This is a genomic window from Streptomyces sp. HUAS CB01 (assembly GCF_030406905.1).
GTDB lineage: Bacteria > Actinomycetota > Actinomycetes > Streptomycetales > Streptomycetaceae > Streptomyces > Streptomyces chengbuensis.
Window position 1 is genome coordinate 7,687,907 of record NZ_CP129137.1, and the last position, 115,343, is coordinate 7,803,249.

96 protein-coding genes and 1 tRNA gene (2 of these 97 running past the window's edge) are annotated in these 115,343 nt (G+C 74.2%); 39 read left to right on the plus strand and 58 right to left on the minus strand.

Annotated features, from left to right (window positions below; genetic code table 11):
• A protein-coding gene (locus QRN89_RS33675) for an ABC transporter substrate-binding protein (RefSeq protein ID WP_290353194.1) crosses the window boundary here: on the minus strand, window positions 1-759 show its 5' portion. 645 nt of this gene lie to the left of the window's left edge; 759 of the gene's 1,404 nt are visible here — the first part of the coding sequence; the start codon lies at window positions 757-759; the stop codon falls past the left edge of the window.
• Between the two features lie 136 nt (window positions 760-895).
• On the opposite strand from QRN89_RS33675, the gene QRN89_RS33680 reads away from it, so the two are divergent.
• The 5 genes from QRN89_RS33680 (at window position 896) to QRN89_RS33700 (ending at window position 6,974) form a co-directional block, all read left to right on the plus strand.
• Window positions 896-1,942, plus strand: a complete 1,047-nt coding sequence (locus QRN89_RS33680) for a zinc-dependent alcohol dehydrogenase (RefSeq protein WP_290353195.1) — start codon at window positions 896-898, stop codon at window positions 1,940-1,942.
• Between the two features lie 10 nt (window positions 1,943-1,952).
• Window positions 1,953-2,753 (plus strand): sugar phosphate isomerase/epimerase family protein, encoded by an 801-nt coding sequence (locus QRN89_RS33685; protein WP_290353196.1) that lies wholly within the window; start codon window positions 1,953-1,955, stop codon window positions 2,751-2,753.
• Window positions 2,750-4,105 carry an MGH1-like glycoside hydrolase domain-containing protein gene (locus QRN89_RS33690; protein WP_290353197.1) on the plus strand — a complete coding sequence of 452 codons (1,356 nt, stop codon included), beginning with the start codon at window positions 2,750-2,752 and terminating at the stop codon, window positions 4,103-4,105. The genes QRN89_RS33685 and QRN89_RS33690 overlap by 4 nt, the downstream gene beginning before the upstream one ends.
• Window positions 4,102-6,036 (plus strand): amylo-alpha-1,6-glucosidase, encoded by a 1,935-nt coding sequence (locus tag QRN89_RS33695; protein ID WP_290353198.1) that lies wholly within the window; start codon window positions 4,102-4,104, stop codon window positions 6,034-6,036. Before QRN89_RS33690 ends, QRN89_RS33695 begins: the two co-directional genes overlap by 4 nt.
• A gap of 143 nt (window positions 6,037-6,179) precedes the next feature.
• Window positions 6,180-6,974 carry an SDR family NAD(P)-dependent oxidoreductase gene (locus QRN89_RS33700; RefSeq protein WP_290353959.1) on the plus strand — a complete coding sequence of 265 codons (795 nt, stop codon included), beginning with the start codon at window positions 6,180-6,182 and terminating at the stop codon, window positions 6,972-6,974.
• A 21-nt stretch (window positions 6,975-6,995) separates the two neighbouring features.
• On the opposite strand, the gene QRN89_RS33705 is transcribed toward QRN89_RS33700, so the two are convergent.
• A complete protein-coding gene (locus QRN89_RS33705) occupies window positions 6,996-7,589 on the minus strand; it encodes a helix-turn-helix domain-containing protein (protein ID WP_290353199.1) in 594 nt (197 codons plus the stop codon).
• Between the two features lie 103 nt (window positions 7,590-7,692).
• Here QRN89_RS33705 and QRN89_RS33710 point away from each other — a divergent pair, with 103 nt between their 5' ends.
• Complete coding sequence (locus tag QRN89_RS33710) at window positions 7,693-8,571, plus strand: class I SAM-dependent methyltransferase (protein WP_290353200.1); 879 nt, start codon at window positions 7,693-7,695, stop codon at window positions 8,569-8,571.
• A 3-nt stretch (window positions 8,572-8,574) separates the two neighbouring features.
• On the opposite strand, the gene QRN89_RS33715 is transcribed toward QRN89_RS33710, so the two are convergent.
• The 9 genes from QRN89_RS33715 to QRN89_RS33755 form a co-directional block, all read right to left on the minus strand.
• Window positions 8,575-9,342, minus strand: coding sequence for an SRPBCC family protein (locus QRN89_RS33715; RefSeq protein ID WP_290353201.1), 768 nt, complete (start codon window positions 9,340-9,342; stop codon window positions 8,575-8,577).
• Window positions 9,343-9,374: 32 nt separating this feature from the next.
• Window positions 9,375-10,505, minus strand: a complete 1,131-nt coding sequence (locus tag QRN89_RS33720) for an XdhC family protein (RefSeq protein WP_290353202.1) — start codon at window positions 10,503-10,505, stop codon at window positions 9,375-9,377.
• A complete protein-coding gene (locus QRN89_RS33725) occupies window positions 10,498-11,646 on the minus strand; it encodes a vWA domain-containing protein (RefSeq protein ID WP_290353203.1) in 1,149 nt (382 codons plus the stop codon). Before QRN89_RS33725 ends, QRN89_RS33720 begins: the two co-directional genes overlap by 8 nt.
• A 5-nt stretch (window positions 11,647-11,651) precedes the next feature.
• Window positions 11,652-12,602 (minus strand): AAA family ATPase, encoded by a 951-nt coding sequence (locus QRN89_RS33730; RefSeq protein WP_290353204.1) that lies wholly within the window; start codon window positions 12,600-12,602, stop codon window positions 11,652-11,654.
• Between the two features lie 14 nt (window positions 12,603-12,616).
• The gene (locus QRN89_RS33735; protein ID WP_290353205.1) at window positions 12,617-13,471 is read right to left on the minus strand and encodes an FAD binding domain-containing protein; all 855 of its coding nucleotides are present in this window, start codon (window positions 13,469-13,471) and stop codon (window positions 12,617-12,619) included.
• On the minus strand, window positions 13,468-15,933 hold the full coding sequence (locus tag QRN89_RS33740) for a xanthine dehydrogenase family protein molybdopterin-binding subunit (protein WP_290353206.1): 2,466 nt from the start codon (window positions 15,931-15,933) through the stop codon (window positions 13,468-13,470). Before QRN89_RS33740 ends, QRN89_RS33735 begins: the two co-directional genes overlap by 4 nt.
• Entirely contained in the window at window positions 15,930-16,409 is a 480-nt protein-coding gene (locus QRN89_RS33745; RefSeq protein WP_290353207.1) for a (2Fe-2S)-binding protein, read from the minus strand. The genes QRN89_RS33740 and QRN89_RS33745 overlap by 4 nt, the downstream gene beginning before the upstream one ends.
• Before the next feature lie 124 nt (window positions 16,410-16,533).
• On the minus strand, window positions 16,534-17,013 hold the full coding sequence (locus tag QRN89_RS35900) for a class E sortase (RefSeq protein ID WP_435833287.1): 480 nt from the start codon (window positions 17,011-17,013) through the stop codon (window positions 16,534-16,536).
• 502 nt (window positions 17,014-17,515) lie between these two features.
• The gene (locus QRN89_RS33755; protein ID WP_290353208.1) at window positions 17,516-18,994 is read right to left on the minus strand and encodes a glutamate-cysteine ligase family protein; all 1,479 of its coding nucleotides are present in this window, start codon (window positions 18,992-18,994) and stop codon (window positions 17,516-17,518) included.
• Window positions 18,995-19,433: 439 nt separating this feature from the next.
• Here QRN89_RS33755 and QRN89_RS35690 point away from each other — a divergent pair, with 439 nt between their 5' ends.
• Window positions 19,434-20,075, plus strand: coding sequence for a lamin tail domain-containing protein (locus QRN89_RS35690; RefSeq protein ID WP_356948677.1), 642 nt, complete (start codon window positions 19,434-19,436; stop codon window positions 20,073-20,075).
• A gap of 418 nt (window positions 20,076-20,493) precedes the next feature.
• Here the strand turns inward: QRN89_RS35690 and QRN89_RS33765 are convergent, their stop codons facing one another.
• Window positions 20,494-20,784, minus strand: a complete 291-nt coding sequence (locus QRN89_RS33765; RefSeq protein WP_290353209.1) for a phosphotransferase — start codon at window positions 20,782-20,784, stop codon at window positions 20,494-20,496.
• Complete coding sequence (locus tag QRN89_RS33770; protein ID WP_290353210.1) at window positions 20,781-22,436, minus strand: alpha/beta hydrolase; 1,656 nt, start codon at window positions 22,434-22,436, stop codon at window positions 20,781-20,783. The genes QRN89_RS33765 and QRN89_RS33770 overlap by 4 nt, the downstream gene beginning before the upstream one ends.
• 255 nt (window positions 22,437-22,691) lie before the next feature.
• On the opposite strand from QRN89_RS33770, the gene QRN89_RS33775 reads away from it, so the two are divergent.
• Window positions 22,692-23,027, plus strand: coding sequence for a polysaccharide lyase beta-sandwich domain-containing protein (locus tag QRN89_RS33775; protein WP_290353961.1), 336 nt, complete (start codon window positions 22,692-22,694; stop codon window positions 23,025-23,027).
• A 24-nt stretch (window positions 23,028-23,051) separates the two neighbouring features.
• Here the strand turns inward: QRN89_RS33775 and QRN89_RS33780 are convergent, their stop codons facing one another.
• The 3 genes from QRN89_RS33780 to QRN89_RS33790 form a co-directional block, all read right to left on the minus strand.
• Window positions 23,052-24,809 carry a ricin-type beta-trefoil lectin domain protein gene (locus QRN89_RS33780; RefSeq protein WP_290353211.1) on the minus strand — a complete coding sequence of 586 codons (1,758 nt, stop codon included), beginning with the start codon at window positions 24,807-24,809 and terminating at the stop codon, window positions 23,052-23,054.
• 139 nt (window positions 24,810-24,948) lie between these two features.
• The gene (locus tag QRN89_RS33785; protein WP_290353212.1) at window positions 24,949-27,036 is read right to left on the minus strand and encodes a SpoIIE family protein phosphatase; all 2,088 of its coding nucleotides are present in this window, start codon (window positions 27,034-27,036) and stop codon (window positions 24,949-24,951) included.
• A gap of 225 nt (window positions 27,037-27,261) precedes the next feature.
• Window positions 27,262-28,053 (minus strand): uracil-DNA glycosylase, encoded by a 792-nt coding sequence (locus QRN89_RS33790; protein WP_290353213.1) that lies wholly within the window; start codon window positions 28,051-28,053, stop codon window positions 27,262-27,264.
• Window positions 28,054-29,077: 1,024 nt separating this feature from the next.
• On the opposite strand from QRN89_RS33790, the gene fusA reads away from it, so the two are divergent.
• From fusA to QRN89_RS33805, 3 genes are all read left to right on the plus strand, one after another.
• Window positions 29,078-31,177, plus strand: a complete 2,100-nt coding sequence (gene fusA / locus QRN89_RS33795; RefSeq protein WP_290353214.1) for an elongation factor G — start codon at window positions 29,078-29,080, stop codon at window positions 31,175-31,177.
• A gap of 87 nt (window positions 31,178-31,264) precedes the next feature.
• On the plus strand, window positions 31,265-31,861 hold the full coding sequence (locus QRN89_RS33800; RefSeq protein WP_290353215.1) for a hypothetical protein: 597 nt from the start codon (window positions 31,265-31,267) through the stop codon (window positions 31,859-31,861).
• A gap of 121 nt (window positions 31,862-31,982) precedes the next feature.
• On the plus strand, window positions 31,983-32,843 hold the full coding sequence (locus QRN89_RS33805) for a universal stress protein (RefSeq protein WP_290353216.1): 861 nt from the start codon (window positions 31,983-31,985) through the stop codon (window positions 32,841-32,843).
• Between the two features lie 63 nt (window positions 32,844-32,906).
• Here the strand turns inward: QRN89_RS33805 and QRN89_RS33810 are convergent, their stop codons facing one another.
• From QRN89_RS33810 to QRN89_RS33820, 3 genes are read right to left on the minus strand one after another with little or no spacing between them, the layout of a single operon-like run.
• Window positions 32,907-33,932: an NAD(P)/FAD-dependent oxidoreductase gene (locus QRN89_RS33810; RefSeq protein ID WP_290353217.1), complete on the minus strand. Its 1,026-nt coding sequence runs from the start codon at window positions 33,930-33,932 to the stop codon at window positions 32,907-32,909.
• Complete coding sequence (locus tag QRN89_RS33815; RefSeq protein ID WP_290353218.1) at window positions 33,929-34,486, minus strand: isoprenylcysteine carboxyl methyltransferase family protein; 558 nt, start codon at window positions 34,484-34,486, stop codon at window positions 33,929-33,931. The genes QRN89_RS33810 and QRN89_RS33815 overlap by 4 nt, the downstream gene beginning before the upstream one ends.
• A 7-nt stretch (window positions 34,487-34,493) precedes the next feature.
• Window positions 34,494-35,576, minus strand: a complete 1,083-nt coding sequence (locus QRN89_RS33820) for a type III polyketide synthase (RefSeq protein WP_290353219.1) — start codon at window positions 35,574-35,576, stop codon at window positions 34,494-34,496.
• A gap of 76 nt (window positions 35,577-35,652) precedes the next feature.
• Here QRN89_RS33820 and QRN89_RS33825 point away from each other — a divergent pair, with 76 nt between their 5' ends.
• Complete coding sequence (locus QRN89_RS33825) at window positions 35,653-36,543, plus strand: UbiA family prenyltransferase (protein WP_290353220.1); 891 nt, start codon at window positions 35,653-35,655, stop codon at window positions 36,541-36,543.
• A gap of 36 nt (window positions 36,544-36,579) precedes the next feature.
• Here the strand turns inward: QRN89_RS33825 and QRN89_RS33830 are convergent, their stop codons facing one another.
• A complete protein-coding gene (locus QRN89_RS33830) occupies window positions 36,580-37,323 on the minus strand; it encodes a YqjF family protein (RefSeq protein WP_290353221.1) in 744 nt (247 codons plus the stop codon).
• Between the two features lie 798 nt (window positions 37,324-38,121).
• Between QRN89_RS33830 and QRN89_RS33835 the strand changes: the two genes are divergently transcribed.
• A complete protein-coding gene (locus tag QRN89_RS33835) occupies window positions 38,122-39,039 on the plus strand; it encodes a S1 family peptidase (protein ID WP_290353222.1) in 918 nt (305 codons plus the stop codon).
• Between the two features lie 176 nt (window positions 39,040-39,215).
• On the opposite strand, the gene QRN89_RS33840 is transcribed toward QRN89_RS33835, so the two are convergent.
• Together QRN89_RS33840 and QRN89_RS35695 are read right to left on the minus strand one after the other, a co-directional pair.
• A complete protein-coding gene (locus tag QRN89_RS33840) occupies window positions 39,216-40,832 on the minus strand; it encodes a phospholipase D family protein (RefSeq protein ID WP_290353223.1) in 1,617 nt (538 codons plus the stop codon).
• Window positions 40,808-41,380, minus strand: coding sequence for a neutral/alkaline non-lysosomal ceramidase N-terminal domain-containing protein (locus tag QRN89_RS35695; RefSeq protein ID WP_356948678.1), 573 nt, complete (start codon window positions 41,378-41,380; stop codon window positions 40,808-40,810). Before QRN89_RS35695 ends, QRN89_RS33840 begins: the two co-directional genes overlap by 25 nt.
• Before the next feature lie 535 nt (window positions 41,381-41,915).
• On the opposite strand from QRN89_RS35695, the gene QRN89_RS33850 reads away from it, so the two are divergent.
• Window positions 41,916-42,923, plus strand: coding sequence for a serine/threonine-protein kinase (locus QRN89_RS33850; RefSeq protein WP_290353962.1), 1,008 nt, complete (start codon window positions 41,916-41,918; stop codon window positions 42,921-42,923).
• Between the two features lie 106 nt (window positions 42,924-43,029).
• Here QRN89_RS33850 and QRN89_RS33855 read toward each other — a convergent pair whose 3' ends face one another.
• From QRN89_RS33855 to QRN89_RS33865, 3 genes are all read right to left on the minus strand, one after another.
• A complete protein-coding gene (locus QRN89_RS33855; RefSeq protein ID WP_290353224.1) occupies window positions 43,030-43,635 on the minus strand; it encodes a TIGR04222 domain-containing membrane protein in 606 nt (201 codons plus the stop codon).
• Window positions 43,636-43,696: 61 nt separating this feature from the next.
• Window positions 43,697-44,410, minus strand: a complete 714-nt coding sequence (locus tag QRN89_RS33860; RefSeq protein WP_290353225.1) for a hypothetical protein — start codon at window positions 44,408-44,410, stop codon at window positions 43,697-43,699.
• A gap of 229 nt (window positions 44,411-44,639) precedes the next feature.
• Entirely contained in the window at window positions 44,640-44,861 is a 222-nt protein-coding gene (locus QRN89_RS33865; protein ID WP_290353226.1) for a hypothetical protein, read from the minus strand.
• Between the two features lie 134 nt (window positions 44,862-44,995).
• Between QRN89_RS33865 and QRN89_RS33870 the strand changes: the two genes are divergently transcribed.
• Both QRN89_RS33870 and QRN89_RS33875 read left to right on the plus strand, forming a co-directional pair.
• Window positions 44,996-45,832 (plus strand): alpha/beta fold hydrolase, encoded by an 837-nt coding sequence (locus QRN89_RS33870; protein ID WP_290353227.1) that lies wholly within the window; start codon window positions 44,996-44,998, stop codon window positions 45,830-45,832.
• A 230-nt stretch (window positions 45,833-46,062) separates the two neighbouring features.
• Window positions 46,063-47,385 carry a PP2C family protein-serine/threonine phosphatase gene (locus QRN89_RS33875; protein ID WP_290353228.1) on the plus strand — a complete coding sequence of 441 codons (1,323 nt, stop codon included), beginning with the start codon at window positions 46,063-46,065 and terminating at the stop codon, window positions 47,383-47,385.
• 266 nt (window positions 47,386-47,651) lie between these two features.
• Here QRN89_RS33875 and QRN89_RS33880 read toward each other — a convergent pair whose 3' ends face one another.
• Window positions 47,652-48,104: an ATP-binding protein gene (locus tag QRN89_RS33880; protein WP_390702122.1), complete on the minus strand. Its 453-nt coding sequence runs from the start codon at window positions 48,102-48,104 to the stop codon at window positions 47,652-47,654.
• Between the two features lie 593 nt (window positions 48,105-48,697).
• On the opposite strand from QRN89_RS33880, the gene QRN89_RS33885 reads away from it, so the two are divergent.
• From QRN89_RS33885 to QRN89_RS33900, 4 genes are all read left to right on the plus strand, one after another.
• Complete coding sequence (locus tag QRN89_RS33885; RefSeq protein WP_390702123.1) at window positions 48,698-49,603, plus strand: SigB/SigF/SigG family RNA polymerase sigma factor; 906 nt, start codon at window positions 48,698-48,700, stop codon at window positions 49,601-49,603.
• Between the two features lie 157 nt (window positions 49,604-49,760).
• Window positions 49,761-50,708 (plus strand): helix-turn-helix transcriptional regulator, encoded by a 948-nt coding sequence (locus QRN89_RS33890; RefSeq protein WP_290353230.1) that lies wholly within the window; start codon window positions 49,761-49,763, stop codon window positions 50,706-50,708.
• A gap of 333 nt (window positions 50,709-51,041) precedes the next feature.
• Window positions 51,042-51,500, plus strand: a complete 459-nt coding sequence (locus QRN89_RS33895) for a hypothetical protein (protein WP_290353231.1) — start codon at window positions 51,042-51,044, stop codon at window positions 51,498-51,500.
• A gap of 94 nt (window positions 51,501-51,594) precedes the next feature.
• Entirely contained in the window at window positions 51,595-51,954 is a 360-nt protein-coding gene (locus QRN89_RS33900) for a hypothetical protein (protein WP_290353232.1), read from the plus strand.
• A 46-nt stretch (window positions 51,955-52,000) separates the two neighbouring features.
• On the opposite strand, the gene QRN89_RS33905 is transcribed toward QRN89_RS33900, so the two are convergent.
• Window positions 52,001-52,867 carry a DMT family transporter gene (locus QRN89_RS33905; RefSeq protein WP_290353233.1) on the minus strand — a complete coding sequence of 289 codons (867 nt, stop codon included), beginning with the start codon at window positions 52,865-52,867 and terminating at the stop codon, window positions 52,001-52,003.
• 311 nt (window positions 52,868-53,178) lie between these two features.
• On the opposite strand from QRN89_RS33905, the gene QRN89_RS33910 reads away from it, so the two are divergent.
• The 5 genes from QRN89_RS33910 to QRN89_RS33930 all read left to right on the plus strand — a co-directional run bounded on the left by QRN89_RS33910 (window position 53,179) and on the right by QRN89_RS33930 (window position 56,794).
• A complete protein-coding gene (locus QRN89_RS33910; protein WP_290353234.1) occupies window positions 53,179-53,826 on the plus strand; it encodes a helix-turn-helix transcriptional regulator in 648 nt (215 codons plus the stop codon).
• Complete coding sequence (locus QRN89_RS33915) at window positions 53,823-54,956, plus strand: aminotransferase class I/II-fold pyridoxal phosphate-dependent enzyme (protein WP_290353235.1); 1,134 nt, start codon at window positions 53,823-53,825, stop codon at window positions 54,954-54,956. The genes QRN89_RS33910 and QRN89_RS33915 overlap by 4 nt, the downstream gene beginning before the upstream one ends.
• Window positions 54,957-55,053: 97 nt before the next feature.
• A complete protein-coding gene (locus QRN89_RS33920) occupies window positions 55,054-55,311 on the plus strand; it encodes a Rossmann-fold NAD(P)-binding domain-containing protein (protein ID WP_290353236.1) in 258 nt (85 codons plus the stop codon).
• A 439-nt stretch (window positions 55,312-55,750) separates the two neighbouring features.
• On the plus strand, window positions 55,751-56,077 hold the full coding sequence (locus QRN89_RS33925; RefSeq protein WP_290353237.1) for a plasmid stabilization protein: 327 nt from the start codon (window positions 55,751-55,753) through the stop codon (window positions 56,075-56,077).
• A 411-nt stretch (window positions 56,078-56,488) separates the two neighbouring features.
• Window positions 56,489-56,794 (plus strand): hypothetical protein, encoded by a 306-nt coding sequence (locus QRN89_RS33930; protein WP_290353238.1) that lies wholly within the window; start codon window positions 56,489-56,491, stop codon window positions 56,792-56,794.
• Window positions 56,795-56,839: 45 nt separating this feature from the next.
• Here QRN89_RS33930 and QRN89_RS33935 read toward each other — a convergent pair whose 3' ends face one another.
• The 3 genes from QRN89_RS33935 to QRN89_RS33945 form a co-directional block, all read right to left on the minus strand.
• Window positions 56,840-57,316 carry a hypothetical protein gene (locus tag QRN89_RS33935; RefSeq protein ID WP_290353239.1) on the minus strand — a complete coding sequence of 159 codons (477 nt, stop codon included), beginning with the start codon at window positions 57,314-57,316 and terminating at the stop codon, window positions 56,840-56,842.
• A gap of 81 nt (window positions 57,317-57,397) precedes the next feature.
• Entirely contained in the window at window positions 57,398-57,973 is a 576-nt protein-coding gene (locus tag QRN89_RS33940) for a GNAT family N-acetyltransferase (protein ID WP_290353241.1), read from the minus strand.
• Window positions 57,974-58,562: 589 nt separating this feature from the next.
• The gene (locus QRN89_RS33945) at window positions 58,563-58,721 is read right to left on the minus strand and encodes a hypothetical protein (RefSeq protein WP_290353242.1); all 159 of its coding nucleotides are present in this window, start codon (window positions 58,719-58,721) and stop codon (window positions 58,563-58,565) included.
• Between the two features lie 691 nt (window positions 58,722-59,412).
• On the opposite strand from QRN89_RS33945, the gene QRN89_RS33950 reads away from it, so the two are divergent.
• Complete coding sequence (locus QRN89_RS33950; RefSeq protein WP_290353243.1) at window positions 59,413-60,792, plus strand: FAD-binding oxidoreductase; 1,380 nt, start codon at window positions 59,413-59,415, stop codon at window positions 60,790-60,792.
• Window positions 60,793-60,855: 63 nt separating this feature from the next.
• On the opposite strand, the gene QRN89_RS33955 is transcribed toward QRN89_RS33950, so the two are convergent.
• Window positions 60,856-61,452 carry a dihydrofolate reductase family protein gene (locus QRN89_RS33955; protein ID WP_290353244.1) on the minus strand — a complete coding sequence of 199 codons (597 nt, stop codon included), beginning with the start codon at window positions 61,450-61,452 and terminating at the stop codon, window positions 60,856-60,858.
• A gap of 170 nt (window positions 61,453-61,622) precedes the next feature.
• The gene (locus tag QRN89_RS33960) at window positions 61,623-61,856 is read right to left on the minus strand and encodes a metallothionein (protein ID WP_093660046.1); all 234 of its coding nucleotides are present in this window, start codon (window positions 61,854-61,856) and stop codon (window positions 61,623-61,625) included.
• A gap of 328 nt (window positions 61,857-62,184) precedes the next feature.
• Between QRN89_RS33960 and QRN89_RS33965 the strand changes: the two genes are divergently transcribed.
• Both QRN89_RS33965 and QRN89_RS33970 read left to right on the plus strand, forming a co-directional pair.
• Window positions 62,185-63,480 carry an RCC1 domain-containing protein gene (locus QRN89_RS33965; RefSeq protein ID WP_290353245.1) on the plus strand — a complete coding sequence of 432 codons (1,296 nt, stop codon included), beginning with the start codon at window positions 62,185-62,187 and terminating at the stop codon, window positions 63,478-63,480.
• Between the two features lie 140 nt (window positions 63,481-63,620).
• On the plus strand, window positions 63,621-63,866 hold the full coding sequence (locus tag QRN89_RS33970) for a hypothetical protein (protein WP_290353246.1): 246 nt from the start codon (window positions 63,621-63,623) through the stop codon (window positions 63,864-63,866).
• A gap of 123 nt (window positions 63,867-63,989) precedes the next feature.
• Here the strand turns inward: QRN89_RS33970 and QRN89_RS33975 are convergent, their stop codons facing one another.
• Entirely contained in the window at window positions 63,990-65,639 is a 1,650-nt protein-coding gene (locus QRN89_RS33975; protein ID WP_290353247.1) for an FAD-binding oxidoreductase, read from the minus strand.
• 59 nt (window positions 65,640-65,698) lie between these two features.
• On the opposite strand from QRN89_RS33975, the gene QRN89_RS33980 reads away from it, so the two are divergent.
• The gene (locus QRN89_RS33980; protein ID WP_290353248.1) at window positions 65,699-66,388 is read left to right on the plus strand and encodes a TetR/AcrR family transcriptional regulator; all 690 of its coding nucleotides are present in this window, start codon (window positions 65,699-65,701) and stop codon (window positions 66,386-66,388) included.
• Window positions 66,389-66,535: 147 nt separating this feature from the next.
• On the opposite strand, the gene QRN89_RS33985 is transcribed toward QRN89_RS33980, so the two are convergent.
• From QRN89_RS33985 to QRN89_RS34000, 4 genes are all read right to left on the minus strand, one after another.
• Window positions 66,536-68,149: an FAD-binding oxidoreductase gene (locus QRN89_RS33985; protein WP_390702179.1), complete on the minus strand. Its 1,614-nt coding sequence runs from the start codon at window positions 68,147-68,149 to the stop codon at window positions 66,536-66,538.
• Between the two features lie 254 nt (window positions 68,150-68,403).
• The gene (locus QRN89_RS33990; protein ID WP_290353250.1) at window positions 68,404-69,363 is read right to left on the minus strand and encodes a GNAT family N-acetyltransferase; all 960 of its coding nucleotides are present in this window, start codon (window positions 69,361-69,363) and stop codon (window positions 68,404-68,406) included.
• Between the two features lie 70 nt (window positions 69,364-69,433).
• Window positions 69,434-72,274: a SpoIIE family protein phosphatase gene (locus QRN89_RS33995; RefSeq protein ID WP_290353251.1), complete on the minus strand. Its 2,841-nt coding sequence runs from the start codon at window positions 72,272-72,274 to the stop codon at window positions 69,434-69,436.
• Window positions 72,275-72,658: 384 nt separating this feature from the next.
• Entirely contained in the window at window positions 72,659-73,777 is a 1,119-nt protein-coding gene (locus QRN89_RS34000) for a PP2C family protein-serine/threonine phosphatase (protein ID WP_390702130.1), read from the minus strand.
• A 228-nt stretch (window positions 73,778-74,005) separates the two neighbouring features.
• Here QRN89_RS34000 and QRN89_RS34005 point away from each other — a divergent pair, with 228 nt between their 5' ends.
• Window positions 74,006-74,464, plus strand: a complete 459-nt coding sequence (locus QRN89_RS34005; protein ID WP_290353252.1) for a GNAT family N-acetyltransferase — start codon at window positions 74,006-74,008, stop codon at window positions 74,462-74,464.
• 8 nt (window positions 74,465-74,472) lie between these two features.
• On the opposite strand, the gene QRN89_RS34010 is transcribed toward QRN89_RS34005, so the two are convergent.
• The 14 genes from QRN89_RS34010 to QRN89_RS34075 form a co-directional block, all read right to left on the minus strand.
• Window positions 74,473-75,555, minus strand: coding sequence for a class I SAM-dependent methyltransferase (locus tag QRN89_RS34010; protein WP_290353253.1), 1,083 nt, complete (start codon window positions 75,553-75,555; stop codon window positions 74,473-74,475).
• A complete protein-coding gene (locus QRN89_RS34015) occupies window positions 75,552-76,814 on the minus strand; it encodes a glycosyltransferase (RefSeq protein WP_290353254.1) in 1,263 nt (420 codons plus the stop codon). The genes QRN89_RS34010 and QRN89_RS34015 overlap by 4 nt, the downstream gene beginning before the upstream one ends.
• A complete protein-coding gene (locus QRN89_RS34020) occupies window positions 76,811-77,692 on the minus strand; it encodes an alpha/beta fold hydrolase (protein ID WP_290353255.1) in 882 nt (293 codons plus the stop codon). The genes QRN89_RS34015 and QRN89_RS34020 overlap by 4 nt, the downstream gene beginning before the upstream one ends.
• Window positions 77,693-77,695: 3 nt before the next feature.
• Entirely contained in the window at window positions 77,696-78,019 is a 324-nt protein-coding gene (locus QRN89_RS34025; RefSeq protein ID WP_290353256.1) for an acyl carrier protein, read from the minus strand.
• A complete protein-coding gene (locus QRN89_RS34030; RefSeq protein ID WP_290353257.1) occupies window positions 78,016-83,301 on the minus strand; it encodes a type I polyketide synthase in 5,286 nt (1,761 codons plus the stop codon). The genes QRN89_RS34025 and QRN89_RS34030 overlap by 4 nt, the downstream gene beginning before the upstream one ends.
• 1 nt (window position 83,302) lies before the next feature.
• Window positions 83,303-90,769 (minus strand): type I polyketide synthase, encoded by a 7,467-nt coding sequence (locus tag QRN89_RS34035; protein ID WP_290353965.1) that lies wholly within the window; start codon window positions 90,767-90,769, stop codon window positions 83,303-83,305.
• A 753-nt stretch (window positions 90,770-91,522) separates the two neighbouring features.
• Window positions 91,523-93,184, minus strand: a complete 1,662-nt coding sequence (locus tag QRN89_RS34040) for a glycoside hydrolase family 13 protein (RefSeq protein WP_290353258.1) — start codon at window positions 93,182-93,184, stop codon at window positions 91,523-91,525.
• A 59-nt stretch (window positions 93,185-93,243) separates the two neighbouring features.
• Window positions 93,244-94,119, minus strand: coding sequence for a carbohydrate ABC transporter permease (locus QRN89_RS34045; protein WP_290353259.1), 876 nt, complete (start codon window positions 94,117-94,119; stop codon window positions 93,244-93,246).
• Window positions 94,116-95,126, minus strand: a complete 1,011-nt coding sequence (locus QRN89_RS34050; RefSeq protein ID WP_290353260.1) for a carbohydrate ABC transporter permease — start codon at window positions 95,124-95,126, stop codon at window positions 94,116-94,118. Before QRN89_RS34050 ends, QRN89_RS34045 begins: the two co-directional genes overlap by 4 nt.
• 148 nt (window positions 95,127-95,274) lie before the next feature.
• Window positions 95,275-96,576: an ABC transporter substrate-binding protein gene (locus tag QRN89_RS34055; protein WP_290353261.1), complete on the minus strand. Its 1,302-nt coding sequence runs from the start codon at window positions 96,574-96,576 to the stop codon at window positions 95,275-95,277.
• A 220-nt stretch (window positions 96,577-96,796) separates the two neighbouring features.
• Complete coding sequence (locus QRN89_RS34060) at window positions 96,797-97,813, minus strand: LacI family DNA-binding transcriptional regulator (RefSeq protein WP_290353262.1); 1,017 nt, start codon at window positions 97,811-97,813, stop codon at window positions 96,797-96,799.
• 167 nt (window positions 97,814-97,980) lie between these two features.
• The gene (locus QRN89_RS34065; RefSeq protein WP_290353263.1) at window positions 97,981-98,451 is read right to left on the minus strand and encodes a GNAT family N-acetyltransferase; all 471 of its coding nucleotides are present in this window, start codon (window positions 98,449-98,451) and stop codon (window positions 97,981-97,983) included.
• A 316-nt stretch (window positions 98,452-98,767) separates the two neighbouring features.
• A complete protein-coding gene (locus QRN89_RS34070) occupies window positions 98,768-99,004 on the minus strand; it encodes a chaplin (RefSeq protein WP_290353264.1) in 237 nt (78 codons plus the stop codon).
• Window positions 99,005-99,154: 150 nt separating this feature from the next.
• On the minus strand, window positions 99,155-99,658 hold the full coding sequence (locus QRN89_RS34075) for an NUDIX domain-containing protein (protein WP_290353265.1): 504 nt from the start codon (window positions 99,656-99,658) through the stop codon (window positions 99,155-99,157).
• 735 nt (window positions 99,659-100,393) lie between these two features.
• Here QRN89_RS34075 and QRN89_RS34080 point away from each other — a divergent pair.
• Window positions 100,394-101,134 carry a class I SAM-dependent DNA methyltransferase gene (locus tag QRN89_RS34080; RefSeq protein WP_290353266.1) on the plus strand — a complete coding sequence of 247 codons (741 nt, stop codon included), beginning with the start codon at window positions 100,394-100,396 and terminating at the stop codon, window positions 101,132-101,134.
• Between the two features lie 79 nt (window positions 101,135-101,213).
• On the opposite strand, the gene QRN89_RS34085 is transcribed toward QRN89_RS34080, so the two are convergent.
• Window positions 101,214-101,945, minus strand: coding sequence for a class I SAM-dependent methyltransferase (locus QRN89_RS34085; protein ID WP_290353267.1), 732 nt, complete (start codon window positions 101,943-101,945; stop codon window positions 101,214-101,216).
• A gap of 216 nt (window positions 101,946-102,161) precedes the next feature.
• Here QRN89_RS34085 and QRN89_RS34090 point away from each other — a divergent pair, with 216 nt between their 5' ends.
• The 3 genes from QRN89_RS34090 (at window position 102,162) to QRN89_RS34100 (ending at window position 106,396) form a co-directional block, all read left to right on the plus strand.
• Window positions 102,162-103,655: a hypothetical protein gene (locus tag QRN89_RS34090; RefSeq protein ID WP_290353268.1), complete on the plus strand. Its 1,494-nt coding sequence runs from the start codon at window positions 102,162-102,164 to the stop codon at window positions 103,653-103,655.
• A 198-nt stretch (window positions 103,656-103,853) separates the two neighbouring features.
• Window positions 103,854-105,116, plus strand: coding sequence for an AAA family ATPase (locus QRN89_RS34095; protein WP_290353269.1), 1,263 nt, complete (start codon window positions 103,854-103,856; stop codon window positions 105,114-105,116).
• On the plus strand, window positions 105,113-106,396 hold the full coding sequence (locus QRN89_RS34100) for a vWA domain-containing protein (protein ID WP_290353270.1): 1,284 nt from the start codon (window positions 105,113-105,115) through the stop codon (window positions 106,394-106,396). Before QRN89_RS34095 ends, QRN89_RS34100 begins: the two co-directional genes overlap by 4 nt.
• 54 nt (window positions 106,397-106,450) lie before the next feature.
• On the opposite strand, the gene QRN89_RS34105 is transcribed toward QRN89_RS34100, so the two are convergent.
• Window positions 106,451-107,479, minus strand: coding sequence for an aminoglycoside phosphotransferase family protein (locus tag QRN89_RS34105; RefSeq protein ID WP_290353271.1), 1,029 nt, complete (start codon window positions 107,477-107,479; stop codon window positions 106,451-106,453).
• A 164-nt stretch (window positions 107,480-107,643) separates the two neighbouring features.
• Between QRN89_RS34105 and QRN89_RS34110 the strand changes: the two genes are divergently transcribed.
• Window positions 107,644-107,823, plus strand: coding sequence for a hypothetical protein (locus QRN89_RS34110; protein ID WP_290353273.1), 180 nt, complete (start codon window positions 107,644-107,646; stop codon window positions 107,821-107,823).
• A 376-nt stretch (window positions 107,824-108,199) separates the two neighbouring features.
• Here the strand turns inward: QRN89_RS34110 and QRN89_RS34115 are convergent, their stop codons facing one another.
• On the minus strand, window positions 108,200-108,397 hold the full coding sequence (locus QRN89_RS34115) for a hypothetical protein (protein ID WP_290353274.1): 198 nt from the start codon (window positions 108,395-108,397) through the stop codon (window positions 108,200-108,202).
• Between the two features lie 75 nt (window positions 108,398-108,472).
• Window positions 108,473-109,153, minus strand: a complete 681-nt coding sequence (locus QRN89_RS34120) for an adenosylcobinamide amidohydrolase (RefSeq protein WP_290353275.1) — start codon at window positions 109,151-109,153, stop codon at window positions 108,473-108,475.
• A 306-nt stretch (window positions 109,154-109,459) separates the two neighbouring features.
• Here QRN89_RS34120 and QRN89_RS34125 point away from each other — a divergent pair, with 306 nt between their 5' ends.
• The gene (locus QRN89_RS34125) at window positions 109,460-110,272 is read left to right on the plus strand and encodes a class I SAM-dependent methyltransferase (RefSeq protein WP_290353276.1); all 813 of its coding nucleotides are present in this window, start codon (window positions 109,460-109,462) and stop codon (window positions 110,270-110,272) included.
• Between the two features lie 182 nt (window positions 110,273-110,454).
• On the opposite strand, the gene QRN89_RS34130 is transcribed toward QRN89_RS34125, so the two are convergent.
• Window positions 110,455-110,528, minus strand: a tRNA-Met gene (locus tag QRN89_RS34130).
• 178 nt (window positions 110,529-110,706) lie between these two features.
• Here QRN89_RS34130 and QRN89_RS34135 point away from each other — a divergent pair.
• Both QRN89_RS34135 and QRN89_RS34140 read left to right on the plus strand, forming a co-directional pair.
• The gene (locus tag QRN89_RS34135; RefSeq protein ID WP_290353277.1) at window positions 110,707-111,021 is read left to right on the plus strand and encodes a hypothetical protein; all 315 of its coding nucleotides are present in this window, start codon (window positions 110,707-110,709) and stop codon (window positions 111,019-111,021) included.
• Window positions 111,022-111,322: 301 nt separating this feature from the next.
• Window positions 111,323-111,523, plus strand: a complete 201-nt coding sequence (locus QRN89_RS34140; RefSeq protein WP_290353278.1) for a DUF4236 domain-containing protein — start codon at window positions 111,323-111,325, stop codon at window positions 111,521-111,523.
• Window positions 111,524-111,621: 98 nt separating this feature from the next.
• Here QRN89_RS34140 and QRN89_RS34145 read toward each other — a convergent pair whose 3' ends face one another.
• Entirely contained in the window at window positions 111,622-112,209 is a 588-nt protein-coding gene (locus QRN89_RS34145; RefSeq protein ID WP_290353279.1) for a tellurite resistance TerB family protein, read from the minus strand.
• A gap of 663 nt (window positions 112,210-112,872) precedes the next feature.
• On the opposite strand from QRN89_RS34145, the gene nhaA reads away from it, so the two are divergent.
• Entirely contained in the window at window positions 112,873-114,759 is a 1,887-nt protein-coding gene (nhaA, locus tag QRN89_RS34150) for a Na+/H+ antiporter NhaA (protein ID WP_435833288.1), read from the plus strand.
• Between the two features lie 181 nt (window positions 114,760-114,940).
• Here the strand turns inward: nhaA and QRN89_RS34155 are convergent, their stop codons facing one another.
• Window positions 114,941-115,343 carry the 3' portion of an RNHCP domain-containing protein gene (locus tag QRN89_RS34155; RefSeq protein WP_356948704.1) on the minus strand. 5 nt of this gene lie beyond the right edge of the window, so the window shows 403 of its 408 coding nt (coding positions 6-408); its start codon lies off the right edge, out of view; it ends in the stop codon at window positions 114,941-114,943.

Genomic DNA, 115,343 nt, shown 5'->3' on the forward strand with positions numbered 1-115,343 from the left:
CTGGGTGCCCGGGGCGCCGTAGGTGCGGCCGAGCCGGTCGTACGTGGTGAAGGCGCGGCGGCACTCGGGTGAGTCGAGCCGCACGTCGCCCCCGGCGTCGACGAGCCGGCAGCCGTTGGCGAGAGCGAGGTTCTCGAAGCTCTGCTGGGTGAACACGTCACCCGGGTCGGTGGCCACGGAGATGCCGTCGCGGCCCTTGCCGTCGAGGGCGGCCGCGGCCTTCAGGAGCTTGTCGTAGGTGTCCGGCGCCGGCAGGCCGGCCTGCCGGAGCTGGTCCTGGCGGTAGACGAGGAGCTGCAGCCAGGCGTCGGAGGGGACGGCCAGCTGGGTGCCCTCGTCGGCGGTCAGCCGCAGCGCGTTGGCGTCGAACGTCGAGCTGCCGAGACTTCGGACGATCTGCTCGCTGACGTCGGTGTCGAGCAGGCCGTTGCCGTACATCTGCCAGACCTGGCCCATGGGGACGGCGCCGATGACGTCGGGGAGCTTGCCCGCGGCGGCCGCGGACATGATCAGCTGCGGGAGCTGGCCCTCGTCGACGCCGACGAGCTCGACCTCGATCCCCGTCTCCTTCTCGAAACGGTCGATGATCCTGTTCGTGGCCGCCATGCGGGGCGGGAGGTTCTCCTGTGACCAGACCGTGATCTTGTTGTCCGGTGCGGCAGGGCCCTGACTGGTGGAGCAGCCGGCGAGCAATCCGATGCTCGCCATCGCCACCAGGCCCGCAGCGGTCGCCCTCGACCGCCGGATCCACTTGCGCATGGCTTGTCCTCACACTACTTACGTTGGGTTCTGAGGCATCTCAGCATCACTTTTGCGTCTTGACAAGACATAACCCTGAGATATCTTCGACCTAAGTAGTGAGATCAGTACTGGGAACAACCCTTCGGAGCCCCACGTGGAACGCGTCGTCCAGTTCACCGGCCCCCGGCAGGTCGAAGTCGCCGAGCACGAGAGAGCGCCACTGCCGCCCGGTCATCTGCGCGTGCGGACCCGCTACTCCGGCATCTCCGCCGGCACGGAGCTCACCGCCTACCGCGGCACCAACCCGTATCTGACCCGCACCTGGGACCCCGAGGCCCGGCTCTTCCGCGAGGGCGCCGCCGGCATCGAGTACCCCGTGGCCGGCTGGGGCTACTCCGAGGTCGGCGAGGTCACCGAGGTGTCGCCCGAGCTGGCCGGCACCCCGGGCCTGCCCGCGCCCGGCGACACGGTCTGGGGCATCTGGGGCCACCGCAGCGAGGGCATCGTCCCCGCCGAGCGCATGATCGGCCACGTCCTGCCCACCGGTCTCGAGCCCCTCGCCGGCGCCTTCGCCCGCGTCGGGGCCATCGCCCACAACGCGGTCCTCGCCTCCGACATCCACGTCGGCGAGGACGTCGCCGTCTTCGGTCAGGGCGTCATCGGACTGCTCACCACCCGGCTCGCCCGGCTCAACGGCGCGCGGGTGACCGCCGTCGACGCCCTCGACGGCCGGCTGGACACCGCCCGGACGTACGGGGCCACATCGACGCTCAACGCCCGCACCGACGCCGTGGCCGAGCGCATCCGCGAGGCCACGGACGGCCGGGGTGCCGACGTCGCCATCGAGATCAGCGGCGTCTACCCCGCCCTCCACGAGGCCCTGCGCTCCGTCGCCGTCGGCGGCCGCGTCGTCGCCTCCGGCTTCTACCAGGGCGACGGGGCGGGCCTGCGGCTCGGCGACGAGTTCCACCACAACCGCGTGCAGCTGATCTGCTCCCAGATCGGCGGGGTCCCGCCGCAGCTCTCCGGCCGCTGGACCGTCGAGCGGCTCCAGCAGACCTTCCTCTCGCTCGTCGCCGAAGGGCTCGTCGACGTGAAGTCCCTCGTCAGCCATGTCGTCCGCGCCGAGGACGCCGCCGACGCCTACACGCTCCTGGACGAACGCCCCGCCGACGCCCTCCAGGTCGTCCTGGAATTCTGAAAGGCCCCTGATGCTCAAGACCGCCTGCCAGGAGCAACTGCTGCCGGGGGACACCCTCCAGCAGAAGTGGGAGTTCGCCCAGAACGCCGGCTTCGACGCCATCGAACTGCGCGCCAAGGGAGACCACCACTTCCGGGGACGGCTCCCCGAACTGCGCGCCGCCCTCAAGGACGGTGTGGTCATGCCGACCGTCTGCGTCGACATGCTCCACTTCTTCGGAGCGTTCGACGCCGCTCAGCGCCGTGACGCCGTCGAGCAGATGAAGTCGCAGCTGTCCGTGATCGCCGAGATCGGCGGCCGCGGCGCCCAGACCCCCGCCTCGTACGGGATGTTCTCCCGCCGGCTCCCTCCCTTCGAGCCGCCGCGCGGAGAGGAGGAGGAACGCGCCGTCCTGCTCGAAGGGCTCACCGAACTGGGCGAGCACGCCCGCAAGGAGGGCGTCCACCTCTACCTCGAACCCCTCAACCGGTACGAGGACCACATGGTCAACCGGCTCGAACAGGCCGTCGACCTCATCCGCACCGTCGGCCTGGACTCCGTGCGGATCGGCATCGACAGCTACCACATGAACATCGAGGAGGCCGACCCCGCGGGCGCCATCCTCGAAGCGGCCCCGTACATCGGGCACGCCCAGGTCAGCGACTCCAACCGGTTCCAGCCCGGAGCCGGTCACCTCGACTGGCCGGCCTGGCTCGCCGCGCTGCACACCGTCGGCTACGACGGCTACCTCGCCGCCGAGTGCCGCCTCACCGGCGACCCGGTCGAGGCCGTCCGCTCCATTCCCGGCTTCCTGCGCAGGTCAGGCGCATGACGACGACCCTCACCGACCGCCCGGCCCGCGCCCGGGAACGACTGCGGCGCGACGCCGCCCACGTCCTGCTCACCAACTGGACGGGCACCTCGACCGTGCCCTCCCACACCCTCTATCCGCACCAGTGGAGCTGGGACTCGGCGTTCATCGCCATCGGACTGCGCCATCTGTCGCCCCGGCGGGCGCAGCGCGAGCTCGAGTCCCTCGTCGGCGCCCAGTGGGCCGACGGACGGATCCCGCACATCGTCTTCAACCCCCGTGTGCCGCTCGGCGCGTACTTCCCCAGTCCCGACTTCTGGCGGTCCGGCACGGCCGGCCGTGCGGCGGGCGCTCCCGCCGGCACCGAGACCTCCGGAATCGTCCAGCCCCCGGTCCACGCGCTCGCCGCCGCGCTCGTCCACCGGCGCGACCCGGCCACCTCGCGCCGCCGCGGCTTCCTCGAGCGGATGTACCCGCGCCTGGCCGCCTGGCACGACTACCTCCTGCGCGACCGCGACCTCACCGGCCACGGGCTCGCCTCCGTCGTGCACCCCTGGGAGCCGGGCATGGACAACAGCCCGTGCTGGGACGGTCCGCTGCGCAGGATCACCCCCGCGGCCCCCGAGTCGTTCCGCCGGGTGGACCTCGCCCACGGCGACGCCGCCGACCGACCCACCGACCTCGACTACGGGCGGTACGTGCGGCTGGCCGCCGACTACCGCGACCGCGGCTACCGCGACGCGGGCACCCCGCACCCCTTCGCCGTCGAGGACCCCGGGTTCAACGCCCTGCTCATCGCCTCCGAACACGCCCTCGCCGGGATCGCCCAGGAGGTGGGCCGCGATCCGCGCCCGCACCGGGAACGGGCCGAGGCGCTCACCGACGCGCTCGTACGGCACCTGTGGCAGCCGAGCGCCGGCATGTTCCTCTGCCGTGACGTACGGGCCGACTCCGTCATCGAGGACAGGAGCGTCACCGGGCTGCTGCCCCTCGTCGTGCCGTCACTGCCCCGCCGCGTGGCGGAGACCCTGCTGGACACGGTCACCGGGGAGCACTTCGGCCTCGGGACGACCACCCGCCTCGTCCCCAGCTACGACCTGCGGGGAGCCGCCTTCGACTCCGCCCGCTACTGGCGCGGCCCGGCCTGGTTCAACATCAACTGGCTTCTGGAGCGCGGGCTGCGCCTGCACGGTGCCGTGTCCGAGGCCGACGCGCTCGGGCGGGCCGTCCTGGACGCCGCCGGCGACTCCCGGTTCGCCGAGTACGTCGACCCGTACAGCGGCGAAGGCCACGGCGCGACCAACTTCAGCTGGACCGCGGCCGTCGCGCTCGACCTCCTCGCCGCCGACGACACCGGGGAGGACGACCGGTGAGCACACGCCGACTCCTGCTGCACGCCGGTGCCTTCGCGGCGACCGGCCCCGGCGGCGACATCACGGGCACCCGGGGCGCGTCCCCCGACGGGCTGTTCACCCGGGACACCCGCCATCTGAGCAGGTGGACCCTCACCGTCGACGGGCAGAACCCCACGGTCCTCGTACCGGCGCCCGCCTCGGGCGACGGCGCCGCCGTGCTCACCGGGTCCGGCAGCCGTGACGAGCCCTCCGCCTGGACGCTCTTCCGCCGGCAGGCCCTGCGCCAGGGCCGGCTCGTCGAGCAGCTGCGCGTCACCGCCAACACCGGCCGGGACACCACCCTCACCGTCCGGCTGGAGACCGCCGCCGACTTCGCCGACCAGTTCGAACTGCGCGGCGACGACCGGCGCTACGACAAGCCCGGCGCCACCCGCACACTCGACCCGCTGCCCGACGGAGCCGCATTCCACTACCGGCGCGGCGACTGGCACGCGAGCACCACCGTCACCGCCGACCCGGCCCCTCGCGTCCGGACCGCGGGGGACCGCGCCACCCTGGAGTGGACCGTCGCCCTGCCCGCCCACGGCACCGCCGAGATCACCGTCCACGCCACGGCCGTCCCGCACGGCGCCCCCGCCGCCGCGCCGCCGGCCACCGTCGCTGAGGCCGTGGGGGAGGCGCGCCGGGAGCACGAGGCGTTCACCGGCGAGGCGCCGGCGGTGCCGGCCGGGCACGAGGAGCTCGGCCACGCCTGCCGCCAGGGCCTCGACGACCTCGCCGGACTGCGCGTCCCGGCCACCGGCCCGGACGGCGGGACCGTGCAGATCCCGGCGGCCGGAGTGCCCTGGTTCCTCACCCTGTTCGGCAGGGACTCGCTGCTCACGTCGTACTTCGCGCTGCCGTACCGTCCCGGCCTGGCCGAGGCGACCCTGCCGGCGCTCGCGGCCACCCAGGCCACGGGGCACGACCCGGCCCGCGTCGCCGAACCGGGCAAGATCGTCCACGAGATCCGCCACGGCGAACTGGCCCACTTCCGGCAGGTCCCCTACGGCCGCTACTACGGCTCCGTCGACAGCACCCCCCTCTTCCTGGTCCTGCTGCACGCCCACGCCGAGCGGACCGGCGACCTCGCGCTCGCCAGGCGACTGGAACGCCAGGCCCGCGCCGCGCTCACCTGGATGTTCGACCACGGCGGGCTGAAGGAGCGGGGGTACCTCACCTACCGCGCCGACGCCCACGGACTGCTCAACCAGAACTGGAAGGACTCCGAGGGCGCCGTCTGCTTCCGCGACGGAACCCAGGCCACCGGCGACATCGCCGTCGCCGAGGCCCAGGGCTACGCCTACGACGCCCTGCTCCGCACCGCCGCCCTGGCCCGCGACGCCTGGCACGACCCCGCTCTCGCCGGCGAACTGGAGTCCGCGGCCGGTGACCTGCGTGCCCGCTTCGCCACCGACTTCTGGATGGCCGACCGGGCGTTCCCGGCCCTCGCCCTGGACGGTGCGGGCCGGCAGGTGGACGCGCTGGCCTCCGACGCGGGCCATCTGCTCTGGTCCGGGATCCTCGACACGGAACAGGGCCGTGCCACCGGGCGGCGCCTGATGGAGGACGACTTCTTCTCCGGGTGGGGCATCCGGACCCTGGCCGCCGGACAGGATCCGTACCATCCGCTGTCCTACCACCGGGGCAGCATCTGGCCCCACGACAACGCGGTCATCGCCCTCGGCCTCGCCCGCTACGGTCTGCACCGCGAGACCGCCGTGCTCGCCCGCGCCCTGGCCGGTGCCGCCGCGCACCACGACCACCGGCTGCCCGAGGTCCTCTCGGGCTACCCGAGGGTCCCCGGCGAGGGGCCCGTCCCCTACCCCCATGCCTGCTCCCCCCAGGCGTGGGCGGCCGCGACCCCCCTCGCGCTGCTCACCGCCGTGGGAGCAGGGGCGGAATCCTGACCTTCCGCCCCCCGGGGTGGCTTCCGGTGCGTCCCCCGGACCGGAAGCCACCCCCCGGTCACCGCGTGGACGTTCCGCGCGTGCCGTGCCGTTCCTGCGTGGCGCCCCGGGTCGGCGCCGCCTTCCGTGGCAGCGTGGGGCAAGTGCATGTGGATCTGAGCGGCAGGACCGCCATCGTCACGGGTTCCTCGCAGGGCATCGGGCTCGCCATCGCCGTCGGGCTCGCCGGAGCCGGCGCCACGACCGTCCTCACGGGACGCGGCGAGGAGCGCCTGCGCGAGGCGCGGGAGCGACTTCTGGACCATGCACCGGACGCGCGGGTGACGGCCGTGGCCTGCGACCTCACCACGGAGCAGGGCGCCGCACGGCTGCGGGCGGAGGTCCCCGACGCGGACATCCTCGTCAACAACCTCGGCGTCTTCGGCCCCGCCGATCCGCTGGAGATCACCGACCAGCAGTGGCGCACGTACTTCGACGTCAACGTGCTGAGCGCCGTGCGTCTCATCCGCGCCTACCTGCCGGGGATGAAGGACCGCGGCTGGGGCCGGATCCAGAACATCGCCAGCGACTCCGCCATCGTCATCCCCGCCGAGATGATCCACTACGGGATGTCGAAGACCGCCCTGCTCGCGGTCTCCCGCGGCTTCGCCAAGGAGGCCGCCGGCACCGGGGTGACCGTGAACTCGGTCATCGCCGGGCCCACCCACACCCCGGGCGTCGAGGATTTCGTGTACGACCTCGTCGGCCGCGACCAGCCGTGGGACGAGGCGCAGCGCGCGTTCATGCGGCTGCACCGCCCGCAGTCGCTGCTGGGCCGGCTGATCGAACCGCCCGAGATCGCCAACCTGGTCGTCTACCTCAGCTCGGAGTACGCGTCGGCGACGACGGGAGGGGCGGTCAGGGTCGACGGCGGATACGTGGACTCGATCCTTCCCTGACGCTCCCGCACCTCCGGCCGCTCAGTTCTGCGCCGGGCGCGCCCGTACGTGCATCCGCTCGCCCTGCGGCCCGAACAGCGACAGGAACTCCACGGGGCGGTCACCGGCGTTGGCGAAGCCGTGCGGGGTGCGGGTGTCGAACTCCGCGGCCTCGCCCGCGCCGAGGACCAGATCGTGCTCACCGAGTGCCACCCACAGCCGCCCGGTGAGCACATAGAGCCATTCGTAGCCCTCGTGCACCTTCTGCTCGGGACGCACGCCCTTGTCCTTCGACCGGGGAGGCACGATGTGCTTGTAGGCGTGCATGCCCCCGAGGTAGCGGGTCAGCGGCACATACGTCTGCCCGTTCCGGGTGAAGGGGCGCTGCCGGATGCGGGCGTCACCGACGGCGGGGGCGCCGACCAGCTCGTCCAGCGGCACACCGTACGCCTGGGCCAGCGGCAGGAGCAGTTCGAGCGTGGGCTTCCTCCCGCCGGACTCCAGCCGCGACAGCGTGCTCAGCGAGATCCCGGTCGTCTCGGCGATCTGGGCCAGCGTGCTGCCGCGCGCCTGCCGCAGGGCCCGCAGCCGCGGCCCCACGGCCGTCAGCACCTCGTCGAAATCCGTCTCCGCCATGGAGCCATTTGCCACCACGGCAAAAGGCTTTGTCAAGCCGAGACTGGCCGGAAAGAACCGTCCGGCCGGGCCCGGAAGGCCCGCGGACGGTTGGATGGTCCCCATGACCGGAGCAGCCGAGCACGACGCGCCCCTCGACCCCGTCCTGCGGCAGATGATGCGGACCAACGAGGCCAACTGGGACGCCCGCACCCCCGTGCATCTGGCGAGCGCCTTCTACGGGCTCGGCGAGGCCGGGCCGGGGGCCGACCCCGACCGCTGGTTCGGCGCCTTCGAATGGGAGGACCTCGGCGATCTGACCGGCCGTGAGGTGCTGCACCTCCAGTGCCATCTCGGCACCGAGACACTGGCCTTCGCCCGGCGCGGCGCACGGACCACCGGGCTCGACATCTCCGGGGCGTCGATCGCCGCGGCCCGCGGGCTCGCCGCCGACGCGGGCCTGCCGGTCGACTACGTCCAGGCCAACGTCTACGACGCGGCCCAAGCGCTCGGCGACGAGCGGCGGTTCGACGTCGTCTACACCGGCAAGGGCGCGCTGTGCTATCTGCCGGACCTCGACCGCTGGGCCGCCACGGTCGCCGGGCTGCTGCGTCCGGGCGGCCGGCTGTACCTCGTCGAGTTCCACCCGCTGCTCAACTCCCTCGGGCCCAAGCCCGCCCCCGGCGAGGGCTCCGAACTCCTGCTGCGCCACGACTACCTGGGCGGCCGGGGCGCGATCCGCCGGGACTCGACGTACACGTACACCGACGGCCCGGCCGTGCGGGGGGCGACCGAGAGCTTCGAGTGGATGCACGGGATCGGCGAGGTGGTCAACGCGCTCACCGGGGCCGGTCTCGCGATCACCGGGCTGCGCGAGAGCGACGAACTGCCCTGGCCCCGCTGGCCGGAGATGGTCCGCACCCCCGGCGGCTGGTGGCGGCTGCCCGACACGTCGCCCCGGATCCCGTTGCTCCTCGCCCTGCTCGCGACCCGTACGGACTGACGGTCAGCGCCGCCGGCGGCGCAGGACCACGGCCACCGCCGCGGCGGCCGCCCCGGCCGCCAGCGCCGCCGGGACGATCCGCCTGGCGACCGGCAGACCCGCGGTCCGTACGAGATCGATGGGCTCGGCGTTCCGGTCCTGCGCCGCGGGCGCGGGCGGGCCGCCGGTCTCCGCCGCGGCGGCCGAGGGCGTGGCCGGCCCCGAGGCTCCCGGAGCCGCGGCCTCCCCGGACGTCACCGCTCCGGCCGCGGGGGGCTCCGCGCCCGTCCCCGCTTCCGCCGGCCCCGTGCCCCGACCGGCGCTGGTGCCCGCGGCCCCCGCACCGGGCGCCCCGGCGAGCCGCTCGGCCAGACAGTCCGCGAACCGGCCCACGAGCTTGTCGCCCACCTCGGCGATCACACCCCGCCCGATCTGGGCCGGCCGCCCGGTCACCGCGAAGTCCGTGAGCACGGCCACGGCCGTCCCCTCGCCGGAGGCGGTGAGCCCGGCCGTGACGGTCGCCCGCGCGGTGCCCTGCCCCCGCACCTCCTTGCCGCTCGCCTTCAGCACCATCCGGTGCGCGGCCTCGTCCCGCTCCTCGAACACGGCGGTGCCCCGGTACGTCAGCGTGACCGGGCCCACCTTGACCTTCACCGTGCCGGTGATCTCCTCCCCGTCGAACTCCTGGACGGTGGTACCGGGCAGACAGGGCGCCACCCGCTCGATGTCGAGGAGCGTCCGCCAGGCCTCCTCGACCGGTACGGGGACGGTGAACTCGTGCCGCAGTTCCATGCTCCGCTCCGTTCCTCGTCACTCGCCGGTGGTCACCGATGCCGCCCCGGTGTCGCCGGGGCCGACCCGGCCGGATGGATCGCCCCGGCCGTCTCCGTCAGCGGCGCGCCGCTGCCGCCCCACCGCAGCGCCACGATCTCCGCCGCCACGGACACGGCGACCTCCTCGGGGGTCCGGGCCCCCAGGTCCAGACCCACCGGCGAGCGCAGCCGGGCCAGCTGCTCCTCGCCCAGCCCGGCCTCGCGCAGCCGCTTGGTCCGGTCGTCGTGCGTGCGGCGGCTGCCCATGGCGCCGATGTACGCGGCCGGCCGGCGCAGCGCCTGCTCCAGCAGGGGCACGTCGAACTTCGGATCGTGCGTCAGGACGCAGATGACCGTGCGCGCGTCGGTCTCCGTGCGGTCCAGGTAGCGGTGCGGCCAGTCCACGACGACCTCGACGCCTTCCGGGAACCGCTTGGGTGTGGCGAACACCGGACGCGCGTCGCACACCGTCACCCGGTAGCCGAGGAAGTCGCCGATCCGGGCGACGGCCGCCGCGTAGTCGATGGCCCCGAAGACCAGCATCCGCGGCGGCGGCGCGAACGAGTGCAGGAAGACCGAGACGTCGTCCTCGCGGCGCTGTCCCCGCGGCCCGTAGTGCCGCACACCGGTCGAGCCCTGGGCGAGACCGCCGCGCGCGTCGGCCACGACCGCCGCGTCCAGCCCCTCGGAGCGGAGCGATCCGGCCACGCCGTCCGCCCACACCGCGAGCGTGGCGCCGCGCGGCGCGGGGCCGTCGGTCACGGTCGCCACCGTCACCGGACGGTGCGCGGCGACCGACTCGGCAACCGCCCCGAACACCGCGTCGGTGTCCGGTGAGACGGCCCGTACCAGCAGCGTGATCTCACCGCCGCAGGTCAGCCCGACCGCGAACGCGTCCTCGTCGCTGTACCCGAAGGTGTGCAGCCGCGCCGCCCCGTCTGCCAGGACCTCCTGCGCCATCTCGAAGACCGCGCCCTCCACACAACCGCCGGACACGCTGCCCACGACCTCGTCGTCCGGGCCGACGGCCATCGCCGCGCCGGGCCCGCGCGGCGCGCTGCGGCTCACCGACACCACCGTGGCCAGTCCGAACGGCTCGCCCTCGGCGTACCAGCGGCTCAGGGCGGGCAGAATCTCACGCATCCTCGGCTCCTCTCACCACCGCGGCGAGGTGCTCCAGCGCCGCCAGACTGTGTCCCTCGACGAACGCGTCGACACTGGGCAGCGCCGCCGCCATGCCGGCCGCCAGCGGCGCGTAACCCGGCCGGGCCTTGCGCGGATTGGCCCACACCACCCGGTGGGCCAGCCGGCGCAGCCGGCGCATCTGGGCCGCGAGGAGGGCCGGATCGCCGCGCTCCCAGCCGTCGGACAGCACCACGACCACCGCGCCGCGCGCCATCCCGCGCTGCCCCCAGCGGTCGAGGAAGGCCCGCAGCATCTCGCCGAGCCGGGTGCCCCCGCGCCAGTCCGGGACGGCTGCGGCGACCGCCGCCAGCGCGGTCTCCGGGTCGCGTCGCTCCAGCGCGGAGGTCACCCGCGTCAGCCGGGTGCCGACCGTGAACACCTCGGTGGCCGCCCTCGACCCCGCGGGCCCGCGGTGCGCCGCGGCGTGTGCGAACCGCAGCAGCGCGTCCGCGTACGGGGCCATCGACCCGCTCACGTCCACCAGCAGCACCACGCGTCGGGGTCGTTCGGCCCGCGCCCGCCGGCGCAGCCGCGCCGGCTCCCCGCCGCGGCGCAGCCACTCCCGCACCGTCCGCCGGGGATCGACGACGCCGCGCCGGGCAGGCCGCAGCCGCGCGGAACGACGCGGCTCGCCCCGCAGCGCGAACGCCGCCAGCAGCCGCCGCACCTGCTCGCGTTCGGCGACCGTCAGCGACGCGACGTCGCGATGGCGCAGCACCTCCGCGGAGCTGGCCAGGGCCGCGGCCGCGGCCGGCCGGCGGTCGTCCTCGCCCGCGCCGCCGGGGAGACGGTCCGTCTCCCGCACGACGAGCCGCGGTGGCGGGGGAGTGGGCGGCAGCGGCCGGGCACGCGGTCCCGGAGGCCGGTCGCGCGGCCCGAAGTAGGCGGCGAACACACGCTCGTAGCGTTCGAGATCGTCCTGTGCGCCGCACAGCGTCAGCCTCCCGGCCCAGTACACGCCGGTCCGCCGCCGCGGCCCCAGCACATCGAGTGCCCGCAGGAACGTCTGCACCCGGTCCGGCCCGGCGTCCACTCCCGCCGCGCGGAGCGCACGCGCGAACCCCACCAGCACCGCGGTACCGCCGTCGGTCGCCGTCATCGGCCTCACGCCCCCGCCGCCCGCAGGGCGAGGATCGCGGACAGGTCCATGGACCGGGCCCGCTCCGTGTCCTCCCGGTACTTCAGCACCGATCCGAGCGTCGCCACGGCCAGCTCCGCGTCCAGCTCCGTGGCGCCCAGTGCGTCCAGCGCCTCGGCCCAGTCGATCGTCTCGGCCACTCCCGGCGGCTTCACCAGGTCCTCCGACCGCAGGGCCTGGACGAGGGCGGTGACCTGTTCGGACAGCCTGGCCGTCACCGCCGGCAGCCGGCTGCGGACGATCGCCAGTTCCCGGGCGAAGGTGGGGTGGTCGAACCAGTGGTACAGACAGCGCCGCTTGAGCGCGTCGTGCACCTCGCGCGTCCGGTTGGACGTCAGAACCACCACCGGGGGAGCGGCGGCCCGCAGGGTGCCGAGCTCGGGAACGGTCACCGAGTACTCCGACAGCAACTCCAGGAGGAACGCCTCGAACTCGTCGTCGGCCCGGTCCACCTCGTCGACCAGCAGCACCGAGGGCTGGGTCCGCAGCGCCTGCAGCAGCGGCCGTTCGACGAGGAAGCGCCGGTCGTACAGCTCCGCCTCCAGCCGTTCCACATCGGTGACCCCGGCGGCCTCGGCGGCGCGCAGATGCAGCAGCTGCCGCGGGAAGTCCCAGTCGTACAGCGCCTGCGAGGCGTCGATCCCCTCGTAGCACTGCAACCGGATCAGCGGCGCGTCCAGCATCCTGGCCAGCGCGCCCGCGAGGGAGGTCTTCCCCACGCCCGCGTCTCCCTCGCAGAACACCGGCCGGTGCAGCCGCAGCGCGAGGAAGCAGGCGGTGGCGAGACCCTCGTCCACGAGATAGCCGACGTCCTCCAGCCGCCGCCGCACCTCGTCCGGTCCCTCGGGAGCGGCGACGGCCGGGCGCACCCCGCCGTCGCCGGTCTCCCCCGAGGGGCCGGTCGCCGTCCCGCTCATCGGCGCGGCACCCGTCACGCCGGTCCGGCCGCGGCGAGCACCGCCCGCCGGGTGAGCACCCGGGCCATGTGCTCGCGGTACTCGGCCGAGCCCCACAGGTCCGACGAGGGGCTGGTGCCCTCGGCCGCGGCCTCCGCGGCGCGGGCCACCTCCTCGGGGCCCTCCGTCCCGGCGAGTGCCGCTTCGGCGGCGGTGGCCCGCAACGGGGTCGGCCCCATGTTGGTGAGCCCGATCCTCGCCTCGGCGATCCGCCCCCCGTCCGTGCGGACGAGGACCGCCACGCCGACCGCCGCCCACGCCTGTGCGGCCCGGTGGAACTTCTCGTACCGGAATCCCCAGTCGCCGGCCTTCGGGATCCGCACCTCGACGAGCAGCTCGTCGGGGCTGAGCGAGGACTGGAGGTAGTCGGTGAAGAAGTCCCGCGCCGCGATGGTGCGGCGGCCCCGCGGGCCCGCGGCGACGAGTTCGCCGTCGAGCGCGAGGACGACCGCGGGCAGGTCCGCGGCGGGATCCGCGTGGGCGAGCGAGCCGCCCAGCGTGCCCCGGTTCCGTACGGCGGGGTCCGCGACCGTCGCCGTCGCCGCCGCGAGCAGCCCCGCGTGCCGGCGCACGAGCGGGTCGGCCATCACGTCGTGGTGCGTGGTCATGGCGCCGATGACGAGCGTCTCCTGGTCCTCGCGGATCCCGCGCACTTCGTCGATCCGGCCCACGTCGACGAGCAGTTCGGGGAAGGCGAGCCGCAGCCGCAGCATGGGCAGCAGGCTCTGGCCGCCCGCGAGGACCTTCGCGTCCTCGCCGCCGTCGGCCAGCGCGGTCACGGCCTCGTCCACCGACTCCGGCCGTCTGTAGTCGAACGCCGCGGGGATCATGCCAACCCCTCCTCGGTCGGGGCGGGCGCCTGGCCCGTCGTCGGCACCGTGCCCTCCGGCCGCCCGGCCGCGGGGGCGGCGTCTTCCTCGCCCCGGGCCTGCCGGATGGCCCGCCACACCCGTTCCGGGGTGCACGGCATCGGCACGTCCGTCACCCCCAGCGGGCGCAGTGCGTCGACGATGGCGTTGACGACCGCCGGTGTCGAGGCGATCGTCCCCGCCTCCCCGACGCCCTTCACGCCCAGCGGGTTGGTGGTGGCGGGCGTCTCGGTGCGCTCGGTGGTGAACTCGGGCAGGTCCACCGCCGACGGCACCAGGTAGTCCGCCATCGTCCCGGACGTCAGGTTCCCGTCGGCGTCGTAGACGGCCTCCTCGTAGAGCGCCTGGCCGATGCCCTGGGCGAGCCCGCCGTGCACCTGCCCCTCGACGATCACCGGATTGACCACCCGGCCCACGTCGTCGACGCACACATAGGAGCGGATGCGGGTGTGGCCCGTCTCCGTGTCGACGTCCACGGCGCACAGATGCGTGCCGTGCGGGTACGAGAAGTTGTCCGGATCCACGACGTGGTCGGCGTGGATCGTCGGTTCCATGCCCTCCGGCAGGTCGTGCGAGGAGAACGCCTCGAACGCGATCTCCTGCATCGTCCGCCGCGCTTCCGGGGAACCCTTCACCGAGAACACACCGTCCGTGAAGTCGAGGTCGTCCTCGCTGGCCTCGAGCAGATGGGCCGCGATCCTCCTGGCCTTCTCCACGACCTTGCGCGCCGCCTCGTGGACCGCGGTGCCGCCGACCACCAGGGAGCGCGAACCGTAGGTGTCCATCCCCTGCGGAGCCGCCCGGGTGTCACCGTGCACCACCTCGACGTCCTCGAACGGGACGCCCAGCACATCGGCCGCGATCTGGCTCCAGCACGTCACATGGCCCTGGCCGTGCGGACTCGTGCCCGTCACCACCTCGACCTTGCCCGTCGGCAGCATGCGGACGTTCGCCGTCTCCCATCCGCCGGCCGCGTAGCGCAGGTCCCTCAGCACCCGGCTCGGCGCGACCCCGCACATCTCCGTGTACGTCGAGATGCCGATGCCGAGGCGCACCGGGTCGCCGCGCCGCACCCGCTCCTGCTGCTCGGCCCGCATGCCCTCGTAACCGAACAGGGCCAGCGCCTTGTCCGTCGCGGCCTCGTAGTCGCCGCTGTCGTAGGTGAGCCCGGCGATCGAGGTGTACGGGAACTCGTCGTGCCGGATCCAGTTGCGCCGGCGCAGCTCCAGCGGGTCCATCCCCAGCTCGGCGGCGAGTTCGTCCATGATGCGCTCGATCGCGAACGTCGCCTCCGGCCGGCCGGCGCCCCGGTAGGCGTCCGTGGGCGTCCGCGTCGTGAAGACCCCGGTGCAGGTGAAGGCGTAGGCGTCCATCTTGTAGATCGCCGGGTACATGAACGCGCCGAGCAGCGGCGTCCCGGGCGTGATCAGCATCAGGTACGCGCCCATGTCGGCGAGCAGGTCGACCTTCAGCCCGAGCAGCTTCCCGTCGCGGGTCGCCGCGATCTGGACGTCCTGGATCTGCCCGCGGCCGTGGTGGGTGGCGAGGTAGCCCTCCGAGCGCGACTCGGTCCACTTCACCGGCCGGCCGAGCGCGCGTGCCACGGCGAGGGCGACGGCCTCCTCCCCGTACACCTGGAGCTTGGAGCCGAAGCCGCCGCCCACGTCCGGGGCGATCACCCGGAGCTTCTGCTCGGGGATCCCGGTGACCATGGCCATCAGCACCCGCACGATGTGCGGGATCTGGGTGGCGGAGTACATGGTGTACTCGCCGGACGCGGCGATCGGCATCACGACCACGGCGCGCGGCTCCATCGCGTTGGGGATCAGCCGCTGCTGGAGGAACCGCCGGGAGACGACCACGTCGGCCCTGGCCCGTACGGAGTCCCAGTCCTCACCGGTCGTCAGCGGCCAGACGTAGCACCGGTTGGTGCCCTTGTCCGCGTGCACGAGCGGTGCGCCCTCCGCGAGGGCCGCCTCCAGGTCGAGCACGGGTTCCAGCGGGGTGTAGTCGACGTCCACCGCCTCCAGGGCGTCGGCCGCCGCGTACCGGTCGCGGGCGACCACGACGGCGACCGGGTCCCCGGCGTAGCGCACCTCGTCCACGGCGACCGGGGGGTGGTCGGGCATCACGATGTCCTCGGTCACCGGCCACACGCACGGCATCGAGGCGAGCCCGTCGGCGAGGTCGCGCCCGCTGAAGGCGGCGACGACGCCGGGCCGCTCCAGCGCGGGGGACACGTCGACGCGGTCGATCCGGGCATGGGCCATGGGGCTGCGCAGCACGGCCATGTGCAGCATGCCCGGCACGCTGATGTTGTCGGTCCAGGTGGTCTGGCCGGTGACCAGGTGCGCGTCCTCCTTGCGGGCCCGGGCGCGTCCGACTTCCCGCTCGTGCGTCCGGTCGGCGGGCCGGGCGGTCATGTCCGGGCCTCCTGCCCTTCGCGGGCGGCCGCGAGCACCGCCTGGACGATGTTCTGGTAGCCCGTGCACCGGCAGAGGTTGCCCTCGAGGCCGTGGCGCACCTCGTCGGCAGTGGGGTCCGGGTTCTCCCTGAGCAGGTCGCGGGCCGCCATGATCATTCCGGGAGTGCAGTAGCCGCACTGGAGTGCGTGCTTCTCGTGGAAGGCCCGCTGGAGGGGATCGAGGCCACCGGTGGGGGAGCCGAGCCCCTGCACGGTGGTGACCTCGCCGCCGTCGGCCTGCACCGCGAGCACCGAGCAGCTCTTGACGCTGCGGCCGTCGAGCTCGACGGTGCACGCGCCGCAGCTGCCGGTGTCGCAGCCGACGGGGGTGCCGGTCAGTCCCAGGCGGTCCCGCAGGTAGTGGACCAGCAGCAGCCGCGGCTCCACGTCGTCCTGGTAGGAAACGCCGTCCACGGTCACCGAGATACGGTTCATCGGCCCTCCCAGGGGCCCGGGCAGGGGATACCAGCCGGTTTTGTCTGATATGCCCAACTCTAGATCGGCACAACACGCCCCGCGACCGTGTCGCTTGGCCGCGGCCGCGGCCCGCTCCGGCCGGTCAGCCCGTGGCCTCGCGCACGTCCGTGAGCACCCCCACCCGGTCGATCCGGTGCTCCGGGTTGTTCCGGTCGTCACGCCAGTAGTTCCCGGCCGCGTTGTCCTCGGGAGTGGCGCAGGTGGAGATCGTGATCATCGCCTGTGTGGCGGCCCTGCCCGGAGAGCCCGGCACCGTGGCCCGCTGCTCGGCCAGTGACCGGGCGGACCGGAACGACGTCGTCCGGTGCTGGGTGATGCGGTACTCGTAGACCTTGCCGCCCCGGGTCACGAGGACCGGGTCGCCCACGCCCAGCGCCGGCAGTTCGCGCAGCGGTCCGCCGGCGGACAGCCGGTGCGCGGTGACGAGGTAGTTGCCGACCTCGCCCGGTCCGACCCCGCCCCGGTCGCCGTACGGGCTGGCCGCCACCCCGCGGTCCTGTATGCGCGTCCCCGGCCAGTCGTCGGTGGTCCCCTCGTACGGCACGACGCGCAGGTCCGCCACGCCGATCGACGGGATGCTCAGCGAGGCCGGCCGGGTGCGTGCGCTCCCCGGCGGCCTCGGTGAGGGGCTCCGGGACGGGAGGGCGGCGGGTTCGAGCGCGGTCGCCGGCGGCGGGGCGGCGGCGGACGGGCGGGCGGGACTCCGGGGCCGGGGCGGCGGCCGAGGCCGGGGCCGCCGCGGGCTTGTCGGAGGTCCGGGCACCGCCGGCCGCGGAGGAGCACCCCGCGGCCAGGACGACGGCGAGGGCTCCGGCGAGGGCGGTGGGAACGGTGCGGGAAAGGTGCATGGGCGGCACTCGGATCCATGGTGGGGAAGCATCGGGCCACGGCCCCGGCGGGCCATGGCCATCACCACGACGGTAACCGATCGTTTGTTCCCGTGCCGCCGTGCCGCCGTGCCGCCGTGCCGCCGTGCCGCCGTGCCGGAGCCGCCGTGCCGGAGCCGCCGGCGCGCGGCCTGTCGCACCGTGACGTGACCGCTCCCGCGACCGAGCGCGGGCCGCTCAGTCGACGGGCCAGGTGTGCGCGGGCGCGTTGAGGTGCATGAAGTCGATGTACTGCTGCGTCATCCGCCGCAGCGCCTCGTGGTGCGACACATGGGCGGTGCCGTCGATGTGGTGGAACATCTCCGACTGCCAGACCGCCCCGTTGCGCCCCGTGACGCACCGCTGCTCGATGATCCCCAGCAGCGGCTCCCGCCACTGCGCGTCCATGCCGGACAGCTCCAGGCCCCGGTGGGCCAGTGGCAGCAGACGCCGCAGCACCAGCTCCGCGACCGGCACCTCGCCCATCCCGGGCCAGTACAGTCGGGCGTCGATCCCGTGCCGCGCGGCCGTGTGCAGATTCTCCTCGGCCGCCGAGAACGACATCCGCGACCACACCGGGCGCTCGTCCTCGACCAGGGCGCGGGTGAGCCCGTAGTAGAAGGCGCCGTTGGCCAGCACGTCGGCGACCGTCGGCCCGGCCGGCAGCACCCGGTTCTCGACCCGGAGGTGCGGGCGGTCGTTGGTCACCGCGTACACCGGGCGGTTCCAGCGGTAGATCGTCCCGTTGTGCAGGGTGAGTTCGGCGAGCTCCGGGGTGTCGCCGCCCTCGAGCGTCTCCCTCGGGTCCTGGTCGTCGCACAGCGGAAGCAGGGCGGGGAAGTAGCGCAGGTTCTCCTCGAAGAGGTCGAAGACGCTCGTGATCCAGCGCTCGCCGAACCACACCCGCGGCCGCACGCCCTGCACCTTGATCTCCTCGGGGCGGGTGTCGGTCGCCTGCTCGAAGAGCGGGATGCGCGTCTCCCGCCACAGTTCCTTGCCGAACAGGAAGGGCGAGTTCGCGGCCAGGGCGACCTGCACGCCCGCGATGGCCTGCGCCGCGTTCCAGTACCCCGCGAACTCCTCGGGCGAGACCTGGAGATGGAACTGGGTGCTCGTGCAGGCGGCCTCGGGCGTGATCGTGTCCGCGTAGGTCCGCAGCCGGTCCACGCCGTCCACGGCGATCCGCAGGTCCTCGCCCCGGGCGGCGAACACCTGCTCGTTCAGGAGCCGGTAGCGCGGGTTCTCCGACAGGGCCCCCTCGCCCACGTCCTTCTGCTGCAGCGTGGGCAGGATCCCCACCATGGCGAGGTGTGCGCCGACCTTCGACGCCCGCTCCTCGGCGTGGTTGAGCGCGTCCCTGATCTCCTGCTCCCAGGCGTCGGGGCCGCCGGCCGTCAGCCGGCGCGGCGGAATATTGATCTCCAGGTTGAACCTGCCCAGCTCGCTCGACCAGGCGGGATCGGCGATCGCCTCGAGCACGTCGGTGCTCCGCATCGCGGGTTCGGCCGCGCTGTCGACGAGGTTCAGTTCGATCTCCAGGCCCACCTGGGGCCTCTCCGACTCGAACCGTGCCTCGCGCAGCATCAGCGCGAAGGTGTCGAGGCAGTCCTGCATCTTGTTGCGGTACCGACGGCGGTCGTCACGGGTGAACACCAGCGCCGGGACGTCTCGTCCCATCGGCCCTCCCGTATCTCCTCGGGCCCGGCCCCCTCTCAGGGTGCCACTGCCCGCCGCACTCGACCAGCGAGAGGGAATCACGGCCGGGCCGGGCCCCCGCGTCACGGCCGCCGTGCTGAGTCGTTGTTACACGCCCCGGCGTCCGCGCCGTCCGGCGGGCGGGGTGGCGGGCGGGGTGGCGTGCACGGACGGCAACCGCTTGTTGTTGACGCTTGTACGGGTCGCTGTACGGTGCAAAAGTTTTGTCAGGTGATGTCGCTATTGTCCGTGCCGTATACAGCTGAGCGTTACGGAAATATCCGTATTTCGTAACACGGGGTGGTTCAGGGGCTTATGGGCGTGTCGCCCGGCCAGTGTGTGCGACCTCGGCACAGGCCGGGAGCATGGTCCGCCCACCGGCCCCAAGGCCGGACCGGGCACTGAGGTGAAGGGCATCCGCATGTCTGCTTCTCGTAACGTCCGTCGTCTCGTGGCGGCGGTCCTGGCGTCCGGCGCGATGGTCGGCGCGATGGCCGTGCCGGCTTCCGCGGACAACGGCCACGACCGCCGTGACGGGCGCGACCGTCAGGCCGGCCACAGCCGCCACCACGACGACCGGAACCGCTCCGACCGCGACAGGTTCGACGGGGACCGGTCCCGTGGTGACCGGTTCGGCGGCGATCGGTTCGGCGGTGACCGGTCCCGTGGCGACCGGTTCGGCGACGACCGGTTCGGGCGCGACCGGCGTTCCGGGGTCCTCATCGGCCAGGTCCAGCACAACAACCCGCGTCGTGACTTCCGCTCCAACCGCAGCCTCAACGCGGAATGGGTCGAGGTGACCAACACCGGTCGCCGGGCCGTCGACCTCGACGGATGGACCCTGACGGACAGCGACGGCAACCGCTACCGCTTCGACGACCTCCGTCTCCCCGCCCGCTCCAGCGTCCGCGTCCACACGGGCCGTGGCTTCGACACCCGGCACGACGTCTACCAGGGCCGCCGGAACTACGTCTGGGACAGCCGGGACTCGGCCACGCTGCGCGACAGCCGCGGCCGCGTCGTCGACGTCGAGTCCTGGGGCCGCGGCTTCCCCCGCCGGTAGTCCCCAGCGGGCGGCCGCACCGCGACGCCTCGACGCGGCCGTACCGCCGCACGAACGCGGCGGACCGGGCCGGGGCCCGGCCCGCCGCACCGTGCCCGTCCCCGGCCCTCCCGTTCCGTCCGGATCCGAACGGGCGGACCGGGGGCTCCGGCCCCTACCCGATCGGCTGTCTCCCGGACGGCGTCCGCGACCGGCCCCGGGACCGGTGGTCGCTCAGGACCTCGCGGACGACGTGGCCGGCGGTGGCCGCCCTCCTCGGGTTCGTCTCCCGATAGGACCGGAGCTCCGCCAGCGCGATCGACAGCGCCCACCCCGCCCCCCCGTCCAGGTCGCCTCGTCGCCGCCCAGCGCCGAGCGGAACGAGGCGCGCGCCTCCGGGGGCAGGACGTCCCAGGCCACGATCAGGTCGACCGCCGGCTCACCCCAGGCCCGGACAGCCCAAGTCGATGACGGCGCCGAGCCGTCCCCCGACGAGCAGCAGATTCCCCGGCTGAAGATCCGCGTGGGCCCAGACGCGCGGACCGTTCCACCCGGGGACGCGCAGCGATGCCTCCCACGCTGCGACCGCCGCGCCCGCGTCGACGGTCCCGTCCGGCCCGTCCAGGGCCCCGATCGCGGCGCGGGTGTCGGCGTCCCTCGCGGAGAGCGGCTCGGCGCGGTAGGAGACGGGCCCGTCCGAGGTGTCGACCCGGTGCAGCGCGGCGCTCAATTCCCTTCGGCCGCGCCGCCCTTCGCGCCGCCGGCCGTTCCGCCGCCGCCGGTGCCGACGCCGCCCCTCGGCCGCGACTCGCTGAACGGACGCACCTCCTGCCGGCAGGTGGTCCCCTCGGGCGGGAGGACGCCGTCGACCAGGTAGCGCCGTTCGTGGTCGTCCACGCACAGACTCGGATTGACGACGGACGAGTGCCCGTATCCCTCCACGGTCAGCAGACGTGCGTTCGCCAGCTGACGGGTCATCGCGAGCGCACCCTGGTACGGCGTCGCCGGGTCGTACGTGGTGTTGACCACGAGCACCGGGTTCGCCGTGGGGCGGTTCCACGGGCCCGTGTACGGGGAGGCGGCCGTCGCCGGCCAGGTGGCACACGGCTCGCTCGCCCAGGCGACGGCCCGCCCCAGGTCACCGGCCCGGCCGTAACTGAACTCCGCCAGTTCGGGGAAGCGCTGCGGATCGCGCGGATTGGGGCTCTCCGAGCAGCGGATCGCCTCGATCTGCTCGAACGCCGGGTACGGCAAGGGGCCTTCCGGGGCCGCGGGTTCCTGCGGGGGCCGCCACTGCCACAGGTCCTCCAGCGCCCAGGCCAGGTCGTACCAGCCCGGGTCGACGGCGTAGAGGCTGCTCAGTGCCGTCGTGACGGCTCTGGCGTACGTCCACGCCCCCTGCGCGCGCTCCTGGAGGCGCAGCATAAGCCGTTCGAACTTCTCGCGGGTCGCCTCGGGACTTCCGGCGGAGAACGCGCAGCGGTCGGCGGGGGCGCGCCCGCAGTGGTCCAGGAACTGCCGCAGGGTCGCGGCCGACCCGAGGTCGACGTCCTCCCGCAGGAACGTCGTCAGCCGAGGTTCCGCCGTGGCACCCCGGTCCACCCAGGCCCGCGGGTCGATGTTGCTGTCCAGGACCATCGCCCGGACCTTTTCGGGGAACAGATTGGCGTAGGTGGCGCCCAGGAACGTCCCGTACGACACCCCGAGGAAGCTGAGCTTCTCGTCGCCCACGGCCTGCCGGAGGCGGTCCAGATCGCGTGCCGTGTCGGTGGTGGAGACGTGCCGCAGCAACTGCGGGTCGCGCTGCTCGCAGAGCCGGCCGAGGTCGGCGTAGGCGTCGACCCATGCCTTCGTCTCGCTCTCGCCGACGGGGAACCCGAAGGGTATGCGCTCCAGCCACGCGTACGCCTCGTCGGTGGTGGGGAAGCAGCGGACCGCGGTGCTCTCGCCGACCCCGCGCGGATCCCAGCTGGCGATGTCGAAGCGCTGCCGGAGTTCCTCGGGGAAGAGTTCGTACCACTGGGGCAGTGCCTGGGTTCCCGCTCCGCCGGGCCCGCCGGGGTTGAAGAAGAGGGTGCCGAGGCGCGGCCCCGGGCCCGTCGCCCTGTGCCTGATGACGGCGAGGTCCACGGCGCGTCCGGTGGGTCTGCGGTAGTCCAGCGGAGCCTTGGCGGTCGCGCAGTCGAAGCCGGGGGACTCCGCGCAGGGGCTCCAGCCGAGGGCCGGGACGGCGCCCGCGGGGGCCGGTCCGTCGGCCGGTCCGGAAGCCGGCGCGCGGACGGGAGCGGGGGCAGGCCCGCCGACCATGGAGGCGCAGACGGCGGCGGCGACGGCGACCGCGGCGAAGCGCCCGCGTCCGGCAGGGGATCGGGGTATGTGCATGCTCATCCTTTGCCGCCGCGACACCGGGCGTCGTCTGCCGTCAGGAGCGTTCGTCCCGATACCACGTCGGCCCCCACGCTCCCGCAACCCGCCCGCGGCCGAATGGCCGTCACCCGTCGGGCGGAGCGCCCCTGCTGAGGGACCGTCGTCCCCCGCGGTGGGCGGCCTCCGCCTCGTACCGCGGGTCCGTCGGCCACCCGCCCGCCACGGGGAGGGCCGGAGGGCCCGGTACCCGGAGCGCCCGGCGGAAGCGCGATCTGGTCGAACGATCGATTCGGTGCTCTCTATGCGTCCGCGCCCCCCACCGGCGTCACCTTCTGGAGCGCCGGCACGGTGGGGCCCGTCACGGCGAGCGGGCCGGTGAGCGTGCAGATCCGGGAACGTCGCGACGGAACGGCCGTCGTCTCCGGGGCCGACCCCACCCGTACGGTCCGGGGCCTCACCCTCACCCGGCGGCGCCGGGTCACCGCCGTGCTCTCCACGGCACCGGCGGTGACCTCGACGGGGACGGGCGCGGTCTTCACCGCGGCCTTCGGCGACCTCGGCGGCAGCCACGGCGCCACCCACACCCTGAACGTCCGCACGGCCTGAGCGGGATGCCCGTCCGCGGCCCGCCTACCGCGACGTGCCCGCGTTCCACCGCTGGTCGGCGTCGCCGTCGAGCCGGTCGAACCCCAGGGACCCGCCCCGGGGCTCGAGGGCGAATTCGGGATCGATCCGCGGACTGAGCACGCCCGCGCCGTCGACGTCGAACTGCAGATTGAGGCCGTTGCGGCCCTCGACGGACGTGCACGACCAGATGCCGGCACCGCGGTCGGTGTCCCCGCGCGAGTCGAGGCAGAACGCGGGATCCGCGCTGTTGCGCAGCAGACCGTTCGACTCGAGCCGCCACTTCTGGGTGGTGGCTCCGTTGCAGCCGGTCGTGATGACGTCGGTGCGGTTGGCCATCACCCCGTCCTCGACGTCGAGGCACAGACCCGTGCCGGCGTTGACCACCGGCTGGTAGCCCCCTCCGGGGACGATCGGCGCCGGAATCGGCGCCACGCTCCTCGTCGGCGTGGGCGCCGCGGACGCGGCCGGGGGCGGGGTGCGCGTCGGCGAGGGCGTCGGCCGCACGGAGGGCCGGGCGCTGGGGCTCGTCGACAGGGTCGGGACCGGGGCCGGGGCCTCGAAGGTGGGGGACGCCCCCTCCGCGGTGGGCGCCGACGCCGCGGGCCCGCGTGCCGCGCCGGAGTCCCCGGAAGCGGCCACCAGGGCGGTCCCCGTGGCGGCGGAACCCGCGACCACGACGGCGGCGATCAGCAGGACCGAACGGGACGGCAGGCGCACGCTCCACCACGGCGCCTCACCGGCCGGCGGCTGCCGGGGACGGTCGGGGACCGCTGCGTCCGCCCTTTCAGCCGCGGGCCCCGGCCCGCTCCCCGGCGCGGACGCGGGCGCGGAGCCCTGCGCGGGCACGGCCCCCGGCATCCCGGAGACGGTCACGTCCCCGAGCGTCGCGGACACCGGCAGACGCGCGGTGTACTCCGCGCCGCCCCAGCCCAGCAGATGCTCGGCGAAGACCATACGGGGGTTGTCCGTCATCCGGGTGAGCTCGGCGACCACCCGGGTGCAGCGCGGACACTCGGCCAGGTGCAGCGTCAGATCCCCGCTGCGCCGCCGGTCGACGGGCCGGGCCGCCGCCTCGATGATCCTGCGGTACCCCAGGCAGCGCTTGTCGCCCCGCTCCAGGTACGCCTGGAGAAAGGCCTGGCGCATGGACTCCGGCGCACGGAGCCGCAGATCGGGGACGAGGTCGGCGCGGACGCCCAGACAGCCCGCGACCACGGAGTCGGGCTCCTGGTCCACGACGGCGTACCAGAGCACGCCCCGGGTCAGTTCCGGCAGCCGGTAGAAGGCGGTGAGCACGGCGGCCGCGGCCTCCTGTGCGGACCCGGGTGCCGGCGGACCGGACGCGGTGGCGGACCCGGCGGTCTCGCCCGCACCGGTCGCGGCGGTCGCGTCGGTCCATGCGGCGAAGTCGGCCGAGAGCCTGTCCCGGCGGCCGTCGCGGGCCCATTCGGTGCCCACGTGCCGGACCAGCATCAGCAGATGGTGGCGCCAGTGCCCTCGCGGTTCGATGCCCCGTCCGGCCTCGTCGGCGGCCAGGCGGAGGGCGTGGACGGCCAGTTGGTTGCCGGCGGTCTGGTTGCGGCCGCAGAGCCGGGCGTAGGCGAGGACCGCGGGCAGATGGCGGCGCTTGAGCTCCTGGATCGCCGGGTGGGCGCGCGGGGCACCGGAGCGGATCCGTTCCCCCAGCTCCGCGTCCGACAGCGCTGAGTCGTCCGGCTGCCCGTGCGCGCGCAGCGGACCGGCGTGGTGGAACTCTGGCACCCTTGCGTCTCCTCGTCCCCCGAGGCATGGCCGACCCGCCCCGCCCCGGGGCGTTCCGGTTCACTTGCCTGTAACAAGGGCCCATGGTGGATCAGCGGGACCGGCGGGGAAAGGTGTTTCCGCGGGTAAGTCGTCGTGGTCAGGCCGCCGGTGGACCGCCGGACCGATCCGGCCGGCCGACGCGGGCAAGGACCAGTACCGTGTCGTCGTGCGGCGGTCCCGGCAGCAGCCGCGCGAGGATCCGGTCCGCCGCCTGCTCCAACGGCCCCGAGGAGCGGGCCAGTTCCGCGCGCAGCCGCGCCGTGCCCTCGTCGATGTCCTTGCCCCGCGCCTCGACGAGGCCATCGGTGTACAGGGCCACGGTGGAGCCCGGCGGCAGGTCGATCCCGGTCGTCGTGAAGGGATGGCCGCCGACCCCGAGCGGCACGCCCAGCACCGCGTCCACCGTCTCCACCGCGCCGTCGGGCAGCAGCACCAGGGGCGGCGGATGGCCCGCGTTGCCGATGCGGGCCCGGCCGCTCCCCGGGTCGTACATCAGGTACAGGCAGGTGGCCAGTTCGATGTCCGCCTCCTGAGCGCAGGCGTCCAGTTCGGCGAGCAGCACGTCCGGCGCGTCGATGTGCCGGGCCAGCGTCTTCGTCGTGATGCGCAGCCGTCCCATGTCCGCGGCGGCGCGCACTCCGTGCCCCATCACGTCGCCGACGACGAGCGCGACGCGGTCCCCGGGCAGATTGATCACGTCGTACCAGTCGCCCCCCACCTCGGTGGCATGACTGCCCGGCACATAGCGGTGCGCCACTTGCACATGGGGACTGTCCGCCAGGCTGGTGGGGAGCAGCGCCCGCTGGAGCGTGAGGGCGATGGTCTGCACCCGGCTGTAGAGGCGGGCGTTGTCCAGACAGAGCGCCGCGCGGGAGGACAGCTCGGAGGCCAGGCTCAGGTCCTGCTCGTCGAAGGCGGGACGAGCGGCGGAGCGGCCGAACATGGTGAGCCCCTGGACGGTCCCCCGGGCGATGAGCGGGGTGATGACGATGCAGGCCAGGCCGCTCTCCAGGAGGATCCGTGCGCGCGCCTGGTGGAGGACGGTCGTCGTCGCGAACTGCTCGTCCACGGGGAAGCAGACCGGCCGTCCCGTCCGCAGCACCCGGTGGATCCCGGACCCCGGGGGGTAGGTGACCGTCTCCAGCCCGCCCACCAGCTCGGGCGCCGGGGGCGGCAGCACGGTGCCGGCCGCGATCCGGTGGGTGACCAGCGGCAGTCCCGGGTCGAACACCTCGGGCTCGTCCATCCAGTCCACGAGCTCCACCACCGAGGCGTCGGCGAAGTCCGGCACCGCCGCGTCGACCAGCTCCCGCGCGGTGACGTCGACATCCAGCGACGTGCCGATCCGGGCCGTGGCCCGGTCGAGCAGGGCCAGGCGCTGCCGTGCCGCGGTCGCCGCGAGGATGGCCTGCTCCCGCTCCGTGACGTCCACCATCAGCCCGCCGAGTCCCGGCCGGGTGTCGCCGGCCTGGCTCAGCGGGAAGAGGCTCACCGAACGTACCTGGTCGCGGTCGGGCCGGCCCGGAGTGCGCAGCCCCACGAGCGTGCCCACGACGGGGCGGCCGCCCGCGGCGACGTCACGGACCATCCGCTCGTACTCGCCGCCGTCGGAGGTGATCATGATCTCCGCCATCGGCCGTCCGAGGTGGGCGTCGACGGGCAGGCCGTCCATGTCGGCGAGCGCCTGGTTGAGATGGACGTAGCGCAGGTCCTCGTCGAGCATCAGCAGACCGATGGGGCAGGTCTCGAACAGGGCGTCGAGGAAGGCCAGATTGGTCTTCACCCGGTCGAGCTCGTCTCCGCGGGCCGCCAGCCCCAGGACGACCGATGAGCCGGTGGGCCCGGTGACGGGGAAGACCCGGAACCCGCACCCGAAGACCGTGCCGTCGCGATGCCGTGCGGACAGCCGGCCGCGCCAGTACCCGAGAGTCCGGGCCCGTTCGGTGAGACCCTCGGCGGCGCCCGCAGCGCCCGGCGGGGGCTCGGGGAACAGGAGGCCGGCGGGTTCGGCCAGGACACCCGCCGCCTCGTGCCCGAAGAGGTCCTCCGCCCCGGGGCCCCAGAAGCAGATCCGCTCCTCGGCGTCGACGCCGAAGACCGCGACGGGCACATGCTCCAGCAGCGCTCCGGGTTCCGACCGGAGCGGACCGGGATCGGTGTCGGCACGCGGCCGACCAGCTGGCACCGGATGATCCTTTCCGCCTGAGGCCGCCGGCGGCCCACCGTGAACCGGTGGACGGTACCGGGGCGCCTCCCTGGCACCCATTGTGCGGACGCCGGAGCGGCACTGCCCACGTCACGCCCCCTCCCGCGCGCGTCGGCCGCACCGTGCCCACCGCCCGTACGCCCCCGACCGGCGGTGATCGCTGACGGTCACCGCCGCTTCGCCGGGCGTGCCCGCAGGTCGGCGTCAGCGTCGGACCGGCAGCTCCGCGAGTTCGGCGGCCCGGCGCAGCACGCCGACGAGCATCGGGAAGGTGAGCCTGCCGGTGTACGTGTTGCGCCGGCTCGGGTGGTAGCTGCCCAGCAGGTGCAGTGGACGGGCGACGCCCTCGCCGCCCGGCAGGACGACGTGCGCGCCGTGGCCGAAGACCGGACGAGGCCGGGGCATCGGCCGTCCGGTGTCGCGGATCGCCGGGAGGACGGCCTGCCAGCCGAAGCCGCCCAGCGCGACCACGGCGCGCAGGCGGGGCGCCAGCAGCCCCAGTTCGGCCGACAGCCAGGGACGGCACGCGTCGCGTTCTTCCGCGGTCGGCCGGTTCTCCGGGGGCGCGCAGTGGACGGGCGCGGTCAGCCGCACGCCGTGCAGCGTCAGGCCGTCCCCGGTGTGCCGCGACGTGGGCTGCGAGACGAGACCGAGTTCGTACAGCGCGGCGAAGAGGAAATCGCCCGTCGCGTCGCCGGTGAACATCCGGCCGGTCCGGTTCGCCCCGTGCGCCGCCGGAGCGAGACCGACCACGGCGAGCGACGCGTCCGCAGGGCCGAACCCGGGGACCGGCCGCCCCCAGTACTCCCGGTCCTGGAACGCGGCGCGTCTGACCCGGGCCACTTCCTCGCGCCACGCGACGAGCCGGGGGCACGCCCGGCACCCTGGCACCAGGCCGTCCAGCTCGTCGAGGCGGGTGCAGCGGGGCGCGTGGCGGGCCGGGAACGACGTGTCGTCGGCGCCGGAGGCGGCGGCGGGGTCGCGCGGTCGCTCCATTCCCCCCACGCTACCGGGGCCCTGTGCGCCGACCGCCTCGGCATCCCGTCGTCCCGTTGCGCCTGCCGGGGCCGGGGGCCGGGGGCCGGGAACGGCGGCGGGGCGCGGGCGGTGTCTGGCACACCAGCCGGGTTCGGCTCGCGGGCCGCTCGCGCGAGGGCGCGCGGGGCGGGCAAACCGCGCTCTGTGCGGGACGGGGTCGGCACGAGCAGCCTGCCGAGGTCCCGGCGGCCGGTTTCGGGTGGGGGCGGGCGTGCCCGGGCAGCCTGGTGCGGCGACCGCTTCGAGAGATGGGGCGCGCGTCCCGGCCCCCGTGGTCCGGTGGCCGTCCCCGGTCCGGAGTGACGCCGGCCCGGTGCCTTACCCGCGGGCGGCGGGGACCCTCTCCGGGTACGCCGGAGCAGGTCCGGACGTGTTCCCGCCGTACCCGTACCCGTGGCCGCGTGTCTGCTGCCGGGCCGGCGAGGTACGGGCCCTGGCCGGGACCGGAGTCGGCGCGGAGCGGGGCGCGTCCGCGCCCGCACCGGTCGTCCGGTGAGGGCTGCCCGGACCTGCGTCGGGCGGGCCCGGCACCTTCGCCGTCCCCCGGGTGCCGTACGGCACGCCCGCCGCCGGCGCGGAAAATCCCGCGCGCCCCTCGGTGCCGGCTCCCTACACTCGGCTCACGCGCCGTGACGTCAACGCCGCGCGCACCGCCAGGAGTTGCACCGAGTGAGGGGGGACCGGACATGCGCTGCCGCATCGCCACCGTCGTTCCCCGGTCGCGGTACGACGTGATCCTGGTGTCTCCGGTTCGCCGGTGACGGCTGCGCGGCCGCCACCGGAGCCCGCGACGACCCACCCCACCGACCGCCGCCCGCCCGTCGAGCCCTGCTCGTCGCGGTGCACCGGGGCGCTGTCGTGCCCCGAAGACGCCTTCGCCGGCGTTGCGTCAGGGAATGCCCTCGGCCGTGTCAGGCCGCCTCGTCCGGGAATCGCGCTGCCCCGAACCACCCACCTCTCGATCACCGAAAGGCCCCGGGCCGTGCGCAACGACCTTCGACCCCAAGCCGTCGACCCTCTGACCACCGTCCGCAACCTGGGCATCCTCGCCCACGTCGACGCCGGCAAGACGACCGTCACCGAGCGGATCCTGTACCTCACCGGCGCCACCCACAAGCGCGGCGAGGTCCACGAGGGCACGACCGTCACCGACTTCGACCCCCAGGAACGCGACCGTGGCATCACCATCTTCGCGGCGGCCGTCAGCTGCGACTGGGACGGCCACCGGATCAACCTGATCGACACACCCGGCCACGTCGACTTCTCCGACGAGGTGGAGCGCTCGCTGCGGGTCCTCGACGGCGCCGTCGCGGTGTTCGACGCCGTCGCGGGTGTCGAGCCGCAGAGCGAGTCGGTGTGGCGGCAGGCGGACCGGCACGGCGTCCCGCGGATCGCCTTCGTCAACAAGATGGACCGCGCGGGCGCCGATCTCGACGCCGCGGTCGCGTCGATCCGCGCACGCCTGCACACCGTGCCCCTCGTCGTGCAGCTGCCGATCGGACGGGAGGACGGGTTCACCGGGGTCGTGGACCTGCTGCGCATGCGCGCGCTGGTCTGGCACACCGGCCGCGACACGTTCGAGGAGGGCCCGGTGCCCGACGTCCTGGCCGACGAGGCGCGGCGCCGGCGCAGACTGCTCGAGGAAGCGGTGGCCGAACTCCACCCGGCCGCCCTGGAGGAGTTCTGCGAACGGTCGCGGATCTCCGACGGGACCCTGGCCGGGGCCCTGCGCGAGGTGACCCACGACGGCGACGGCGTGGTGGTGCTGTGCGGCTCCGCCTACCGGAACCGCGGCATCGAGCCGCTGCTGCAGGCGGTCGTGGACCTGCTGCCCGCGCCTGTGGACGTGCCCGCCGTCCGGGGCACCCTGGACGGCGAGCCCCGGGAACGGCCCGCCGACCCGGCGGCACCCCTCGCCGCTCTGGTCTTCAAGGTGCACTCGGCGCCCACGGGACGGCTGACGTTCGTGCGGGTGTACTCGGGCACGCTCCGGAAGGGGGACACGGTGCTGGACGCGGGTGCGTGCCGTACCGAGCGCGTCGGGCGCATCCTGCGCGTGCAGGCGGACCGGCACGCCGATGTGGACCGCGCGGTCGCCGGCGACATCGTCGCCCTCGTCGGCGTCAAGTCCTCCCGCACCGGTGCGACCCTGTGCGCGCCGGAGGCCCCGCTCGTCCTCGAACCGCCCACCGTGGCCGCCCCGGTCGTCTCGGTGGCGGTCGAGGCGCGGCGCGGCCCGGACGCGGGCCGGCTGGCGTCCGCGCTGGCGCGGCTGGCCGAGGAGGACCCCTCACTGGCGGTCGGCACCGATCCGGAGACGGGCCAGACGGTGCTGTCCGGCATGGGGGAGCTGCATCTGGAGGTGGCGGTGGAGAAGATCCGGCGGGCCCACGGCATCGAGGTCGGAGTCGGCCGGCCGCGGGTCGCGTACCGCGAGACGGTCGTCCGGGGGGTGACCGGGCTGCTGTACCGGCACGTCAAACAGGACGGCGGCGCGGGGCAGTTCGCGCATGTCGTCCTCGACGTGGAGGCACTGGAGGCATCCGACGACGCCCGTACCGGCGGCACCGGCGGCTTCGCGTTCACATCGGCCGTCACCGGCGGGCGGGTGCCGCAGGAGTACGTCCGCGCGGTCGAGGCCGGCTGCCGGGACGCCCTCGCGGAGGGACCGCTCGGCGGCCATCCGGTGACGGGGCTGCGCGTCACGCTCACCGACGGGGCCACCCACCCCAAGGACTCGTCGGACATGGCGTTCCGCGCGGCGGGCAGGTTCGCCCTCCGCGAGGCGCTGCGCGCGGCGGAGATGGTGCTCCTCGAACCGGTGGCGGAGGTCACGGTCACCGTCCCGGACGAGGCGGTCGGCGGTGTGCTCGGTGACCTTGCCGCACGGCGCGGCCGGGTGTCGGGCTCGACGGCGCGGGCGGGCAGCGCGGTGGTGACCGCCACCGTGCCGCTGGCCGAACTGTTCGGCTACGCGTCGCGGTTGCGCAGCCGTACGCAGGGCCGCGGCACCTTCACGACCCGGGCCGCGGGCTACGCGCCGGTCCCGTCGGCGGTGGCCGAGGGGATCCTGCCGCGGTAGGCGTCGGCGACCCGGCGGCCCCGCGAGGGCGGGGCCGCCGGCCCCACGCGGCAGCGCACTGTCGGTGGCGCCCGCTACGTTCCCTCCATGGGCACGTATCTGGTGAGCGTCGGTGCGCGGGCATGGTTCGCCCGGGGCGAGGAGGACGACGACGAGGCGGAGGGGCCGGGCCCCCTCGCCGCCGCGCTGAACGAGGAGCTGGTACGGCGGGGGCTGCCGCCGTACACGTCCGTCCCCGGCGAACCGGGTGGGCGCGGACCGGGCTTCGAGGAGAAGTTCGTGGCCTCCATGGACGGCTACACGGCACTGTGCCGTTCGCTCCTGTCCCCGGAGGAGGAGGAGACCGTCTGCGGCTGGACGGTGCTGGTCCCGTTCTCCCTCGACGAACCGGTGCGACTGCCGATGGAGACCTCGTTCGCGGACGAGACCGTGGTCGCCGGCGCGCCGCAGGTCCTCGCGGCCCTGGAGCGACTCGAGGCGGCCGTCGGCCTGCCGGACGGGATGCCCTCCGCCGGCCGCAACCTCGAACTGACCGCCTGGTACCTCGACGCAGGCGCCAGGGCTGCGGCAGCGGCCCGGCCGGGGTCCTGGGGCGCCGATCCGGACACGGTCTTCCACGTCGCGCTGTACCTCCGCGCCGCCCGGTACTCCCTGCGGCACGGCTGTCCGCTCGTCCACACCTGACAGCGCGACCCCGCCGGGCTCCGGCGGCGACTCGGCCGGGTGGTCGACACCCGTGCTGCGGTGTCGCCCGCGCCGACGCACCCTGGAGCGAGGACCGCGGAGTTCGGAGCAGGGAGCACGGATGGCCAACGACGCCACGATGCCGAGCGGGCCGGTGCTGGCCGGCGTCGACCAGGGCGATCAGGAGTACGTGGTGCGCTGCGCGGCCGAGCAGGCCGCACTGCACGAGGTGCCGCTCCATCTGCTGCACGTCGCCGAGCACGACGGCACCCCGGCCCGGGGCGCCGAGGTGGTGGCGCCGCTGGAGGGACTGGTCCGCACCGGGTTCCCCGGTGTGGCCGTGACCGCGGAGGCGGTCGCCGGGCGCCCCTCCGCCGTGCTGGTCGAGCGGTCCGCTCAGGCGTCCTGGACGGTGGTCGGCCACCGGGGCAGCGGAGGTTTCTCCCGTCTTCCGCTCGGCTCGGTGAGCTGGCAGGTGGCCACCCACGCCTCGGGCCCCGTCATCGTGGTCCGGCCCGGCGACACCCCGCCGGACCCGGAGAAGCGCGTCGTGGCCGGTGTGGACGTCGCCGACTCCTCCGGCATCTCGGCGCACGCCCTCGACGCCGCCTTCGCCGAGGCCGCGCTGCGCGGGGCGAGCCTCGAACTCGTCCACGGCAGCTTCCACCTCGGCGAGACGCCGACCGGGCCCGGGATGGCCGCGCCCGACTTCGACGTCCTCGACGAGGCGGTCCGGGCGGCCCTGCAGGAGGAGGCGGACAAGCGCCGCGCCCGCTACCCCGGTGTCCCGGTGAGGCTGCACGCGGAACGGCTCCGCGCGGCGACCCTGCTGGCGGAGTCGTCGCGAGGGGCGGTCCTCCTGGTCGTCGGCTCGCACGGCCGCTCCGGACTGCGCAGGCTGCTGCTGGGGTCGGTGAGTTCCGAAGTCCTCCACACCGCCGCCTGCCCGGTGGCGGTCGTGCACACCGCGCACCCCGACTGAGCCGCACCCGCGCCCTGCTTCCCGGCCTGCTCGGCCGCCCCCCGGCGGGCGGATCGCACCCGGTCAGGCGAGGAGGTTGACACCCTGCCGGAACAGGCCGGGGAGCCGGGCGGCGATCGGCACCACCCGGGGTGCGAGGAACGGGTTCTCCCGGGCCCGCAGCAGACATCCCGTGAGCAGCCGGTACGAGCGGGACAGCCGCCGCCAGGCGCGTTCGTACTCCTCCGGCCGGCCCGCCCGTACACAGCGGACCAGCTCTCCGGCCGCGGTCAGTGCGAGCGTCAGCCCCTCGCCGGTGAGCGCGTCGACGTACCCCGCGGCGTCCCCCACGAGCAGCACCCGGCCGGCCACCCGCGTCCGTACGTCCTGGCGCAGCGGCCCGGCGCCGCGCACCGGGGTCGCGGCGGCGGACCGCAGCCGCTCCCGCAGGGCCGGGAAGCGGGACAGCTGGGCGTCGAACGGGGCGCGGTCCGCGGTGAGCACGGCGACACCGACGAGCCCGGAGGCGAGCGGCGTCACGTACGCCTCGGAGCGTTCGGCCCAGTGGACCTCGACCAGGTCGCTCCACGGGGCGAGGGCGTAGTGGCGGCGCAAGCCGTAGCGGGCCGCCCGTCGCGGAGCGGGCGGGCCGCCCAGTCCGAGGGCGCGTCGGACGGGGGAGTGCAGGCCGTCCGCGGCGACGAGGTACCGCGCCGTCAGATCGTCCGCGGTCACCCGCCGGCCGTCCTGGCGCACCTCGCCGAGGCGCCGTGCCACGAACCGTACGCCGAGGCCCGCGGCGCGCGCCGCCAGCGCCGGCTGCAGCTCCGTGCGGCGTACCCCGAGGCCGTGTCCGGCGCGGAAGCGCGCCTCGGCGGCCAGGGCGCCGGACCCGTCGGTGTAGCGGATGCCGGTGAACCGCGCCCCGGTGACGGTGACACCGAGTCCGGCCAGAGCCCGTACGGCGCCCGGCATCAGTCCTTCACCGCACGCCTTGTCCACCGGCGTGGGACGTGGTTCCGCGACGACGACCTCGAACCCGGCCAGTGCGCCGTGGATGGCCGTGGCCAGCCCCGCCGGACCGCCCCCGGCCACCAGCAGGTCGATCACCGCACCGCGCCCGCGGGCCCGCCGGCGGCCCGGGCCCCGCCGGTCAGCGCCGACTCCTCGCAGCGGATCCGGACGCCGAGCAGCGCCAGGTTGAGCGCGGTGAACGCCAGGGCCGTCAGCCACGCCGTGTGCACCAGGGGCAGGGCGAATCCCTCCACCACGACGGCCGCGTAGTTGGGATGGCGGAGCCACCGGTACGGGCCGGAGGCGACGAGCGGCAGTCCGGGAACGACGACGACGCGGGTGTTCCAGCGCGGGCCCAGCGTGACGATGCACCACCAGCGCAGCGCCTGGGCGGCGGCGGTCAGCGCCAGCATGGTCCAGCCGAGCGCGGGGAGGAAGGGACGGCCCGCGGCCCAGGGCTCGACGGCGCAGCCGGCCAGCAGCGCCGTGTGCAGGACGACCATGACGGGGTAGTGGCCGCGACCGTGCTCCACGCCGCCGTGGGCGCGGCTCCAGGCCGAGTTGCGGCGGGCCACCGCGAGTTCGGCCAGCCGCTCCAGGGCGACCAGCAGGACGAGGGCGAGGAACACGGTGGAAGTGGGGGCGTTCATCGGGGCATCACCAGCGCAGCAGGACGAGTTCGGAGGAGAATCCGGGGCCGAAGGCGAGCATCAGCCCGGGGGTCCCCGGCGCGGGCCGGCCGTCGCCGAGGGTGTCGCGCAGGACGTGCAGCACGGAGGCGGAGGACAGGTTCCCGGCGCGGGCGAGCGAGCGGCGGCTGGGCGACAGCGCGTCCTCGGGCAGCCCGAGCACGTCGTCGAGCGCGTCGAGCACCTTCGGCCCGCCGGGGTGGCACACCCAGGCGGTCACGTCCCGCGGCTTGAGGTCGTGCTCGGCGAGGAACGAGGCGATCTCCTCGCCGACATGGAGCCTGACCACCTCGGGCAGTTCACTGCCGAGCACCGGCCGGAGGCCCCATTCGCCGACGTCCCAGCCGAGGAGGTGTTCGGTGCCCGGGTAGAGACGGCTGCGGCAGTCGACGACCACCGGGCCGGGGCGCCGGGGTCCTCCGTCCGGGCGGCCGCCGTGGCGCGGGTGGTCGGTGCCGACCGCGACCAGCGCCGCGGCGCCGTCCCCGAAGAGCGCCCCCGCGACCAGATTGGCCATGGAGGTGTCCGCGGACTGCAGGGTGAGCGAGCACAGTTCCACGGACAGCAGCACGCCCACGTCCCCCGGCCGGCCGGCGAGCTGGTCGTGGAGGCGCGCCGTGCCCGCCGCGCCCCCGGCGCAGCCGAGGCCGAAGAGCGGTACGCGCCGCACGTCGGGGCGCAGGCCGGCCCCGGCGGCCAGCCGGGCGTCCAGCGAGGGCGTCGCGATGCCCGTGACGGAGGTCGACACGACGACGTCGACCTCCTCGGGCGCCACCCCCGCCTCGTCGAGGGCGGTCCGCACGGCCCGCGTGCCGAGGTCCCGCGCCACCTCCAGATAGGTGTCGTTGCACTGTCCGAAGCCGCCGAGGCGGCCGTAGCGGTCCAGGGGCAGCGCGAGATGCCGGGCCTCGACCCCGACGGAGGTGTGCACGCGCCGCAGCAGTCCGGGATCGGTCCCCGGCGGCAGCCGGCGGGCCAGCTCCTCCGCGATCTCGGCCTGCGTGTGGCGATGGGGCGGGAACACGGCGCTCACGGCCAGGACGCGGGTCATCGCCCCAACATAGAAGTCCGCTGACACAACGTCATGAAACGGTCGCATCGGGCGCGTCGTGACCTAGCGTGGCCCCGTGAAGCTCAGTGCCACCACCGCCTCCGAAGCGGCCCACGCAGCGCCGTCCGCCTCCTCGTACCCGACGGCCGCCGGTCTGCTGAGGGCGTGCCACCCGCTGCCGGCCGCGGTCGTCACCGGTCTCACGGCCGCACTCGCCATCGCCGTCGGAGGGCGCGGCCTGCCGGGCGGTGCGCTCACCGTGGGCGCGGTCGCCGCCGGTCAGCTGTCGATCGGATGGTGCAACGACCGGGCCGACATGAACCGGGACCGGGCGGCACGTCGGCGGGACAAACCGCTGGTGACGGGGGAGACCCTGCCGGGTGTGGTGGCCGGTGCGGCGATCGCCGCCCTGGCCGTCTGCGTCGTGCTGTCGGTGGCGTGCGGGCCGGTGGCCGGGTGCGTGCACACGGCGGGCGTGGCGGCTGCCTGGTGGTACAACCTGCACCTCAAGCGCACGGCGCTGTCGTGGCTGCCGTACGCGCTGGCGTTCGCGCTCCTCCCCGCCTTCGTCACCCTCGCGCTGCCCGGCGGGCCCTGGCCCCCCTTGTGGCTCATGGCCGCCGCCGGACTGCTCGGGACGGGCGCGCACTTCGTCAACGTCCTGCCGGACATCGACCACGACCTGCGCACCGGCGTCCACGGGCTGCCCCAGCGCCTCGGCCGGCGGCGCTCGGTGTGCGTGGCGGCCCTGCTGGTGCTCGCCTCGTCGCTGGTCCTGCTGGTCGGGCCCGACGGACCGGTCACCCGGCAGGGCTGGGCCGTTCTCACGGTGACCGTGCTGCTCTGCGCGCTGGCACTGCTGCGGCCCGTCCGCGACGCCGACGCCCGCCTCCCGTTCCTCGCCACCATGGGCATCGCCGCGGCCGACGCGGCGCACCTGGTGCTGCTGACCGCCGCCGTCGTCTGATTGAGGTTCACTGCCCGTGCCCGTGCCCGCGTCCGCTCAGCCGCGGCCGACCGGTCGGGCCACCCCCAGGCGTACGCCGTCCATCGGCTCCGCCGTGTGCACCAGCGCGGGGGCCCCGAGGGCGGGGAGACCGGCGTGGGCGGTCAGTGTCTCGCGCAGCTCCAGTACCTCGGCGCCGCGCAGCCGCCACGGCGGGTGCTCGACGCGCGTCTCCCACAGCACCCCGGCGTGGCGCGCGAAGGTCGACCACCGTGAGGTGAGCCAGTGGTCGAGGTCCGAAGGGGCGCCGAGCGGGGCCCCTTCACGGACCGTCAGCCGGTAGCCGGCGGCCGCTGTGCGGGCGTTCCGTGCGCGCCCGCCGCGCCGCCGTCCGGTGTAGGTGAGGGTGCCCTCGCCGGGACTCCGCCGGACGGACAGCTCCGCCCAGTGGAACGGGACGCCGAAGGCCCGGCCCGAAAGCATCAGGGGGTGTGCGGCGTCCAGAGAGAGGAACCAGACCCCGTTGCGCCCGTCCCGCGTTCTGACGTACGTCCGCAGATTCGTCTGCGGGAACGTCCCGCGCGGCAGCGGCACCCGCCCGAGCGGGTGCACCGACCGCATCACCAGGGCGACGAGGCTCACCCATGCGCGGCCGTCGAACTCGTCCGGCCGCAGCCCGGGCGGCAGCAGGGGCCGTACGGCGTCGGGCGGACAGCACCAGTGGACGTAGGTCTGCTCGGACAACCCGAGGGTCAGCGCGGTGAGTTCGCGGGGGACGAGCAACCGGAACGGTGCGTGCAACGTCTCCTCCTGTACGCGGCGGGAAGCGGCCCGTCGCCGGCCGTGATGTCCCGATCATCCGGTACGGCCCGCCGGGCACCGGCGCGATACGGCCGGACTTCGCCCCGGTTTTCTCCGTGAAGCCGTCGCTGCGATGCAATCCGGCCAGGCGTCTGCCTCGCCCGAACGGGGGCGAGCCGTGCGCAAAGGGGCGTCGGAGGCGCGTGACGGCCTCGGGTGACGACTCGACTCCCATGGCCGAGATCAAGCCATGATCCTTCCGGGGGTCGTCGATGGCCCCGAGGGGCGCGGTGCCCGGCGTTGCGGAAGCCACGGCGGCCGGCCCGCGTCGGGGCGGCTCCGGGCGCGGCCGGCGGAGCGTTCGCCGGCGTCGGCAGCGGCCCCCTGGGGGAGCGCCTGTTGAACCCTGAACTGCCTCCATGGCGCCCGGGTTCCCGCCTGTTCCCGGCACCCGGCCCGACGGCGCCCCGGTCCCGTGGGTCCCACGGCGGTGCGCTCTGTTGCCGGAGAGCAAATGAATGGATGATTCCGCTCGCCTCCGGATGGCGCGCGAGAACCGGCCGTTTCCGCGAGCGGAACCCGGTCGAGGTCAAGTCCGGCAAACGACTTGGTTGATGACCCGCCCGATGGACGCGCGTAGAGCGGCCGAAAGGCGATCTTGCCCAGGGTGCAACCGGAAGCCAGGATCCGTAACCACGGCATTGACAGGGGCATGGCGGAGATCCCGGTCCGTCGCTCCTGCCGGTGCCGGGGCCCGTCCACCCAACGGGCCCTCGGTAACCCCCACTGGAGGATGTAGTGAACATCAAGCGCTTCACCCCCCACGGCCGCTTCGCAAGAGGCGCGCGGCTGACCGCCGTTGCCTCCGCCCTGCTGGCGGCAGTCGCGCTTGCGACCCCGAGCGCGGCAGCCGACACCGCCCCCGCCCCGCGCGCCACGGCCGCCACTCTCGCCCAGGTCGGCCAGGCCGTGCTGAACGCCGACGTCCCCGGCACGGCCTGGTACACGGACGCCAAGTCCGGAAAGCTCGTCGTCACCGCCGACTCCACCGTCTCCGCCGCCGAACTGGCCGAGATCAAGGAGGCCGCCGGCAGCCGCGCCCCGGCCCTCGAGATCAAGCGCACCCCCGGCACGTTCACCAAGCTCATCGCGGGCGGACAGGCCATCTACGCCGGAGGGGGCCGCTGCTCCCTCGGCTTCAACGTCCGCAGCGGCAGCACCTACTACGCCCTGACGGCCGGCCACTGCACCAACATCGGCAGCACCTGGTACACCAACTCCGCCCAGACCGCCCTGCTCGGCACCCGCGCCGGGTCGAGCTTCCCCGGCAACGACTACGGCATCATCCGCCACTCCAACGCCTCTGCGGCGGACGGCCGCGTGTACCTGTACAACGGCTCCTACCGTGACATCACCGGCGCCGCCAACGCCTCAGTCGGCCAGTCCGTCCAGCGCAGCGGCAGCACCACCGGACTGCGCGGCGGCACGGTCACCGGACTCAACGCCACCGTGAACTACGGCGGCGGCGACATCGTCTACGGCCTGATCCAGACCAACGTCTGCGCCGAGCCCGGCGACAGCGGCGGCCCGCTGTTCTCGGGTTCGACGGCCCTCGGCCTCACCTCCGGCGGCAGCGGCAACTGCTCCTCCGGCGGCACCACGTTCTTCCAGCCGGTCACCGAGGCGCTGAGCGCGTACGGCGTGAGCGTCTTCTAGTCCCCGGCGTCACTCCGGGCACACCGGGCCGGCGGTCCGCCTCGTGCGGTCCGCCGGCCCTCCGCCGTCCCGGCCCGGTCGCCCGGCGCCCCACCGCGTCGCGGCTCTCCCTCGGTCCGGGCCCCGAAGGGCGGCGGGCTGCGAAGGGCTCCGGCACGTCCACGCGCACACCCCGGTCAGAACGCCCTGCGGCGCCGCAGCCGCATCGGACGGCCGTCCGGGTCGACGACCACCCGGTACAGCGGCGTCGCGAGCACCCGCTCCCATCGCGACAGCGGCGGCGGCCGGTAGGCGCGCAGCCGCCCCGGCGGCCGCGGACCCGTCCGGCCGCGCTCGTACCAGGAGTCCAGTGCCGCCGCCGCCGAGGCGAACGCCTCGAACGCCGCCGCGGGATCGCAGAGTTCGTCCGGCGCCTGCGGATCGTCCGGAGCCTCCCGGTCCAGGTGCTCCCGCGCCAGCAGCAGCCGGAGCTCCCTGGCGAAGCGGCGGGCGCCGTCGCCGAGGCCACCCGGGTCCCGTGGTTCCCGGGGGTCCGTCGCCCGGTCCAGGACGGCACAGCTCAGCTCGGAGTCGTGCGTCCAGGAGCGCAGGTTGACGTTGTCCGAGCCGGCCGCGGCCCACACGTCGTCGATCACGCACACCTTGGCGTGCACGTACACGGGGGTCCCGGCGTGGTTCTCCACCCCGTACACGGCGACCCGGTCCCCGGCCGCCTCCCGCAGGGTCTCCAGGGCGGTGATGCGCCCGATGAGGTTCATCGGCAGCGTGAGCCGGCCGTCCTGCTCGGGGACCGAGGGGATGACCGCGATCAGCCGCAGCCCGGGGTTGGCGCGGAGCGCCCGGGCGAAGTGCTCCACGACGTGCGGCGACCACAGGTACTGGTCCTCCAGGTAGATCAACGCCCGCGCCCGCCGCAGGGCCTTGAGGTAGGCCCGCGCGATGCTGCGCTCGCCGTCGGGCGCGAAGTCGTAGCCGCGCAGCAGCCTGTTGGGGTACGTGCGCAGTACCTGCACGGTGTGCGTGCCGCAGGGCGACGGGTCGGGCAGCTGACGCGGCAGCGGGTCCGCGCGGGTGTCCTCCCGGTGGAGCCACTCGCGCAGGCGGCTCAGCGGACTCCTGGTGAGCGGCGCCGGGTCCTGCCAGCGCTCCCGGAAGACCGTCTCGAGGTCCCCCACCGCCGGACCCCGCACCGCGAGTTGGACGTCGTGCCAGGGCGGGTGCGGACCGTACGCGTCGGCGATGGACTGCGAGCGCGCGTCGCCTCCGTGGCGGATGTCGTCGTTGCGGTTGTGGGACAGATCGATGCCGCCGATGTACGCGACGTCGAGCCCGGGCCGTCCTCGACGGCGCAGCACCACCAGCTTCTGGTGGTGCGAACCGCCGGGACGCACCCGCATGTCCAGCAGGTACTCGCCGCCGCCCGCCCGCACTTCCTGGCCGAGGTGGCGGTTCTCCTCCTCGCTGAACTGGAGACTGTCCAGATGGGAGTGCCACACCAGCCCCTTGACGACGACCCCGCGTTCGGCCGCCTCGCGCAGCACCGTGCCGACCTCGGTTCCCGGTCCCGCGAGCCGCTCGTCGCGGTCGCCGCGCCAGTCGGTGAACAGCAGCAGGTCTCCGGCGCGCAGGGCGCGAACGGCGTCGAGCAGTTCGCCGAAGTACGTCGCGCCGTGGACCAGGGGGCGCACGTCGTTGCCGTCCGACCACGCCGCGCCGTCGGGGCGCCGGCGGTCCAGCCGGGTGGCGGGATTGCCGCGTTCGGCGGCGGTCAGCAGCCAGTCGGCGGGTTCCACGGAACGGCACCTCCCACCTCCGGCCGCCGGGACCGGCCCTGGCGGTGCCGGCGGTTCCTCGTACGCTTTCCCGGCCGGGCGGTCTCCTTCGTACCACTCCCGGGCCGGCCCCGCAGCGGGACCGGCCCGGGACGGCGGCCGCCCGTGGGCCGGGGCCCGTCGGCCGCCGCGCCGTACGCGACGACGAACGCCCGTGACCCCTGGTGCTGGTGGATCCCGGACGTCTTCTGGCCGAAGATCGAGCAGCCCGTCATGCCGGACTCGGCGGCCTCGCCCGTGACGTCGGAGATCCCGCGCCCGACGAGGTGGTCGTCCCCGCCGGAGTCGCCCGGACCGGCGGCCCTGACGGGTGACGGCACACCGGCGGACGTCAGCCCGAGCACGGCGGCGGCGACGACGAGGAGCCGGCGCGAGGACCGGGAACGGATGGGGCGTGGAAGCTCCTGGGTGGGGGTCGGGGTCCATGACCACGCGGGACCGGCCGGCGCACGCACCGGCCGGGCGGCGCACCCGGGCGCGCAGTGCCCCGAAACCAGGGCGGTGATCACCGGGCCGCAGGAGTCCGTACCGGAGAGTGGACGACCGGTTCGGCCGGGTCGTGCCCGGGTGTCACGAGGCACCGGGAGCCCGGGCCCGGGGACCGGGCAGGTCAGCCGGCCGCGGGGCCGGGACGACCACGTCGTGCACGTGCCACGGGCCACGGGGAGCGGCGAGGTGGTCCGGGGCGCTCCACGGGAGGGGCGAGGCAGCGCGGCGGGAGGTCCGACGGGGCTCCGGCGCCAACGGGGTGGGGGAGCGGACGGGTTGGGCGCGCGGCCGTACCGGGGTCCCGTGCGGGCGGCTCCCGGCGGAGACCCGCCCGAGACGGCGCGACAGGTGTGCGACGACCGCCGGGGACGGCTGGGCGAGTCAGTGGGGCAATCGATAGAATTCGGACATGGTGCTCAGGCTGAGCGACCGCGAGCCCCGGGCCGGGAGGCCGCACGGCGGCGGTTCCCCATGACCCCGGCTTCGGACGACATGACCCCGGCCCCGGACGGCACGGCCCCGGCCCCGGACGGGACGCCCCCGCCCTCGGACGACATGAGCCTGTACTCGGGACGGCCGTCAGGGCTGATCGGCGCCCAGATCGCGGGCTACCGGGTGGAGCGGGAGATCGGCCGGGGCGGTATGGCGGTCGTCTACTGTGCCAAGGACCTGCGGCTGGACCGCACGGTGGCGCTCAAACTGCTCGCGCCGGAACTGGCCCGCAACGACACCTTCCGTCGCCGCTTCACGCACGAGTCGCGAGTCGCCGCCGCCATCGACCACCCGCACATCGTGCCGATCTTCGAGGCCGGCGAGACCGACGGCGTCCTGTACATCGCCATGCGCTTCGTCGCGGGGCTGGACCTGCGGGCCCTGCTGGACCGCGACGGCCCGCTGCCCGTCGCGACGGCCGTACGGATCGCCGCCCAGGTGGCGTCGGCGCTCGACGCGGCCCACGAGCACGACCTGGTGCACCGCGACGTCAAGCCGGGGAACGTCCTGGTCGCCAAGGGCACCGACAGTGACCATCCCGAGCACGTCTACCTCACGGACTTCGGGCTGACGAAGAAGTCGCTCTCCCTCACCGGCTTCACCACCGTCGGCGAGTTCGTCGGCACCCTCGACTACGTCGCACCGGAGCAGATCTCCGGGCGGCCGGTCGACGGCAGGTGCGATCTCTACAGCCTCGCGTGTGTCGTCTACGAGACCCTCGCCGGCAGTCCGCCCTTCCAGCGCGACGAGGACGTGGCACTGCTGTGGGCGCACCAGTACGACCAGCCCCCACCGCTCACCGAGCGCCGGCCGGACATCCCCCCGGGCGCGGACGAGGTCCTGGCGAGGGCCCTGGCCAAGGTGCCCGACGACCGCTACGACTCCTGCCTCGAGTTCGTCGCGGCCCTCCGTGACGCCGCGACCACCCGGGCTCCCGCGCCGGCCGCGGCCCGGGCCGTGCCCACCCCGACGCAGGTGGTCCCCGGCCTCGCCGAGGTCGCGGAGGACGCGGGTCCGCCACCGGACCCGCCCGCGTGGGCCCGCCCGGTCTTCGTCCCGCCGGGCGGATAGCGGCGCCGGACTGACGGGCGTCCCGCCGGGCCCGCGGTGAGTCGACCGGGCCACGGCAGGGCGGTCCCCGGCGGACCCGGATCGCCGGACGTGCGCTCCGGCGGCGTCAGTCGCCCCCGCCGCCGCAGCCGAACCCGCCGCCCCCGCCGCCCGATCCCGTGTCGGAGCCGCCGTCGTGGCCCTGGTCGTAGCCCCTGCCCCAGTGCAGAGGGGAGTCCGCGAACCCGGTGGGCACGGGCCGCGCGTCCACGACGCCGCGCCGGACCGGGCCGGCGGGAAGGGCCGCGGGACCGTCGAAGACGTACCGCGGGAAGCCCGTGTCCTGCCGGGCCGCCTTCAGCCGTCGCCGGCCCTCCCGGGTCGGCCGGTGCCGTAGGCCGGTCACCAGCCCCAGGGACGCGAGTCCTTGCCCGATCCCCTCGATCTCCAGGGACCGCAGCAGGGCGGCGCGTACCTGCGCTGTGCTCCTGCTGCGGTCGCACATACCGAGCACCGCCCGCTCCAGCGGATGCCGGGCCTCCGCCTCCCCGTGAGCGGTGTCGGCCGCACGCACCCGGGAGGCGCGCATCAGCAGCCTGCCGCGCTCGCACAGCGCGATCACCACCGTGTCCGCGACCCGGCCGGGGCCGCCCGCGAGGAACGCGACCTCGTACAGGTCCAGTGACTCGGGTGTCCCCGCGGCCGCCGGTGCGGCCTCCCGGAACTTCCACATGCCGATCCCCCTTCCGGCGCCTCCTGCCGGAGTTGTCGCCGGGGGAGCGGGCGGACAATCCTCATCTCTCCGATTCAGAGGAATATTTGAGCTTTCGTCGGATATTCGGGCTCGGTCGCGCCGACGACCGCGGTCCGTCTGCCGCCACCGCCTCGGCGGGCGGGACGGAGGAGTGGGGGACGGTGACGCGGCCCGGGCCGGACCGGCCGTCAGGGAAGCGGATACCGGCGAGGAGCCGGCGGTGCAGCCCGTCGAGGTGCTTCCGGTTGTCCTCCGGCCCGAACGTCACCGCCTGGACGACGTGTCCGCCGGCGCCGATGAAGCGCGTGGCCCCCGCCATGTCGTCGCTGGACGACAGACGGGCGTCGAGCACCGGCCGGCCGTCGACCGTCGTGGCGCGGACGTCGGTGCTCCGCAGGGTCTCGCCGGACTCCCGCTCGTAGGCGTCGAGGAAGCCCTTCAGACCGGCCCGGAGATCCCGCGCCGCCCCTGGTGTGTCGAAGACGGCGAACCCGACGAACGCCTCGCCGGTCTCCACCCCGTACACCCGCCCGCTGACGGGTTCGCCGCCGACGGGCACGGACGTCTTCTCCTCCTCGGCCTCACCGGGCAGCTCGGCGGAGACGCCGCTGGGGGCGTCGGTGGCCGGTGTCCACTCCTCCACGGCGCCGGTGGCAGCCGGCACGGCATGAGCCGCCGTCGCGCGCGGCACCGCCGGGGGCGGCGGAGCGGCGGCCGGCAGCAGTACGCCGAGGGCCGAGAGGGACACCGTCACGAGGACCGCCCTCACCGCCGGCGCACCCCCCGGGGCTGCTGCTGCGGGCGCGGAGACCCTGAGCCGTGGCCGCGTACTGGATCGGTACGTCATCGAGGTCACTCCCCACGGCGGCGCCCGCGCGAGAGGGTCCCGGGCCAGGACGTGTCCGACGCGTGGCGCCGTCCGTCCGGAGGGCGGGGTGCGTGCCGGGCGGGACGTGTCCCACCGGCCCGGCCGCCCGGTGCCGTCACGGCGGTGACTCGGCCCACGACTGCGGGCCGCCGCCCCTCCACTCGATCAGCTCCGGGTCGTCGACCGCGGTGTCGGTTTCCGGCAGGTTCGCGCTGCGGAGGAACTCCAGCACGTCGAACAGGTCGTGTGCGGTGCCGACCGGCTCTCCTCGGATCGTCACCGGTCGGCCACCGCTCGGCTCGATCGGATGAACGATCACAGGCGGGTTCGGGCCCATGATCCCAGGGTCCATCCGGACCGGTCGGGACGCATCCGGACAACACCCGCACGGGTACGGGCCGGGCCCGGGGGCGCCGGGCGCCCTGGCACCGGGCACGCATCGCCCCGACCATGGAGGAGGAGGTGCCGCTCATGGGCGAACACGTCGAGGCCAACGGGGCGCGGTTCTGGGTGGAGCGCCGGGGCGAGGGCCCCGACGTCCTGCTGGTCGCGGGGCTGAGCGATCCGGCCGAGGCCTGGCAGGCGCAGCTCGACGGACTGTCCGACCGCTACCGGGTCACCGCCTTCGACAACCGGGGAGCCGGCCGGACACCGCTGCCCGAGGGGCCGCTGACGGTCCCGCTGATGGCCGACGACGCGGCGGCGCTGCTGGCGGCCCTCGGTGTGGAACGCGCCCATGTCGCCGGCTTCTCCGGCGGCAGCATGATCGCCCAGGAGCTGGCACTTCGCCACCCGGACCGGGTACGCAGCCTCGTCCTCGTCTCCGCCTGGGCGCGGCCGGACGCCTACTTCCGGACGATGACCCGGTTCTGGCACTGGCTGCCCGCACAGGCACCCGGTGAACGCGCCATGCTCGAGGCGTTCCTGCTGTGGGTGTACACCCCGCGCGCCCACGAGAACGGCATGGTGGACCGGATCATCGACGAGACGCTGGCCTTTCCCCACCCGCAGACCGCCGAGGCGTTCCAGCGCCAGCTCGACGCCTTCGCGGCGCACGAGACCCTCGACCGCCTGCCGGGGATCACCGCACCGACGCTCGTGCTGTCGGGGGAGTGCGACCTCGCCGCGCCTCCGCGGTTCGGCCGGGCCGTGGCCGACGCCATCCCGGGTGCGGACTTCGAGATGCTGTTCGGCGAGGCGCACCAGCCATTCCAGGAGTCGCCCGAGAAGTTCAACGCCCGGGTCGACGCGTTCTGGCAGGAGGTCGCCGGCCAGAGCACGGCGGCCGAGGAGACGGCCGGGCCCTGACCGTCCCGGTTTCCGGGGGTGGGGGCTGCGCCGCGACACGCGCGTCCGCACCTGGTCCGGGAACCCCGAAGGACAGCGCGGGCCCGTCCGGGCCCCCTGCGGACTGCGCCGCCAGGCGCAGCGGGCCGCCCTCCCGGACGGCGGGGAGTTCCCTCGGATCCCCGTCCTGCCTCGCCGGAGTCCTTCAGCGGGTCCGTGACAACACCCGGCGTTGGTGGAAGGTACAGCAGATGGACGAGTACGACGTGGACGCGGCGCTCCAGCAGGCGCTGGACCGGCTCACCCTGCTGGCCGACGTCAGTTCGGCGCTGGCCGCCACCATCGACGCCCGGGAGGGGCTGCGGCGCGTGTGCCGGATGCTGGCGCAGCGCATGGGTGACTGGTGCGCGATCGACGTGCTGACCGAGAGGGACGAGATCGCCAGGGTGTCCGCCACGCACAGGGGACCGGTCCTCCTGCACGGCGAGGAGAGCGAGGCTCCGCTGCCCAAGCCGCCACCGGACGCCACCGGTCCGCTGGCCCGGGTGCTGCGGGGCGCGGGCCCGTTCGTCCTCGGCGCGGGGGCGCTCCGTCCCCATGAGCGGATGAACGGCTGGGACCTCGGTCAGGCGCGGATCTTCGAGCAGCTGGACGTCAACAGCGCGATCACCGCTCCGCTGCGGGCCCGCCGCGAGGTGCTCGGGGCGCTCACGATCGCCCGCTGGGGTTCCCGGCCCGCCCTGAGCGACGACGACCTGATGCTCGTGGAGGACCTCTCGCACCGGGTGGGACTCGCCATCGACAACGCCCGGCTGCACCGCCAGACCGAGCACATCGCCGAGCGGCTCCAGCGCTCCCTCCTGCCGCCGCTCCCCGGCGCGGGGCCCCTGCGGATGGCCGCGCGCTACGCCCCCTCGCAGGCGACCGCGCAGGTCGGTGGGGACTGGTACGACAGCTTCGTGCTGCCCGACGGCGACACCGCAGTGATCATCGGTGACGTGGCCGGGCACGACCTGCAGTCCACGGTCGAGATGAGCCAACTGCGCAACATGCTGCGCGGCATCGCCTGCGACCGCCAGGAACCGCCGGGCGTGATCCTGCGGCGACTCGACCTCGCCTTGCACACCCTGTACCCGGAATTCACGGCCACCTGCGTCTACGCCCTCATCCAGGGCCCCGAAAGCGGCCCGTGGCAGCTGAACCACGCCTCCGCCGGTCACCCACCGCCCCTGCTCGTGACCCGCGACGGTGACACCCGCTACCTCCGGAACGCACGGGGCATGCTGCTCGGAGTGGACCCCGAGGGGACCCGCTCGAGTGCCTCCGAACCCCTTCCCGCGCATTCCACCCTCCTGCTCTACACCGACGGACTCGTCGAGCGACGCAGGGAGTCGATCGACCACGGCCTCACCCGCCTGCGGCAGCACGCCGCGGCCCTCGCGCGCCACACCCCCGACAGCTTCTGCGACGAACTCCTCACCGGCCTCGCCCCCACACCCACCGACGACGTGGCGCTCCTCGCCGTGCGCATGCCGGCGCCCACGGGGACTCCCGCCGGAGCCACCGGGGACTGAGGACGGCGGCGCGCGAGCCCTCCGGATGCACGTCGGCGCCGCCGGTCCGCCCCGGTGCGGCGGCGGGAGTCCGCCCCGGGGCGCCGAAGGGCATGTTCGCGCGGCAGAACGCGGGCAAAGGCGCGCTGCATGGCGGGATCGCCGCCCACGGCAGGCGCCGAACAGGGCCGTGGTGCGGGCGCCGCACGTCGAGACCCGGGGCCGCCGCTCGGCCACCGACCGGCGGGGCCACGAGCCGGTGGGCGGGCGGACCAGCGCGGACGGCCTCAGCGCCGGTCGGGCAGCGCGAGGCGGGCGGTGATGCGTTTGCCGACCGCGTGGCGCGTGATGTCGAGGGACTGGGCGACGGCCTCGACGATCTCCAGGCCGTGCTGACCGACCCGGTGCGGGTCGGCGGCGCGTGGGGTCGGCACGGTCGGCTCGCTGTCCCACACCATGACCTCCACCGCGGCGCGGGTGACGCGCAGTTCCATCAGGACCGGGCCGGGGGCGTACTTGCGGGCGTTGGTGACGAGCTCGCTGACGATCAGTTGCGTCAGGTCCACGGCGCGCGGCGACACGTCGAGACCGTGCTCGCTCCGCACCGTGCCGAGGAAGTCGACGGCGTGATGACGGGCCTGCGCGATGCATCCGTGGTCACCGCTCAGGGCGTAGCCGGCCTCCATCAGGAAGGCGTCCTCCGGTCGGCCCCGGTGGTCGGACTGAGGCGCCATCAGCATCGTCCTCCCGCTTTCCCCTCATCCGCATGTACCTGCCATGTTGTCATGTATGCACCCGTCGTGTGGTGCGGTAGGGCCTCCCGAGGCGTCCGGCAGGGGAGAGGGGCACCGTCAGGCGCCGCGGCAGCCCGTCCTCGGGCTGCGCGGCAACGGAGGCGGCGGCACCACCCCTGGGCCCGAGGGCCCGTCCCGCTCGGGGACCCGCTCTTCGCCGTTCCCGTCCTGATGACCGCGGTGACCCGGTCCCACGTCGTGCGCCACCGAGCCCTGCCGTGATCGCCTCCGGACCGTCCTGACACGGCGAGAGCCGGTAACGGGGCCCAGGTGGGCGCCGGACACCCCGCATGCCGAGGAACCGGTGGTGCGGCGGCCGTTCGCGCGGAATCCGCTCGTCTACCCCCTGCGTCCGAGGACACGCGCGTCGTCGCGGGGAAAGCGACGTTCTTTCGCCGCCTGGCTTGACCGGCTCACAAAGGGTTCGCTGTGCAGGCTGACGCCTCCGTACCCAGCGGGTCACGATGATCGAGGGCCAGGAGGTTCGCGCGGCCGATGAAACCCATCGGTCCGGTCAGTCAGGGGAGGAGCGCTTTCTCATGCCCGAGATCACCAGCCACCGTCACCGAGATCCTGTCCGAACCCACCGCGTTCACGCCGACCGAAGCGCCGGTGTCGTCCCCGGCCTTCCTGATCCGGGCCGCGCCACGCAGGTGTCCACCGGTGACGCACGAGAGCTCACCGTCCTCTTCTTCGACCGGCTGGGCGAACTGGAAGAGGGAACCAGGGAGTACCAGTACGTTCGCAACACCCTCGTGGAGATGAACCTCTCCCTGGTCAGGTTCGTGGCCAACCGGTTCCGCAACCGCGGCGGCGGGGAGATGGAGGACATCGTCCAGGTCGGGACCGTGGGGCTGATCAAGGCCATCGACCGGTTCGACCTCAGCCGCGAGGTCGCCTTCACCTCCTTCGCCATCCCGTACGTCCAGGGCGAGATCATGAGGTACTTCCGCGACACCTCCTGGGCCGTCCATGTGCCCCGCCGCCTCCAGGAACTGCGCGTCGCACTCGCCAGGGCCAGGGAGCACCTCGTCGCCGCTCTCGACCGCGAGCCGACGGTGCGGGACCTCGCCGAGCACCTCGGCCTGACCGAGGCCGAGGTCGACGAGGGCATCGTCGCCGCCGCCGGATACCGGGCCGGGTCGCTCGACACCCCGAACACCGACAGCGACGCCGAGCACGCCGCCCTGGCCGACGGCCGCTCCCACCCGGAGCAGATCGGCGTCGACGACCCCGGCATGCAGCTCATGGAGGACATCCGCGCCCTGGTGCCCCACATGGCCGAACTCGACGACCGCGAACGCACCATCCTGGAACTGCGTTTCGGCCAGGAGCTGACCCAGGCACGCATCGGCGCCGAACTCGGCATCTCCCAGATGCACGTCTCCCGCATCCTGACCCGCACGCTGACCAAGCTGCGCACGCACCTGCTCGCGGAGGACTGACCCCGACCGGCCCGGCCGTGCTCCCGAGCCGACCGCACCGCGAAGAGCGCGGTCGCGAACCGGGCGGTGTTCCGTCCCTTGCGCCGGGTAGGCGTAGCGCCGTACGAGGAAGGCCCCTCCGGGGTCGACGGGCATGGGGCGGCGGCGGGAGTGCTGAATGGACACGCTGTGCTTCGACAGCACGGACCTGGAGGAGACGGAGGCGTTCCTGTCCTCGGCGTACACGCCGATGACGATCGGCGGGCGGCCGCGGAACTCGCGCGCAAGCATCGTCCGCCACTCCGCCGGCGGCCTGACGGTGGACCAGCTGGCCTTCGACTACACCATGGCGTACGACGCCGGCTGCCTGAACCGGGTGTGCCTGGTCACCGTGCACCAGGGACACTTCGCGGACACCACCGGCGGGGGCGAGGAACTGTTCGGCCCCCAGGAGACGTTCCTGCTCGCCCCGCACGACCGCCCGTACCGGGGCGAGGTCCGTTCGGCCCGCTACACCCTCACCCTCTTCGATCCCTCGCTGCTGGGCGAAGTGGCCGGAACCGCAGACCGCTCCGGCGGAAGGGTGGAGCTGACCGGGCAGCGGGCGATCAGCCCGGCCGCGAACCGGCAGCTCGGCGCCACCGTCGCCTACCTGCGCGACCACGTCCTGGGCAGACCCGGGGCCGGTGCCGGCCCGCTGGTCGCGGCCACCGCGGCCCGCCACATGGCCGCAGTCGCCCTGGCAACCCTGCCCAACACCACTCTGGACGACGCACCCGAGCCGGTGGACCGCCGCGATGCCACCAGCGACACGCTGCGCCGGGCCGTCTCCTTCATCGAGGCCAACGCCCACCGCGACATCGGCCTCGCCGACATCGCCGCTTCCGTCCCCGTCACGCCGCGCGCCGTGCAGTACGCCTTCGCCCGACACGCCGAGACCACCCCGCTGTCCTTCCTCAAACGTGTCCGCCTCGCCCGCGCCCACGAGGACCTGCGCAGCGCCGACCCGCGCACCACCACCGTCACCGACATCGCCCTGCGGTGGGGATTCGCCCACCAGGGGCGCTTCGCCGCCGCCTACCGGGAGCTCTACGGCACCGCACCGTCGAAGACCCTGCACAGGTGACACCCGCCGCCTCCGTCGGAGCCGGTGCTCCGTGCACCGGATGCGCACCGTTCCGACCCGGCCGGACGCCGGGGGAGCGCTGCTCCCGGCGGTGCCGGCGCTGCGTTTCAGCTCGCCGGGGCGCCGTGCACGCCGAACTCGTCGATCGGGCAGCCCCACGCGGTCCTGCGCTGGACCCCCTGCATGCAGAACCTTGCGTCACCGGGCGGTTGGGCCTCCGGCCGTGTGCGGTCCTGTCGATCGGCGGGGTACGCCGGGAGGAGCGAGGGCCGGGGCATTGCGCGTGGAAAAACCAGTGGCCGCGCGGGCGGGCGGCGCCTACCGTCCCGTGCGATGGACATCGTCTTCCGCAAGCTGCCGGACAACCGGCACGACATCCTCGTACGGGACCGGCGCGGCCCCGACGTCCGGCTGCCCGCGCAGCCGACCGGCCCCACCCTGCCGCACGACCTGGTCCACGCCGCCGTCGAGCGGACGCTCGGCATCACCGACGGCTTCTGGGGCGCCATGGCCGATGGCGCCACCTTCCAGGGGTTCGAACCGGTCGCCCCGGGCAGGCACCGCCGCTCGGGCCTGAAGGTGCTGCGCCGCAAGGGGGACCGGGTCATGGCCGCCGAGATGACCGTCAACTGGGCCTATCGCGTCTGGTCCGGCCTCCCCACCGAGGGCCGCGGCATCGGCCGTGCCCCCCTCGACGACGACGCCCTCGCCCGTACCGGCCCCGCGCTCGACGAGGCCTCTGCCCGCTGGCAGGCCGTCGCGGAGGGCGACAGCCTCATCTGGCACTGGTGACCGGTTCGTGCCGTTGCCCCGAGTGGACGATCCTGGTGGCGAGTGGCGAGTGGCGAGTGGCGAGTGGCGAGTGGCGAGTGGCGAGAGGCGGGTCATGGCGGTGCAGGGTGAGCCGGTGGCGGACTCCTGCGGCCGTCCCCGGTCGGCGGACGGGCCGCGCGGCGGCGCGCCCCGCACCTACTGGGAGCACCGCGGCCCGAGGACCTGGAGCGAGGTCACCGTGCGCGTCCGCTACGGCGACGTGACGGGGGAACCGGCGCCCGCCTTCCCGCTCGTCCGCACCGCCCGGCGCGCCCCGCGGAACGTCCTCGTGGAACGCGCGGACGGCACCGGGGCGGTGAAGCCGGTCCGGCTGCTGCGGCGGGAGCATCCCCGCCCGCGCGGTGACCGCGAGCCTCGGCGGGGGTGCCCGGGAGGTCCGGCCGGAGGCGGACGTCCCGCGCCCCGCCGCTGAGCGCCGGGAGCCGCGATCCCCCGAACACGCGCAAGGGCCGACCCGTTCAGCCCAGGGCGATCAGTACGACCGCGACGCCCGTGCACAGCAGCCCCGCGATCTGGACGGCGGTGGGGCGTTCGTGGAGGAACACGATCGCCAGGACCACCGGGACCGCGGGGTACAGGGAGGCCAGGACCGTTGCCAGCGCCAGCAACTGGTGGAGGGCGGCGGCCTGGTAGAGCACGAGGGCGACCGCGCCCATCGAGCCCACCGCCAGTGCCGGGAGGACGAACCCGCGGGGCAGGCGGAGCGTCGCACCGGCCGCCCGGGCCATGAGGGCGATCGTGAGCGTGGCCACGACGCGGGCGGTCAGGATCGGCCAGAGGCCCGCGGCCGGGTCGATCCGGGAGATCGCCAGGAACTGCACCGCGAAGCCGACACCGGCGAGGAGCCCGTACCGTGCCCCGGCCGCGGTCCCCGAGTCCTCGGGCCGGTCGCTGCGGGACACCAGCCAGAGTGCGGGGAGCGCCGCCGCGACGCCGAGCCAGGCGAGCGGGCTCGGCCGGTCACCGAGGACCACGACGCCGACGAGCACTGGCAGCGCGACTCCCGCGACATTGCTGAGCGGGGCGACCACGCTCATCTGACCGGCCGCCAGCCCCCGGTACAGACAGGCCACACCGATGCCGGTGCCCACTCCCGAGACCGCACCCCAACCCAGGGCGCCGGCGGTGATGTGCGGGGCCGACAGGAGCGGCGCGTCCACACCCGCCGCCCGCGTCACGACCACCACGGCGAGCATCAGGACGATCCCGCCGAGCTGCCCGAACGCCGCGACGGCGTAGCTGTCCGCCCGTCTGGCCAGCAGTCCGCTGAGGAAGTGCACGAGCCCGAACAAGAAGGCGGCGACCAGCGCGAACAGTTCCGGCATCCACGTCCTCCCGGCGGCTGTCCGGCCCGCGCACCGGTTGCCGGCCGGGGAACGGCCGTTGCTGCCGCCCGCTCGCTCTGCCGCACCGTCGGGACCGGCTCCCGGCCCGCGCGGACACCGCACACCCTAGCGCCGGGCAGGCGTTCTCCCCCGGCGCCGGACCGCCGCGCGGCCGGGGCGTCCGGGCGTTGCGTACGGCCGACCTCTGGTCTGGACATTCCGTCCAGCCTGGACGTACAGTCCAGAGAGAGGCCGCGGACTCGGGAGCGGCAGACACGGACCGCGCAGGCAGGGAGACGGAGGCCGCACTCATGCCGGCAGGAGAACACCCGGACCCCCGCGTCCGTACGTGGTCGCCCGTGTGCCTGGCCGTGGCTCGGCTCCTCGGTCCCTACGCCGAGGTGGTCCTGCACGACCCGGGCACGGACAGCGTGCTGGCCATCTGGAACCCCATGAACGGCCGCAAGGCGGGGGACCCGTCGATGCTCGGGGAACTGGACGCACTCGAGCCCGCCGCGCAGGACGTCTTCGGCCCTTACGAGAAGCTCCTCGCCGACGGACGCCGGCTCTCCTCGGTCAGCGCGGTGCTGCGCGGCGACGACGGCGATGCCTCGGCCGTCCTCTGCGTCAATCTCGACCGCACTCCGCTGGAGCGGGCCGCCGCCCTGCTGAGCTCCTTCGGCGCCCCCGTCGTGGAGCGCCCCGAGCCGCTCTTCGAGCAGGACTGGGCCGATCGCGTCCAGCACGTCGTCGGCACCTACGTACGGGAGTGCGGCCGCCCGGTCGAGCGCCTGACCCGGCAGGACCGGCTCGCGGTTCTGGGACGGCTGGACGAGGCGAAGGTGTTCGGCGTCCGCCGCGCCGTGCCCGTCGTGGCCGGGGCGCTCCGCGTGTCGCGCTCCACCGTCTACGACCTCCTGGCCGAACACCGAACCCCCGGCACGAAGGACCCCGCATGACCCGGCTGCCCGATTTCCGACTCGAGACCTTCTTCTCCCGCTGGGAGTTCGCGGCACGCCACCACCTCACCGCCTCCGACGCCCAGAGCATGGCGCTCGGTGAACTCCTCGCCCTCGCCGACGACGAGGACCGCGCCGCCTTCGAGAACCTGCATCTCGGCTACACCGAGACGTACGGCGACCCCGGCCTGCGCGAGGCCGTCGCCGCCACCTACGAACGGGCGGACGCGGCCGATGTGCTGTGCTTCGCCGGCGCCGAAGAGGCTCTGTACCTGGCCATGAACGTCCTGCTCGGGCCGGACGACCATGCCGTGGTGATCACCCCCAACTACCAGGCCGCCGAGACGGTCCCGCTCGCCCTCTGCGAGGTCACCGGCGTCGCGCTCGACGCCGATCGCGACTGGGCCCTGGACCTGGACGCCGTGGCCGCCGCACTGCGCCCCGAGACCCGCGTCGTCTCGGTCAACTTCCCCAACAACCCCACCGGGAAGGTCGTCGACACCGGGACCTTCACCGCCCTCGCGCGGCTGTGCGACGAACGCGGCATCCACCTCTTCAGCGACGAGGTCTACCGCGGCCTCGAACGCGACCCCGCCCGCACCCTCCCGCAGGCCGCCGATCTGTCCGCACACGCACTGTCGCTCAACGTGACCTCCAAGGCCCTCGGACTGCCCGGGCTGCGGATCGGCTGGATCACCTGCCGTGACCGCGCCCTGCTGTCCCGGCTGGAACGGGCCAAGCACTACACCACGATCTGCAACTCCGCCCCCAGCGAGGTCCTGGCCCGGATCGCGATCAAGGCCAGGGAGACGATCCTCGGCCGCAACCGCGCCCTGATCGAGCGGAACCTGCCCGCGTTCGACTCCTTCTTCGCCGAGTTCCCCGACGCGTTCGACTGGAAGGCACCCGACGGCGGCTGCGTCGCCTACCCCCGTTATCTCGGCCCGGAAGGAGTCGAGGAGTTCTGCGGCCGTCTCCTCGACGAGGCCGGCGTCCTCCTGCTGCCCGCGAGCATCTACCGCTCGGAACTCACCGCCGCGCCCGCCGACCGCTTCCGCATCGGAGTCGGCCGCCGCGGCGCGGAGCAGGCCCTGGACGCCTTCGCCCGGTGGATGAAGGCCCGACGATGACCGCTCTGCCCGTCCTCCCCCGCGGACGTGACCGCTGCCGCGGCGACTGGACGGGGTACGCGAGGCCCTGATCCCCCATGCGCGGGGCGACACGGCCGTGCCGGCACCCCCGCATCCGGAGTTCCCCGAGGCCGGCGGCGACTGCCACGTCACGGCCGGACGGCTGACCGTCGGCGGCACCTTCACCGTCAAGATCGCCACGCAGTTCCACCGCAACGCCGACCGCGGTCTGCCCGCGCACCACGGCCTGGCGTGCCTCCTCGACGCCCGTACCGGACGGCCACGCGCGATCCTCGACGACGACGGGCCGCTTCCGCCCTGCGCACCGCCCCGTCGGCCGCCGCCACTGCCGTGAACTCCTCGACGAGGAGTCGATGCGGGCCTCTCGACGCCTCCGCACCAGGCCCTCGCGAACCGTCCTCGTCGTCAGTCCTCGCCGCGCAAGATGTTCCACTCCGGGTCCCCCTCGGCTCGTTCACGCGTCTCCGGGCTGCCCGACTCCACGATCGTCTCGACCGACCGAGGCGGCCCGATGACTGCCTCGGGCGGAGAGCCGGGACCCACGTCGGGGCGTCGGAGCTGAGCGCCCCGGGCACGTTCAGCCGGGTCCGGACGGTCCGATGCCGGCCCCGGCCTGCCCCCGACTCGCCGCGTCCGGGCGCGTCGTCCGCCCTGCACGGCGTGCTCCCGGTGGCGGGCGGCGCAACGAGGGTTGAAGCTCGCACCGGGGGAACACGCCGGGATGAGAGCCCCTGGCACCGGGCTCCGACCGTGATCCACCGAAGGAGTACGTCATGCCTGCCGGATCCAGCCCCAAGCGGGAGCGCCAGTACGAACACATCAAGGAAAGCGCCCAGAAGCGCGGCGCGTCGGCCTCGCGCGCCAAGGAGATCGCGGCGCGCACGGTCAACAAGGAGCGGGCACGCGCGGGGGAGTCCAAGAGCGCGAGCAAGACGTCCACCCAGGACCGCAAGTCGGCCTCGCAGCGCGGTGGCGAGCGGTCCCACCAGGGCGCGCAGGGGCCGACCAAGGACCAGCTCTACGAAGAGGCCAAGAAGAAGAACATCGAGGGACGCTCCTCGATGAACAAGGACGAGCTGCGCCGTGCACTCGGCCGCTGACGACTCCGGCGGGATGCCGTCGCACCTTGTCTCCGCGCGGGTCCTCCTTGCCTGGCGATCGCCGCCCTCCTGCGACCAGGCGGGCGGTGATCAGTGCCGTCGGGCGGCTGCCCGCCGCCCGCCGTACGCTCGAAGGGGTCCGGGTGAGGTGTGTGACGGCCCTCGCCCGGGCGCCCGCCGCGACTCCACCATGGCGCCGGCAGGCAACATGTGGCATCCCTCCACCCGGCGCTCCTCGGACGGCCGTGCGGCGTCCGCAGCGCCCCCCGCTCGGCCGCACGGCGTGCCTCGCGCCGTCCTGAATCTCACGGAGTGCGAATGCGCCGAGGGGGAACCCGCTGGACCGAGCGGCCCGGAGGGCCGGGGAAGCGCTCGGCAGAAGCCGGGCGGGGACGAGGAACTGGGGGCGGAGTGCCGAAGGAGAAGGAACTGTCGGCGCGCGAGATCGCGGTGCTGGACCAGATCGAAGCCGGCTTGCGCACGGAGCGGCCGGGCCGGAGGAGCTCCGTCGGGCGCGAGGTGCTCGTCGTGGCCGCGGTGGCGACGGCCACGCTGGCCGGTGTGCTCTTCCTGTGGGCCGCCGCCACCCGGTCGTCCGAGATCGGGCTGGCCGCCGTGGGCGTGTGGGTGACCGCCGTGCTGCTGGTCTCCCGGCGCCTGGGGCACGGCCCGGGCGCGCTGCGGCGCTCGGGGCTCTTCCCGTACCGGCCGTGGTGACGACCGGGCCCGAGCGCGGGGGACGGACCCAGCGGTCCCGCGACGTCAGTCGTCGAGCGGGAGGACGTCCGGCACCTGGGTGCGCAGGAGCTGACCGTCCGCGCGGACGTTGCACTCGTTGATCGTGCGGGAGACCTCCCGGACGAAGCCGGTCCTGCTGTGCAGCCGCAGCGTCACCGTCACCTCGCCCAGCCCCCGGCGCGGCCCGTCCGCCTCGGTGAAGGAGCGGTACAGGGTGTTGGGCCAGCGGCTGGAGTCGTCGTCCTGCCAGAGCCGCACGGCCGGGTCGCTGAACCGGCAGGGCTGGCCGCCGTGCGGCTCCTGCAGCAGCGAATGGCTCAGGGGCAGCGTGCCGAGGAGCGGGACCAGCCGGGAGCGCAGTTCCCGGTTCTCGATGAAGCGGTACTGCTGCCACTTCCTGCCGGCGGGCACGGTCATGCGCAGCGTGACGAGCAGGAAGGGATGCCCGTCCGAGGACGACTCCGGGGAATCCGGACGCCATTGCGGCCATGATGTCGACAAGGCCACCGTTGCCTTTCCCCCGCCTTCTCGGCCGTAGCGCCGCCCCTGTTCGGTCTCCACTGCTCGGATTATGTCATCCCGTCATGTCCGTGAGACCGGCCGATCCGGGTCCGCCGCCCGCCATTCCGGGGCGAGCACCGACCAGATCTCCATGTCGTGCCGCTTCCCCCGGTACGGGTAACTCTCGCGCAGGACCCCCTCCTTGGTCATCCCCAGCCGTCCGGCCACCGCGATACTCGGCTCGTTGTCCGACGACACCCACCACTCGACGCGGTGGATGCCCCGCTCCCTGACGGCCCAGTCGATGAGCACCCGGGCGGCCCGGGTGACGAGCCCGCGGCCCACGGCTGACGGCTCCAGCCAGCAGCCCGCCTCGGCGGTGCCCTCCGCGACGTCCATGGTCCGCAGGATCACGGCGCCCACCAGTTCGCCGTCCAGCCGGATGCCGCAGATCCGGCCCGTGTCGGCCGCGGTCTTCTCCGCGTACGCCCGCAGGAACGCCCTGCTCGACTCCAGGTCCGTGACGACGTCCGGCAGCCCGTTGAACCGGCCGATGAAGTCCCGCCCCCGGTCGATGTGGGCCAGGAACTCCTCGGCCTGCCACGGCTCCAGGGGCCCGAGCTCCGCGCCGTCGTCACCCAGGGATATCGCGTACATCGTCACCTTCCACCGCCGGAACGGGCACCTGCCAGGGGATCTTCGCACGGCCGGCATCGCGGCGGGCCCGGACGGGTGCGACGGGGCCCTCGCCCCGATCCGGCCGGTCACCGCGAAGACGCCGCGGGGATCGCGCCGGGGAGGGGTACGCCCGGCGGCCGTCCTGGGACGCGGGCCCGGAAGAGGATGCGCGCGCCAGTCCCGCGCGAACGCCGGAGGCGGTCCCTCTCCGGAGACGAGGACCACGACCGGCAGGTCGCGGGCCGCACGGGCGAGGGCGCCCGGTGCGGTGCCTGCGTCGTGACCCGAGGGCGGGCGGGAGGCGCAGCCGGCGCGGACCGCGGCCCGGACGGACTCCTCGCCCGCGACGACGAACGGCGGCCCGCAGGTCGGCGACCCGGCCGAAGGCGACCGCGTCGCCGTGGAGCCGGTCCGTGACTCCGGCCAGCAGCCGGTACAAGGCGTCCAGCGGAATCCTGAGGGTGATCGCCGCATCGGCACCCTGACGCCGGGCAGGTGCGGGACGGTCCGCACGGGATCCTCGTGGATGTGGTCGACGACGACATCTGCGGCCGAAGCGGCTCGCCGGTTAGGCGTAGGGCACCGACTCCACGGCGAGGACGGGACCGGTACCGCGCAGCCGGCAGCCGATGGCCGCGGACAGCGCACGGCCCCGGGCGGACACTGCGACGGTCTCACCGAACGCGAGTTCCGCGTGCTCGGCGGGGACGAACCCCGTCGACAGCATGTCCGTCGCACAGCGTGTCTGACGGCCGATCAGATTGCCTTTAATCGGCGCCGGATTGGCCGGCGCGCGCTGCGCACCACGTATTCTCCGCCAGATTTCCGTCGGCCTGTACGGTGAAAACGGCACCACCCGTGGGGCCGTCCGCCGCACTGCGACGAAGCCGCGCTGGGAGACTCGCACCGGAAACAGGGGGGGCACCCCCCTCACGGCCACGCGCTCCCCCGACCGTCGACCGCCGAACCGGGGTAACGCCCACCGCCTCATAGCTCCGGTCACACCGGGGGCAACCTGCATCGCCCCCCTCGCGGTGTGCACGTCGGACGTGCCCGCCATCGCCGCGGTGGTCCGGGCGGCCTCGTCGGGGCCCGGTTCGGGTATCGGTTCGTCGATACGGCGACTTCGCCGACCCGCTCCAGCACGAATGCCTTCATGATCTGTGACCGCCTCCGGGTGATTCCGGGCCGCGGATTCCCACGGGGGCGGGGTAAAGTGGGAACGTATGCGCTGCTTTGGGCGGAGTGCCCGGCGGAGTTCCGGGTGGAATTGCCGGCGGAATTAACGGCGGAGTCAACGGCGGAAATGCGGGCGGAATTCCCGGGGGCGCGCCCGGCCGACGCCGGCCGTTCGCGGTCCGCATTCCGTTTTCAGCTTCGTCCGCAGCCGCACCCCGCGCAAGGTCCTGGAGTCCGCGATGCGTGAACAGAGGCAGACCGGAGCCGTCGAGGGGACGATCGTCCGGCGGGGCGACGACGGTTACGAGGCACTCCGCACCGCGATGGTGTGGAACGGCCGGAAACCCGATCGCTTCCCCGAACTCATCGTCCGCGCCGCGTCCGAGCGCGACGTACCCGCCGCCGTGCGGCTCGCCCGCTCCCTCGGCCTGCGGATCGCCGTACGGTCCGCGGGCCACAGCTGGTGCGGGTCGCCCGTGCGCTCCGACAGCATGCTGCTCGATCTCTCCGCGCTCCGCCGGTACACGATCGACCCCGGAGCCGCTACCGCCCACGTCCAGCCCGCCGTCACCGGACGCGCACTGGCCCCGGCACTCGCCGGGGCGGGCCTGGCCTTTCCCGTCGCGCACTGCGGCACGGTCGCCGTCGGCGGATACCTTCTCGGCGGCGGACTCGGCTGGAACTCCGGCGCGCTCGGCCCGGCCTGTCACAGCGTCGAGGAGATCGAGGCCGTCACCGCGGACGGCGAGACCGTGCGCTGCAACGAGCGGGAGAACTCCGACCTGTTCTGGGCCGCGCGCGGCGCCGGCCCCGGCTTCTTCGCCGCCGTCACCGGCTTCCGTCTGCGTCTGCACCCCGCGCCCGGGACCATCACGACGACCACGTACGCCTTCCCCCTCGCGGACGTCGACGCGGTCTGCCAGTGGGCGACCGAGATCTCGCACGAGCTCGAACCGACGGTGGAACTCGCCCTCACCCTCGCGACGGCCGCCCCGTTCATGACGGACGCGACACCCCGCCCGAAGGTCGTCACCGTCGCGGCGACCGCCTTCGCCGCCGACCTCGAGCACGCCGCCGACGCCCTGCGCCCGCTCGGGCACTGCCCGTTCGCCGACGGCGCCGTCCACCACCGGGAACCCCGGGAGACGTCCTTCGCCGACCTCTACGAGACCGCGGACGGCCTCTGGCCGCCCCGGCTGCGCTACGCCGCCGACACCCTGTGGTCCGACGCCGAACTCGCCGCCCTGCTCTCCCGGCTCGGCGACGCGATGCGGGAGGCTCCCTCCGACCGGTCACTCGTCCTCGCGCCGTTCGCCCCCGCCTCGCACGACGGCGACCTGCTCCGCGACATGGCCTTCTCGGTGCTCGGCGAGACGTACGCCGTCCCCTGCGCCGTCTGGGACGGCACTTCCGGGGACGAGGCGAACATCCGATGGCTGCGCGACGCCATGGCCTCCGTGGAACCACTGGGCACCGGCCACTACATCGCCGAGGCGGACCTCACCGCCGATCCGGCCCGGGCCGAGCGCTCGTTCAGGGCGAACGACTGGGAGCGGCTGCAGAGCCTCAGGGCGCGCCACGACCCGGACGGGCTGTTCCACGGCTACCTGACGCCGTGACCGGCCCGGCCTCCCCGGACGGGAGACGGCCGGGCCCGACCGGCTCCGCCCGGCCGACGAGGGCTACTCCCCGGCGGCGGGCCGGTAGACGCACACCTGCGCCCCCGTGCCGCTGGTGACCGCGGAGACCAGCTCCAGGGTGTGCTTGCCGCCGTCCTCGGGGAAGATCGTCTTCCCGCCGCCGAGCAGCACCGGCATGATGATCAGCCGGAGTTCGTCGACCAGACCCTCGCCGATGAGGGTGCGCGCCAGGGTCGGGCTGCCCATGACGAGCAGATCGCCGCCCTCGGAGTCGCGAAGTTCCCCGATCCGGGCGACGGCCTCGTCGCCCGGGATGCGCCTGGTGTTGTGCCACGTCAGCTTGTCCTCGCCCAGCGTCTGCGACACGACGTACTTGGGGAGCGCGTTCATCCTGTCGGCGAACGGGTCCCCGGCCCGCTCCGGCCATGCGCCCGCCATCGTCTGCCAGGTACGGCGCCCGAACAGCAGTCCATCCGCACCTCTCAGCGCCTCGTCGAACGCACCGCCCACCGTCTCCGGGTCGAAGAAGGGGTGCGTCCAGCCGCCGTGGGCGAAGCCGCCGTCGGTGTCCTCCTCGGGGCCACCCGGTGCCTGCACGACGCCGTCCAGGCTGATGAACTCGGTGATCACGATGCGCATGGGAGGTGCTCCTCTTCTCGCTCCGGCGGACTACGGCAAAGGAGACGGTGCGCAGCGCGAAAAGTCATCGCGTGCCCTCGGCCCCACAGGGGTGACGTGGAGCACACTAGTGGCGTGGACGGGAGCTCCGCGCCCCGGGCGGAGCGCCCGCCGGAGCCGTGCGGCGCAGTTCAGGCGTGGTCGGCGAGTTCCGCGACGCCCTTCTGACGGGCGCAGTGCGCACAGCAGTAGAACTGCCCGTCGGCCTGCAGCCCGTGACCGAGGATCCGGCACTGGCAGTTCTCGCAGATCGGTGCCATCCGCTGGGCCGCGCACTCGATGCTGTCGAACGTGTGGACCGCTCCCGCGGCATGCACCTCGAACGACATCTCGTAGTCGTTGCCGCAGACTTCGCACTTGGCCATGGCTGTGCCCTTCGAGCTCCGGGGGTACGTGCCTGGAACGTAGCGAGCGGGCCCTCCCGGACCCGCCGACACGGACGCACGCACGGCCGACGGGCCTACACGCACCACCCGCCCGGCCCCACCCGCCCGCGGCGCCGGCGCGGACGTGATGCCCGGCGCACCCCGGAACGTTCGTGTGGTGCGCGCCCCCGACCGGGCACCGGGACGCGGGTCCCGCACGTGTCGTACCGGACCGCACGGGGGCGACTGGTATGCCTGTGACTGGTTTCTTCAGCTTTCGTACCGCCGGGGAGGCGGTGGGGCGGGACCGGACGAGAGGGTAAGTGTCATGGGTGAAGCGCATCCTCCGGCCCGCGGCGCCGCGGGGCGTACCGGTACGGTGCTGGCCGCCGCGTTGGTGGCGACGCTGGCCTGGACGCCCGGTGCGTACGCGGCCGATCCGTTCGGCGGGGGCGGCGGCGCCTTCGCGCAGGCGTGGGGCGACAACGAGGACGGCCAGCTCGGCACCGGCGACAACGCCGACAGCACGGTGCCCGTCGCCGTTCCGGAACCGGGCGGGATCAGAAGCCTCGCCGCCGGGTTCGAGCACAGTCTGGCGCTGCTGAAGGACGGCACCGTCTGGGCCTGGGGGGACAACGACAACGGTCAGTTGGGCAACGGCACCGAGACCGACAGCAACGTCCCCGTCCGGGTCCTCGGCCTCACGGGTGTGAAGGCCGTCGCCGCGGGCGACGACTTCAGTCTGGCGCTGCTGCGGAACGGCACCGTCTGGGCCTGGGGGGACAACGACAACGGTCAGTTGGGCAACGGCACGCTCGCCGACAGGTCGCTTCCCGGACAGGTGCAGAACCTCTCCGGTGTGAAGGTCCTCTCCGGCGGCGACGACCACGCGGTCGTGCTGCTGCGGGACGGCACGGTCCGGGCGTGGGGCGACAACGACAACGGCCAGCTGGGCAACGGCACATTCGACGACAGCACCATCCCCGTCCAGGTGCAGGGCATCACCCGGGCCCGTGCGGTGGCCGCGGGCGGCGACCACAGCCTGGCGGTGGCGCGGGAGGGCCGGGTGTGGGCCTGGGGCGACAACTTCTCCGGGCAGCTCGGCAACGGCACCAACATCGACAGCACGACTCCGGTGGAGGTGCAGTCGCTCACCGGTGTGAAGGCGGTCGCGGCGGGCCTCGGCCACAGCCTCGCGCTGGCCGGCGACGGCACCGTGCGGGCCTGGGGCGACAACGCCTCGGGGCAGCTCGGCAACGGCAGCACGACCGACAGCACCGTCCCCGTGCAGGTCCAGGGGCTCACCGGGGTGACGGTCATCGCCACCGCCGAGGACCACAACCTGGCCCTGACGTCCTCGTGCGGCTGCGGCGACGCCGGCCGTCCGAGCCCGTTGTCCTGCCGCTGCGACGACGGGACCGACGGGGCCCTCGGCAGCGGGGAGGACGATCCCGGGGACGAGCCGGACGGCCCCGGGAGCGTCGTCCACACCTGGGGCGAGAACGGCGAAGGGCAGCTCGGCAACGGGGCCACCGCCGACAGCAGCGTGCCCGTGTCGGTCGCCACCACGATCAGGAAGGCCACCCTCATCGCGGCCGGCGGCGAACACAGCCTCGCGGGCTGAGCCTGGCCGTCGAGGCGCCGCGAGCGCCCCCTCGTGCCCGTGCCGGTCTCCCCCGGGGAGACCGGCACGGTCGTCTCCCGGTCGCCGTGGGCCGGGCCCGGCCCACGGCGACCGGCTCCGCCGGAGGTACCCTCCCTCGCATGAGCAGCCGTCCCCGTCGTCGTGCACGGCCCCCGCAGGTCGGGGAACCCCCACCCCCCGCCGACCTGGCGCACGACGGAGCGCTGCAGATCACCGAGACCGACTGCGAACGCTGCGGCACCCGTCTGTCCGGCCTCAACGGCCGTTACGCGTGCGGTGTGTGCGGATGGACGAACCCGTGGAACGACGGGCACCACGATCTGCCGAGCGCCGAGGAGGACCCCGACTACCCGCGCCGGCGGTAGTGCGCGGACCCGCTCCACCGGGACCGCCCTCACGGCCCGCCCCGGGCCGGAGCCGATCCCCGGCGGGCCCGCACGGAGGCGGTCCTGACCCGTGCCTGCACGTCCGCGCCCCGGCGGGACCGTTCAGACCGGGACGTGGCCCTCCCGGGCTGCCCCCGGCCGGGGAGCGGGGTCGAGCAGCACGCCCGGGTTGAGGATCCCCGCAGGGTCCAGGGCCTGTTTCGCGGCCCGCAGGGCGAGCGCGAACGGCCCGGGACGCTGCCGGTCGTAGCCGGGCCGGTGGTCGCGCCCGACGGCGTGGTGGTGGGTGACGGTCGCGCCGAGGTCGCCGAGCACCTGGGTCGCGGCCGACTTGATGTCGTCCCACACGGCGACCTCGCTGCCGCGCCGCGCCGCGACGACGACCGTGAAGTACGGTGCGGCGCCGTCCGGGTAGACGTGCGTCAGACGGCAGTTGACCATGGCCTCGGCGCCGGTCGTCTTCCTCACCGTCGCCCCGAGTTCGCGGCGCACGGTGTCGACGAGCAGGGGGAGCCGGTCCCAGGTGCAGGCGGTCTCGAAGGTCTCGCTGATCACGCTCATCCGGGCGAGCGCGTCGCGCAGATACGGCATGCGCAGGAACGCGGACCGCCAGGCACCCGCCGCCGCGTCGCCGCCCTCCCGGCCGGCGGGGGCCGGTACACCGCCGTGGTCCCGGGCGAGCCCGACGAGTTCGGCGAGCCGTCCGTCGACGGGCAGCACGGCCGACTCCACACCGAGGACGAGCGCGCTCCGGCCGCCCTCGGCCACCCGGGCCAGGGCCGCCTCCCCGGGGTCGAGCAGCCGGCAGTTGGCGGGGTGCAGTCCGGACTGGGAGATCGCCCGCACCGCGTGGAGCGCCCGGTCGAAGTCGTCGAAGAACACGGTGGCCGAAGCCTTGTGCCGAGGGCGGTCCTGCAGCCGCATCCACGCCTCGGTGATCACTCCCAGTGCGCCCTCGGAACCCAGGAAGAGACGGTCCGGCGAAGGGCCCGCGCCCGAACCGGGGACTCTCAGGGACTCGTTCACCCCCGCCGGAGTCACCACGCGCAGCGACTCCACGAGATCGTCGATGTGGGTGTGCAGTGTGGCGTAGTGGCCGCCCGCCCGGGTGGCGAGCCAGCCGCCGAGCGTGGAGAACTCGAAGCTCTGCGGGAAGTGGCGCAGCGTCAGCCCGTGCGGCCGGAGCACGTCCTCCAGGGCGGGACCGAGGACACCGGCCTGGATCCGTGCGGCACGGCTCACCCGGTCGACCTCCAGCACCCGGTCCAGCCCGGTCAGGTCCATCGACACCACGCCCCGGTGCGCCCCGGCCCGGTACTCGACACCGCCGACGACCGAACTCCCCGCCCCGTAGGGCACGACGGCCACATCCGCGCCCGACGCCCAGTCGAGGACGTCCGTGACCTCCCGCTCGGTCCGGGGGCGGGCCACCAGATCGGGCGCGGGCCGCAGATCGCCGTACAGGGCGCGCACGACGTCGCGGTACGCCTTCCCGTACGTGTGGCCCGCCCGTTCCCGCGGTGCGTCCGACATGAGGTGTCCGAGCGCGGGCGGCGGGGCGACACGCGACGGGGGCAGCTCCAGGTCCCCGACGGCGGGCACCGGGAGCGGGGTCTGCGCCGCGCCGGGCACCAGCGCGCCGAGGTCCGTGCACTCGCCGTCCGGCAGGGCCTTGTCCTCGGTGCCCCAGCCCCACCAGGAGCGACGGGGCGAGGAGCCGGTGGCCGAGGAGGAGGGGCTGAGCCGATCCATCGATCTTCCCTCTCAGTAATTTACCGCAGGGTAATTTACCGCAACGTATAGTCCTGGCCATGGGAACGGCAAGAGGCCCGGCGGCCCCCTCTTCCGGGGCGGGACGCAACGGGCGCATCGCGGGGACGAGAAGCGACGGCCGCACCGCCGGGACGAAGGGCGTCCCGCGTGCCCGCCGCGAGGAACAGATCGTCGCCGCGGCGACGGAGGAGTTCGGCCGCAGTGGTCACGCCACCGCGTCCATGGCGGCGATCGCCCGGCGCGTGGGTGTCACCAAGCCGATGCTCTACACGTACTTCGGCTCCAAGGACGGCCTCTATCTGGCGTGTCTGGAACGTGTCGCCGGCCGTCTGCTCACCGCGATCGAGGACGCCATGACCGGGGGCCGCCCACCCTCCGGCGCGCCGCTCGCCCACGCGGTCCTCACCGCGCTCTTCACCACCCTGGAGGACGAGCGGCACGCGTGGTTCGTGCTCTACGACCGGACGCTCCCACCCGGTTCGGAACTCCGGTCGGCCGCGCAGCACCACCGGGCCGCGGTCGACGACCTCGCGGCCGAGGGCACGGCGGCGCTGCTGCGTCGAGGAGGCAACGCGGACCCGCTCGACGCGGACGCCCTCAAACACGTGTGGACCGGCACTGTGAGCGCCCTCGTGGGGTGGTGGATCGCGCACCCGGAGCAGTCCGCCGAGGACATGGGCGCCCGGTGCGCCCGACTGCTCGCGGCGATCAGCGACGGCGCGTCCTGAGCCCGGGCCGGGCGGGAACGGGCAGCCGTCCGCCGTCCCGGCCCCGCGCCCGCCCCACCCTGAACGCCCGCCGGGCCGGCACGCTTCGCGTGTGCCGCCGACGGCGGACCGCACGGGAGCGCGCCCGGCCCGGACGCCGTGCCCGGCTCAGAACGCCTGCGGGTGACGGAACATCCGCCCCGGGTCGTACGTCTTCTTGATCCGGGCCAGGCGCTCGGCGTTGGCGCCGAAGTACGCCCCGCGCCAGTCGCGCAGTTTCGGGTCGGTGTAGTTCTGGTACGCCCGGCCGCTCGCCCACGGCCGCATGGCCGCGTGCGTACCGTCGAGCCACGCCTGGTGGCGGGCCACCGTCGTCGCGGACGCCCGGTCCGGCCAGGACACGATGTACTGCGCCAGGAACAGCGCGTCGCGGTGGACGAACGCCGTGGCGGCGGGCTTGACCCGGCCCACCGCACCGCCCAGCGCGTCCAGGGCGACACTGCCCGCACCGCCCCCGGTGAGGGAGGCCAGCCGCTGCACCCGGTCGAGCAGCGCCTTGATCCCGTCCGCCGGGATGCGCTTCGTGTAGAAGTCCGAGCGCGCGGCGTACGATTCGCGCGCCACCCGCCCCTGCGGGTTGCTGCCGGGCAGTGTGCCCTTCTGATGGGACTGGGCGATGGTGAAGCCCGAGACGCCGCCCATCACCTTCATGGCGTCCATGAAGGGCCGGGTGCGCACGGACACCGACCTCGCCGGCGCACCGACGGCGTCGGCGAGCCGGTCGAGCCGGTTCTCCAGGTCGCCCCGGCTCGTGAGGGCCAGGCCGCCGACCCGTACCGAGCCGGGCCTGCCGCCCGCCGGGGCGGACAGATGCAGATTGGCCCAGATGCCGTCCGGCGCGGTCGGGGCCCACTTCTGCCACTCACGCACCACGGCGGCGGCCCGCGACCAGGGCCAGCTCAGGAAGAACGTCGTGCACCAGGGTGCCGCGTGGGTCCGCATCCGCAACTCGGTGACCACGCCGAACTGCGCGTTGCCGCCCCCGCGCAGGGCCCAGAAAAGGTCCGGGTCGTGCGTGGCGTCCACGGTGCGTATCCGCCCGTCGGCGGTGACGATCCGGGCGCCGACGACACTGTCGCTGGTCAGGCCGTACGCGCGGCTGACCACACCGATGCCGCCGCCGAGGGCCAGCCCCGACACCCCCACGGTGGGACAGGACCCGGCGGGGACGGTCCGCCCGCGCGCCGTCAACCGGTCGTACACGTCGATGAGTTTGGCCCCCGCGCCGATCGTCGCGGTCGTCCCCGACAGCGAGACGCCCGCCATCCGCTGGACATCGACGACGAGCCCCGGACCCGAGGACCAGCCCGCGTAGGAGTGACCGCCGCTGCGCACCGCGACCGGCACCTGGTGACGCTTCGCGAACTCGAGGCAGGTGCGGACGTCCTCCGGCCGGGCGCAGTACGCGACCGCGGACGGCCGCAGCCCGTCGAAGCGGGGGTTGAACAGCTTGCGTGCCGCGTCGTAGTCGCGGCTGCCGGGCCGTACGAGCGTCCCGTCGAGCCCACGGGCCAGGGCCGTCCAGTCCCCGGCGCGGGGCGCCCCGGCCGCCCGTGGCGCCGGGACCGCCGCCGGTGGCGCGGCGGAGGCGCCCGCCGCCGCCCAACTGCCCGCGGCGACACCCACGCCCGCGGCGAGCCCCGCACCCAGGACGCCGCGCCGGCTCGGCGCACGCCCCCTCCCGCCGTCCGAGCCCGTCCGCTCCCCGTCGCTCCACCGCACCACGCCGTGCCCCTCGCCCTCGTTCGACTTCCGCTGGGGAGGATGACGAGCGGGCCGCGGAGGTTCCGCCCCGACGGGGCGCGTTCCGCACTCGGGACGGGGCGAGCACAGGACGGTCCCGGCGCGGGCGCCCCGCCCTCGCCGGGACCCTGCCGCGGACGCGGACCCGTGACGCGGCGGGCCTGCCGCGGGGCGGGGGTGCGGCCCGCGGCAGGCCGGTGCGTCAGCCGACGGAAGCGGCGCGGGGCACTGCCTCACGCCGGCGCCGGAAGGGTCAACTCCCAGGTGTCGACGGCGAAGTCGAGGGTCATGCCGTGGCCCTCGTACAGGGCGAGGGCCCCACTGCTGTTGTCCGTGTCGACGCCGAGGCCGATCCGGTCCCGTCCCAGCGCCGCGTAGTGTCCGAAGGCGTGGCGCAGCAGATGGCCCCCCAGGCCCCGGCCCCGGGCCTCCCGCAGGACGCCGAGATTGCCGATCCAGCCCGAGGAGGAACGATTGTTGTGCGTGCGCACCACCGCCGCGTCCCCGACGCCGTCGACCTCCGCGATCCACACGAGCGACCAGTCGGCCCGGTCGCCGTCGATGTCGTCCGACCACTGCTCGTACGTGCGCGGCTGGAAGTCGAAGTGGTCGGCGAACGACGCCTGGAGCAGGGCGTGGGCGCGTCGGCGGTCCTCCTCCGCGGTGCAGGCGCGCAGCGTCACACCGGGCGGGGGCGCCGGCACCGGGTCGGCGGTGGGTGACAGCGGGCGGGTCAGCACGTTGTAGCGGCGGACCGGGCTCCAGCCCCGTGCGCGCAGGGCGTCCAGGTCCGTCGTGGGTGTGATGTTGAGATGCATGTGCACCACGGCCCGCGACGCACCGTTGTGCGCCGCACGCTCCACGGCGCGGGCCTCCATCAGGTCGAACAGGTGCCCGGAGGGCTGCTGTTGGTCGGGGAGCGTGTACTGGTCCATGTCGATCCGCTCGTGGCCCGAGTCGTCCCAGAGCAGCCCGTACCCGACCAGCCGTCCGCCGTGGAACACCAGCCACGAGTCGCGTTCCAGGTCCACCTCGGGATGCTTCAGATCGGCTTCGACCTCCGTCAACGACGTGTCGGCACGGCCGATCTCCAGCAGGTCGATCTCGTTCATGAGGGCACACACCGCGTCCGCGTCGTCGAGCGTCGCCGGACGCACGGTGATACCGGGCGGCGGGGTCAGGAGGGTGGTCATGGGCCAACTGTCGGCCGCCCGCGGCCCGGACCGCAACGGAGTTTCCGGTGCCTGCCCGTCCCGCCCGGACTCACATCAGCGTCTGCTCGGTCCAGATGGTCTTGCTGGTCGGGGTGTGCCGGGTGCCCCAGCGCTGGGTGAGCTGGGCGATGAGATAGAGGCCGCGGCCGTTCTCGTCGTAGGTGTGGGCGTGCCGCAGGTGCGGGCTCGTGCTGCTGTAGTCCGTGACCTCGGTGGTGAGTGTGGTGTCGGTGTGGATCAGACGCAGCTGGATGGGGGGCTTCCCGTAGCGGATGGCGTTGGTGACGAGTTCGCTGACGATCAGCTCCGTGATGAAGACGGCGTCGAGGAGTCCCCAGCCGGTGAGCTGCTCGGTCGTGCGGTGGCGGGCCTCGATGACGACCGCGGGGTCGTGCGGGAGCGTCCAGGTGGCGACGCGCTGGGGGAGGAGCGCCTTCGTACGGGCGACGAGAAGGGCGATGTCGTCGGTCGGCGGGTGGGTGAGGAGGCTCGAGAGAATGCGGTCGCACGTGGCCTCGAGGCCCGAGGAGGGGCGGGCGAGCGCCGTGAACAGCGTGTCCAGCGTCTGGTCGATGTCGGTCTCGCGCGGGTTGAGCAGACCGTTGGTGTAGAACGCGAGCAGCGTGCCCTCGTCGAGCGTGGTGGTGGTGGTCTCGAACGGGAGGCCGCCGAGGCCCAGGGGCGGGCCCGCGGGGGTGTCGAGGAAGTAGACGTCGCCGTCCGGGGTGGCGGCGGCCGGTGGCGGGTGTCCGGCGCGGGCGTGCGTCAGTTCGCGGGAGATCGGGTCGTAGATCGCGTACAGGCAGGTGGTACCGATTCCGGTGGTGGTGTCGGCGGACGCGGAGGACTCGTCGGTGGACAGATGGAGGACGAGGTCGTCGAGCCGGGTGAGCAACTCGTCCGGCGGCAGGTCGACATCGGCCAGGGTGCGGACCGCGGTGCGCAGCCGGCCCATGGTGGCGGACGCCCGGATGCCGTGACCGACGACGTCGCCGACGACGAGGGCCACGCGGGCGCCGGACAGCGGGATGACGTCGAACCAGTCGCCTCCCACGCCCGCCTCGGTACCGGCGGGCAGATAGCGCGTGGCGATGTCGAGGGCGGGCTGGTCGGGCAGCGTGTGCGGCAGCAGGCTGCGCTGCAGGGTCATGGTGGTGGTGCGCTCACGGGTGAAGCGGCGCGCGTTGTGGATGCCGGTGGCGGCGCGATGGGTCAGCTGTTCGGCCAGCTGCAGATCGTCCGGGGTGAACGGCTGCGGGTTGCGGTGGCGGGTGAACAGCGCGACCCCCAGCGTCGACCCCGCCGTGAGCATGGGGACGGCCATGAGCGTGTGCGTGCCGGCCCGGTCCAGCCGCGCCGCCTCGGGATCGGTGGCCCTCCACTGTACGAGGGACGGGTCGTCCATCCGGTACACCGCGCTGCGGCCCGTCGTCAGGCACCGGGTCATCGGGGAGTGCGCGGGGTGGGTGACGGGCTCGGTCCCGGCCGCCGGCGGAGTGCCCGGCGGATGCGCACGGTAGGCGGTACGGCGCAGGGGGAGGGGCCCGGTCGGACGGCTGTGGCGCGGGGTCTCGCACAGGTCCACGGCCGCGGTGTCCGCGAGCCGGGGCACGGCGGCGTCGGTCAGTTCCTGCGCGGTGCGCTCCAGGTCGAGGGTGGTGCCGATCCCGGAGCCCGGGTCCTCCAGCAGCATCCGCTGCCGGGTGAGGTGGTGCTCGGGCTCGTCGGTGCGGGAATGGGCGGCCACGCACACGGCCCGGACGCCGCCGTCGTCGCCCGTCAGCGGGGTGACGGTGGCGGGGCGTCCCGCCTCGGAGCTGTTGCCCGTCGGGCGCAGCGCCGTGGGGGTGGGCTGCGCCCGGCCGGTGCGGAACACCAGGCTCATCGTGCGTTCGGTCTCCTCGCTCACCGGGTCGGGGACGATGTCGGTCAGCCGCAGCCCGCGCATCCGCCCCTCGGGCAGCGACACGGCGCGTTCCATGGCGGCATTGGCCCGCAGCAGCCGCAGTTCGGCGTCGAAGACCGCGAGCATGCACGGGGACTGGGCGAACGCCCACGCCCCGAGCGCCTCGTCGGTGAGGGGGCCGGGGGTCGGCCTCCCGTCGGCGGGGGTGGCGGGGTGCGGTGGCGCGACCGCCGCGGTGCCGGGGGGCGGCGTGGGATCGGCGTACGGTGCCGTTCCGGCCGGGGGTTCCGCCGCCACAGGTCCCGGGGCCGGTGCCGCGGGGCCCGTGGCCTCGCCGGCCGGCGCCTCGCCGCCGTCCGCACCGGGATCGAACGCATGGACAGCCGACGCCTCGGGGGCCGGTGTTCCCCGGACCGGCGGTCCGACGGCCGGGGTCACGGGGCCCACGGCCGCCTCGACGGCCGGTGCCCCGGTGCCGGCCGCAGGGTCCTGCGGCGAGGCGGTGCCGGCCTGGGGCTCCGCCGCCGCGGTGCCGGACGGGGCCTCGGCAGCCGTGGTACTCGTCACGAGCCATTCGGTGACGCCGCTGGTGGTGGTCCGGCGGGTGCCGTTCAGGGTGAGGGCGAGGTCGTGGCCGTCCCGGTGACGCAGGACCAGGGTGGCGCTGACGTCCGCGGGCCACGCGGCGGCGGGTGCGACCGCACCCGCGCCGTGGGCCAGGAGACGGGCGGCGGGGCGTCCCATGACCTCGGCGGGGGCATAGCCGAGCAGCCGGCGGGCTCCCTCGCTCCAGCCCGTCACGACGCCCTGCTCGCTGACGACCGCCGTCGCGGTGGGCGGGAGACGCCCGGGGGCCGGTCCGGCCACGTCAGGCCGGTCGCCGGGGATCGTGGCGGGCGGTTGTGCGAGGTCGGGCCGGTCGCCGGCCGGGGCGGGCTGCGCGGTGCCGGGAGGCTCGCCCGGTGAGGTGGGAAGTCGTTCCATCGCCGCTCATCTCGCCCCTTTGCTCGTGCCGTGACCGGAAGGGTGCACCGGCTCGCGACGCCCTGCACGACACCTCGCCGCGTTGTCGCCCCACCACGTCCGGTACGAGGGCGATCCTCCGCCTTGCGGAGCACCGCACCGGACGCCGCGACCTTCCCGGCGGAACTTCCCGTTCACCGCACTGGTCGGCCCGTGGCCTTGGCTGCTGCCGGGGGGCCTCACGGCCAGGGCTCTCGTCACCAGCATGATCCTGGGCGGCGCGGAACACCAACGCGGACGCCCTCCCGGCGTGGCCTCCCCGCGGGCTCCCGCTGCGTGCGGTGCGGTGCGGTCGGCCGTGCCGCCGGCCCTGCCTTCCGGCGAGCGCGGCCGACGCGTGGGCGTCTACGCCGTCGTCCCCGGGCCCCGGCTGTTGGGGCATCTCACGGCGAGGGCCGCGATGTCGTCGTCGAGCCGGCCGCCGCTGTAGCGGAGCAGGTCCCGGTGGAGCCGGTCGAGCAGGTCCCGCGGCGCCGCCGGGCCGTTCCGCCGCATCCACTCCGGCAGCGGGAAGAAGTCGCCGGCGCGGTCCCGGGTCTCCGTCACGCCGTCCGTGTACAGCAGCAGGTGGTCGCCGGGGTCGAAGGAGACGGTGTCCACGTAGTAGTGGTCGCCGATGAGCGCCGCCAGATTCAGCGGTGGAGAAGGAGTGGACGGCTCCAGGACGCGGATCTCACCGCGGTGGACGAGCATCGGCGGGGGATGGCCGCAGTTGAGGATCCGGATGGCGCCGCCGTCGTGCGGGATCTCGACGAGTATCGCGGTGGCGAAGCGCTCGGGCAGTTCCTGGGTGGGGAACGCGGCGCTGTAGCGGGTGATGCTCGTCTCCAGCCGCCGGGTGATGCCGCGGAGGTCGGGCTGGTCGTAGGCGTTCTCCCGGAAGCAGTTGATCACCGCGGAGGCGGCGCCCACGGCCGACAGGCCCTTGCCCCGTACGTCACCGATGAGCAGGCGCACGCCGTACGGGGTGTCGGCCACCTCGTAGAAGTCGCCGCCGATCCGGGCCTGCTCCTGGGCCGCCAGGTACAGCGACTCGATCTCGACGTCGTTGATACGGCTCGGCAGCGGCCGCAGCAGGACCTTCTGGGCGGCGTCGGCGACGAGCCGCACGTGGAACAGCGCCTCCTCCCGCTGGATCCGGACGTGGCTCGCGTACGCGGCCGCCAGTGTCACCAGGACGATCGCGGCCGCCGTGTACGGCGTGCCCAGATCGGTGTAGAAGAAGCTGAGGCTGATCATGACCAGCAGGCAGAAGCCCCCCAGCAGGACCGTGGGGAGCACGGGCCACATCGCCGCGGCGAGGGCGGGTGCGGCGGGCAGGAGGCGGCTGAAGGCGATCTCCCTCGGCGTGGAGAACGCCAGCGAGGAGATGAGGACCGTGAGGATCGCCGGTGACAGCAGCACAGCCTTCCACCGGGCTCCGTAGAAACGACGAGGGCGCCGCAGCCGACCGGACATGATCACAAAATGCATCATATCCGGGCAAAAGGCTTGCCGAGATTCGGCCGGGACGGACCGACGGTCCCGCACGGGTGGTCGCAACCGGGCGCTCGGCGTCGGACCGGCCCGCGAGGCATGGGGGGCGGGTCTGACATGCTCATGCATTCGTGCAGGTGCGGTATGTGAACGGCCTTGCGGCCCGCGTGGCATCCTGTGGTCACCTGCCGGACGTGAGAGTGCGAGGAGCCCACCGTGACGTCGAACCCGGGTCTCGAAGTACGCCCCCTCGCCCCCGGCGACCGGGAGGCCTGGGAACCGCTGTGGCAGGCGTACCTGGACTTCTACGAGCACACCCTTCCGCCGGCGGTCACCGATCTGACGTGGACGCGGATCGCCGACCCGGCCGAGCCGGTGGGAGGACTCGGCGCGTGGGCCGGCGGCGAGCTCACCGGCATCTGCCACCACGTGCTGCACCGCTCGACATGGGCCGCCGGCACGTACTGCTACCTGGAGGACCTGTTCACCGCCCCCGGCGCCCGCGGCCGCGGTGTGGGCCGGGCCCTGATCGAGGCCACGGCCGCCGCGGCGCGCGAGGCCGGCGCGGAGAAGCTCTACTGGCAGACGCACCGGGACAACGCCACCGCACGCGCCCTCTACGACCGGCTGGCCCGCCACGAGGGATTCCTCGTCTACGAGCGTCCCCTCGACTGATCCGGGCGTCAGTCCCTCCGGGCCACCAGGCGGTAGGCGTTGCACAGCCCGAGACGTGCCGAGAAGGGCGCGACCGCCTGGTCCAGGAGCGCCGCCGCCACCAGCGCCGGGACGCCCGCCAGCAGCGCCGCGCCCCGCAGCGCACGGTGCAGCCGGCCGACGGGCGGGAGCCATGGAAGGTCGTCGCGCGGCGCCGCGCCCTCCAGGGCCAGCCACACCGCGGCCACCAGGTCCACCGGCTCGTGCGCCGACCGGTGCTGCTCCGCCACCACCGTGAACCCCAGCTCCACCAGCGCGTCCCGGAGATTGCCCACCGGCACGAGGTGGAGGTGCTGGGGCTGGAGCCAGGGGAGCCACCAGTGGCCGAGCAGCCGCGCGTACCGGCTCTCCGGGTCCGGTACCTCCACCACCAGGTGCCCGCCCGGGCGCAGCGACGTCCGGGCCGCCTCCAGCTCCCGGCGCGGTTCCGTGCTGTGCTCCAGGTAGTGGAACAGGCTCACGACGTCGTACTCGCCCGCGAGGTCCGGCGCCAGTTCGGTGAAGCCGCCCCGGAGGCCGCGTTCCACCCGCCCCCGCCGCTCGGCCAGCTCCGCCCCCTCGGAGCGGTCGAGCCCGTCGAACACCACCTCCGGCAGGACGGTCCGGGCCACCTCGCAGAAGTGCCCGTGCCCGGTGCCCACGTCGAGCCACCGCTTCGCCCCGCCGAGAAGCGGCCGCACGGACTCCGCGCGGCGCCGGTAGGACGTGGTGCGCCCGCCGAACATCCCGTCGAGCTGCTGCTCGCCCAGTCCGTCGTAGAAGTCGCGGTAGTAGAAGGCGAGGCCCCGGTCGTTCAGCCGGGGGTTCTGGAAGAGATGGCCGCAGGAGTGGCAGCGGTCGACCCGGAACCGGCCCGGCTTGTGCTGCAGCAGGTCCGGGGTCCGCAGATGACCGCCGACGCGGGCCGACCCGCACCAGGGGCAGCTGTGGCGCAACGGCTCGAAGAACGCCTGTGGGCCCTCGGCCAGCTCGGCCGCGTACTCCGGTCTGAGTCCCCTCACCGTCTCCCGCCGGGCCCGGCGTCTGCGGGAGCGCTCCTCGCGCCTCGTCATCCCTCCTCCTTGTCCTGGAGCTTGTCCTGGAGCTCGCCGGCAAGCAGCTGCTCGAGATGGTCCGCCGCGGCCGCGGCCCCGCCCGCCGCGCGCAGCGCCGACCCGACGGCACGGGCGGCGGCCCGGTGGCCGGGATCGTCCAGCACGGCTTCCACGGCGGGCCCGATACGGGCCGCGGTGGCCCGGCCGAACCGGACACGGACCCCGGCCCCCGCGTCGCAGACCTGCGCGGCGACGATGGGCTGGTCGTCCCGGATGGGCGCGACGACGAGGGGAACCCCGTGCCACAGGGCCTCGACCACCGTGTTGTGACCGGCATGGCAGACGACCGCGTCCACCCGCCTCAGCAGCGCGAGCTGCGGCACGGCGGGGAGGGCGAGCAGATCCCCGTCCGGCCGTACGGAGCCGGGCCCCGGCCCCGTACCCGTAGGCGGAGCCGTCCCGTCCGGTCCGGCGGCGCCGAGAACGCCCTCCGGGTCGACGACGACGGCCTGCAGCCGGTCCGCCCGCGCCCGCAGGGCCTCGGCACACGCCGTCAGGAACCGCCCTCCCGCATCCGTGTTCGCCGTGCCGAGCGTGACCAGGACCGTCGCCCGCCCGGGGTCCAGCCACTCCCACGGGAAGCCGGCCGCGGACGGACGGGCGGCCAGCGAAGGGCCCACCCACCGGATCCCGTCGCCGCCCCGGGCGGGCCGCCCGGCCAGCTCCGGCGTGGTGAAGGCCAGCACCAGACGCGGGGAGAAGCGCGGATCCGCCGTGCCCTCCGGATCCCCGATGCGCAGCCGCAGCTCCCGCAGGAGCGCGTCGTTCCACGCCGCGACCTTCGGCATCGACGCCAGCGCGTCGGTGAACTCGGCCGGCGTCGTCGCCGACGTCGCCCACGGCACGCCGAGGCGCTCCGCGACCAGCGCCCCCGCCGGCGCCTGCTGGTCCGCCACGACCACGTCGGGCCGGAACTCCAGCACCGCGTCCCGCACACCGTCGGCCATCGCGTCCGCGAGCGGCACCAGGAACCGCTCCCACAGGAACCGCAGCGCCTCGGGGCCCCGGATGTCCGGCGGCCTGGCCGGACGGTCCGCGTCGGCCCAGGACACCGGGGAAGGGAAGACGTGCGCGTCCGGCCCGGCGAGACGGCGCACCAGTTCGGGCACCCCCGCCCACGCCACGTCATGGCCCCGGGAGGCCAGTTCCGCGGCGACGCCCACCAGCGGGTTGATGTGGCCGACGAGCGGCGGTACGACGAACAGGCAGCGGCTCACGGGACCTTCACCTCCACGGGCACGGCCGCCACCCGGCCGCCGCCCTCGTCACTGCTCTCGCCGCGGGTCCCGTCCCGGCCGTCCGCCGAGGCGTTCTCCGCGATCCACCCCAGCACGAGGTCGCGCACCCGGCCCGGCGCCTCCACCAGCACCGAGTGCTCGTGGCCCGGCACCAGCACCGTCCTGCACCGCGGCAGCAACGACCGCAGCCACGAGGCCTGTTCGCAGAGGTCGGAGTCGGCCCCGTAGACGGCGAGCACCGGGCGGTCCAGGGAGCGGAGCGCGTCCTCGGTGACGAGGTCGCAGACGGTCACCTCCGCGGCGATCGCGGTGTCGCGCACCAGCCGGCCGGCGGCCCTCGCCAGCCGGGCCGTGTGGCGCCCGCGGTGCGTGGCGATCCAGTCGAGCGCCTCGGTCTCGTTGGCGGTCATCTCGTGCCGTACCCGGTCCAGCAGGCCGGCGATCTTGCGTGCCCAGGAGGCCGTGGCCGGCTCCGACTCGACGACCGAGATGCTCGCGACCCGGTCCGGGTGGCGCAGGGCGTAGCCGAAGGACACGGTTCCGCCGAAGGAGTTGCCGACGAGATGCACCGGACCGTGGACCTCCAGCCGGTCGAGCAGCGCGCCGAGATCGTCCACGAACCTGTCGAGACCGTAGCCGCCGACCGGTCTGCCACTGCGGCCGTGCCCTCGGTGGTCGTACATCACGACGTCCAGCCCCGCCGCCGCGAACGCGGGGGCCACGGTGAAGTAGTAGCTGGCCAGGCTGTCGGTGAGCAGCCCGTGCAGCAGGACGACGGTCTCCCGCCCGGGCCGTCCGTCGCCGGGGCCGAGGCGCTGGACGTGCAGGCGGGCTCCGGCGACATCGATGATCGCCATCGGTCAGGCCGCCCCCGCGCTCTTCAGGCACCGCGCGACGTGCTCGACGAGCCGGCCGACGGTGAGCTCGATGATGTCGTCGAGCTCCATCGACGCCACGAACTCGGCGAAGTTGACGTCGCGCCCGTACCGGGCCTCCAGATGACCGGCCAGCGTGACCAGGTCGATGCTCTCGAACTCCAGGTCCCTGCTGAACCGTGTCTCCATCCCGACCTCCGCGTCGTCGAGGCCGTCGTCCTCGAGCACCTGCGCGATCATGGCCGTGATGTCGGCGAGTATCGCGTCCTCGTCCGCCCCCGACGGACCCGTCGGCCGATTCGTGGTCAAGTCCCGTCCTCCTTCTTCTCCGTGCCCGACCCGCCCCGTTCCGGTCCCTCGGTCCACGCCACGACGTACGAACGCGCGGGCAGCCCCGGTGGGTTGTCCACCTCTTCGCACCGGACCGGGTACGTGCGGACCGGAGTGCCCGAGGTGTCCCGCACCTCGACGGTGAGCCGGTCCCCGGACGCCGCCACGACGGCGAAGTCCTTGGGGCGGCCGCCGAAGCCCGTTCCCTCCGCCTTGGCCGCCGCCTCCTTCGCCGCCCAGAACCGGGTGAACCAGAGAGCCTCGGAAGCGCCCGGGTCCACCCCGGTGTCCGTGCCGCTCCGGGTGCGACAGGCCGTCAGCAGCACGCGTTCGCCCGGATCCAGGGCGGCGGCCAGCGTGGCCCCGGACGGCTCGGCGATCTCCTCGATGTCGATGCCGGGGCCGGTGACCGCGCCGCCGACGGGATCCGGGCCGCCCGGGCGCACGATCGCCACCGCCGCCTCGGCCCGGTGGGCGAGGGACACGGCCAGCGGTGGGAGGGCCCGTCCGTGCGTCCCGGCCACCCGGGGGCGTCCCCGGTCGTCGTTGTCGACCGCCAGCTCGGCGGGGAAGACCGGGCCCTCACCCCGCTGCCACAGCCACTGCCGCACGGCGTCCTTGGCGGCGATCCGGCCCAGCAGCCACTGCCTCCGCCCGCGCGGCGACTGCCGTTCGTAGACGGCGCGTTCGGCGCCACCCAGCATGTTGCGCATGATCAGGTCGCGTGACGCCAGGTCCGGCCAGCGTTCGTGGACCAGCACCCAGCCGCCGGGGCGGGCCATGGACAGGGTGTGGCGTTCCGGGAAGCGCTCGACCGGACGCGTGTGCGGATCGTTGTCGAAGCGGCGGTCCTGCCAGCCGTGCAGCTCGGCCCAGACCCGGCCGCCGTACGTCAGCAGGGCGTCCGCCTCGAGGAGATCATCGGTGAGCGAGGTGACACGCACCAGGCACTCGACCTCGCTGCCGGGCAGCGGGGCCGGGCCGAAGAACCGCATGCGGCGCATCCGGACCGGGAACACGACCGTCCGCTCGGAGGCGGTCGCCATGATCCAGTAGCCGAGGACCTGCCCCACGTTGTCCAGGAGCGCCCCGGGCGCCGGCGGTGTGGTCAGCACCGCGCGGACGTGCCGCCCGCCGATGCCGCGCAGTGCGGTGACCCCTTGGTACGCGGGGCCGTGGAACATCCAGCGCTCGTCGTACAACTGGGCCGCCGAGTGGTCGGGGACGCGCTCGTCACGGAAGTCCGCCGGATCCCGGGGAGGCGGGGGCGCCGGGTGGTTCGCGGCGACCTCGACCACCGCGCGTGCGTGCGGCCCGAACGAAACGGCCACCCGTCCCGGGCCCGCGGGGGTGCCGGTGACCGTCACGTCCGCCGGCTCGGCGGCCGTCAGCCACCGGTCGAACCGGGCGTCGTGCACGGCGATCGCACGCATTCCGGGTGCGCTGCGCTCGGCCGCCTCCATCAGGTGGTGGACGATCGTCGTGGCCGGGACGACGGGCCAGCGGTCGGCCACGTCGGGCCAGTCCGCCCGCTGCCGGAAGAAGCAGTGGTCGAGCAGGTACGGCATCGCGTCGGTGCCCACCCGGACCGTGTGCACGGAGCGGACGGGTGGGGTCGCGGCGGGATCCGGCCCGGTAGGGGTTCCGTGGGGACGGGCCGCGGGCGGGGTCCGGAGGGGCCGGGCCGCGGGACGGTGTGTCGGGGCGGGACCGTGGTGGCGCCCCGTGCCGCCCGGCCGGGGCACCGGCGAGGGCCTGCGGCCGGCCGCCTCGATGAGCTCGGCGGCCGTGGCCGCCGTCTCCCGCATCAGTGCGTTGAGTTCCGCCAGTGCCGGGAACCGGTCAGCCGGGTCCCCGGCCCCGGTTCCGGCAGGCTCGTGCGGCCGGCCGCGGACGGCCGACGGTCCCACGGCACCTCCTGCCACGGCGTGTTCCGCCGTACCGTCGCCCGCCCGTCCGGGCCCGGCAGGCGCCGGGGCGTCCTCCGTCGGCGTGCCCGTACCGGCCGGGGAGCGCCCGTGCGCCGTGAGCAGCGACAGCCGCAGCTCGGAGAGCACGTCCGGGGCCAGGGACACCAACCCGCCGCTCAGATCGAGCCGTACCGGAGGGCGCGACGGCACGTTGCCACTGCCACTGCCACTGCCACTGCCACTGCCACTGCCACTGCCACTGCCACTGCCACCGCCACCGACCGGTCCGGAGGCGGGCATCGGCGTCGTGGCCGGCGCCACCGTGCGCGCGGGGGAGGTCCGGACGCCCGCCGCGCCGTCACAGCGGTCGATCACGTGCGGATCGACCGCCGCACCCTCCGCCCACAGTGCCACCGCCACCCGTCGCAGCTGCGCCAGGCCCGGGCGGTGCGGAGTGTTGGCCGCGACCACGAGATGGTCGCGCCCCGCGAGGGTGTCGCCGATGAGCGACCCGAGGGCTCCCGTACCGACCTGGACGAAGGCCCGGAACCCCGCCGCGTACAGTGCCTCGGTCAACTGGCGGAAGCGCACGGGCTCCAGCAGATGGCGGACGAACAACTCCCGTACGGCGGCCTCGTCACGGGGGAAGGGCGAGGCCGTCGTGCCCGACCAGACCGGCACGGTGGGCGTGTGCAGGGCGAAGCGCTCGGCCGCGGCACGGAACGGTCCCAGGGAGGGTTCCAGCATGGGCGTGTGGAACCCGGAGCGGAACGGCAGCACGCGGCACAGCACCCCCTCCGCACGGAACGCGCGGGCGAAGTCCTCGACCGCGTCCGGCGGTCCGCACACCATCGACTGGCGCGGCGCGTTGTCGTGGGACAGCGTCACCGGGAGTCCCAGGGCGTCCAGCCCCGCCCGTACGCGGTCCGCCGACGCACCCACCGCGGCGAACGCGAGGTCCGGCACCTCCACCGAGTCGGGGTCCAGCGAGGCCATGAAGTCGTCCACGGCGCGCTCGGCGTACAGGCCCGCGACCGCCATGGCCGTCCACTCGCCGATGCTGTGCCCGGCCACCGCCTCCGGTACGACGCCCATCCGGCGCAGCGCCGTGTACAGCAGCCTGCCCACCGCGACCACACCCAGCCCGTGCCGGCCGACGTCCCCGACCCGGGCCGCCGATCCGCCGCCCGACGGCCCCGGCGGGGGAGACCCGAAGCGGTCGGCGACATCGTCCACGCGCGGTTCGAACTCGCTTTCAAGTCCCGGGAAGACGAAGGCGATCCGGCCCGGACGCTCGCCGGCCAGCAGCGGGCACGGGGCGAACCACACGTCGCTTCGGCCGCGCCACGCCCTGCCCTTGGCGGTGACCCGGCGGGCGAGCGCCAGCCGCTTCGGTGTCGGACCGACGATGCCGAGACGGACCGGCCCCGCACTGCGGCTCGCCGGGGCGGCGAGCCCCGACGCCAGCACCGTCGCGTCATCGGCGTCCAGCGCGGCCGCGAGGTCCTCCGGCGTCCGGGCGGTGAGCAGCAGGACGCGCTCCGGCTCGATCACCCCGGCGACCGCGACCGCGCCTCCGGAACCGTGCCGCCCCTCGGAGGTACCGGCCGGGAACGCGGCGGCCGGCTGCTCGGGGGCAGCCGTGAACGGCGCCGCGTCCGGGGCCCGTTCTGGGACGTCCGGGGCGCTGTCGGGGGCGTGCCGGGCGACGTTCGGGGTGCCGTCCGGGGCGTGTCCGATGGCGACCGGGGCGTGGTGCGGGGCGTGTCCGGCGACGACCGGGGTGCTGTCCGGGGCGTGTCCGATGGCGACCGGGGCGTGGTGCGGGGCCTGTCCGGCGACGACCGGGGTGCTGTCCGGGACCTGTTCGAGGACGACATGGGCGTTGACCCCGCCGAACCCGAAGGCGTTCACCGCCGCCCGGCGCGGAGCTCCCCCGGGGCCGCACTCCCAGGGCGCCGCCTCGGCCAACGGGCGGAAACGCGTGCCGGCGAGCGCGGGATGGGGATCGTCGCAGTGCAGGGTCGGCAGCAGCGTCGCGTGGTGCACGGCGAGAGCCGCCTTCACCAGTCCGGCGACTCCCGCCGCAGGCATCGCGTGGCCGATCATCGACTTCACCGACCCAATCACCGCCCCCCGCCCGCCCGCGCCGCCGGCCGCGCGACCGTCCGGCGGCCCGAACACCTCACGCAGCGTGCGCAGTTCGGCCGCGTCGCCGGCGGGAGTGGCGGTGCCGTGGGCCTCCAGCAGACCGATCGACCCCGGCTCGGCGGGGTCCAGCCCGGCCGCCTCCCAGGCCCGCCGCACGGCACGGATCTGGCCGCCGGGGTCGGGGCTGACGAGTCCGCCCGTACGCCCGTCGCTCCCGACCGCCGTGCCCCGGACGACCGCGTAGACCCGGTCCCCGTCCCGTACCGCGTCCGCCAGCCGCTTCAGCACGACCACGCCGGTGCCCTCGCCGATGAGGATGCCGTCCGCGGCCCGGTGGAACGGGCGGATGCGCTGGCTGGGGGACAGGGCGCGAAGCTGGGAGAAGACGCTCCACAACGTGATGTCGTGGCAGTGGTGCACCCCGCCGGCGAGCATCAGGTCGCACCGGCCCGACGCCAGCTCGCCCACCGCCTGGTCCACGGCGACGAGCGAGGAGGCGCACGCGGCGTCCACGGTGTAGGCGGGACCGCGCAGATCGAGGCGGTTCGCCAGCCGGGAGGCGGCCAGATTGGGGACGAGCCCGATGGCGTTCTCCGGCCGGTCCGGACCCAGGCGCTCGGTGAACGCCTCCCGCACCCGGTCCAGCTGCTCCGCACCGATGTCCGGCAGCAACTCCCCGAGCGTGCGCACCAGCTGGGCCGCCGTGCGCACCCGCTGGTCCAGGCGGACCAGCCCCGGCGTCAGATAGCCGCCCCGGCCCAGCACGACACCGACCCGCTCCCGAGCGGGCAGCCGTTCCTCGCCACCGGCGTCCGCGAGGGCGGACGCCGCCACCTGGAGCGCGATCAGCTGGTCGGGCTCGGTACCGGACACCGAACTCGGCATGATGCCGAAACGGGTCACGTCCACGTCCGCCAGCGCGTCCACGAAACCGCCGCGCCGGCAGTACACCCGGTCCGCCGCGGCCGGGCCGTCGGCCGCTCCCGGGCGGTAGTACGCGGCGTCCCAGCGGCCCTCGGGCACCTCGCCGACGGCATCGACCCCGGCGACGAGATTGCGCCAGTACTCGGACAGGTCGCGGGCTCCCGGCAGGAGTACGGCCATGCCCGTGATGGCGACGGGGACACCGCGCCGGCCGCGGCCGCCTTCCGCGTACCCGTCCGCCGTCCCCCCGCCGCCGTCCGGCCCTCCGGCGGTCATGTCACCACTCCGAGGCGGTGTGGACGACCGCCCCGGCCGCCGGGTCGCCCCAGGCGAGCTCCCTCAGCAGCGCCAGTGGTCCTTCCTCCGGGTCGATCAGGGCGATCCCGCGCCGGGCGTACTCGCGTGCGAGCTCCGGGCCGACCATTCCGGAGTGGAGTCCGTCGGGCGCCCAGGGCCCCCAGTGGACCGTCAGCACCCGCCGTCCGGTACGGGCCCTCCACTGCTCGCCCAGGTTCTCCAGGGCGTCGTTGGCGGCCGCGTAGTCCGACTGCCCGCGGTTGCCGTACACCGCGGACACGCTGCCGAACAGGACGACGAACGACGGTCCGCCGTCGGGTATTTGGTCGAGCGCCGAGAGGAGCGCCGCGGCGCCCGCGACCTTGGTGCCGTACACCCTCTCGAACGACTCCACGGACTTCTCCGCGATGAGCCGGTCGTCGATGACCCCCGCGGCGTGGACGACCCCGTCGATGCGCCCGTGGTCGGCGTGGATCTCCTTCACCGCCTGCAGCACGGCCGCGGAGTCGCGGCAGTCGACGCTGCGGTAGCGGACCCGGCTCCCGGCGGCTTCGAGTGCCGCCAGGGTGGCGGCTATCTCCCGCTGGGCGAGGAGCAGTTCGGCCGCCCGGTCGATCTCGGCGGGGGAGCCGTACCCGCCTCGCGCGGCGAGCACGCGGCGCAGGGCCGCCCTGTCGCCGGCCGCCGCCGTCACCGGATCCTCCGGCCCGGTCGGAGCGGGCGTCCTGCCAAGGAGTTCGAGGCGGCAGCGGGAGGCACGGGCGAGCGCGACGGCGAAGGCGGCCGTGATGCCCCGGGCCCCACCGGTGAGCAGGACGACCGAGTCCCGGTCGAGCCCGAGCGCCGCAGCTTCGGCCGCCCCGTCCCCGGCGGGACCCGCGCCGGTGACCGCCGTCAGCCCGAAGGGCGCCTCGACCGGCTCCCATCCGTGCCGGCCGTCGGCGTCGCGCACCACGACCGGAGCCCCGCCTGCCCCGGACAACTCCTCGACCACCGCGGCGGCGACACCGTCCGGGCTGCGCAGCCGGCCCGCCCCGTCGCCCGGGTCGAGGTCGACCACGGTGGGAGCGGTGTCCGGGCACTCCAGGGCAATGGTCCGGAAGAGCCCGCGCAGCCCCGCCGAACGTTCGGCCACCCGGCCCTCCTCGACGAGTCGTACGGCGACGAGACGTGCGGGTCGAGCTTCCAGCACGGCCCGGACCGCCGGAAAGACGCCGGGCAGGACGGGCGGCCCGGAGGCGGCCAGCGGGTCGAGGAGGACGACGCCCTCCAGCGGCCCATGGCCGTTCTGCGACGGCAGCGGCTCCCCGGCGTCGAGGAGGACGGGCACGGCACCCTGCCGTTCCAGTGCCGCCGCGAGGGCCACCGCGACGCCCGCGAGCTCACCGTCCCCGTCGCCGAGCAGCGCGAACCGCCGCCCCTGGAGGGCCGCGGGCCCGGCGGCACCGGTGGCATCCGAGGCATCGGCCAGGGGCGCCTTCCGCAGCACGAGACGTTTCGGCGCGACCACCCGAAGGGCCGGCGCGGCCCCGGACGCGCTGACGACCCCGTCGTCCGCGGAGTGCGACGACCGTGCGGAGTGGGACTGCTGTACGGCCCCGGCCCCGGCCCCGATCGCGGACGCGTCCGGGTGCGGGTGCGACCCGCTGCCGTCCGCATCCGGGACGGGCGCCGGCGCTGCGGCGGGCAGGTGCCCCGGCCCTGGCGCGGGAGCCTCGGCCGGGGCACCGTCCTGGTCTCGCCCGGCACCGGGCAGCAGGGCGCAGATCCCCGCGGCCAGGGCCTCGGCCGTTCGCGCCCGGGACAGCTGCTCCATCGCGGCGTCGTCCAGCGAGCCGGTGCCCGCCGGCACCGCGCCGGCCTCGATCAGCCGCCCGGCCAGTTCACCGACGATCTCGGTCCGCTTGATCGAGTCGATGCTCAGATCCGCTTCCAGGTCGAGACCCGGCTCGACCATGTCGGCCGGATAGCCCGTGCGGTCACTGATGATGTCCACGATCATCCGCAGGACGTCGTCACCGGACGGCGGCGCGGCGGAAGCGGCGGCGTCCACGGGCGCGTCCGCCCGGCCCGTATCCGGCACCGGGCCGGCTCGGAGAGCAGAACCGGCCCGCACATGCGTGCCGCCCGACTCCGCGTCCCGCGCGTCCCGTTCCTCCGCCTGCCGTGCGGGCAGGAGCGGAGGACCCGCCGGGGCGGGCAGCGGGTCGCCGGGCGCCCGGCCGCCGAAGTACGTCAGCAGGACATCGCGCTGGGCCGCCACCATCTCCCGGCTCGTGCGCAGGAATTCGGCGATGAGTGCGTCCTGGCCGGTCGCGGCGCCCTCGGCCGCCCGGCCCCCGTGATGGCTCGTCACAGTCGTCTCCACGACACGTCGGGCCGGTGCCAGCGCACCGGGCAGGAGTTCGCCGGACGCGGTACGGACGAGATGCCCGTCGACGGTCCAGCCGGGCCGCCGGCCGCCCCCGGCCCGGCTCGGGTCCACCGCGTCACGTCCCCGGAACATCCAGTCGGTGGTGACCGGCAGCCCGGCCACCGCCAGCCGGGCCAGCGCGTCGAGCAGCTCGGGGAGTCCGCTCCCCGGCCGGGGAGCGCACGCGACGGTCCGGTGCGGCCGGTCGCCGAGGATGCCGGCCACCAGTCCGGTCAGCACCCGTCCCGGCCCGCACTCGACGAACACCCGGGCGCCCGCCGCGTACATCGCCTCGATCTGCTCGGCGAACCGCACCGGCGCACCGATCTGCGCGGCAAGCTCCGCACGGATCCCCTCGGGAGTGGAGCGGTACGGCTCGGCCGTACGGTTCGACCACACCGGGAACTCCGGTGGACGTACCGGGTGTTCGGCCAGCGCGCGCGCGAATCGCTCACCGGCTCCCGCGACCAGCGGGCTGTGGAACGCGCATGCCACCGGCAGCCGCTTCGCGCCGAGCCCGGCGTCTCGCAGCAGCCCCAGCGCGGTGTCCACCGCGGCGGTGGGGCCGGAGATCACCGTCTGCCGCGGTGCGTTGTGGTTGGCCACGACGAGTCCGCCGCGAAGGAGCCCGCGGGCCCGGGTGCCGCCGGCGTCGCGGTGGCCCCCGCCGGTGCCGTGGGCTGCGCCGTCCCCGCCGGGGTCGCGACGGCCTGCGCGGTTGCCCTCGCCGTCGCTGTGGCTGCGGCTTTCGCCGTCGCCGTCGCCGTCGCCGTCGGGTCCGGGGTCCTCCCCGCCGCTCCCCGGCACCCCCAGCACCCGTTCGACGTCCGCCGCGGACGCGGCCACCGCCGCCATGGCCCCGGGATCGTCCCCGGTCGCCGCCAGGATCGCCGCGGCCCGCTCGGAGCTCAGCGTCAGCAGGGTCTCCGGGTCGACGGCCCCGGCGGCGCCCAGCGCGACCAGTTCCCCGTAGCTGTGGCCCGCCGCCATGTCGGGCACGACCCCGGCCCGGGTCAGCAGCGCGTGGGCGGCGAGGTCCACCATGCCGAGGGCGGGCTGGGCGGCCCTCGTGTCGGTGAGCGCGGCGGTGCGGTGCCCGCGCACGGCCTCCGTGAACGCGGCCGGGGGATGCAACGCCGCTGCCGTAGCGCGGTCCAGTGCGAGGAGGTGCTGAAGGTCGGGGAAGGCGGAGAAGAGACCGGCGAACATGCCCGTGCGCTGACTCCCCTGCCCGGGGAAGAGGAAGGCGACCTTGCCTCCGGTACCTCCGCCCCGTGGCCCCTCCTCCCCGGTGCGGGTGCCGGTGCCGCCCGGAGTGCCCGCCGCCGGCACCCCCTCGTCCGCGAGATGGATGCCCGCAGCCGGATCGTGCTCACCGTCCAGGGCCCGCCGCAGCAGCCCGCACAGGCTCTCGGGATCCTTCGCCACGACGGCGATCCGCACCGGACCGCGGTCCCTCCCGGCACGCCGGGAGGCGGCGAGCGCCAGATCCCGCAGCCGCCACCCCTCGGCTCCGTCGGCGGCCGCCGACGCCGCCTCCAGCAGCTCCTCCGCGGCCCGGCGCGCGGCCGCCGGGTCCGCGCCACGGAACAGGAACAGCTCGGCAGGCCACACGTCACGCCCGTGTGAGGGCGGCACCTCACCGCTGTGGGCGGCCAGCACCACATGGAAGTTGGTGCCACCGAACCCGAAGGCGCTCAGGCCCGCCACGCGCCGTTCGGGCGGCGCCGCCCACGGCAGCGCCTCGCGGTGGAAGACGAACGGGCTGCGGTCCTCGTGCCAGGCGCCGTTGGGCTGCTCCAGATGCAGGGTGGGCGGTCGGACGCCGGTGTGCAGGGCCAGGACGGTCTTGATCAGCCCGGCCAGACCGGCGGCGCACTTGGTGTGCCCGATCTGCGACTTCACCGACCCCAGGACACAACTGCCCGGCCTCGCACCGGCGGCCTCGAACACGTCGGTGAGGACGTCCAGTTCGGTCCTGTCGCCGACGACGGTGCCCGTCCCGTGCGCCTCCACCAGCCCCACGTCCGCCGGCGACGTGCCCGCGTTGCGGTGCGCCCGCTCCAGTGCCCTGCGCTGGCCCTCCGGGCGCGGCGCGGTCAGCCCGAGGGACCGGCCGTCGCTGGAACTGCCGATGCCCTTGACGATCCCGTAGACACGGTCGCCGTCGCGCTCGGCGTCGGCCAGCCGCTTCAGGACGACGCACGCCACGCCCTCGCCGAGGGCGATCCCGTCGGCCGAACCGTCGAAGGCCCGGCAGCGGCCCGTGGGGGAGAGGGCGTGCACCGAGGAGAAGAGCACGTAGTCGTTGATGCCGTTGTGCAGGTCCGCGCCTCCGCACAGCATGATGTCGCTGGTGCCCGCGACCAGTTCCTTGCAGGCGACGTCCACCGCCGCGAGGGAGGAGGCGCAGGCCGCGTCGACGGTGAAGTTCGGACCGCCCAGGTCCAGCCGGCTCGCGATCCGGCCGGAGATCACGTTCGCCAGCATCCCGGGGAAGGAGTCCTCGGTGAGCGGCGGCAGCTGCTCCTCCAGGCCCTTCGGCACCTCGCCGAAGTACGAGGGGAGCACCGCCCGGAGTGTGGTCGCGTTCGACAGGTCGCTTCCCGGCTCGGCGCCGAACACCACACCCGTCCGCATCCGGTCGAAGGTCCGGCCGCCGTCGCCGAGGCCCGCGTCGTCCAGCGCCCGCCGTGCCGCTTCGAGGGCCAGGAGCTGCACGGGCTCGATGCTGCCCAGCGAGGCGGGAGGGATGCCGTACCGCAGGGCGTCGAAGGGGATCGGCGGCAGGAACCCGCCCCAGCGGGACGTGACCGTACCGCCCGCGTCGACGCCGTGCACCCCGGGATCCCAGCGGTCACGGGGGACTTCGCCGACGGAGTCCACCCCGTCGAGGACGTTGGCCCAGAAGGAGGCCAGATCGGGCGCGCCCGGGAACATGCAGGCCATCCCGACCACCGCCACGTCCAGGGGCCGCGGCGGCTCCGGTTCGGCCGCCGTCCCGCTGTCGCTGCGGAGCCCGGGGCGCGAAGCGAGGACGGCGGCCCGTTCGGTGAGGAAGCGCGACGCTCCCTGGGAAACGGCGGAGTGGAGCCGTGCGACGGTGGTGGTGGCGGATCGCAGCACCGCCACCTCACCGGCCATGAACATGCCCTCGTCCAGCTGGCGTTCCTCGTCCACGGGCCCGAGCGCTCCGCCGTCGGTGCGTTCCACGCCCTTGGCCGCGATCCGCAGCCGGCCGACGTTCAGTCGCTCCAGTCGCTCCCAGACCTCCCGGTCGGCCAGTCCCTCCTCGCGCAGTCCGGCGGCCAGCGTGCCGAAGGCGTCGCTGAACGGACTCGGCACACAGCGCGTGGCATGGCCCGGCGCCGTCTCCAGAAGTGCGGTGCGCTCCGCCGCGAGCACCCGTCGCTGGAACAGCGGCCGGACGGCGCCGTGTGCGACGGCTTCCTCGGTGAACAGGTACGCCGTGCCCATCAGGGTGCCCACCGCGCAGCCGCGCGCCGTCAGCGGCGCGGCGAGCGCGGCCGCCATCGCGGCGGAGCGCTCGTCGTGGATGCCGCCGGCGAGGAACACCTCGATCCGCTCGGCGGCGGCCCGGGCCGCCGCCTCGTCCGACCGGCGGGCGAGCCCGTCGAGGAAGTCCTCCAGTACCGCCAGCTGGGCCTCCCACAGCGGAAAGCTGTTCCGGGGGCCGACGTGGCCGCCGCATTCGGCGCCCTCGAAGACGAACCGGCGGGCCCCGGCGTCCAGGAACTGCAGCAGCAGGCCGGGCGAGGGGACGTGGAGGAACGCCTTGATCCCGGCGTCCTCCAGCACCCGCGCCTGGGAGGGGCGGCCGCCCGCGACGATCGCGTGGGTGGGGCCGGCCGCCCGGACCGCGGCCAGCTGGGCGGTCCTCGTCTCCTCGGGGGCGAAGCCCAGGATCCCGACGCCCCACGGCCGGCCGTCCAGGACCTGCCGTGCCTCCTCCAGCATCGTCCGTGACCGCTCCGCGCCGGCGAGGGCGAGGGCGATGAAGGGGAGGGCCCCGTCGTCGGCGACGGCGGCGGCGAACGCTGCCCCGTCGCTCACCCGGGTCATCGGGCCCTGGGCGACCGGCAGCCGGGTTCCCAGGGCGCGGCTCATCGCCGAGTCCGGCCGCAGCGCGCGTACGGCGGTGCCGTCGGGTTCGGCGTCCCGCACGGCGGCGCGTACGGCACCGGTCACCGCGCGGACGGCACGGCCGGTGTCGCCCCAGCGGTCGGCGAAGCGGCCGGCCAGAAAGGCGTCCTGACCCACGGCCAGCGGTGGTGGGCCGGAGGCGTCCCCGGTGGCCTCCCCGGCGGCCGGGGAGCGTCCCGCCGGGCCGCGCCGGCGCAGCGTGCGGTGACCGCCGGACACCACGGTCTCCGAGCCGTCGGCCGTCCGCAGCAACGCCGCGATCGCCTCGGGCAGTTGTGACTCGGCCAGGAGCGCGAGCTGGGTGTCCAGCACGACGCCGGCGGCCCCGCCGACCACGGCGGCGGCCGCGGTGCGCGGCGCGATCCCTCCGCACGCCCACACCGGAACGCCCAACCCCTCCGCGTCGAGGAGTTGTTGGAGCAGGACGAAGGTGCTGAACTCCCCGACCGGGCCGCCGCATTCACTGCCCCGGGCGATCAGACCGCCGGCGCCCGAGGCCACGGCCCGCCGGGCCTCCTCCAGACCCGTGACCTCCACGAGCACACGGAGCCGGGCCTGCGGCGGTATCGCGGCCGTGTCCCACGCGGAGTCCGGCGCGAGCACCACCGTGTCCGGCCCGGCGGCAGGTACGTGTTCGGCAAGTAAGGATTCGGGGCCTTGTGCGCAGCGCGGGCCGATCCGTACGCCGTAGCGCCCGGGCGCCCACCGGCGCAGAGCCGCCAGGGCCTCTCTCGCACTCCGGTCCCCCGAACCCAGGTCGAGCACTCCGAGCCCGCCGGCGCGGCTCACGGCGGCGGCGAGACGGGCGTCCGGTTCACCGAAGGGGGTGATTCCGATGACCAGGTCCACATGGTGCTCTACCGAATTCATCATTCTCCGAAAAGGCTTTGGTGTTGCCCGGAGGTTAATTTCGGTCGATCGGTGGCGCAGGACGTGCAGGATGTCGCAATGCCCGCGGAAATCAATTCGCGTCATGCGCGCAGCGGCTTGAAGATAGCGGCAAGTTACTCAAGGGTCAACCATCGGTCAATGGCGTCGATTGGCCTGCCGCGACGGCTGCGAGGAAGGGGTGGAAAATGCGGGCATGGCGAAATGGGGCGGCAAGCCGGAAGGCCGGCAACCCAAGGACGCCACGGAATTTCGAGAGGAGGGAGGAGTGGAAGGCGCGGGGGAAGAGGTGGGGGATTCCGGCGGCGCGGCCCGCCATCCTGACGCGTCGGTCATGCGGTGTCAACATGATCGTCGGGATTTTCTGACGGTTCAAAAGTCAACATTGGCTGATTGTGGGTGCCTGTCGTCCGGAGCATTCCCGTACGGGGGTGAGCGCTTTCCGTGAGTTCACCTGGCAGAGCGTCGGCGGGCACGCGAACGGACGGCCCGCGGGCGGCAATTCCGGAATGAATGCGTCCGGCCGGATCGCGCCGACGCGGCCCCGCACGCGGAACAGGGCGGGCCGCCGGCCGAAGGACCGGGACGGACCGCCCTGCGCGCGTGCCGGGCGCCGGGGGAGGACACCGCCTGGCGCGTGCCGGGCCCCCCGAAGGGGACACCGCCTGCGTGTGCCGGGGTACCTCGGAGGGTGACGGGCAGGCGCCGCCTGCCGCCCACTCCGCCGGCCGGGGCTCACACCGACAGCCACACCGCCGTGTCGCCGGGCAGCGCGCTTCCGTCGAGCGGACCACTGGCGAGCAACACCTCCGAGTGCGGAGGCAGTTCGACCGGCTCGTCCGTCAGATTCACCACGCACCGGAAACCGGGGGAGCGGCCGAAGGACAGCACATCGTCCTCCGCTGCGCTGTCCCACGTCATCGTGCCGTCGCCGAGGGCGGGGTGGTCGCGCCGCAGCCGGAGCGCCGCTCGGTACAACTCCAGCATCGAGTCCGGATCGCCCTCCTGGGCCTCGGCGGTGAGCGTCCTCCACGCCTCGGGCTGCGGGAGCCAGGGCGCGGCGGCCGCGCCCTCGGGGCTGTAACCGAAGGGCGGGTGCGCACCGCTCCAGGGCAGCGGCACCCGGCAGCCGTCACGGCCGCGGTCGGTGTGGCCCGAGCGGCGCCACGTGGGGTCCTGCAGCACCGCCTCCGGCAGGTCCTCGACCTCCCACAGGCCGAGTTCCTCGCCCTGGTAGAGGTAGGCGCCGCCGGGCAGCGCGAGGGTGAGCAGCGCGGCTGCCCTGGCCCTGCGGGTTCCGAGCGCGAGGTCCGCCGGCCGGCCGGCGAGCTGTGCGAGGGAGCGCAGGGGACCGTCCGGCTGCGGCCTCGCGTAGCGCGAGACGTGCCGGGCGACGTCGTGGTTCGACAGCACCCACGTCGCCGGGGCGCCGACCGCCCCGAGCGCGGCCAGCGATGCGTCGATCACGCCGCGGAGCCGCGGAGCACGCCAAGGGGCCATCAGGTAGTCGAAGTTGAAGGCCGTGTGCAACTCGTCCGGCCGTACGTAGCGGGCGAGCCGTTCCGGAGCCCCGGCCCACGCCTCGGCGACGAACGCCCGCCCTTCGTACGAGTCGGCGACCGCCCGCCAGCCCCGGAAGATGTCGTGCACCTCGTCGCGGTCCCAGTGCGGATGGTTCTCGCCGCTCGTCCCCTCCATCAGCTTGCCGTCGAGGGACCCCAGGTCGGGCAGCCCCGGCGCCTTGACCAGGCCGTGCGCCACGTCGATGCGCACCCCGTCGATGCCGCGGTCGAACCAGAAGCGGAGGATCGACTCGAACTCGGCACGGACCTCGGGGTGGTCCCAGTCGAGGTCCGGCTGCTCGGGGTCGAACAGATGCAGGTACCAGGGGCCCGGCGTGCCGTCGGGCTCGGTGATCCGGGTCCAGGCGGGGCCGCCGAAGACACTGCGCCAGTCGTTGGGCGGGAGCTCGCCGTCGTCCCCGCGGCCCGGGCGGAAGATGTACCGCTCGCGTGCCGGGGAGGACGGCCCGCCGGCCCGTGCCTCACGGAACCACACATGGTCGGACGAGGTGTGGTTGGGCACGATGTCGATGAGGATGCGGATCCCCAGCCGGTGTGCGTCGTCCACGAGGGCCCGGGCGTCGTCCAGCGTGCCGAACGCGGGGTCGATGTCACGGTAGTCGGCGACGTCGTAGCCGCCGTCGGCCATCGGCGACGGGTACCAGGGGTTCAGCCACAGCGCGTCCACGCCGAGCCCGGCGAGGTACGGCAGCCGCCGGCGCAGACCGGCGATGTCGCCGATGCCGTCGCCGTCGGCGTCGCAGAAACTGCGCAGGTACACCTGGTAGATGACGGCGTCGCGCCACCAGGCCGTACGGGTCGGTGCGGAGGGCATGCGGGTCTCCCGGGAAGGTCGGAGGGTGCGGTGCGGAGGTACGTGCGATCGACGGTGGGTCATTTCACGGCGCCCGCGGTCAGGCCGGCGATGATCCTGCGCTGGAAGACCAGCACCAGGACCAGCAGCGGTACGGTGACCACCACCCCGGCCGCCATCTTGGTGCCGTAGGGGATGTCGAAGCCGGTCGCGCCGCCGAAGCGGGCGATGGCGACGTTCGCCGTCTGCATGGACGTCTCGTTCACCATCGACACCGCGATGATGAACTCGTTCCAGGCCGCGATGAACGTCAGGATGGCCGTCGTGAACAGCCCGGGTGCCGTCAGGGGCAGGATGACCTTGCGGAACGCCTGGCCGGGCGTGCAGCCGTCGACCATCGCGGCGTGTTCCAGCTCGCGCGGCAGTTGTGTGAAGAACGCGTTGAGGTTCCACACCGCCAGCGGCAGGGCGAACGACATGGAGGGCACGATCATCGCCTGGTAGGTGTTGACCCAGTGCAGGGTGCCGGCGAACAGCTTCAGCAGGGGCACGACCAGCGCGATGCCGGGGAACATCGACGTGGCGATGACCACGGCGAGCACGGCGTTCTTGAACCGGAAGTCGAGCCGGGCCAGCGCGTACGCCGTGAAGACCGCGATCACGAGGGTGACCACCGTGGTGACACCGGCGACCACCAGACTGTTGAACAGGGCGCGCCCGAAGCCCGTCCCCGGCTCCAGCACGGCCCGGTAGTTCTCCAGCGACCACGGCGACGGCAGCGGCGACTTCTCGAAGAGGTCCGAGCTGCGGCGGAAGCTGGACACCAGCATCCAGTAGAACGGTGCCAGGCAGTACGCGACGAGCAGGGCGGTGCCGAGCACGCCCAGGACGGCCCGCGCTCCGGGTGTGCCGGACCGCTTCGGGCGCACGAGCGCGACAGGGGGAGCGGTGCTCATGCCATCGCCCCCTCGGCCGTCGTCGCACGCCGCGAGGGCACCTTCCCACCGGACCTGTCCGTGGAGAGCAGATCGGCGCCCAGCAACCGGACGAAGACGAACGCCACCACCGCGACGTACAGGAAGAGGATCACCGCATAGGCGGCCCCCGGCCCGTAGCGCGTGTTGGCCGCCTCGTCGAACGCCAGCATGGACAGCGTCTCCACCGACTGCTTGTGCGGCCCGACGAGGACGAACGGCAGGTCGAACATGCGCAGCGCGTCCAGAAGCCGGAACAGTACGGCGACCACCAGCACGGGCCTTACCAGCGGAAGGGTGATCCGGATGAGCTGCTGCCAGGCGCCGGCGCCGTCGATGCGCGCCGCCTCGTACACCTCGCCCGGGATCAGCTGCAGACCCGCGAGCACCAGCAGCCCGACGAACGGAGCGGTCTTCCAGGTGTCCGCCACGATCACGGCCACCGTGGCCTGGAAGCCGTCCGTCGTCCAGAGGACCTCCCGTCCCAGCAGGGCGTTCGCCGCGCCGTCGGCCTGGAAGATCCACTGCCAGAGGAGGGCGGAGACGACGGTGGGAATCGCCCAGGGGACGAGCACGCCCGCCCGCACCAGGGCCCTGCCCCGTATCGCGCGGTGCATGACCAGTGCCATCGCCACACCGAGGACCGTCTCCAGCACCACCGTCGTGACCGTGAGGAACGTGGTGTTGGCGAAGGCGTTCCAGAACCGCTCGCCGGCCTCCCCCTCGAAGACGGCCGCGTAGTGCCGGAGGCCGACGAACCGCTCACCTTCCTGCACGAACCCGGAACTGTCCAGCCCTTCCTGCTCACTGAACAGCGACTCCCGGAACGCGGCCAGCACCGGGTACCCGGCGACCAGGGCCAGCACCAGCAGCGTGGGGGAGACCAGCAGCGCGGCGAGGCGGCCTCCGGGCCGGCCGGGGCGTCTGACGCGGGGTGCGGGGCCGGGGGGAGCGGACGTCGGGGACGGTTGCGCCGTCAGGACGGTCATGGGTGATCACCTCTGCGGGAGGGACGGTACGGGGAGGGGCGGGCGGGACCGCGCGCCGGCCGGTGGGGGAGAGGACCGGGCGCGCCCCCGCTGCCGGAACGCGAGCTGCTGCCGAACGGCCGCTGGACGGACGTGTATTGACGATTCGTCAGGACTTGGTGATCCGCTCCAGCTTCTTCTGGAGCTGCGCCAGTGACTCCTCCGGCGGGACCTCGCCCTTCAGCGCGCGGTACGCGGCGTCCTGGATCGCCGCGGTGGCGTCCCCGTACCGCACGACGCGCGGCCGCGGTACGGCACTCAGGATCGACTTCTTCAGCACCGGCAGGTACGGGTACTTGGCGATGAGCTCCTCGTCCTCGTACAGCGCGGCGGCCGTCGGCGCGTTGGAGCCGAGGAGCAGGTTCTCCCGCTGCAGCCGCTCGTCGGTCATGAAGGTGACGAAGTCCAGCGCGGTCGCCTTGTTCCGTGCGAACGAACTGACCGCGAGGTTGTGGCCGCCGAGACTGGAGACACCGGGCCCGTCGAGCCCGGGGAGCGGTGCCACCGCGAACTTCCCCGCCACCTTCGACGAACCGTCCTCGGCGTTCGCCAGGGACCACTGGTACGGCCACTGCCGGTGGAAGACGAGCTCTCCCTTCTGGAACGCCTGCCGGCCCTCCTCCTCCTTGAAGGTGATCGCCTTCTTGGGGATCAGCCCGCTCCGGTAGGCGCCGGTGAGGAACTCCAGGCCCTTCAGGGCCTCGGGCGAGTCCACCGTCGGTGCGCCCTTCCCGTCGACGACGGAGCCGCCCGCGCTCTCAACCATTTCCGCGAAGTTGACCGTCAGCCCCTCGTACTTCTCGAACTGCCCGGAGTAGCAGGACATGCCCTCGGCCTCGGGCAGCGCGAGCACCTTCTTGCAGGTGGCCTCCAGCTGGGACCAGGTCGTCGGCGGCTCGGCCTTCGCCTTCGCCAGCAGATCGGTGCGGAAGTAGAGCATCCCGCCGTCGGATGTCCACGGCGCGGCGTACAGGCGACCGCGGTACGAGGCGCCCGCCAGCGTCGGTGCGAGGTAGGTGTCACTGTCGAACTTCGCCCTGGGCAGTTCGTCGATCCAGCGGTGTCCCGCGAACTCGGCGGTCCAGACGAGGTCGAGATTGAGCACCGAGAACTCCGGCGACTTCAGCTCCGCGTTCTGGATCATGCGTCGGCGCTGCTCGTCGGGCGAGTCCGACAGTTCGATGACGCGGACCTTCTCGTCGGGGTGGGAGCTGTTCCAGCGGCCGACGATCCGGGTGAGGGTCCCGGAGTTGTCCTTGCCCGTGGCCAGCGTGATCGGGCCGCGGCCCGTGAAACCGCCCCCGCCGTCGGTGTCCGTCGTACCGGAGCCCGTACCGCACGCGGTCAGCGACACCGCGGTCACCCCCGCGGTCACCCCCGCGGCGCACGCCCGGAACAGCCAGTGCCTCATGCCGTGCCTCCATCCTGTGGCTCTCGGCGGGTCCGCACCGCCGAAGTGCCAGGAGAGTACGCAGCCGATCGCAAGTAGGTCTACCGTTGCGTGCAAGATTGACGACAAAAACTGTGCAAGAAGACGTCATTCCTAGGGAGCTGAGGCGATCAGGCCATGCGGAAGGGGCGGCACCCGAGGGTGCCGCCCCTTCCGGCGGACACGTGTCAGTGCTCGCGCATCAGCTCTCGCGCAGCACCGCGGTGCTGCCGCGCACCACCAGTTCCGGCTCGAAGAGCAGTTCCTCGTCGGTCTCGCTCTGACCGCTCATCCGGCTCGACAGGAGCGACACCGCCGCCCGTCCCATGGCCTCGACCGGCTGACGGAGCGTCGTCAGCGGGGGATTGACCAGCGGCATGAACGCCGAGTCGTCGAAACCCACCACCGAGACGTCGCGCGGCACGTCCAGGCCCATGCGCTGGAAGGCCCGCACGGCTCCCAGGGCCATCACGTCGCTGGCGCACACCACGGCGGTCACCCCGCGCTGCGCGAGCCGCTGCGCCGCCGCGGCGCCGCCCTCCAGCGAGTACATCGTGTGCGTGATGAAGGGCTCGGCGTCCGCGGTCCCGCAGTGCTCCCGGACGGCCGTGACGAACGCGGCCTTCTTGCGGACCGCCGGCGTGTGGTCGGCGAACTCGCCGAGCGCGAGCCCGATCCGGCGGTGCCCCAGCGAGGCCAGGTGGCGTACGGCCAGCTCCGCGGCGAGCGCGTCGTCGGTCGACACGCAGGGGAACGTGAGGTCGTCGACGATCCCGTTCACCCCGATCACGGGGACTCCCCGCTCCAGCAGCCGCCCGTAGTGCGAGTGGTCGGCCCTGCTGTGCGAGTGCAGCCCGCACACGAACACCGCTCCGGAGATCTGCTGCTCCAGCAACATGTCCACGTAGTCGCTCTCGGAGACACCCGCCATGGTGCGCGTGCACAGCACGGGGGAGAAGCCGCGCTGGGCCAGTGTCGAGCCGATGACCTCGACGAACGCGGGGAAGACGGGGTTGATGAGGTCGGGGGCCACGAGGGCGACGAGACGCTGGGTCTTCCCGCGCAGCCCGCGGGGGCGCTCGTACCCGAGGACGTCGCAGGCGGTCAGCACCGCGGTCCGGGTGCCCTCGGCGACCCCCGGCTTCCCGTTGAGGACGCGGCTGACGGTCGCCTCGCTCACCCCGGCGTACTCCGCCACCTCGATCAGTCGTCTCACCATGCCGACAAGGCTACGTCATATCTTGCATCTGCTTGCAAGGATCTGCCGGGAACCCGGCAGGATGGTCGGGCGGGCGGGTACGAGCTCGTCGAGTGGGGCCGACAGCGTCGACGCCGGGTGTTCGCGCCGGCTGTTCGCCCACGGGGCGGGAGTCACCGCGCGGGAGTTCACTCGTCGGGCAAGGTGAGACGCAGGACGATCTCGCCGTCGTCGATGTCCCCGGTGGGCTCGAAGCCGAGCTTCCGGTAGAAGGGCCACGGTTCGCCGTCGCCGGGCTCGTAGCTGGTCAGCAGCTCCGTGCCGCCGTCGGCGCGGACCAGGGCGGCGATCTGGGCGAGCGCCTCCCGGCCGACCCCTCGCCGCTGGTGCCGCTTGTCGACCAGGAACCGCCAGAGGAAGTGCCGCCCTCGGTAAGGACCGCCCGGCGGTCGCCACGCCAGCATCACGAATCCGACCGGCTCGTCGTCACGGTAGACGGCGCGGAACCAGGGATGGGCCTCGGGTGTCTTCGCCGCCTCTTTGAGCGACTTGGACACGGAGGCGACGAACTGCTTCTGGTCACGTCGGACGCGCAGGGCCCGGACGGCGTCCCGGTTGTCGTCGGTGATCTCCCGCAGATGCACATGTGGGGATCGCATGCCACACCCTTCCTGCCCACGGTGGCTCCGCCGTCCGGGCCGGCCCGTGGGGCCCGCCGCCGGCGGGTGGTAAGTCCCGGTGGCTCGCGCGGTGCCCGGGCGGCCGGGCGGACGTCTTCGCAGCGTATGCGACACCGGCGACCCGGAGCGGGACGGGCGCGCCGGTCGGTGACCGTGCCCGGGGCGACTCCCGGACAGAGCGAGGGCCGGACCCTCGGCGCGAGGATCCGGCCCGTTCGGGGCCGCGGACGACCGCCCGGCAGGCGGGCCTTCCGGGGCCCGGGCCGCACTGGTTCCCAGGGCGGCGGGGTGCGGGTCAGCCGTTGAGGCAGGCGTTCCCGACAGCCGGGTTGAGCAGGCTGATGACACCGAGCGAGTTGCCGCAGAGGTTCAGCGGAACGTGGAGGGGGACCTGGATGACGTTGCCCGACAGCACACCCGGGCTGCCGGCGGCCGCGGCCTCCGCGCCACTGTCCGCCACAGCGCTGCCGGCGCCGGCGAGGACACCGGCCACGGCGAGGGCGGCCACGGTGGACGCGATTCGCATGCGCATGATCTCTCCTAGAGGGGTCTCGACGAAACGAGTCGGCCACGATCACACCGGACCGGCACCGCCGACCCCGGGCATTCGGCGGCTCGGGGGCGTGTCGGAGCGACCGCGACATCCGTTCGGCCGACGTCGAACCGCTGTGCGTACCCCGGCTCAGTCGTCCCAGTCCCAGGCGTCGAAGTACGCCGTCACGCCCGTGCGCCGGGCCTCCATCACGGCCCTCAGCCGCGCGAAGTCCCGCTCCGGCATGTGCGTCCGCCACTCCTCCAGCGACAGGACCCGCACCGTGTCGTGCTCGGCCGGGTCCAGGGCGATGCCCGCGATCCGTTCGGCGGTCAGCCGGCCGCCGTCGAAGACGAACCCGACCGTGCTGTACGGCCACTCGGCACCCGGCAGGCCGTACACGGCGGCCAGCAGCCGCGTGGGCCCCTCGAGGACCATGCCCGTCTCCTCCCGGCACTCGCGAACCGCCGTCTCCCACGGACGTTCGCCCGGGTCCATGGTCCCGCCGGGCCACTGCCACGGATGCGCCTGCGAGTACACCGCCCTCAACTGCACCGGCCGGTCGTCCTCGTCGGTGAAGAACAGACATGCGAAGGCGGTCGCCTTCATCAGCGTCTCGGCGTACTCCTCCGGCGGCAGCCAGGTCGCACTCACGACACCCTCCCACCGCACTGTGCCGAGAACCGGGCCGGCAGCCTCCCACCGCACCGTGCCGCGAACCGGGCCGGCGGTTCGTGTACGGGACCGCCTGTCGGTCCGGGCGTCGCGCACGGGGGCGGCGCGGGGAGGGGTGCCCCGGCTCTGGGGCGGGCGGTCTCACGGGCGTCGACGGTGGCGCGGGGTGGGGTCACGGTGCGGCCTTTCTCACGGCGTCGAGGACGGGGCGGCGGCAGGGACGGGTCAACCGGGGCTGCCGTACGGGGCGTTCACGGCGGCCTCGGCGGGACGGTGGCCCGGTGTGTCCGGGGCCGACGATGCGCCCCTGACGCGGCCCGGGCCCGCCCCGCAGAGATCAACGACGGGGACCGGCAGTTCGGACGGCCGGTTTCGGACGTCGTCGGAGCGGCGGGTCGGGCAGCCGGCGACGAAGGGGCACGCGGGACACGGCGGCCCTCGCCGCGCGGCGGGCACGGCCGTGGCCCCGGATGGCCGAAACGCCGAGCCCGCGCCGAGTCCTTCGCCGTGAGCCCGTGCCGTGCCCGTGCCGTGCCCGTGCCGTGCCGCGTCGAGCCCGTGCCGCGCCGCGTCGGGCCGTGGCCGCCGCACCCGCCGGGAGTGTGCGCCGCGCCCGCCGAGCGCCCACGCCGGGCCGCGCCCCGCGCGGACGGAGTGCTCCGCGGTCGGGGAAATCAGAGGCGTTCACACGGCCCCGAGCGGTACCGTCCCCGGATGCATGACGAGGACGGGTACTTCGGAGAGAAGATCGCGGCCAGGTACGACACGTCGTCGGCGGACATGTTCCGGCCGGACGTCGTGGATCCGGCGGTCGGGCTGCTCGCCGGGCTCGCGGGCGACGGCCGGGCGCTCGAACTCGGCGTCGGCACCGGCCGGATCGCCCTGCCCCTCGCCCGCCTCGGGATTCCCGTGCACGGCATCGACATGTCCCGGGCCATGGTGGCGCGGCTGCGCGCCAAGCCAGGCGGCGACGGCATCGGCGTGACCATCGGCGACTTCGCGACGACACGCGTGGCGGGCGACTTCGCGGTCGTCTACCTGGTCTTCAACACCATCAACAACCTGACCACCCAGGACGCGCAGGTGGCCTGCTTCCGCAATGCCGCGGAACACCTGCGGCCCGGTGGCTGCTTCGTCATCGAGGTCGGGGTCCCCGAACTGCGCCGGCTGCCGCCGGGACAGCAGGCGGTGCCGTTCCACATCAGCCCCACGAAGTGGGCGTTCGACACCTACGACGTCGCCACGCAGCAGATGAGTTCGAACTACGTCACGGTCGTCGACGGACGCGCCGAGTACTGGTCCCTTCCATTCCGTTACGTGTGGCCCTCGGAGCTCGATCTCATGGCGCGGCTCGCCGGGCTGCGGCTGCGCGACCGGTGGGAGGGCTGGTCAGGGGAACCGTTCACCGGCGAGAGCACGAAGCACGTCTCGGTCTGGGAGAAGCCCGCCGGCTGACGCCGTGCGGCCGCCCGGCGCGCCCGGCGCGGCGGAAACCGCCCGGGCGTACTCCCAGGGGCGGGCGGAACGTCACCGGTCACGCGTCGGGCCGTACGGCGACGAAGACGAACTCCCTGCCCGGCCGGTCGGGGGCGTCGCGTACGTCCTCCACCGTGTACCCCTCGGCGGTCAGGTCCGCCTCGACCTCCTCCCGCTGCCGGAACCTCAGGGTCGACTCCGACGTCGTCGTCCGCCCGTCCGCGGCGAACACATAGCTCCACCGGAACGTCACCAGGGGCCCGTCGACCTCGATCAGGTCGACCCAGCTCTCGACCGTGCCGACGCCCGGGACGTCCGTCACACCCCAGGAGGCCTCGCGGTTCCAGCCCTCCCAGGCGCGCCGCGACGGATCGCGGGACTCGAACACGAAGTGCCCACCCGGGCGCAGCGCCTCGTGCGCACCCCGCAAGGTCCCCCGCCACACGCGCGGATCCACGAGCTCCTGCGCGGCGTTGGCCGTCATGGTGGCCAGGTCGACCCGGAGCGACGGGAGCGCGGTGGCGTCCCCGCAGATCCACCGGACCCGCTCGCTCCCCGGTTTGGCCCTGGCCACGTCGACCGACGCCCGTGCCGGGTCGACGCCGACCACCTCGAGCCCGCGGTCGGCCAGCAGCAGCGCGAACACCCCCGTACCGCAGCCGATGTCCAGCACCCGCCGGGCGCCGAACTCCTCCGCGATCGCCAGATAGGCGGCCAGGTCGCTGCGGTCGGGGTCGAGCGCGTCGTAGAGGGCCGCGAGCCGGGGATGCCGGAAGCATTCATCAGCCATCCGCCGAAGGTACCGGCTCGTCCCCACCGCCGCCCGTGGCCGGCCGCCGTCGCGTCGGCAACGGCGCCCGGGCGGTCCGCAGTTCGTCCTCGGGGCACCCGGGACGTGCCCCGGGAAAAGCGGCTGACGGCCCCGCAGGGACGGCGCTACGATCACCGCGATGACCTATCAATCTGCTCAGAGATTGGGGGACCCGTCCGCGCAAGGTGAGTGCTGATGCTCACTCGGATCGCGAACGGGGATGCCCGTACTTCCTTCTGGCCGCGCGTGCGGGAGTTCGCCGTGCCGCCGTCCATGATCGAGACCGCCACCGCCCGGCGCCGGGCCGGTGACTGGGCGGGGGCGTGTGCCGCCGCAGGCATCGACGTGGACCTCGATCTGCGCGCCGCGGCCCGCGGCCACGGCCGGGCGCTGGCCGCCGAAGTCCGCTCGGACCTGCGGCACCTGGCACCCGACCTGCTGCGCTGGCACATGCCGAGGATCGCCCCCGACGGGCTGCTGCGCCCGGGACTGACCATCGCGCTGGCCCGGTACGACGTGGCCGCCCGGGACGATTCCCGGTACGACGCGGTGTCCCGGGGGAAGCCCCGGCACGGCGCCGCACATGACGGCACGTACCCGGTGCACCTCGTGGTGCGCACCGCACCTGCCTGGGCGGACGCCGGACAGCGCATCAGCCTCGCGTTGTGGGACGGTTCCCGTCGCGACGCCGCCGCCCGACGCCATCCGCATCCCCACCCGAGCCGTCGGTTCCGCCTCGACCTGCACCGCCACCTGTGGGACGCACACAGGGCCGATGAGCTGCGGACCCGGTCCGGGGCCGACAGCCCGCCCGGCAACGGCGACGGTCGGACCGACCCGGGGCTGCTGGCGGCGGTGCCGCCGGGACACCCCTGTGCCGTCGACCGCTGGGCGGCCGAGGCGGGGATCCTGCTCCGCTCCGAAGGGCGGCCCACGGGCACGTTCACTGTTCGTGTCGGCCGAAGACGGCTCGTTCTCGAACTCGTCACGGCCGCGGATGGGGACCCGCGCGGGGGAGGGCTCGAACCGCCCACCGCGCGGGTGACGGGTACGACCGCGGCCGGACGTGTCGCCGGGCTGCCGGTGCTCCCCGACGCGGCAACCTGGGTCCTGCCCGACCTGGAGCTGCTGCGTGCCGGTGCGATCGATCCGGACCGGCTGCATCCGCTGGTCGCCTCGGCACTCGTACCGGACCGCGCGCCGGACGGTCCGTCAGGGACCGTCCGGGGCCGCTCGGTCCCGGACAAGTCGGGGGGACCGCGCCTCGTGGAATGCCGGGGAACCCGGCACCGGATCGGTGTGGTCGACGGGGTGCTCGTCCCGCTGGACCACGAACCGGCCGAGATCCGCCGGGAGGAACTGCTCGCCGCGCTCACCGGTACGCCCCTGCCCTGCCTGCGGGCGATCGACGCGGCACACCGGCGTCCCGACTCCCTGGCCGAAGTCCAGGAACGCCTCGACCACGGCGACACCGCCGGCGCCCTGGCCGTCGTCGAGCGTCTGCTGGGGCCCGACGCACTGCTGCGCACCGGCGCCCTGCGGGACGAACTGGAAGAGGCGGCGCGACGGCGGATCAGTCACGGGCTGTTCCGGGCCGGCCTGGACGGACCCGGGCCCGGCCGAGTCCGCCCGGGCGGCGCCCGGCCCCGTGACGGCCGCGGCCGGCCGCGCCACGCCACGACTCCCTGACGCCGGACATCCGTCGGTCCGCGCCACGTGACCACGCCCTGCCCCAATCCGTCCGCGCCACGTCACCACGTGACCCGAGACATCCGTCCGCCCGTGCCACGCGAGCCCTGTACCCGCCCGGGCACCCCGTCCTCCTCACGCTCACATCCACCACGCATCCGCACGCGCGTTCCACCACGACCCCGAAGGTGATGCCCCATGACCACGTACCCCCACTCCACCGCCGCCGTCGACCCGGCCGACCCCGCACACGCCTCCCCACTCGACGTCGCGGGCCGACTCCTGTCCCTGCTGGGCGAGACGACCACCGAACCGCGCCCTGACACACAACTGGAGGCGCTGACCCTCGCCGTGGCCGCCGACCTGCCCGTCCTCCTCTGGGGCGAGCCCGGCATCGGCAAGACCGCGGCACTCACCCAGCTCGCCGCGTCGCTCGAGCTCCCGCTGACCACGGTCATCGCCAGCGTGCACGAACCGTCCGACTTCTCCGGCCTGCCCGTCGTGGGAGACGACCCCGCCGTGCAGGGGGTCCCCATGGCACCACCGGACTGGGCGGTACGCCTGGTGCGCGCCGGCCGGGGACTGCTGTTCCTGGACGAGCTGTCCACCGCGCCACCGGCCGTTCAGGCCGCCCTTCTCCGCCTCGTGCTCGAACGGCGGATCGGCGCCCTGCGCCTCCCGCCCGGTGTGAGGATCGTGGCCGCGGCCAACCCGCGGGCGTCGGCCGCCGACGGCTGGGAGCTGAGCCCTCCGCTGGCCAACCGCTTCGTCCATCTCCCGTGGGCCCACGACCACGCCGTCGTCGTACGCGGTCTCGGCGGGACCTGGCCCCGTGCGACGCTGCCCCGCCTGGACGCGGAGAAGTTGCCGGAAGCGGTCGCCCACGCCCGCCGCGCCGTGTGCGGGCTCCTCGCCGCCCGCCCCGGACTCGTACACCGGCTGCCCACCGGGGAGACCCGCCGTGGCGGTGCCTGGCCGTCCCCCAGGAGCTGGGAGTCGACCCTGCGGCTGATCGCCTTCGCGACCGCGGCCGGTTCCTCCCGGGAGGTACTGTCCCTGCTGGTCCGGGGCGCGGTGGGCGACGGGCCCGGGCTGGAGTTGCTGGCGAGCCTCGACCGGATGGACCTCCCCGATCCGGAGGAACTCCTCGCCGACCCGGCGGGCGCCGCCCTTCCCGAGCGCGGGGACCTGCGCCAGGCCGTGCTCGACGGAGTCGTCGCGGCGGTCCGCGAACGCCCGGAGAGGTCCCGCTGGGACGCGGCGTGGGCCCTGCTGGTACGGGCCGTGGAGACCGGAGCCCCCGATCTGGTGGTCGTCCCCGCCACCACGCTCGCCGCGCTGCGCCGGGAGGACTGGGACGTCCCGGCGTCGGTCGAACGGCTCACCGGCGTCGTGTCCCTGTCCCGGCGGGCCGACCACGTGGCGGTCCGGACCGCGGTCGCCGCGAAGGCCGGCCGGTGAACGCGGGCGTGCGCGGCCGTCCGGAAGCCGTACCGGGACGACTGGACCTCGACAAGCTCTACGCGGCCCGGCTGCACGCCGCCCGGGTCCGGCCGTATCTGGCGACGGCACTGTTCGCCCTCGGCACCGTCGAGTCACGGCGGGTACCGACCATGGCCGTCGACCGGCACTGGCGGTGCTACGTCTCACCGGCGTTCGTGGACCGGACCCCGGTGGAGGAGCTCGCCGGAGTCTGGGTGCACGAGGTGTCCCACCTGCTGCGCGACCACCACGGGCGCAGCGACCGGGTCGCGCGGGAACGCGGGCTGACCGGACCGGCACAGCGGCTGCGGATGAACATCGCCGCGGACTGCGAGATCAACGACGACGTGTACGGCGACGGGCTGGCGCTGCCCGAAGGCGCCGTCCTGCCCGCGTCGTTGGACCTGCCCGAGGGCGAGCTGATGGAGGACTACCTGCGCCGGTTCCGTCTCGGACCGCACACACAGGACTTCGCCTGGCTGGACTGCGGGAGCGGCGCCGACGGACTGGCACGGGAGTGGGACCTCGGACCGGACGGAGCGCACGGCCTCAGCGCGCAGGAACGGGACGCCGTCCGGTTCCGCGTCGCCCAGGGCATCACCGGCCGCCCGGGCAGCGCTCCGAAGGGATGGCGACGCTGGGCCGAGGAGGCGTTCCATCCGCCCCAGCCCTGGCGGGAGTTGCTGGGGGCGGCGGTCCGTTCGGCCGCCACCGGCGCCGGAGGGGGCGACGACTACACCTACGGCAGGCCTTCCCGCCGCTCGGCCGGAGTCCCCGGCGCCGTGCTGCCCGGCCTGCGCCGCACCCCGCCCCGTGTCTCCGTGGTCATCGACACCTCCGGGTCGGTCAGCGACGCCGAACTGGGCAGCGCGCTCCTGGAGGTCGCCGCGATCTCCCGGGCCGTCGGCGGCCGTCGCGACCTGGTCACCGTGGTGCCGTGCGACGCGGCGGCCCGAGCCGTGCACCCCCTGTGCCGTGCCGAAGGCATCCCGCTCGTCGGCGGGGGCGGTACGGATCTGCGCACGGGCTTCGCCAAGGCGCTGCGAGCGCGGCCCCGGCCGGACGTCGTCGTCGCCCTGACTGACGGGCAGACCCCCTGGCCAGACACGCGGCCACCGTGCCGGACGGTGGTGGGTCTGTTCCCCCGGGAGCGCTCGTCCCGGTCGTGGGACGAGGACGATCCCGACCACGTACCGGACGCGCCGCCGGAGTGGGCCCGCGTGGTCGTCATCGGCGGCCCGGGAGGTCCTTCCCGGTGAGCCTCCGAAGCTGCGGCTCCCGCGGCGGCGCCATGGGGTCTGGGCACCCGGTGGCTAGACGGGCGGCTCGTTGAAGAGTTCCCTGAGCCACCGCACGCGCTCCTCGGTGCCGGTGCCGGTGCCGGTGCCGGTGCCGGTGCCTTCCGGCGTGCCGGCCGCGGACGGGAACAGCCGGCCCCACGAGCAGGCGCGTCCGAGAGCGCTCAGACGCCAGGCGAGGCTCACCGCCCGTCGGAGGTCCGCGGTCGTGTGCCCGGCGCCCGTCCAGGGTTCCAGGTAGGCGTCGCGCAGCCGGGGCAGCACCTCGTGGCCGTAGCGTTCCACCGCTCTGCGGGCCGGGACGAGCAGACTGCAGAAGGGATGGGAGACGGCGGCGTCGCCCCAGTCGAAGAAGGTGAAGCGGCCCGGCTCCCGGACGAACAACTGGGCGTCGTGCAGGTCGGAGTGGTCCAGGGAGTCGGCGACACCGACGGCCGCGAGTTCCGCGCACCAGTCAACGAGCAGCGGCCGGAGTCCCTCCAGACGCCGGCGCTCGTCGGGGCGCGAGGCGGTGTTCTCCGCGACCAGCCTGTCGAAGAGGCCGGGCAACGCGGCGGTACGCGCACCGGGGACGCCCAGTTCCTCGATCTCCCGCGCGTGGGGGACCAGGGCCCGCTGCATGGTCGCGTACTGGCGAAGGACCTCCTCCCAGGTGCGGGGCTCGACCGCTTCCCGTTCGAGTACGTGGCGGAAGAGCTCGCCGCCGTCGGGCAGCAACGTCCAACCCCGCCCCGGATCCACCGCCAGCGGCTCCAGCACGTGCTCCGGCACCCAACGGGTCAGCCGCGCACTGAGCGCGCCCTCGAAGGCACTGGCCGGTGGATTGGCCTTGAACCAGACGGCCTCGCGCCCGTCGACGGGGACCCGCAGCAGGACCGACCAGGGCCGAAGCCGTACCTGCCACCGGCCCGCGGCCCGCAGACCGTGCGCGGCCAGCGCGTCCTCGACCCAGCCGACGGCGGCGCCACGCCATGCCTCCTGCTCCCAGGGGGTCACCGCGTCCTGGTACTGCCCCCGGTCCACACACACTGACGGATCCTGCATCGCGCCATTCCAGCACCGGGACCGGAGCGGGTTCCACCGGATTACCCCGTGGGCGGTGGTGCGGGCTTCACCGTGGCCGTGGCGGGGGCCCCGGGACCGCCGGGTCTGGAAACCGGGAACGGGGGCATACGGGCACCACGTCCACGGAACGAGGGAGCCACGCCATGCTGGGTATAGCCGCCGCCGTACTGTTCTTCATCGCCTTCCTGATCAACGCAGCGGACATCGCCACCAACCAGGCCTTCGCCTCGGGGAACGTGATGCTGCTCGGCCTGGCCCTGCTGGCACTCCATGTCGCGGGGGTCGGGGCCGGCTGGCGGACCGGACGGGCGCGTCGCCGCTGACGGCGACGCCGACGGCGGCGAACCCTCGGGGCCGGATGCCGTGACGGGGCGTCGGTCCGCCCGAGCGGGGTAGACGCGGGGCACGACCTCGAACGTCCCGTGCCACCGGGCGCGAGGCGGGCGCATGGACATCGGCGCCGGATTCGCCCACGCGAGCGGCGGGGTTCGGCGCCCTCAACCGGGGAGCGGATCGCTCCCCGGGACCTCACCACCAGGAGGCCAGAATGACCTCGATCGTGACGGCCGCGGCCGACGCCTCGACCGCTCCCGCATGGCTGCATCTGACGGTCATGGCCACAGCGCTGCTCGTCCTCGTCTACAGCCTGGCCAGGCACAGCAACTGACCGCCGGCCCGCAGTCGGCGAACCCGAGCCCCTCAGTCGTCGGAGTCCCCGCCGCGCCCGAGACCCCAGCTTCGGTTCCGCCGTCCGGCGCTGCTGACCAGCTCGGCCGCCGCCAGGGTCACCGCGGACACGATCCGCGTCCAGCGCGGGCCGCCCCGCGCCGCCCACACCACGCAGACGCACCCTCCGACGGCGAGGGCGATGACGCCGGACAGGACGAGCAAGGCCATGAGTGTCCCCGTTCTCTTGCGGTTCTCTTGCGGTCCGGTCATCCTCCCAGTCGGCGGAGGCGGCCGACGCGCGGGTCAGGGCGCGGGCGTCGCGGTCGCCACCGCCCGGTGGACGGCGCGCGCGAGACGGGCACCCCACAGGGAGCGAGGGCCGGCGAAGGGGTGGATCTCCTCGCCGTGACGAGGAACGCGTGCGGCGACACACACGGCGTCGGTGGGCGTGCCGGAGCAGTCGTACCCGGCCTCGATCAGGGCCTGGACCTTCGCTTCGGTGGCCGTCGCCACCGCGTTGACCAGGGCGGCGTCGGTGAGCGCCACCGGGACCGCCGCGACGATGTTGATCGTGCCCGGTGCCGCGAGGGCGACGCTGCCCTCGTCCGCTGCGGCGGCCCAGCCGCGTACGGCGATGCCCACCGTCGCGACGGCCTCGACGCCGCCGTCGCACGCCTGACCGTTGCGGGAGACATCGGCCGCCGTCATCAGCCCGACGCCCGCGCCGCGCAAACCGAAGTCATCGGCCAGATGGGCGAGATGCCTGTCCGGGTCCTCGCGACGGTAGCCGTGGGCGACCTGGGCGTTGACGACCCAGGCGCGTTCGCCGATGCCTCCGCCGAGCACGGCGTTGCTGATCATGCGCCATCCCGGGCCGGCGGCCCACGTCAGGACGGGTAGCCGCTCGCCGTCCTCGACACGGGTGCAGAGACCGGCGGGCAGCAGGCCCGTGGCGGTCCGGGGCGATGGTACGAGGGCGGGCAACGAGGGGACTTCCTGTGGGCGGGCGACCGGCTGATCCTACGCGGCGGGGACTACAGCCCGGGCGGCGAGGTCCGCCGAGACGCGCCAGGCCGTCCCCACCGCGGTGGGCGCCGGGGACCTACGCGCTCGTCGCCCGTGCAGGCCGCCCGATCGCACGGTTGTCCCCCGCGGATCACGTACGCAAGGGCGGTGAACGCCCGCCATGGGACGTCGGATTCGGCTCGTGCACCGCGGACCGAGAGTTAGGGTGTGGCTTCGTCTTGATCTTCTTCGACTTCGGTCGGGTTGGGGGCGCCGGTGGCGGTGGTGACGGGTTTCGACGAGAGCGAGCGGCTGATCTGGGCAGGACGGGCCGACGCCTACGCGGGCGGGTTCGCGAAACTGTGCGCCTACACCGTGCCGCGATTGCTGGACGTGGCGGGAGTCGGGCCGGGAACGCGGATGCTGGACGTGGGAACAGGGCCGGGCACGGCGGCCGCCGCGGGCTGCGACCGGGGCGCGTCGGTCACGGCGGTGGACGCGGAGCCCAGCATGGTCGAGCTGGCGCGGAAGGCCGCGCCGGCCGCCGACGTCCGTCTCGCCGTGTTGCCCGAACTCCCCTTCATTGACGGGACGTTCGACGTGGTGGTGGGGAACTTCGTGCTGAACCACGTCGGCCGTCCCAGGGCTGTCCTGGCCGAGCTGCTCCGCGTCGCTCGGCCGGGCGGACGGATCGCGCTGACGATCTGGTCGGCCCCGCCCGCCCCGGGACAGGCCCTGATCGGCCGGGCGATCGGGGCCGCCGGTGCCGTACGCCCGCCGCATCTGCCCGCGGGGCTCGCCGCCGAGGACGACTTCCCCCGTGACGAGAGCGGTCTGGGGGCCCTGATGGAGTCGGCGGGGCTGCGTGAAGCGGCCTGCGAGACGCTGCGCTGGGACCACCGGGTCGACGCGGAGGAGTGGTGGAGCCGCGGTCCGGCGGCCGGTGTGGCGTTCGGCGGGGCCTTCGTGCAGAGCCAGACGCCGGAGATCCGAACCGAAATCAAGCGGCATTTCGACCTCTTCGGCGCCGAGTTCGCCGACGGCAGCGGTGTCCTGTCACTCCCGCACGCGGCCCTGCTCGCGCACGCCCGTCGCTGACTGCCGGATGCGGAGGATGACCGGCTGCAAGAGAGGATGACCGGGTTGCACGAGCCGTAGTGCGCCGGATGTGCCGGGCCGGCCTCCGGTAGGGCTCGGGGGAGTGCGGCGCAGTGACCGTTCGGTACCGGTGGCCTCGCACATGAAGGGCCCGCCGCACCGGGCGGCGGGCCCCTCCTTCGTGGCCGAGGCAGGATTCGAACCCGCGACCTCTGGGTTATGAGCCCAGCGAGCTACCGAACTGCTCCACTCGGCTGCCTCGAGAGTAGAACGCCAAGTCGGCCCGCGGCGACCGAATTCCGGCGTGCGGCGAGGCGCGCGCACGACCTGCGGGAAGGGGGCACGGGCGGCCGCCCGCGGATGAGTACGCGGGCACGTACGGGCTGAGTACCTCGTCCGATGCCACGCGTGCCGCGCGCTGCTGGAATGACGCCATGAACGCCGACGCGCCCCGCAGCCCCCGTATCCAGCAGGTCACGACCACGGGCACCGCCCTGGCCGCGGCCCTGCTCCCGCTGATGGTGGGAGTCCTCGTCGCGAAGGCCCTGGGTGCCGACCCGATGGCGCCGGTGAACGCCCTCATCGCGGGTGGCGGGCAGCGCCCGCGCGTCTGTCCGGCCCAGCTGCGCGGCTGCGGCCGCAGCGCACTCCTGCCCACGACGTACGTCCGCGGCCTGAGCCGGGCCGGGGGCCGGCAGCGGGTCCGGAGCCTGGGGCGGGGGAGCGGCACGGTCGCGCCGCGCCCGTGACGTCGGCGTCTGCCGACGCGTCACCGCGTCCGGACGGGCGACACCGACCGGCACCCTGCACCGCGCAGCGGCGTCACGACCTGCAGAGGCCGGCTGTGCTCCGGGTCCTCCCGGCCCGGGCCCCTTCCGGACGCCCGTCCCTGACGCCGCCGGCCCGTGCCGAGCGCGACGGCCCTCCGGCGTCGACACGAGCACCACCGACGGCACCCTGTCGCGCAAGGCCGGGAGCTCGCGTAAGGCCGGGAACTCGCGTAAGGCCGGGAACTCGGGGAAGACGGACGATCTACGAGAGGAGCGCACCGTGCCCGTGACCTTCCGCAAGAGCTTCCGCATATTCCCCGGAGTCCGCCTCAACATCAACCGCAAGTCCGTCTCCCTCACCCTCGCCAAGGGGGACGGTGCCAGGCGCACTTACTCGTCGACGGGCCGGCGCACCACGTCGATGGACCTTCCCGGCCCCTTCGGCTACCGCAAGACCACCACGCGCCGCAGCCGCCGCTGAGCGCGGCCCGGGCGCGACGTGCTGCCGTCGTGACCGGGTGCCACGGCCCCCGCTGCCGCCCGCCCAGTGAGTGACGGGGCCGGCGGCAGCGGCGCGCCTCAGACGCCGAACTCGGCGGGAGAGATGCCGAGGGCGGCGCAGGCGTCGCGGACCGCCTGCTGCTCCGACGGCTCCACATGCCCGTCGGCACCCGCGATGACCATGCCGGTCTGAACGACCGCGCGGGCCTCCTGCGGCTTCTTGGCCGCCTTGGCGATCTCCTTCAGCGCTTCCGCCTTGCCCAGCTCGAAGTTGGCCGTCAGCCGGTCCACGTTCTGGTTGAACCGCTGGCGGAGCTGGTCCGCGGGGAAGTTCTGCAGCACCTCGTTCGAGACGATCAGCTCCTCGACGCGCTGGCGCTCCACGGGATCGACGTGCCCGTCGGCCGCGGCCACCAGCGCGCACATCGCCATGCTGGCGTCCCGGTAGGCGCCGCTCTTGAGCTCGGTCTTGACCGACGCGAGCTGGGACTTGAACAGTCCGATCAACTGGGCCTTGGAGCCGCCGGAGGACGACCCCTGTCCGTGACCGCCGTGCTGTCCCTGGCCGAACGGGCCGCCCCCCTGTCCGTGCGCGCTGCCTCCCCGAGCGCCCTGGGACTGCTGGAGGTTCTTGGCCTGCTCCTTGAGCCGGTCCCACATCGCCACTGGTGCCACCTCGGCTTCTGCTGTCGGTCTGTTGCCGGTCGTCGGCCGCGCTTGCGCGCGGGCCGTACCCGGTCAACGCCGCCCACGGGGTCCAGGTTCCCGAATGGCAAAGTAAACGCAAAATAGGACCGCCTCGGTCCGGTCGCAACGGACGGTGGTCACGGAGCCCGCCCCGCGCGGGCCGGCGCTGTAGGCCCGGCCTCGCCGGGCAGCACCTCGGCCTCCTCCACGAGCAGGAAGGCGGGCGGCAGGTCCGGCTCGCCCGCAGCGGCGAGACCGTGACGTCAGGGCGCCCGCTCCCGCGGAGACTCGGGCGGTCATGCCGGCATCTTCCCCTCGTTCGGAAACCGCAGGCGAGGCGGCCACCCGGAGTGCGGGGGGAGCGTGAGGCCGGCCGCCCGGCCCGCGGGGGAGCGTGCCGCCGGGCAGCGGCCGCACCCGCCCCGCCGCCCGGCAGCGGACACCGGCCGCGTCCCGGACACAGGTCCGGACATCGCGGCACACGGCCATGATCGCCCCTGTCCCGCACCGCCGCATCCGCCGGCGGGCCCCCGCCCCGGCCCCACCGCGGCGCCGCGGGAACCGCCCGCCCTCCACGGGCGCCGCCCACCCGCCTCGCCCCGTGCAGAGGCCGGATCGCGCGCGGCACCCGATGATGGCGTGGTGAGCGCAGGCCCGACACCCCTGGCCTTCCTGGGGCTGACCAAGTGGAGCCGTGACACGCGGTCGCCGCTGCGGGACTTCCTGCGCACGGAGACCGGCAGCGCCGCGTTCCTCGTGACGGCCGCCCTCGCCGCCCTGATCTGGGCGAACGTGGCCCCGGCGGCGTACGAGGCGCTGTGGCGGACGGAGCTGTCCGTGCACCTCGGGGCCCACGGCGTCGACCTCGGGCTGCGGGAGTGGGTCAACAGCGGCCTCATGGCGCTCTTCTTCTTCGTGGTCGGTCTCGAGGCGCGCCGCGAGTTCGACATGGGCGAGCTCCGTGAGCGCCGGCGCACGGCCCTGCCCCTGATCGCCGGGCTCAGCGGCATGCTCGTCCCCGTCTGCGTGTACCTCGTCGTCAACGCGGGAGAGCCGTCCGCGGCCGGCTGGGGGGTCGCGATGTCCACGGACACCGCCTTCGCGCTCGGCATGCTCGCCCTCATCGGCAGACGTATGCCACCGGGCCTGCGCGTGTTCATCCTCAGCATCTCGGTCGTCGACGACTTCGTCGCCCTGGCCGTCATCGCCGTCGTGTACAGCGAGCGCCTGTCGGTCCCCGCCCTGCTGTGGGCCCTCGCGCTGTTCGCCCTGGCCCTGCTGGTGCACTGGGCCGGCGTCCGCCGGGGAGCGGTGTACGCGCTGCTGGCGGTGGCGCTGTGGGCCGTGCTGCTGGAGTCGGGGATCGACCCGGTCGTCACCGGGCTGGCGATGGGCCTCATCTTCGCCGCGTATCCGGCGGCGCGCGGCGAACTGGAGCGGGCGAGCGACCTGTTCCGCTTCTTCCGCGAGCAGCCCACCCCCGAACTCGAGGCGACCGTGCGGCGCGGGCTGGCCTCGGCGGTGTCGCCGAACGAGCGGCTGCAGCGGCTGTACCACCCCTGGACCAGCTTCGTCATCGCACCCCTGTTCGCCCTTGCCAACGCCGGGATCCAACTGGGCTCCGAACAGCTCAGCCGGGCCGCGACGTCCCCGATCACCCTGGGAGTCCTGCTCGCCTTCGTGATCGGCAAGCCCCTGGGGATCCTGGGCGCGTCGGTGCTGACCACGCTGCTGAGCGGCCGCCGGCTGCGGCCTCCCGCGGGCTGGGGCGCCGTCGCCGTGGGCGGCACCCTCGCCGGCGCGCCCTTCACCGTCTCCCTGCTGATCGCGACCTTCGCCTTCGAGGGAGACCGGCTCGCCGAGGCGAAGCTCGGCGTCCTCGGCGCGGTCCTGTGCTCCTTCCTCCTCGGCCGGCTGCTGACCGGCGTCCTCGGGCTCCTCCCCAAACCACTGCGGCTGAGGGCCCTGCTGGGCCGGGCCGAGACCCTCGTCGACCTCGCCGTCCCCGTCGATCCGGAGCGCGACCACGTGCGGGGCTCGCCGACCGCCCCGGTCACGCTGGTCGAGTACGGCGACTTCGAGTGCCCGTACTGCGGCCAGGCCGAGGCGGTGGTGCGCGAACTCCTGCGGGACTCGGGCGACGTCCGCTACGTGTGGCGGCACCTGCCGCTCGACGACGTCCACCCGCACGCGCGGAGGGCGGCGGAGGCGTCGGAGGCGGCCGCCGAGCAGAACCGCTTCTGGGACATGCACGACCTCCTGATGGTCCACCAGGGTGCCCTGCGCACGACCGACCTCGTCCGCTACGCCGAGGACCTGGGACTGGACACCGAGCGGTTCCGGCGTGACCTGCGCAAGCGCAGGGGCGCCGCACGCGTGGCGGAGGACGTGGACTCGGCCGATGTGAGCGGTGTCTCCGGGACGCCGTCGTTCTTCGTCAACGGCCGCCGCTACCACGGCGCGTACGACGTCGAGGGGCTCAAGGCCGCCGTGAAGGAGGCGCGGGCCCGGGCGTTTCTGACGTCCTGACCGGGACGCGCGAGGTGGCGGGAGTCCGCCGCGGCATGATCACGCCGGCCCTCCACCCGCGGTGCTCGGACCGCCGCCCGACGTGCGGTGCCCCTCCGTGCGTCGGCAGGAGGGGCAGGGCCGGGTGTGGGGCAGGAGGAAGGAAATGCGGCTCCCGCCGCGGGCGGGAGCCGCTGGGGCGTCAGGTGTGCGTCCGGCGCCGGTTGGTGCGTCCGGCTTCGGGGTGGCCGAGACGCATGACGGCGAGGACGGTGTCGAGGTCGTCGCCTTGGTGCGGGTCGTCGGCCATGCGGTTCCTGCGGCGGGTGCCGCAGCCGGTGCATCGGTGGACGATCGTGTAGCCCTTGGCGGAGTGGTGCTCGACGGCAACCGGGCGCATCAGCGCGCGGCAGTCGTCGGCGCGGTCGCCGGGCGAGATGTCCACGTGCAGCGAGTGCAGGCAGTACGGGCAGTGGTTGCGGTGGCTTCCGTTGACCAGCGCCGCGACGGCCCTGCCACAGTTTTCGCAGGTGAAGCCGGTGTTTTCGGTTGTTCTGCTGATGGTGCCGCTCCTCGGCGAGTCGAAGGGGTCTTCAACTCGGAGG

Bases quoted from the DNA above. Each gene is read 5' to 3' on its own strand.
- QRN89_RS33740 (WP_290353206.1), bottom strand. From the start codon at position 15,933: ATGACCGCCCGGCCCGCCGACCGGACGCACGAGCGGGAAGTCGGACGC.
- QRN89_RS33885 (WP_390702123.1), top strand. From the start codon at position 48,698: ATGCCCGAGATCACCAGCCACCGTCACCGAGATCCTGTCCGAACCCAC.
- QRN89_RS33890 (WP_290353230.1), top strand. From the start codon at position 49,761: ATGGACACGCTGTGCTTCGACAGCACGGACCTGGAGGAGACGGAGGCG.
- QRN89_RS33940 (WP_290353241.1), bottom strand. From the start codon at position 57,973: ATGTACGCGATATCCCTGGGTGACGACGGCGCGGAGCTCGGGCCCCTG.
- QRN89_RS33790 (WP_290353213.1), bottom strand. From the start codon at position 28,053: ATGGAGCGACCGCGCGACCCCGCCGCCGCCTCCGGCGCCGACGACACG.
- QRN89_RS33880 (WP_390702122.1), bottom strand. From the start codon at position 48,104: ATGCTGATGGCGCCTCAGTCCGACCACCGGGGCCGACCGGAGGACGCC.
- QRN89_RS34040 (WP_290353258.1), bottom strand. From the start codon at position 93,184: ATGCCCTCCGCACCGACCCGTACGGCCTGGTGGCGCGACGCCGTCATC.
- QRN89_RS33895 (WP_290353231.1), top strand. From the start codon at position 51,042: ATGGACATCGTCTTCCGCAAGCTGCCGGACAACCGGCACGACATCCTC.
- QRN89_RS34115 (WP_290353274.1), bottom strand. From the start codon at position 108,397: ATGGCCTTGCTCGTCCTGTCCGGCGTCATCGCCCTCGCCGTCGGAGGG.
- QRN89_RS33725 (WP_290353203.1), bottom strand. From the start codon at position 11,646: ATGACGGCGACCGACGGCGGTACCGCGGTGCTGGTGGGGTTCGCGCGT.
- QRN89_RS34060 (WP_290353262.1), bottom strand. From the start codon at position 97,813: ATGGTGAGACGACTGATCGAGGTGGCGGAGTACGCCGGGGTGAGCGAG.
- QRN89_RS33685 (WP_290353196.1), top strand. From the start codon at position 1,953: ATGCTCAAGACCGCCTGCCAGGAGCAACTGCTGCCGGGGGACACCCTC.
- QRN89_RS33820 (WP_290353219.1), bottom strand. From the start codon at position 35,576: ATGACCCGCGTCCTGGCCGTGAGCGCCGTGTTCCCGCCCCATCGCCAC.
- QRN89_RS34020 (WP_290353255.1), bottom strand. From the start codon at position 77,692: ATGGCGATCATCGATGTCGCCGGAGCCCGCCTGCACGTCCAGCGCCTC.
- QRN89_RS33690 (WP_290353197.1), top strand. From the start codon at position 2,750: ATGACGACGACCCTCACCGACCGCCCGGCCCGCGCCCGGGAACGACTG.
- QRN89_RS34030 (WP_290353257.1), bottom strand. From the start codon at position 83,301: ATGACCGCCGGAGGGCCGGACGGCGGCGGGGGGACGGCGGACGGGTAC.
- QRN89_RS33945 (WP_290353242.1), bottom strand. From the start codon at position 58,721: ATGCTGTCGACGGGGTTCGTCCCCGCCGAGCACGCGGAACTCGCGTTC.
- QRN89_RS33980 (WP_290353248.1), top strand. From the start codon at position 65,699: ATGGGAACGGCAAGAGGCCCGGCGGCCCCCTCTTCCGGGGCGGGACGC.
- QRN89_RS34135 (WP_290353277.1), top strand. From the start codon at position 110,707: ATGAACGCCGACGCGCCCCGCAGCCCCCGTATCCAGCAGGTCACGACC.
- QRN89_RS33745 (WP_290353207.1), bottom strand. From the start codon at position 16,409: ATGAACCGTATCTCGGTGACCGTGGACGGCGTTTCCTACCAGGACGAC.
- QRN89_RS33870 (WP_290353227.1), top strand. From the start codon at position 44,996: ATGGGCGAACACGTCGAGGCCAACGGGGCGCGGTTCTGGGTGGAGCGC.
- QRN89_RS34035 (WP_290353965.1), bottom strand. From the start codon at position 90,769: ATGAATTCGGTAGAGCACCATGTGGACCTGGTCATCGGAATCACCCCC.
- QRN89_RS33770 (WP_290353210.1), bottom strand. From the start codon at position 22,436: ATGCACATACCCCGATCCCCTGCCGGACGCGGGCGCTTCGCCGCGGTC.
- QRN89_RS34010 (WP_290353253.1), bottom strand. From the start codon at position 75,555: ATGACGAGGCGCGAGGAGCGCTCCCGCAGACGCCGGGCCCGGCGGGAG.
- QRN89_RS33855 (WP_290353224.1), bottom strand. From the start codon at position 43,635: ATGTGGAAGTTCCGGGAGGCCGCACCGGCGGCCGCGGGGACACCCGAG.
- QRN89_RS33995 (WP_290353251.1), bottom strand. From the start codon at position 72,274: ATGGAACGACTTCCCACCTCACCGGGCGAGCCTCCCGGCACCGCGCAG.
- QRN89_RS33990 (WP_290353250.1), bottom strand. From the start codon at position 69,363: ATGACCACCCTCCTGACCCCGCCGCCCGGTATCACCGTGCGTCCGGCG.
- QRN89_RS34070 (WP_290353264.1), bottom strand. From the start codon at position 99,004: ATGCGCATGCGAATCGCGTCCACCGTGGCCGCCCTCGCCGTGGCCGGT.
- QRN89_RS33955 (WP_290353244.1), bottom strand. From the start codon at position 61,452: ATGCGCATCGTGATCACCGAGTTCATCAGCCTGGACGGCGTCGTGCAG.
- QRN89_RS34090 (WP_290353268.1), top strand. From the start codon at position 102,162: ATGCTCACTCGGATCGCGAACGGGGATGCCCGTACTTCCTTCTGGCCG.
- QRN89_RS34095 (WP_290353269.1), top strand. From the start codon at position 103,854: ATGACCACGTACCCCCACTCCACCGCCGCCGTCGACCCGGCCGACCCC.
- QRN89_RS33875 (WP_290353228.1), top strand. From the start codon at position 46,063: ATGGACGAGTACGACGTGGACGCGGCGCTCCAGCAGGCGCTGGACCGG.
- QRN89_RS33970 (WP_290353246.1), top strand. From the start codon at position 63,621: ATGAGCAGCCGTCCCCGTCGTCGTGCACGGCCCCCGCAGGTCGGGGAA.
- QRN89_RS33755 (WP_290353208.1), bottom strand. From the start codon at position 18,994: ATGGGACGAGACGTCCCGGCGCTGGTGTTCACCCGTGACGACCGCCGT.
- QRN89_RS33965 (WP_290353245.1), top strand. From the start codon at position 62,185: ATGGGTGAAGCGCATCCTCCGGCCCGCGGCGCCGCGGGGCGTACCGGT.
- QRN89_RS33710 (WP_290353200.1), top strand. From the start codon at position 7,693: ATGACCGGAGCAGCCGAGCACGACGCGCCCCTCGACCCCGTCCTGCGG.
- QRN89_RS34080 (WP_290353266.1), top strand. From the start codon at position 100,394: ATGCATGACGAGGACGGGTACTTCGGAGAGAAGATCGCGGCCAGGTAC.
- QRN89_RS33730 (WP_290353204.1), bottom strand. From the start codon at position 12,602: ATGAGCGGGACGGCGACCGGCCCCTCGGGGGAGACCGGCGACGGCGGG.
- QRN89_RS33715 (WP_290353201.1), bottom strand. From the start codon at position 9,342: ATGGAACTGCGGCACGAGTTCACCGTCCCCGTACCGGTCGAGGAGGCC.
- QRN89_RS33925 (WP_290353237.1), top strand. From the start codon at position 55,751: ATGCCTGCCGGATCCAGCCCCAAGCGGGAGCGCCAGTACGAACACATC.
- QRN89_RS35690 (WP_356948677.1), top strand. From the start codon at position 19,434: ATGTCTGCTTCTCGTAACGTCCGTCGTCTCGTGGCGGCGGTCCTGGCG.
- QRN89_RS33975 (WP_290353247.1), bottom strand. From the start codon at position 65,639: ATGGATCGGCTCAGCCCCTCCTCCTCGGCCACCGGCTCCTCGCCCCGT.
- QRN89_RS34050 (WP_290353260.1), bottom strand. From the start codon at position 95,126: ATGACCGTCCTGACGGCGCAACCGTCCCCGACGTCCGCTCCCCCCGGC.
- QRN89_RS33800 (WP_290353215.1), top strand. From the start codon at position 31,265: ATGGGCACGTATCTGGTGAGCGTCGGTGCGCGGGCATGGTTCGCCCGG.
- QRN89_RS34085 (WP_290353267.1), bottom strand. From the start codon at position 101,945: ATGGCTGATGAATGCTTCCGGCATCCCCGGCTCGCGGCCCTCTACGAC.
- QRN89_RS33850 (WP_290353962.1), top strand. From the start codon at position 41,916: ATGAGCCTGTACTCGGGACGGCCGTCAGGGCTGATCGGCGCCCAGATC.
- QRN89_RS33950 (WP_290353243.1), top strand. From the start codon at position 59,413: ATGCGTGAACAGAGGCAGACCGGAGCCGTCGAGGGGACGATCGTCCGG.
- QRN89_RS34065 (WP_290353263.1), bottom strand. From the start codon at position 98,451: ATGCGATCCCCACATGTGCATCTGCGGGAGATCACCGACGACAACCGG.
- QRN89_RS33900 (WP_290353232.1), top strand. From the start codon at position 51,595: ATGGCGGTGCAGGGTGAGCCGGTGGCGGACTCCTGCGGCCGTCCCCGG.
- QRN89_RS33960 (WP_093660046.1), bottom strand. From the start codon at position 61,856: ATGGCCAAGTGCGAAGTCTGCGGCAACGACTACGAGATGTCGTTCGAG.
- QRN89_RS33705 (WP_290353199.1), bottom strand. From the start codon at position 7,589: ATGGCGGAGACGGATTTCGACGAGGTGCTGACGGCCGTGGGGCCGCGG.
- QRN89_RS33910 (WP_290353234.1), top strand. From the start codon at position 53,179: ATGCCGGCAGGAGAACACCCGGACCCCCGCGTCCGTACGTGGTCGCCC.
- QRN89_RS33805 (WP_290353216.1), top strand. From the start codon at position 31,983: ATGGCCAACGACGCCACGATGCCGAGCGGGCCGGTGCTGGCCGGCGTC.
- QRN89_RS33905 (WP_290353233.1), bottom strand. From the start codon at position 52,867: ATGCCGGAACTGTTCGCGCTGGTCGCCGCCTTCTTGTTCGGGCTCGTG.
- QRN89_RS33815 (WP_290353218.1), bottom strand. From the start codon at position 34,486: ATGAACGCCCCCACTTCCACCGTGTTCCTCGCCCTCGTCCTGCTGGTC.
- QRN89_RS33915 (WP_290353235.1), top strand. From the start codon at position 53,823: ATGACCCGGCTGCCCGATTTCCGACTCGAGACCTTCTTCTCCCGCTGG.
- QRN89_RS33735 (WP_290353205.1), bottom strand. From the start codon at position 13,471: ATGATCCCCGCGGCGTTCGACTACAGACGGCCGGAGTCGGTGGACGAG.
- QRN89_RS33720 (WP_290353202.1), bottom strand. From the start codon at position 10,505: ATGCGTGAGATTCTGCCCGCCCTGAGCCGCTGGTACGCCGAGGGCGAG.
- QRN89_RS34045 (WP_290353259.1), bottom strand. From the start codon at position 94,119: ATGAGCACCGCTCCCCCTGTCGCGCTCGTGCGCCCGAAGCGGTCCGGC.
- QRN89_RS34055 (WP_290353261.1), bottom strand. From the start codon at position 96,576: ATGAGGCACTGGCTGTTCCGGGCGTGCGCCGCGGGGGTGACCGCGGGG.
- QRN89_RS33865 (WP_290353226.1), bottom strand. From the start codon at position 44,861: ATGGGCCCGAACCCGCCTGTGATCGTTCATCCGATCGAGCCGAGCGGT.
- QRN89_RS34110 (WP_290353273.1), top strand. From the start codon at position 107,644: ATGCTGGGTATAGCCGCCGCCGTACTGTTCTTCATCGCCTTCCTGATC.
- QRN89_RS34105 (WP_290353271.1), bottom strand. From the start codon at position 107,479: ATGCAGGATCCGTCAGTGTGTGTGGACCGGGGGCAGTACCAGGACGCG.